Below are 111534 nucleotides of genomic sequence, written 5' to 3' on the forward strand. Positions count from 1 at the left end.
TTGCGGAGTGTCTCCACCGAGATGCCGGAGGCGAGGGCGACCTCCACCATCGTGCGCTGCCCGCGAGCTTCGCGCAGCACCGCGCCCAGTCGCTCACCACGTGCCCGCTCCTGCGGGGTCAACGGGACCCGAACCATACCGTGATAGTAGTACCGGTATAGTTATCCCACCACAGTAGGAGACGCCGCGCAGGCGCCGAGAGTGACGGAGATATCCCGTGGTCGAGCTGAAGACGCCGGGCGAGATCGAAGCGATGCGGGCGTCGGGCCGCGTCGTCGCGCAGATCCTCGCGACGGTCCGCGCCCAGGCCGAGGTCGGGACGAGCCTGCTCGACCTGGACCGGATCGCCCGGGACATCCTCGCCGAGGCCCGTGCCACCTCCCCCTTCCTGGGCTACCGGCCCAGCTTCGCCCAGACACCCTTCCCGGCGGTGATCTGCACCTCGATCAACGACGCGGCACTGCACGGCATCCCCGACGCGACCAGGCTCGCCGACGGCGACCTCGTCAGCGTCGACTGCGGCGCCGTCCTCGACGGCTGGGCGGCGGACGCGGCGATCTCCTTCACGGTCGGCGAGCCCCGCGACGAGGACACCCGGCTGATCGGCACCGTGGAGACCGCGCTCGCCGCCGGGATCGCGGCGGCGGCACCGGGAGCGCAGATCGGCGACGTCTCCGCCGCGATCGGCGAGGTCGGCCGGGGTGCCGGACTGCGCATCTCCACCGACTACGGCGGCCACGGCATCGGCCGGACCATGCACGAGTCGCCGGCGGTGCCCAACGACGGCCGACCGGGGCGCGGCATGCGGCTCGTCCCCGGGCTGGTCATCGCCATCGAGCCGTGGTTCCTCGGCGGGGGCGGCGACTGCTACCGGGTGGACCCCGACGGGTGGACGCTGCGCAGCGCCGACGGCAGCCGTGCCGCCCACGTCGAGCACACGGTCGCGATCACCGAGGACGGGCCGCGCGTGCTGACGGTGCTATAGGGCTTGCTCGTCCCGGTGCGACCAGAGCGGCATCGGCTGCCTCATCGCCCGGTTCACGATCCAGCTGATCGATGTCACCACCACCACGCTTGCCATCAGGGTCAGCAGGTGGCGCGGCGTGTGCAGCAGCCCGAGACTCACGATCAGCGTCGTCGCTCCGGCCGGGGGATGCGGGCAGCGCAGCAGCATGAGGGCGACCGCGGTGATCGCCAGGGATCCGGCCGCCGCGGCGATCCTCGTCGCGCTGACGCCGCCCTGCAGGGCCGAGGGCGCGTCGCGCAGGCCCCAGGCCGCCAGCATGGCGTACCCGGCCAGCACCGCCACGCCGTGCCCGATGACCGTGTTGCGCGGCGACCACTGCGGCAGGTGCGGCATCTCCAGCTGCAGCATCACCGTCGGTCCGAGGCTGGGGAAGAGCCACGGCTGCCCCGTCGCCATCATCACCAGGCCGACGACGGCGACCGCCGAGGCGCTGCCGACGAAGACCCGCAGTAGTCGCTCCACGTTCACGTCACCCCTTGCCCGCCCCGCCCGCCGAGCCGCGACTTCGAACGCTATACGCAACAAATGCGTGTAATTACCTCCACAATGCCGAGCCCTCGACCGGCGGCGGTACGCCTCGACGGCACCTCCACCCCACGCGGTAGCGCGGCCAAACTCTGGCGGTATCTATCCCGGTCAGCCTTGCCCGCGTTCTTTCGCCGATGCTTGACTCTCGCCATGTCACAATGGAGATTGCCGACGATCCTCACCGCTGCCACCGCCGCATTGGCGCTGCTCGGAAGCCCGGCCATGGCCGCACACGACGACAGCTTCTCGGCCTCGACCCCCGGCGGCTGCGGTGTCGCCGACTTCGTCGACTATGGAACGTGGGGCGACGGCAGCAAGAAGGACGACTTCATCGTGCTGCACGACTACTGCAGCGACAGCAAGGGCATCTTCGTCATGGCGTGGCTCAACGGGAACCAGGTCGGCGGCCTGCAGAACTCCAATGGCTACGCCGGGAAGCCGACGATGTACAAGCCCTGGGACGACGTGAAGGCCGGTGACCGGATCGCGATGCAGGTCTGCCTCACCTGGTCCTACGCGGCCTGCCTGAGCGGGACCTACAGCGAGAAGGAAGTCCGGACCAGCCAGGACGGCTGATCAGAGCGAGCGCTCGAAGACGACGAGGTCGTGGCCCGGACCGTTGTAGGCGGGCACGGGTCCGGTGACGGCGAAACCCATCCGCAGGTGGAACGAGATGGACCCGGCGTTGACCGGCGCGGTGACCGCCCGGACCACGGTGCGGTTCTCGGCCCGGGCGAGGGCGAAGAACTCCGCGTAGAGCGCCCGGGCCAGACCGGTGCCTCGCATCGCCGGGCTGACCCCGACGAAATGGATGTAGGCCTCGGTCGGCTCCGACGGCGAGATGATGCCGACCAGGAAGCCGGCCAGGCCGCCGTCGGGCGCCTCGGCGACCAGGCTGGTGCGGTGGAAGTGGTCGAGGAAGAGCCGGGGCAGCGCGGGCAGGATCGGGCGGCCCCACCACGCGTCGACCACCGCCGCGATGGTGTCGTAGTCGGTGGCGAGCGCTGGTCGCAGGCGAGGAGACATCCGTAGAGGTTAACCTCCGGAGCCGCTGACCAGTGATTGTCCACAGTGGCCGCAGTGCGTACCGGTGGTCGCGCCGAGCGAATCCGCCAGGCGCCGCAGCTCCGGACCGGGTGGCACGCCGAGCTCCCGGGCGAGCAGGCGGCAGGCGTCGCGATAGGCGGCGACCGCCTCGGTGGTCCGCCCGGCCGCCCGCAGGGCCCGGATCTGGTGGCAGCGCAGGGATTCGTCCAGCGGATGGTCGGCGGCGAGCTGCGCCAGCTCGGCGAGGAGCTCCTCGCCGCAGCCGAGGCCCAGTTCCAGCTCCAGGCACTCGTCGAGGGCGCGCAGGCGCCGCTGGTCGAGGTGGGCGGCCTGGGTGCGCAGGAGGTCCCGGTCGGCGAGATCGGCGAGGGCCGGGCCGCGCCACAGTGCGAGCGCCCGCCGGTAGAGCTGCACCGCGAGCCGCCGGCCACCGGAACGGGCTGCCTGCCGGGCGTGGTCGACCTGCCGCTGGAACCGGGCCAGGTCCAGGTCGGCGCCGGGGTCCAGCCGATATCCGGCCGCCGACGAGCCGAGCGGCGGTCCGAGCACCTTGCGGAGCTGGTAGACGTAGACCTGGACGTTCTTCACCGCCGACGGTGGCGGGCCGTCGGGCCAGAGTTCGTCGACGAGCCGGCGTACGGGCACCGGCTGCGGTGCGTTGAGCAGCAGCATCGCCAGGACCGCGCGCTGCTTGGGCGCGCCGAGCGCCGCCGGTACGCCACCCACGCAGACCTCGATCGGGCCCAGGACCAGGTACGCCATGTCGACCACCTCCGGCAAGCAGCGTGGCGCACAGCCGACCGGCGGCCCTCTCCGTTTGCTCTCACGTCGGCGGCGGGGCCTCCTCGGTGCGGCCCAGCAGCGCCAGGGCCTCCCGCCGGTCCTCGTCGAGGCCGAGCTCCCGGGCGAGGGCGAGCCCGCGCTGCAGCACCGACCGGGCGGCGGCGTGGCGTCCCAGGTCGAGATAGGACTCGCCGAGGCGGCGCAGCTCGATCGCCTCGCCCCGGTCGTCGCCGATCTCGCGGCAGATCGTGATGGCGGCGACGAGCTCGGCCGCGGCGGCGGCGGGGCGTCCCGTGCGCTGGTAGAGGTCGCCGAGGTTGCCCAGCGCGATCGCCTCGCCGCGCCGGTATCCGAACTCCCGGCTCAGCTCCAGGCTGAGCCGCAGGCAGCGGTCAGCCTCGTCGACGCGTTCGGGCCGGCGGCCGGCGATGAGGCCGAGGCTGCACAGGGTGAACGAGCGGCCGAAGGGGTCCCCCCGCTCCTCGAAGATCGCCAGCGCTGCCCGGTAGGCGGCCTCGGCGTCGTCGAGGCGCCCGGCCCGGCGGTGCACGGCGCCGATGTTGTGCAGCACCTGGGCCTGCCCGACCTGGTCTCCGGTCTCGGCGCAGATGATCCGGGCACGGTCGAGCGCGGCCATCGCCTCGGCCTCCTCGCCGAGCATCCGGTGGGCGGTTCCGGCGGCGCGCAGCACCGCGCCCTCGCCCGGCAGGTCGGCGAGCTCACGCATGATCGCCAGTGCCGGGCGCAGGAAGCCGAGCGCCTCGGCGAAGTGGTCCCGGTTGAGCCGCACCTCGCCGAGGCCCCGCAGCAGGTACGCCTCACCGACGCGGTCGCCGGCGGCGAGGCAGGCGCGCAGCGCGGTCTCGTGGGTGCTCTGCCAGTCGTCGAGGTGCTCGCGCAGCTCGAAGAAGCGGGCCAGCGTGACCGCGAGGTTCCAGGCCAGCTCGGTGTGACCGGCCGAGGCGGCCTGGCGGACGGCGGCGACGAGGCTCGTCCGCTCCCCCTCGCACCACACCGCCGGATCGCCGAGCAGCTCGTCGAGCTCCGCCGGTCGCCACCCGGACCAGCGCGGAGCCGATTGCGGTGCGGCGCGGCGGAATCCGCCGGGCAACCGGTCGTAGGCGGCGTCGGCGAGGGTGAGCCAGCCGCCGAGGAAGCGCTCCTGCGCCGCGGCGGCACCGGCGTCGTCGGCGAGCCGCTCCCGGGCGAGCGATCGGACCAGGTCGTGCAGGTGGTAGCGGGCCGGGCTCGACGGTTCGGCCTCGACGAGCCGGGCCTCGGCGAGGCGCTCGATCGGTTCCTCGGCGTCGGCGGCGGGCAGGTCGAGCAGGGCCGCGGCGGCCCACGACGGCAGGTGCGCCGCCTCGACGCCGCCGAGCCGGGCGAAGAGCTGCCGGTCGGCGGGGTCGAGCGCGTTGACGCTGAGCGCGAGGCTGGACCGGATGGCGAGGTCCGGCAGCGACAGGACGTCGAGGCGGCTGCTCTCGTCGGCGAGCCGCTCGGCGAGGCGCGCGACCGGCCAGTGCGGGCGGGCGGCGAGGCGGGCGGCGGCGATCCGGATCGCCAGCGGCAGGTAGCCGCAGCGCTGCGCGACGGCGAGGCAGTCGGCGCGCTCGGCGTCGACCCGGGCCGGGCCGAGCATCGTGCGGAGCAGGTCGAGGGCTCCGACGGGGTCGAAGACGCCGAGGTCGGCCTCGTGGGCGCCGAGCAGCGCGGCTATTCTGCGGCGGCTCGTCACCAGGACCGCGCAGCCCGGGTCGGCGGGCATCAGCGGCCGCAGCTGCGGTTCACCGGCCGCGTTGTCGAGCAGCACGAGCAGGCGCCGGCCGGCGGTGCGGACGCGGAAGAGGGCCGCCCGCTCGTCGAGGCCGGGCGGGATCGTCCGGGCGTCCTCGCCCAGCGCGCGCAGGAACCGCGCGAGCACCTCGGCCGGGTCGAGCGGGCCGTCCTCTCCGCGCAGGTCGGCGAAGAGCTGACCATCCGGGAAACCGTCCTTGACCCGGTGCGCGACGTGCACGGCGAGCGTCGTCTTGCCGCTGCCCGCAGCCCCCGAGACCGCGACCGCCGCCGGTGCGGTGGTGCCGCCCGCGGTGAGCCGCTGTGCCAGCGTGACGGCGAGGTCGGTCCGCGCGACGAAGGCCGTGACGTCGGCCGGGAGCTGCGCGGGGCGCGGTTGGACCGGGCCGGGCTGCTCGGCGGCCGACGCGAGCCGAGGGTCGCCGGCGAGGATCCGGGCGTTGAGCTGCTGCAGGCCGGGACCGGGTTCCAGGCCGAGTTCGCGGACGAGCACCGCCCGGCCCTGTCTGTATGCCTCCAGCGCGTCGGCTCGCCGACCGCAGCGGTAGAGGGCGAGCATCAGCCGCTCGCGTGGCCCCTCCCGCAGCGGCTCCTCCTGCACCCGCCGGTCCAGCAGCGGCACGAGGCCCTCGTGGCGGCCGAGCGCGAGCTCGACGTCGAAGAAGCGGCTCTCCACCGCGACCCGGTGCTCGGTGAGCGCGGCGATCGCGGCGGGCAGCCCGCTGCCGACCAGGTCGCCCGGCATCTGCACGTCGGCGAAGGGCCGCCCGCGCCACAGCCGCAGCGCCTCGGTGTAGCGCTCGGCGGCCTGGGCCAGCTGCCCGCGTTCGGCGAGCTCCGCCGCGTGGGCAGCCGTCGCCGCGAACACGTCGGCATCCACGTCGGACTCGGCTGCGACCAGCTCGTACCCGCCGGGACGGGTGAGGATCGCGCCGTCGCCGAGGGCCTGGCGCAGCCGCCAGACGACGGTCTGGACCTGGCCGATCGCGGTGTCGGGCGGGTCGTCGGCCCACAGCGCCCGCAGGAGCCGGTCGACGGGGGTGACGCTGCGGGGGTTGGCGAGCAGGGTGGCGAGAACGGCCCGCTGGCGGCGGCTGCGCACCGGCACCGGACGCTGGTCGGCGGTGACGGTCAGGGAGCCGAGAACGTGATATGTCGCCATCCGCCCATCACGCTATCGCAGATCGAGACCTCGGCATATACCAATCACATACCGGGCCGCTCGACCCTTCTCCCGACAAGGGAGGAAGCATGAGCACAACAATCATCGGCCGGGTCGGCGCGATGCTGGCGGCGCTGACGGTGATCGCGGCCGGGGCGGCTCCGGCCGCAGCCCAGGACGGATCGGTCACCGGGTCGCGGACCGCCGAGGTGGCGGCGATCGCCGCGCCGCCGATCGGCGCGGCCCGGACCGCACCGGGGCAGCGGACCGCCGCCGCGGTCACGGCGGCGGCCTCCATCGCCAAGACCGGGCTGGCGGTGATGAGCCCGTGGCACATCCGGCCCGCGATCGAGCCCTCGATGACCGATGCCCAGCGGGTCGCGTTCGAGGACCAGATGATCCGGGACCTCGTCGAGGCGCAGGTCAAGCTCGTCCGGCTGGAGATCGCCGCCTCCGGTGAGTCCGCGGTGGACCTGGCGCTCTACCGGCGCCTGCTCGACAAGCTGCCCGCCGACGTGAAGGTGATCGCCGTGCTCAACTTCGCCCTGGTGGAGGGCGGCGTGACGGGCAGCGGGGTGCCGGCGGGCGAGCCCTACCTCTATCAGCTGCAGGACTCCGTGGCGGTGAGCCAGTACCCGGAGTACGGGACGACGACGAAGTTCATGAAGGTGTGGATCGACAAGGCGCTCGCCGTGGTCGGCGCCTTCACGTCGCGGCTCGCCGCGGTGGAGGTGCTCAACGAGGCGAACAAGCTCTACCACCCGGGCACCGCCGCGCACCCCGGCCCCTACGTGGCGCCCCCGGACGCCTACGGGCGGCTGATCTCGAAGTTCTTCCGCTACTGCCGGCTCGCCGGGTCGAAGCCGTGCGGCACCACCGTCAAGGTGATCACGCACGGGATGCACCCGGCGATGGACGGCGGCGACTCGGGGACGGCCAACGACGACACCGTCCATCTCAAGGCGCTGCTCAAGTCGGCATCGGTCGCCGCGTTCAGGGCCGCCAACGCCGGGGCCTGGCCGTTCGACGGGATCGGCTACCACCCGTACCCCTTCGCGATGGGCCTGTCCCTGCCCGGCGGCTACGCCAACACCGCGACCTCGACGCTGCTGACCGGGATCACCGGGCGGCTCGCCGCGCTGCGCACGGTGCTCACCGGCGAGGGCGTGCCGCAGGCGGCATCGCCGTTCTGGCTCACCGAGGTCGGCTTCAACTCCAACGACGTCACCTCCACGGTGCTGGAGACGAAGGAGGCGAAGCAGGGCCTCTACATCAGGGACGTCTTCTCCGCGCTCGCCAACCGCGCCGACGTCGCCCAGGCGATCTACTACCGCTACCACGAGGGCAACGCCGCCGCGGGTGCCGAGAACTGGGGCCTGGTCGCGCACACCGGCCGCTTCTACGGCACCCTGCCGCCCCGCTACAAGCGGGCGTTCTGCGACTTCGTCTGGGCGCGGGGCATCGTCGCGTCGGAGCACTGCATCGTGCCGAAACAGGTCTCCTACCGGTACCACTTCAACAACATCATGTACCCGGTCTCCTATTACCACATGCCGCAGTTCATCGTGGACGCCGGCGGGATCGCCTTCCCGTTCTGGCAGGTGGAGCAGCAGCTCGGTGCCGGACCGACGAAGCTGATCTCGGGCGACTGCTCGGCCTTCGACCCCAACGTCTGCTCGACGCTCGACTACGGCAACACCTCGGCGCCCTCGACGATCGACACCCCGGCCCGCTTCCGGGTGCGCTTCAGCGGGTACCCCAACCTCGGGCCCTGGTCGGACTGGATGCCCTTCACGCCGCTCATCGGCACCGCCGCCGGGGTCTACGGGCCGCCGTCGGGTGCCACGCTCGACTTCAAGGCGCAGTATGTGTCGTTCCCGGTCGCCGTACCCGTGCAATGGCTGCTCAACCACCCGGGAGCGCAACCCTACCTGCGGTTTCACGAGACGCTGCCGGGCGGTGGCTGGACCCGGCTGTTCCAGCTTCCGACCATGCCCACGATCCCCGGGTCGACCCAGGTGACGAGCAACGGGGCGCTCTACGTCTTCAACGTCAGCATCACCTCGTCGTCGTCGCGCAGCTTCGTCGCCGGTCCGGTCGAGTTCCGCTTCGGCATCGCGCCGATCGCCTGCAAGACCGACCTCTCGCAGTGCAACCCGATCAACGCCGCGGAGAGCTTCACCTTCGCCTTCAACCACTCGTAAGGGAGAGATCATGCCCAGACGCACGAGCTCCGTGCGGCGCCTGGCCATCGTCACCGTGCTCGCGACCGTGGCCACCACCCTCCTGCCGATCGAGGCCGCGCTCGCCGCGCAGGGCGGCGAGGCGGTCGTCGCCAAGATCCTTTGGCGGGTACGGGTGGGGTCGCGCCCGGATCTGATGACGACCAAGGACAACGCCGAGCGCGACGGCTTCCCCAACGACGGGCAGATCTACTACCTGCCCGCCACCCAGGTGGCGAACACCCGTCCCCTCTACCGCCTCTACAACCCCAACGCCTACGGCCACATGGACCACATGGAGTCGCTCACCCCCGGCGAGGGCGGCTACCAGACGGAGGCCCCGGTCGGCTACGCGTACCAGGCGGCGGGCAACGCGCAGGGGCTGAGCCAGTACCGGCGCACCTTCAACGGCTGCAACGGCGACCACGGCAGCCGCTCGGTCAACGAACCGGCACTGAGCTGCTACGCCGACGAACCGCTGGCCGGGGCCTTCGGCTGGCCGCGCTTCGCCAACACCGCCTCGTCACCGCTGACCCTCTCCGGCGGCGGGGTGACGGTCGAATCCAACCTGGCCGCCGGGGGCGCGGTCTTCCAGTGGACCCACAACGGCGTGCAGTACCTCAACCGCCGCGACTACGGTCGCGAACTGCAGTCGTCGGTCTTCTTCGACCGGGGCAACCACGTCCAGAGCAACCCGACCGAGGCCGGGGACACCTGGACCGACTGGGACCGCCCCGCGTGGGCCCGGCACGGCTCGCCGCTCGCCTCGGCGTCCAACAACACCGCGACGCTGACCCAGTCGACGAGGTCGGTGCCGATCGAGTTCCTGCCGCAGACCTATGCCGGCGGCGGCCCGGACAACCCGGTGATCTACAAGGACATGCTGCTGGGCAAGGACATCACGCTCAACTGGGGCGGCCTCGGCCCGGTGGCCCGCTACACCACCGTGCTCACCTCGCCCGCGCTCACCGGCGAGCCGACCGTGGAGATCCCGACGGGCTACCTGCGGGCCGAGTTCACGCGGTTCTTCACCTATGACGCGATCTCGCAGACGATCCAGGAGATCAACCAGTCGCCGAACTGCCCGGACAGCTACAACTACTACCACTACACCCCGCCGAACCGGGGCGGTGTCATCATCGCCAACAGCAGCCTGACGGCGGCGATGGGCGTCTACGGCGCCAACAAGAGCGTCGGCGGCTCGGTCTCGGAGATGCTGCTCGGCAACTTCTTCAGCAACCCGACCGCGTGCGGCGGCGGCACCGGCGACCACGACTTCGCCACGTCGAAGTGGAGCGTCATTCACAAGGGCAACCTGGGCGCCGGGACGAAGACCTTCAACACCTATGTGATGACCGGTTCGGTCGGCAACATCAAGACCTACATGAACCAGCTCGCCGCCTGGGGCAACGCCTAGGGCGGCCGGCCCGCGTACCCCCGTCGCGGGCCGCATGATCGGCGCAACTCTTGAAGAGTTGCGCCGATCATGCGGTAACACGGACGTAAATAGATCGAAATATTTGGCATTCTCAAGGCCTTGATCAGCATTGATGTGGGAACGCTCCCATGCCAAACTGCCTTCACATGTTTCGGTGAGCTCACACCCGCTCCACACCTCGACCCCGCGCAGGTCGAGGGGCCCGTCCCATCCTCCCCAGCGCGGCCGCGGACCCACGCCCGGCACCACGGGTCCGCGGACGCCGCCGCCGGTGCCCGCAGGGACCGGCCCGGTTCTAGGAGAACAATGTGAGGACACCCATCAGACACGCCATCCGGCGCAGGCTCGTCGCGCTGCTCGGCGTGAGCGCGCTCGCCGCGGCGGGCATCGTCGCCGTGCAGTCACCGGCGATGGCGGCCGTCGGCTGCCAGATCACATACCAGAAGGCCTGGGACAACGGCACCCAGTTCGGCGCCAACATCACCATCGCCAACACCGGCGACCCGTGGACGAGCTGGGCACTGACCTGGACGTGGGCGGGGACGCAGACCGGGATCCAGGGCTGGTCGGCCAATTACGCCCAGTCCGGCAAGAACGTCACGGCGAGCAGCCTGTCCTACAACGGATCCGTCGCGAACGGCGGATCGGTGGGGATCGGCTTCAACGCCTCCTACACCGGCAGCAACGCCAACCCGACCTCCTTCGCGGTCAACGGCACCGCCTGCAACGGCGGTGGCGGCAACACCGCGCCCACGGTCAGCCTGACCAGCCCCACCAGCGGGCAGACCTTCGCCGCCGGGGCCAGCGTCCCGCTCGCGGCGACCGCCGCCGACAACGGTGCGGTGACCAAGGTCGAGTTCCGGGTCGACGGCACGCTGGTCAGCACCGACACCAGCGCGCCATACAGCTTCAGTGCCGCCGGGCTCGCCTCCGGCAGCCACTCCGCGACGGCGACCGCCTATGACAACGGCAGCCCCGTCCTGAGCACCGTCTCCCCCGCCGTGCCCTTCAGCATCAGCGGCACCACGACACCGGTCCTCACGGTGAGTTCGACCGCGGTCTCCGTACCCGAAGGATCCTCGACGACCGTGACCTATCGGCTCACCTCGGCGCCGTCGGCATCGGTCGCCGTCACGCTCACCAAGACCGGTGACACCAACGTCACCGTCTCGCCGACGAGCTTCTCGCTGACCAGCGGCAACTGGAGCACCGGCGTCACGGTCACGATCAGCGCGGCCGAGGACACCGACACCACCAACGGCACCGCCACGATCGCGGCGGCCTCGTCGGCGGGCAACGTGACCGTCACCGCGACCGAGGCAGACAACGACGGCACCGGCTGCAACCCGTGCCCGCGGGTCGACAACCCGTATGTCGGCGCCACCGTCTACAACAACCCGCAGTGGAAAGCGCTCGCCACGGCCGAGCCCGGCGGCAGCCGGATCGCCAACCAGCCGACCGGCGTCTGGTTCGACAGCATCAGCTCCATCGCCGGCAACAGCAGCCCGACCACCGGCAGCATGGGCATGGTCGACCACCTCAACGCCGCCGTCACCCAGGACGCCGCCAACGGCAGCGCAGCGCTCACCGTGCAGTTCGTCATCTACGACCTGCCCGGCCGCGACTGCGCCGCGCTCGCCTCCAACGGCGAGCTCGGCCCGACGGACCTGCCCCGCTACAAGACCGAGTACATCGACCCGATCGCCGCGATCCTGGCCCGGCCGGCCTACGCCAACCTGCGGATCGTCACGATCATCGAGATCGACTCGCTGCCCAACCTGGTCACCAACGTGGCCGGGCGGCCGACCGAGACCGCGGTGTGCAACACCATGCTCGCCAACCGCGGCTATGTCGAGGGCGTCGGTTACGCCCTGGCCAAGTTCGGCGCCATCGGCAACGTCTACAACTACCTCGACGCCGCGCACCACGGTTGGGTCGGCTGGGACGACAACTTCGGCGCCACCGCCAACATGATGTTCAGCGCCGCCACGGCGTCGGGCAGCGTCGCGTCCAACGTGACCGGCTTCATCACCGACACCGCCAACTACTCGGCGCTCACCGAGCCCTATGTCGGCCCGGTGACCGAGCAGCTGCGGCAGACCACGTGGATCGACTGGAACCGCTACAACGACGAGCTGACCTTCGCCCAGGCGTTCCGTTCGCGGCTCGTCACGGCCGGGTTCCCGTCCAACATCGGCATGCTGATCGACACCTCCCGCAACGGCTGGGGCGGCCCCAACCGGCCCACCGCGGCGAGCACGTCGACCGACCCCAACACCTTCGTCAACCAGTCCCGCATCGACCGCCGTATCCACAAGGGTAACTGGTGCAACCAGAGCGGAGCCGGCCTCGGCGAGCGCCCGCGGGCGGCACCCGCCTCGGGCATCGACGCCTACGTCTGGATCAAGCCGCCGGGCGAGTCCGACGGTTCCAGCACGGCCATCCCGAACAACGAGGGCAAGGGCTTCGACCGGATGTGCGACCCGACCTACACCGGGAACGCGCGCAACGGCAACAGCATGAGCGGGGCCCTGCCCAACTCGCCGCTGTCGGGGCACTGGTTCTCCGCGCAGTTCCAGCAGCTGATGGCGAACGCCTACCCGGCGCTCTGACCACGGCCGCATCATGAGCGGCGGTCCCCGGTCCGTTGGGTGCTCCCGGACCGGGGACCGTCTGTTGATCACGCAATGGGAAGACCTTGAACGATTTCCGCCGTCATGGCAGCGGAACACATTCAAGGTCCACCCCTTATGCGTACGCGACGTCAGCACGTCAAGCCGCTCGGACTACCCCGGTAGGGTTCATCCGACAGCAGCCGTTCAGTGATCGAGCCGTCACGTCGGCGACCCTCCCCGTGGGCCTCATCCGGCTGACCGGTCCGGACGTGCCGCCTGCCGTCGACCGGCACGACGCTTTCGCCCACTGCCGGGGCAGGCCGACAGCGCCCAGACTGCCGTCATGACCTACCAGCCAGGACCCACACAGCCGAATCCCTATGCCGCCTCCAGCAAGGGCCTCTCCACCGGCAAGCAGGTCGGCCTCTATGTCGGTGGCGGCCTGATGGCGCTCCTCCTGATCTGTTGCGGTGGTTCGATCATGGTCGGCGCGCTGACCGACGATGACAGCAAGCCGCGTGCCGGTGCGGACCGGCGGCAAAGCTCGCCGACAGCGCAGGCGTCTCCGCTCACCGATGTCGCGGTCGCTGTCGCGCCCGAAGCCTCACCGACACCGACGCTCACGCCCGGAGCGACTCCGGTAGTGGAGAAGCGCACCGTGACCGAGACGCAGGCTGTTCCCTTCGGCGAGAAGCGCGTCAACGACTCCACTCTGGCCGCGGGCAAGACGCGGGTGAAGACGCAGGGCGTGCCGGGAGTGCGGACCCTCACCTACGAGGTCACGCTCACCGATGGCACGCAGACCGCGAAGAAGCTGCTCAGCTCGACCGTCACCAAGGCACCGGTGACGAGGGTGGTCCTCGTCGGCACCAAGAAGAGCTCATCCTGCGACCCGAACTACGCCTGGGCCTGCGTACCCATCGCCTCCGATGTGGATTGCGCCGGTGGCAGCGGCAACGGACCCGCCTACGTCCGAGGCCCGGTCAAGGTGATCGGCACGGACATCTACGACCTCGACCGCGACGGTGACGGCATCGGCTGCGAGGACTGATTCATGATCGGCGCAACTCTTGAAGAGTTGCGCCGATCATGAATGCCATTCGGCACGAGAATCTATCGGTTCGACCTATTTGGCAGCAGGTCGAGGCGATTGGGCTGAGGCAGGCGAGCTACCGACCGCTCTAAGCTTTTCGGGTCCCCGAACACCACCGTGCCAGGAGAATCCGTGACCCAGCAGTCCCCCGCCCCCGCCCCGCCCCCGCCGACCGGAGTGCGCAAGTGGGTGATCCGGGGTGTCGCCGTCCTCACCGCCTTCGGGGTCTTCGGCGCTGTCGGGTCCTATTACCTGCCCGGCGTCTTCCAGCGCATCGGCGACACCGTCAACCCCACGGCGCCGATCGACGTGGACGTGTTCCTGGACCGGACGGAGCAGCCCAACTACGTCTTCCCGCAGGACCTCGATCCCCTGTCGGTGCCGACGGATCTCCTGGACCCCCGGGCCACGGCGGATTTCCGGAAGTGGGCGATCGCCCACGGCGGCCAGGTCGCCGACCAGCAGACGGTCCGCTTCACCATCCGCGGCAAGGACGCCACCCTCGTCCACATCGAGTCGGTCAAGCCCAGGGTCGTCTCCCACATGAAGCCGGTGGAGGGTTGGTACAACGCGTGGGAGGGCTGCGGCGCGGTGGTCATCGCACTCCAGGTCACGGCCAACCTCAGCGGCGACGTGCCGGTGCTCGACTGGGAGGACGAGAAGGGGAAGCTCGAGTCACCGCCCGCCTTCACCGTCTCCGCCACCGATGAGCAGAACATCGACATGACCGTCAACGTGCAGACCCTGGGGGTGAAGTGGGTGCTGGATGTCGCCTACTCCTCGGCCAGGGGCGAGGGCGTGCTCACCGTCGACGACAAGGGCAAGCCGTTCGCGCTCACCACGGTGGACGCGGCGGACGCCTGGGTCAGCACGACGGACGCCGATCTCGTGCCGAAGCCGCTCGAGCGGGACGCGTCGAGGGACCGCGGCGGCGAGGTCCGGCCGGTCTGCTGACCATGCTTGGTCGGTGCCCCATCGCCGGCGGCGACGGGGCACCGTCGCGCTACCGCTTGAGGCGCAGGACGTAGAGGCCGGAGTTCATGTCGGAGGCGAGAATCAGGTCGCCGAGGACGAAGACGCCCCAGACCTCGACGCAGCCGCCCTCGAAGTCGCAGAAGTCCGGGTTCGGCGTGGTGTCGGTGCTGAGGAACTGCCCGATCACCCGCGGCGCCCAGGCTTTCGACACGTCGGCGACGACGACGCCGTGCTCGTACCAGGAGAAGTAGGCGAGGCTGCCGCGCAGCTTAGGGTCGTGGACCGAGGTCTCCTCCTGGCCGTCCTTGGTGAGGTGGGCCAGCTCGCGTGGGCGCGCGGGGTCGCTCACGTCGTAGATCATCGGGATGCCGCCGAGCCGCTCGTGCGTCTCGATCAGGAACCGCCCGGTCGGGTCGATCGCCGCGGAGTGCGTCGAGCCCTGCTCCGGAGTGGTCCGGCCCAGGTAGCGGGGGTGCCGCGCGTCGCTGACGTCCAGGATCACCGTGCCGAGATCCCAATTCGACAGGTACGCCCGCCGCAGCCGCGTGTCCACCCGCACCGAGTGGGTGAAGCTCTGGAAGCCCTCGTAGGGGTGGGCCGGGTTGGCGACGGGGACCACCCCGAGCTCCTTCCACGCACCCCATTCGCCGGCGTCCACCGGGTGCCGGGGGTCGGCGACGTCGACGATGCGGAAGTCCGCCCGCCCCGGCGTGGTGGCGGTGTTGGTGGCGCGGTCGTACGTCGGTGAGCTGGTCCACTCCGAGCGCAGCACCGCCGCGTAGACGTAGGCGTGCCCCGCGTCGGCCCCGAGCCAGATCTCGTGCGAACCCCGGGTGCCCGGTGCGGCGTACCGGGAGAGGGCTTTGGGTTTGGCGGGGTTGGTGACGTCGTAGAGGCCGAAGCCGCGGAACGTCGTGTCGTCGGTGGAGTCGCAGGTCTGGAAGGTGACGACGGCGAGCACCCCGTGGAAGCGGGCGGTGTCGACGCGTTGGACGATGACCTTCTCGGTCCAGGTGCCGGCGAGGTCGGGCTCGGAGGCCTTGTCGGCGAAGGTGGCCACGTGCTTGGGCCGGGCCGGGTTCCACAGGCTGTAGACCCGGATCCCGCTGCTGTTGCAGTTGTTGCCGACGAAGCTCGCCAGATAGGCGTGGCCCCGGTAGCCGTAGACGTCGGCATTGGCGACCGGGCCGGGGTTGACGTGCCCGACGAGGCGCAGGTTGGCGGACGTGGCCGGAGCCAGGCCGGTCGGGCGGTGCGGTGTCTCGTCGTGGGCGGCGGCCGGCGTCGCCACGCCCACCATCGCGATGACGGCCACCGCTGCGATGATCCTCTGTGCTGTCACGGGCATCCCCGCTTCCGTGATCGATAGCCGCTGGTCGAGCGGCTGGGTACCCACTGAAACCGCCTGGCGACAACGTTGCGGGGGCAACGAACAGCGACCGTTATCGAATCGATAGCGACCGCCCCACCGTGGCCACGGCTGAGGAATCTCGATGTCTCGACATCTTGTTGACATCTAAGCGGCACTGTATAACGTTATAGAGCCAAGGCGGAGCGGTCCGCTTCGCTTGGCGAACAACACCTTCCCTGCCGGAAAACGTTGCCATCCCGACCAGCATCCCATTTTACATCGCTATATGCCGATGTTTAGTGCCATGTCTCGGTTGGGTCTCCCTCTCCACCGTCCCAAGGAGACACGACATGATCAGAACCCCACGGGCGTGGGCGGCCACCGCCGCGATCACGCTCGCCGGCGCAGCCCTGCTGTCCGGCTGCACGAAGGCCGAGGAGGGCACTCCCTCCCCCACCGGCACCGCCGGCCAGCAGGTCGTCGCCTCCACCTCGCCCGGTGGCGCGGGCTGCACGCTGCAGTCCTACGGCGGCACCGCGCTCAACCTGAAGGACGCGATCGTCGGCTTCTCCCAGTCGGAGAAGGAGGCCAACCCGTTCCGCATCGCCGAGACCCAGTCCATCAAGGACGAGGCGGCGAAGATCGGCGTCAAGAAGCTGCTCGTCACCAACGCGCAGTCCCAGCTCCCCAAGCAGATCAGCGACATCCAGGACATGCTCGCCCAGGGCGCGCAATTCCTGATCATCGCTCCGCTCAACTCCGACGGCCTGGAGCCCGCGCTCAAAGCCGCCGCCGACAAGAAGGTGCCGGTCCTGACGATCGACCGCAAGGTCAACGCCACGGCCTGCAAGGACTACCTCTCCTTCCTCGGCTCCAACTTCACCGAGCAGGGCAAGCGCGCTGCCGACGCCATGATCAAGGCGACCGGCGGCACGGGCAAGATCGCGATCCTGCTCGGCTCGTCCGGCAACAACGTCACCACCGAGCGCACCAACGGCTTCGTCGACCAGATCAAGGCGAAGGCACCGGGCCTTTCGATCGTCGCGCAGCAGACCGGTGAGTTCGCCCGCGACAAGGGCCAGCAGGTGATGGAGCAGCTCATCCAGAGCAAGCCGGAGATCACCGCCGTCTACGCCGAGAACGACGAGATGGCGCTCGGCGCCGTCGTCGCCCTCAAGGCCGCCGGCAAGAAGCCCGGCACCGATGTGAAGATCGTCTCCATCGACGGTACGGCGAACGCGGTCAAGGCGATCGTCGACGGCACCATCAACGCCGTCATCGAGTCCAACCCCCGCTTCGGACCGCTCGCCTTCGCGACGGCGCAGAAGTTCTTCGCCGGGGAGTCGGTGGGTGCCGCGATCATCATCTCCGACCGCGAGTACGACGCGGCCAACGCCAAGGCCGAGCTCGCCAGCGCCTACTGAGTCACCGCCGGGCCGGGGGACCTCTCCCGGCCCGGGGTGTCCCGCCCGACAGGAAGGTGCGACATGAGTGACCCGGTGCTGGTCGTCAGCGGTGTCCGCAAGCAGTTCCCCGGCGTCGTCGCCCTCGACGACGTCTCGCTCACCGTGGCGCCCGGCGAGGTGCACGCCCTCGTCGGCGAGAACGGCGCCGGCAAGTCCACGCTGATCAAGGTGCTGACCGGGGTCTACTCCTCCGATGCCGGCGAGGTCGTCTACGCGGGCGAGCCGGTCTCCTTCGGGCGGCCGCGCCAGGCGCAGGCGGCCGGGATCTCCACGATCTACCAGGAGGTCAACCTCGTCCCGCTGATGAGCGTCGCCCGCAACCTCTACCTGGGCCGCGAGCCGCGCCTCGGCTTCGGCCTCATCGACTTCCGGCGGATGCACCGCGAATCCGCAGACACCCTGGCCCGGTTCGGCATCGAGGTCGACGTGCGCAAGCCGCTGCGCTCGCTGGGCCTGGGCGCCCGGCAGATGGTCGCGCTGGCCCGCGCCGTCGCGATCGACGCCAAGGTGCTCATCATGGATGAGCCGACCTCGTCGCTGGAGCCGCGCGAGGTGCAGACCCTCTTCCGCGTCGTGCGCGAGCTGAGCGCCCGCGGCATCGCGATCGTCTACGTCAGCCACCGCCTCGACGAGCTCTACCAGCTCTGCGACCGGGTCACCGTGCTGCGCGACGGCAGGGTGGTGCACAGCGGCGAGCTGGCGGGACTGGACCGGCTGCAGCTCATCTCGCACATGCTGGGTCGCGACATCGCCGACGTGCGCCGCGGCGGGCTGACCCGCTTCTCCGACACGCACGGCGGCACCGACGCCGAGCCGATTCTCCAGGCCCGCGGGCTGACCAAGCGGCACGTGCTGCACGACATCTCGTTCGACGTGCGCCCCGGCGAGGTGACCGGGCTCGGCGGGCTGCTCGGCTCGGGCCGCTCCGAGACCGCCAAGGCCGTCATCGGGGCCCTGTCCCTGGACAGCGGCACGGTCACGATGGCGGGCAGGCGGATCCGGCGGCCCTCCCCGGCCGCTGCGATCCGGGCCGGCATGGCTCTGCTGCCCGAGGACCGCAAGGCCGAGGGGATCATCCCGGACCTGTCCGTCCGTGAGAACATCGTGCTCGCCGCGATGCCGCGCCTGTCCCGGCTCGGCATCGTCTCCCGGCGACGCCAGGACGAGCTCGTCGCCACCTTCGTCAAGCGGCTGCGGATCAAGGCGTCCAGCCCCGAGCAGAAGGTCTCCGAGCTCTCCGGCGGCAACCAGCAGAAGGTCCTGCTCGCCCGCTGGCTCTGCCTCAACCCGCGGCTGCTGCTGCTCGACGAGCCGACCCGGGGCATCGACGTCGGCGCGAAGGCCGAGGTCCAGGGGCTCATCGACGAGCTGGCGCAGGCGGGGCTCGCCGTCGTGCTCATCTCGTCCGACCTGGAGGAGCTCGTCGAGGGAGCAGACCGGGTGGTGGTGCTGCGGGCGGGTGCCGTCACCGGCGAGCTCACCGGCGACGAGGTCACCGAGCACCACATCATGACCGCCCTGGCCCGCCACGACGATGCGGAGAGCGCACATGTCTGATCTGGCCGTCCGGCCGGTATTCGAGCGAGGGCGCGTCACGAGGGCGCTGCAGGACTACGGCGTCTACGGCGCGGTCGCCGCCCTCGTCGTCTTCAACGCCGCCTTCACCGACAACTTCCTCGCCCTCGGCAACCTGCGTACCCAGCTCATCCAGGTCGCACCCGTGCTGGTGGTGGCGCTGGGGATGGCTCTGGTCATCGGCACCGAGGGCATCGACCTCTCGGTCGGCTCGGTGATGGCGCTCGCGGCCGCGGTGCTCCCGCTCTATCTGGGGTACGGGCTGCTGCCGGCCCTCGCCGTCGCGCTGCTCGCCGGTGCCGTCGTGGGTGTCGTCAACGGCACCCTGGTGGCGGTCGTCGGTCTGCAGCCGATCGTGGCGACGCTGGCGCTGCTCGTGGGCGGTCGCGGGCTGGCCCTGGTCTTCGCCGACGGCCAGCTCAAGCAGATCAACGATCCGACTCTGCTCGCCCTGGGCAGCGAGGACGTGCTCGGCGTCCCGATCGTGGTGGCGATCGCCGCCGTGCTGACCCTCGCCGTCGGAGTCCTGGTGCACCGCACCACCTTCGGCCGCCAGCTCGTCGCGATCGGCGGCAACCGGGCGGCGGGCGGGCTCGCCGGGCTGCCGGTGAAGCGGGTGCTCGTCGGCACCTACGTCATCGGCGGCGTGCTCGCCGCGCTCGCCGGGGTGCTGGCGACGGCCCGGCTCACCGCGAGCGACCCGTCGGCGATCGGCAACCTGATGGAGCTCTCCGCGATCACCGCGGTCGTGGTCGGCGGCACCCCGCTCAGCGGCGGCCGGGTGCGGGTGCTCGGCACCGTCGCCGGTGCCCTGCTGATGCAGCTCGTCCGCGCCACCATGATCAAGAACGACCTGTCCGACTCCGCGGCGCAGATGGTCCAGGCCGTCATCATCCTCGTCGCCGTCTACATCGCCAGAGAGCGCAGAACCCGATGACCGACACCCTTCCCGCGCCCGCCACCAGTACGCACGAGGTCGAGGTCGAGGGCTCCACCAGGGGCGAGCGCATCGCCGCCGGGGTGCAGCGCCACGGCGCCCTCGCCGTTCTCGGGCTGATCGTCGTCATCGCGTCGTTCGCCTTCGAGTTCTTCGCCACGCTCGACAACGCCCGGGGCGTCGCCGTGCAGTCGTCGTTCCTCGCGATCGTCGCGCTCGGGATGACCTTCGTCATCATCAGCGGCGGCATCGACCTCTCCGTCGGGTCGGTCTTCGCGCTGGGTGGCGTCCTCGCGGCGTACGCGTCGCAGTGGGGCTTCCTGCCCGCGCTGGCACTGCCGCTCGTCGTCTGCGGCGGGATCGGGGTGCTCAACGGGGTGCTGGTCGCGAAGACCAGGATGGCTCCCTTCATCGTGACGCTCGCCAGCCTGCTCGGCGTACGCGGGCTGCTGCTCGCGATCACCGACGAGGGGTCGACGACCTACCTCGTACCGAAGGGCTCGGCGTTCACCGAGCTCGGCCAGGGCACCGTCTACGGATTCGGCTACCCGGTGCTGATCGCGCTCGCCCTGTTCGCCGTCGGTGCCGTGGTCCTGCAACGGACCAGCTTCGGCCAGTCGGTCTTCGCGATCGGCGGCAGCGAGGACGCGGCGAGCCTGATGGGGCTGCCGGTGGCCCGGATCAAGGTGCTCGCCTACACGATGAGCGGGCTGCTCGCCGGGCTCGCCGGCGCGCTCAGCGCGGCCCGGCTCTCCTCCGGCGTGACGATCCTCGGCGTCGGCATGGAGCTCGACGCGATCGCTGCGGTCGTCATCGGCGGCACCCTGCTCGTCGGCGGCGCCGGATCCATCAGCGGCACCCTCTGCGGTGTGCTGCTGCTCGGCGTGATCCAGAACGTGATCAACCAGATCGGCACCCTGGACTCGTCCTATCAGTCCGTTGTCAGCGGCGGGTTCCTGATCGTGGTGGTCGTGGTGCAGACCTACCTGAGTCGAACCCAACGGCTTCGTTGACGATGCGGCCCCTTCCATGACGAGAATGAGCAATGAGTGGAGGTATCGCACCGGTGGGGGTCAGTCTCAAGGCCATCGCCCATCGCGCGGGTGTGTCGCTGGCGACGGTTTCCAACGTCATCAACGGCTACCGGCCGGTCGGTGAGGCCACCCGGCAACGGGTCCAGCAGGCGATCGACGAGTTGGGCTACACACCCAACCTCAGTGCCCGCCACCTGCGCCGGGGACGTACGGGCATCATCGCCCTCGCCATACCCGAGCTCAACAACCCCTACTTCGCGGAGCTGGCGGGCGCGGCGATCCGGGAGGCGACCCGGCACGGCTACACGCTGCTGCTGGACTACACCGACGGCGACCGCAACAAGGAGCTGCTCGTCAGCGACGGGTTCCGCGACCAGATCATCGACGGGCTGATCCTCAGCCCGGTGCAGCTCGACCGGCAGGCGGTCCTCAACCGGACCAGTTCGACACCGCTGGTGCTGGTCGGGGAGAGCGTCTACGGGGTGCCCTACGACCACATCGCGATCGACAACCTCGCCGCGAGTCATATGGCGGTGCAGCACCTGGTGGCTCTGGGGCGTACCCGGATAGCCTTTGTCGGAGCGCATCCCGACGCCAACCGCGAGCCCGCCCACCTGCGGTTGCGGGGCTACCGAGAGGCTCTGGCCGCGGCCGGGCTCGCCTTCGACGAGTCGCTGGTGGCGACGACCCCGCACTTCGGCCGGGGTGACGGCGCCGACGGGATGGAGCGGCTGCTCGCGCTGCCGCAGCCACCGGATGCGATCTTCGCCTACAACGACCTGATCGCGTTCGGGGCGATGCGCACGCTCAGCGTGCGCGGGCTGCGCGTCCCCGAGGACGTCGCGGTCGTCGGCTTCGACGACGTGGAGGAGGGCCGGTTCAGCAACCCGACCCTGACCACGATCTCGCCGGACAAGGAGACGATCGGGCGGCTCGCCGTCGATTCCCTGATCGCCAGGGTGGAGGGGCGGCTGACGGATCCGCCCCGCGAGGTCCAGCCGCCGTTCGTGCTGGTCCCTCGCGAGAGCACCCTGGGCCGGTAGCGCGCCGCGGGATCCGCCCAGGGACGGATCAGGATCCCGCGGCGCGCGACCACCTCGTCAGGGCGCGCCATCGTCGTGCGTCACTTCGAAGGCTGCGGCACCGCGCAGTTGACCTTCGGGTTCACACCGACGTAGTTGAGCGGGCCGACGACGATGGTGAGGATCGTGTTGCCGGCCTTGGCGCAGTTGGTGCTCTCGCCGCTGAAATAACCACGCTGGGCGGCGGCGAAGATCCCGATGATGAGCCAGACGGCGACGATGACGGCACTAACGCGCATGGTGTTCTCCTGGGGGTGCGGCCTGTTGTGTCACCCTCCGCATACCCACTCGGCGGCGCTCCCAATCGGGTGCGCTAGCGCACTACACGAAAGCGCAGGTGGGTGGCGTTCGGGGTCTCCACGACCCGGATCTGCTTCAGCTCGATCGGGCCGACCCCCAGGTGCTCGAGCAGCCGGGTGCCGCCGCCGAGCAGGATCGGCACGAGGTGGATCTGCAGCTCGTCGAGCATCCCGGCCTTGATCGCCTGCTGCGCCACGGAGCCGCCGTGCAGGCCCACCCAGCGCTCGCCCGCAGCGGCTTTCGCCTGCTCCAGGGCGCTGACGAAGCCGTCGGTGACGAAGGTGAAGACGTCCGGTGCGACCACGGTGCCGGGGTCGGGTGCCCGGTGGGTGACGACGAAGCACGGGACCTTCCCGACCGGGCCGCCGCGGCCCCAGCCCTGGGCGCCCTCCGAGCGGTCGTAGGAGTCGCGGCCCATCAGGATCGCGCCGCAGGCGGTGAAGGCCTCGCCGAGCACCTCGTCGTCGGCGGGGGTGCTGTGGCGCAGCCAGTCGTGCAGGCGCCGGCCGTCCTCACCCATGGAGAGACCGACCCGCGGGTTGGGTCCGGTGAAGAACCCGTCGAGGGACATCGAGATGCTGGAGATGACGAGCGCCATGGAGTTCCTCTCGGCTGTGCGGAGTCCATCGTGGACCGACCGCGGCAACCCTCCCACTATCGCCCATCTCCGGCCGAATCGCCCAACGTGAAACGGTGGTAGGACACGAGTGGCACTCCCGGCGCAGCACCGTCCGGCCGATTCTGTGGGCATGCCGCTGCCGCTGCACCGCCTCGCCGTGCCCGATCCGCAGTCGATGCCCTTCGCCGCCGGGACCTTCGACTCGATCGGTCCGCTGTCGCGGGCGAGCTTCCCGCACCGGCACACCTTCTACGAGATCGTCTTCGTCACCGGCGGCACGGGCGAGCACGTCGTGGACCTCGCCGCCCACCCGCTGCGCCCGCCGCACCTCTGCGTCATCGTGCCGGGTCAGGTGCACTACTGGCATGAGGTGTCCGACCTGGACGGTGCGGTCGTCCTGCTCACCGACGAGTTCCTCGCCGAGCGCCCGCGCGACCGTGAGCTGCTGCACGCACTCGGCGAGCAGCCCTGGCGCACGCTCGCCCCGGGCGACGCCGGCGACATCGCGGCCGTCGTGGGCCACCTGCGCCGGGAGTACGCCGCACTCGCCCCCGGCAGCCTGGGCGTGCTCCAGGCGTACCTCCACATCCTGCTCGTGCTCGGGTGGCGACTGGGTGACGCCGCCGCTCCGGTGGCCGGGACGGGCCGAGCGGCGGCGGTGACCGCGCAGTTCACCCGGCTGCTCAACCAGCCCGGCGGCGCGCGGCGGTCGGTGCGGGAGTGCGCGGCGCGGCTGGGGATCTCGATGGGCTACCTGGGCGAGGCGGTCCGGGAGGTCGCCGGGCACACACCGGGGCAGCTGATCCGCCGGGCCCAGATCCTGGAGGCGAAGCGACTGCTGGCGAACTCGCCGCTCACGGTGGCGCAGGTGGGTCGGGAGCTGGGCTTCGACGACCCGGCCTACTTCAGCCGCTTCTTCCGCCGGGAGACGGGCACGACGCCAGGGGATTTCCGCCGCGGCGGGAGAGAAAGCACCACGATCACCGGATTCAGTCCATCGATCGACCCGGATGAGATCCGTAGCGTCGCAAGCACGAGTTCGCTCACCTAAGGAGGCCGGCATGGCCGGTATCAGCCGCAAGAAGCTGCTGCAGGCAGCGATCATCGCGATCCCCGCGCCCATCCTGCTCGGCGGCCTGCCCGCGATCGCCCGCACCCCGTCCGGCCAGCCGCTGACCCCGACGCCGTTCTCCTGCGACGAGGACGACGACCTGACCCCGCCGCAGATGGAGGGCCCCTACTTCAAGCCCAACTCGCCGCTGCGGACGTCCATGCTGGACGGTCCGGGTACCCGTCTGACCCTCACCGGATACGTCTTCGGCATCAACTGCCAGCCGATCCCCGGCGCGCTGCTGGACTTCTGGCAGGCCGACAACAACGGCGCGTACGACAACGTGGGCAACAAGTTCCGCGGCCACCAGCTCACCAACACGCAGGGCGCCTTCAGCCTCACCACGATCGTGCCGGGGCTCTACCCGGGCCGGACCAGGCACATCCACGTGAAGGTGCAGGCGCCGGGGCGGCCGATCCTCACCACCCAGCTCTACTTCCCGAACGAGCCCCGCAACAGCACCGACACCCTCTACGACCCGGCGCTGCTGATGACGGTGCAGCAGGTCGGCTCGGCGAAGCAGGCGACCTTCGACTTCGTGCTCAACGTGCCGGGGACGCCGCCGACGTCGCCTCCGCCGTCGGCCTCCCCCTCGGCGTCGGCATCGGCCTCGCCGAGTCCGACGGCGCCGGGCGGCACCTGGCAGGCGTATGTCGCGTACGCCGTGGGTGCGCGGGTCACCTACGGCGGTGCGACATACACCTGCCAGATCGCGCACACCTCGCTGCCGGGCTGGGAGCCGCCGAACACACCCGCGCTCTGGAAGCGGGCCTGACGGGTGAGGGGCGCAGCCGGGCTGCGCCCCTCACTCTGGGTGATGCTCAAATCACTAAGGGTTGGCATTTCCGCCGGTCGGGGCTACGGTGAATTCTCGCCGCTGTCGTCGAAGCCTGGGGGAGGTCGCCGTGGACCCGTTGACCGATATCAACATGGATGCGTTCCGCAGGCAGGTGAACGCCCTGGAGAGGGCTGAACCGGACGAAAGCGCCACGATGGTCTTCGGCCTCGCCAACGAGCTGCGCACGGCGTACCGGCGGGCGCTCGGCGTCCGCGACCAGGACACGACGCAGCTCGTCAACCACGACCACCGGTCGACCGCCGAGGTCGCGCAGATCATCTGCGGACACCGGTCACACGGCTCACGGGTCGAGGTGATCGTCAACTGGACCACGGCCGGCGCATACAGCGACGACGCCGATTGGATGCTGCGCCAGCACCAGGGACTCGTCTGCGAGCTGCGGACCATGATCGCGCGTACGCACACCACCGCCGCCCGGGCCCTGCCCGCCGCCCAGATCAAGCCCCACCTGCCGCAGGAGCTCACCGAGCGGGTCGCCTTCTGCACCCAGTGGGTCCGCTACCTCGACTCCTACCGCAGCAGCATCGACGCGTCGCGCAACCTGCTCGGGGCGGTCCTCGTCGGCCAGCACCACTGGGACATCGACCGGGTGGCCGAGATCGCCGAGACGACACCGTCGGCGATCAGCGCGGCCACGTCCGCCGCCGCGCACACCTCGCCGTCGGAGGCCGACAGCGGGATGCTGCGAGAGCTGGCGGCGATGTCGCGCGCGGTCTCCCACAACGCGACCCGGATGGTGCGGGCCCGGACCGAGGCCGCCGACCGGTGCCTCGCGGCCGGACTGTCGCCGCAGGTCATCGCGGCATACGGCGGCGAGCTCGCCTACGCATAGGCGGCTGCCGCTACCGGAACGCCGCCCGGGTGAGCAGGTAGACGCCGAGTTCGGCGAGCGCCCCGACGACGATCAGCGGCACCAGCGCACCGAGCCCGCGCAGGCGCTCGCTCCACGACCGTCCTAGCACCACCGGCACCAGCAGCCCCAGCGTTCCCAGGATCGCCGCCTCGGCCCAGTACCCCAGCACGATCGCCAGGTAGAGCCCTTCGGCGAGGAACACCGCACCGAGCGCGCCCATCCCGAGGTGACGCACCCGCCCCCGACCGGCGCGATAGGCGAGCCCAGCGATCCCGAAGACCGGCCCGGCCACGCATGCCACCACCAGCCACACCGCAGGTCCGCGCAGCGCGGCGGCGGACACGTCGTCGCCCAGGAAGAGCGTGGTCGACCCGTAGTAGCCGATGACCTCGCCGAACAGCGCCACCGCTCCGAAGAGCGCGGCGGCGAGCATCCCCCGCCGACCGAGCTCCCGGCCGATCGTGCCCACGGCACCGGCGGCGAACCCGATCACGCACCACACCGCACCGGAGTTGGCGAGCTGGTTGAACGCGTCCGGCAGGATGCCCTGCAGCACGAAGGTCAGCCAGCCGACGATCAGGCCGGCCGCGAGCGAGGCGGGGATGGCCAGCGCAGGCCTAGGGGGTGTCGTCACCCGCAGGATGATACATACCGCGTATGCAAGCGTCGAGGGCGGTGGCCAGCTCGTCCTGCCGCCCGACCGGCACCCGCTCCCCCTCCGGCCGCCCCAGCAGCCCGAATATCCCCGGTCCCCGCCGCTCCCGCAGCGGCAGCTCGTCGAACCGGTCGTTGAAGTCGCAGGGCAGGCATCCCGTCACGGAGGACGACGGTAGCGCGATACCGTGGCCGCATGACAGGCCCCGCGATCACCGCACTGGACTCCGCCGGCCTCGCCTACCGGGTGGTCCGGCACACCACGCCGGTCGCGAGCCTGGCCGAGGCCGCGGCGGCCCGCGGCGTCGAGGTCCAAGACGTCGTCAAGACCATCGTGGTACGCCGTGGCGACGCCGACTTCCTCTTCGTCCTGGTCCCCGGCGACCGCGTGATCTCCTGGCCCAAGCTGCGCGCCCTGCTCGGGGTCAGCCGGCTCTCCATGCCGGACGCGGCGATCGCCAAGGACGCGACGGGCTACGAGCGGGGCACGATCACGCCGTTCGGCTCGACGACGGCGTGGCCGGTGATCGCCGACGAGCGCCTGGTCGGCCGGACGATCACGCTGGGCGCGGGCGAGCACGGCATAGCGGTGGCGGTCGACGCCGACGCGACGGTGACCACGCTCGACGCGACGGTAGCCGACATCAGCGACCCCGAAGGCCCCTGAAGCCCTCATGATCGCCGCAACTCTTCAAGAGTTGGTCCTATCGCGGCGCGCACCCCGTTAGCGCCAACTCTTCAAGAGTTGCGGCGATCATGGGGTGGGTCAGGGGACGGGGAGGGGGCTGCGAGTGCCGAAGCGCTGGCAGACGTATGCGTACAGGCTCGGCGGGTCCAGCTCCGCGTAAGGCAGAGCCTGGTCGGTCCGCTCGAACCGGCGGACGTGGCGCAGGAAGAGCAGCACGATCACGAGGTGCGCGGCGAGCATCAGCCCGGACCACACCCGCACCACGTTGAGCGAGCCGAACGCCAGAGCCGCGAGGGAGCACACCATCGCGAGGGCGATGGCCTGGTAGAGGCGCTTGAGCGGCTCCCCGGCCGATCGGTTGACGGTCTTGCGCGACGCGGAGAAACGGCGGTCGCCCGCCAGCGCCGCGCCCAGGCCCGCGACCTGCGGCAGCATCGCCGAGACGACGTGGGTCTCGGAGTGCACGGGGTGGTAACGACCGCCGCTCAACGCCCGGGTGGCGACCGCGACGGCCGCGGCGAGCAGCAGCGTGACGGCGGCGTACCAGCGGAAATCGACGGTGACCGGCGACGTGCCGGTGACGGCGAGGAGCATCAGCGCGCCGATCAGCGCGAGCCGCTGCGGCCCCTGCAGGTGCCCGGCGAGCGCCGCGACATAGTGCAGCCGCTGCACCGGACGCAGGCCGCGCAGCCGGAAGGGCGAGTCGGCGCTGCGCAGCAGGATGTGCAGGTTGCCCGCGGCCCAGCGGCGGCGCTGGCGGTGGAATTCGCGCAGGTTGCCCGCCTCCAGGCCGAAGGAGTATGCCCGCGGCAGGAACGCGGTCCGCCACCCGCGCGCGTGCAGCCGCATCGTCGTGTGGATGTCCTCGGTGACCGAGCCGGTGGCGAACCCGCCGATCGCCACGACCGCCTGGCGCCGCAGCACCCCGCCGGACCCGATCCAGAAGGCGCTGTTGTCGGCGTTCTTCGCCGGTTCCAGGCAGTAGTAGAAGATGTCCTGCTCGCCGATCGGCTCGTCGCGGCGGTAGGCGAGCGACTCGGTGTTGTAGAACCCCTGCGGCGTCTGGACCAGCGCCATCAGCGGGTCGGCGAAGGCGGGCGTCAGCCGCTCCAGGATCTCCGGCACCGGGATCTGGTCCGCGTCCAAAATCAAGATCAGGTCAGCGTCCGTGCCGGGCAGGGCCGCGTTGAGGTTTCCGGCCTTCGCGTGCTCGCTCCCACTTCGCCGGTGGTACGCCGCGCCAAGGCGATCGGCCATCGCCGCCACCTCGTCGCGGCCCCCGTCGTCGAGCACGTGCACGATGCCGACCCCGCGCACGCCCAGGGCACCGAGGACCGTGGGCTCCAGCACGTCGAGGGGTTCGTTGAGGGTCGGGATGAAGACGTCGACCGTCCCGGTGAACCCGCCGGCCGTCGGTGGCAGCACCGTCGGCCGGGCGAGCACCGCGAGCACCATGGCCGAGAGCGCGGCGCCGAGCAGGTCGACGAGGAGCACGGCGACACCGGCGGCGGAGGTCGGGTCGGCGACGGCGATCCGCCACCCCGCGTAGGCCGCGAACAGGGCCAGCACGAACCAGGCACCCCATCGCCGAGCGTTCATCGTCGCGCCACCTCCGCATCGCCGGTCGTGGCCGGGGCGCCGCAAAATTAACAGTTCGACAAGTGTCGCTGGCCAGGCGTCCTACATGGAGGGACGTGGGAGCGCGACCTATTTCGGCGGCTGGATTGCTCCGGCACCGACCTGGGTATGCACGGAACTCTTCCTGCCTCGCCCACTGAAGGGGGCCGTCATGCATCTGCCGGTGAACCATCCGCTCAACCCGCTCTACCGGGTCCTCGCCGGGGCGTCGGGGGCCTTCCTCCTGCTCTTCGGCGTCCTGTCCATCGGCACCATCAGCAACGACGGGCTCTTCGCCCGCTCGGACGCGACCGCGCTCGGGCTGCAGACCAACCTCGCGATGGGCATCCTGTCGATCGCGGTCGGGATCGTCGCCCTGGCCTCAGCGGTGACCGGCGGCAACACCCACCACTTCGCCGCGCTCTGGCTCGGCGGGGCCATGTCGGTGCTGGGCATGCTGATGCTGGCGGTGCAGCGTACCGACGCCAACGTGCTCAACGCGAGCGTCTGGACCTGCCTGGTCTGGATGGTCCTCGGCATGGTGCTGGTCGCGGCGGGCCTCTACGGCAAGTCCGGCTCGCCGCAGCGCGCGGAGGCCGAGGAGCGCATCCGCCACCGCCCCACCGGCGCCGTCCCCACGGACGGCGACGTGGCCCTGGCCCGCATCGACCCCACGTCGTAACGCACCCCTCCCGCGTGCCGCTGCTCGCGGTATCGATCGCGTGGGAACCCGGAAACCGGCCCTTCCTGCGGTCAAGATTCGCGTTGGTTCCGGGTTCCCACGCGATCATCGGCGCGTTTGCGGTGCTCGAGTTACGGGTACTCACCCGATATGAGCACCCATGGAGGATTCGACCAGCTCGGACCCGGCGACTATGCCGGTGAGACCGAGGCCGCCCGGGAGCGGGACGTTGAGCAGGTTCCCGTGGTGGCCGACCCGACCCGCCCGACCGCCACGAACGACGACATCGAACGCCTGCACGAGCCGGTGCCCGAGGCGACCACCCAGTGATTCTTCCCCGCCACGGCGCTGTCATCGCGCCGTGGCGGTCCGCACCTGTTCGAGCAGGTGCTCGGCGACGAGCTCGAAGGGCTCCAGGCTCCGCTCCGCCCGGCTGAGCACCACGGCGCCCTCGCTCGCGGCGATCAGCGTGACCGCGAACCGGTCGGCCGCCGCCGACGGCAGCCCGCCCTCGGCGAGGAGCCCGCTGAGCCGTTGCCGCCAGCCGCGAAACGCCGCGGCGGCACGCTCCAGCAACACCGGCGAGTCGGTGGCGACGGTGACCGCGACCACCGCACAGCCGAACGCGTAATCACCCCTGGTCAGCAGCGTGCGCCAGGCGTTGAGGAACGCCGCCGCCACCTCCTGCGCCGGAGCGCCCGCCGTCCGGTCCAGCAGCTCGAGGGCGCGGGCGGCGGCGTGATCGACCGCGGCGGCGACAAGCTCGTCCTTGCCGCCGGGAAAGTGGTGATAGACCGACCCGCGGGGCGCGCCGGTCAACTCGAGCACCTCCGAGAACGACGTGCCCTGGATTCCCCGACTGGCGAGGAGCTGAACGGCACCGTCGATCATGCTGGTACGGACCTTGCCAGCCATCTGACCTCCTTGACTATGACGGTCGTCATAATCTAGCGTTATGTAGGTCATCATAGTTTTCGGACGAGGAGTTCGCCATGCCCATGATCGATGTCTACGCGCCCGACGATCTGTTCCCCGCCGACGCCGACGCCCGGCTCGGCGGCGAGCTCACCCACGCGGTGCTGCGCGCCGAGGGCGTCACCGCACCGGGGCCGTTCCACCTGGACAACACCGCGGCCTTCATCCACCGGCTGCCCGCGACGGCCGTCTCCACCGCCAGCACGCCGTCGGCCCGCAGCGTCCGGGTGCAGATCATCACCCCGCCCGGCTCGCTCAACCGCGAGGGACAGAAGCAGATCGTCCGGGAGGCGACCGAGATCGTCGCGAAGATCGCGGGCGACGAGACGCTGAAGGCCCGCACCTGGGTGGTCCTCACCGAGGCGGCCGAGGGCGGCTGGGGCCTGTCCGGCACCGCCTTCGGCGTCGAGGAGTTCACCGCTCTGCGGGACAGGGCCGCTGCGGCCCGCACGACCGCGTAACACCGCCGACAGCATCAAGCGGCGCCTCCTCCTCCGTCACGGTGTGCAGCAAAGCGTGGCCATTTCGCTGCGCGAGGCCACGCTTTGATGCACACCGCGTCAGGGGCGCGACGCCCCCGGTCGAACGAGGTCTATCGCTGGTCGGCCGGGACATAGGGGCGCTCGGGAGCACCCGTGTAGAGCTGCCGCGGGCGGCCGATCTTGAGGTTGGGCTCGGTCATCATCTCGCGCCACTGGGCGATCCAGCCGGGCAGCCGGCCGAGCGCGAAGAGCACGGTGAACATCTTCTGCGGGAAGCCCATCGCCTTGTAGATGAGGCCGGTGTAGAAGTCGACGTTCGGGTAGAGCTTGCGCGAGACGAAGAAGTCGTCGGCGAGCGCCACCTGCTCCAGCTTCATCGCGATGTCGAGCAGCGGGTCGGGCTTGTGCATCCGCTCGAGCACGTCCTGCGCGGCCTTCTTCACGATGGCGGCACGCGGGTCGTAGTTCTTGTAGACCCGGTGGCCGAAGCCCATCAGCTTGACGCCCTGCTCCTTGTTCTTCACCCGGCGGACGAAGCCGTCGACGTCGCCGCCGTCGGCCTGGATCTCGTTGAGCATCTCGAGTACGGCCTGGTTGGCGCCGCCGTGCAGCGGTCCGAACAGGGCGTTGACGCCGGCCGAGACCGAGGCGAAGAGGTTGGCCTGCGACGAGCCGACCATGCGCACGGTCGCGGTGGAGCAGTTCTGCTCGTGGTCGGCGTGGAGCACGAAGAGCATGTCGAGCACCTTGGCGACGACGGGGTCCACGTCGTACTGCGTGGCCGGGACGCCGAACGTCATCCTCAGGAAGTTCTCCACGTAGCCCAGGGAGTTGTCCGGGTAGAGGAACGGCTGGCCGATCGACTTCTTGTACGCGTAGGAGGCGATCGTCGGCACCTTGGCGAGCAGGCGGATCGTGGTCGCCTGCACCTGGTCGGCGTCGAAGGGGTCGAGGCTGTCCTGGTAGAAGGTGGACAGGGCGCTCACCGCGGAGGAGAGCACCGGCATCGGGTGCGCGTCGCGCGGGAACCCGTCGAAGAAGCGGCGCAGGTCCTCGTGGAGCAGGGTGTGCATCCGGATCTCGTCGGTGAAGGCCGCGAGCTCGGTCTGCGTCGGCAGCTCGCCGTAGATCAGCAGGTAGGAGACCTCCAGGAAGGAGGACTTCTCCGCGAGCTGGTCGATCGGGTAGCCCCGGTAGCGCAGGATGCCCGCGTCGCCGTCGATGTAGGTGATCGCGGAGGCGGTGTTGGCCGTGTTCATGAAGCCGGGGTCGTAGGTGACGTAGCCGGTCTCCTTCAGCAGCGCACTGACATCGACGCCGGCCGGGCCTTCGGCCGCGTCGCGGACAGCCATCGACAGTTGTCCGCCGGGGTGGTCAAGATTGACGTCCGCCATGTGTGTCCCTCGCTCAGCCCAGATCTGGATCGGCAGATCTTGTTAGTGATACCTAACTCGATCGTAGGTCGTGGATACCCATCAGTATCGTGCCCACCGCGCGCTGAGAGATGAGTCACGGTCCCGTTACCTTGAGCGCACTTCCTGCCCGAAAGTCTGCCCTTGATACGGCCATGCAAGGACGAAAACGGAGAAACCGGCCGGGCCCGCCTCCGCGGAACGGAGACGGGCCCGGTGTGGAGCGGGTGGGGTTACGGCAGCTGCCAGATCTGGTTCGCGCTGGCTGCGCAGTCCCAGATCTGCAGGCGGGTGCCGTCGGCCGAGCTGGGGCCGGTGGCATCGAGGCAGCGGCCCGAGACCGGGTTGCGCAGGGTGCCGTTGGCCTGGGCCTGCCACACCTGGGCACCGGTGCCGTTGCAGTCCCAGATCTGGATCTTGGTGCCATTGGCCGTACCGGCGCTGGTGATGTCCATGCACTTGCCGAGGCCGCGGATGGTGCCGTCGGTGCCGACGGTCCAGGTCTGGGCCGCGGTGCCGTTGCAGGCGTAGAGCTGCACGGCGGTGCCGTTGGCGGAGCTCGCGGCGGCGATGTCGACACACTTGCCGCCGTAACCGGTGATCCGACCCGTACGCCCACCGGGCGGCGGGCTGCTCGGCGGCGTGGTGCCGCCCATGACGGTGTCGTAGATGGCGCTCACCAGCGACGTCGAGCCGGTGGTGTCCTGCGACAGCTCCCAGTTCATCATGCCGCCCGCGTTGGCCAGGGCCCACGCGGTCTTCGCCTTGATCGTCGGGATGCCGTTGTAGCACTGCTGCGCGCCGCCCGCGGTGGTGCAGTCACGGTTGGCGTTGGCCGGGTCCATCGCGACGAGCTGGGAGTAGGTGTAGTACCCCGGCCGGCTGTAGAACGGCACACCGAGGACGGCCTTGCTCGCGGGCAGGCCGCGGCCCTTCCAGAAGTTGACCGACGCGATCGACCAGTTGTAGTTGGCGTGCGGGCTGCCGCCGTCGTAGGCCATGATGTTGAGCCAGTCGACGTAGCCGAAGACCGCAGGCTGGACGCCGTTGGCGGTGCCGCCCTCGGAGACCACGGCCGCCGTGAGGATCTTCCCGCGGCTGTGCATAGCGGTGCTGAGCTGCGACATCAGGGCGGTGTAGTTGTTGCCCGACGTACCCGGGTCCGGGTACTCCCAGTCGATGTCGACACCGTCGAGGTTGTACTGGTTGACGAAGTTGACGACGTTGTTGACGAACGCCGTCCGCGCCGTGGCGTTGCCGGCGAGCGACTCGAACGCCGAGTCGTTGCCGTCGTTCCAGCCGCCGATGGCGATGGAGACCTTCACGTTGCCCGCGTGCGCGAGCGAGACCAGCGACGAGAGCTTCGACGGGTTCTCGATCGCCTGGAGGGTCCCGTTCGCGTTGGGCAGCGCGAACGCGTAGTTGATGTGCGTGAGCTTGTTGTACTGGATGCTGTTCACACTGCCGGCCCACGAGGGCATGTAGCCGACGCTCTTGAAGTTGTTCGGCAGCACGACGGCGTTGGCCGGGGTGCTGGTGACCAGGGCTGCGGCGATGCCGGTAGCAGCGGTCGCGAGGGCAACCGCGGCCGCCGCCCAGCGGCGCCTGCCGCGGATGGGGGTGATGGACATGAACATCCCTTCAAAGCTGTCCGGTGCCGCGGCAGGGGCAGCGCTGCGGCACCGCGGTGGCCCGAGCACAACCGTCGTGGGTACGCGGTCAGGGCGCTCGGTTCGGGGCGGTTCTGATCCGAGGGAGTAAGCGGGCCTCACCCCGAGTCATTCGAATATTAGGAAACCTTACTATCCGAGTCAATAAAAGTATTGAACTAAGAGTCGACAACTGTTCATTCGCAACCGACCCGCCCGCACCCGGCATGATGATCGGGTGCTGATCGCAACGCCCCGTGGTGACGCCAGAGTGGACCTCTACCAGCCGCCCGGCCGGCGCAGACCCGCCGCGCTGCTCGTGCTCGGGCACGGTGCCGGCGGCAGCGTCGACGCCCCCGACCTGGTGGCCGTCCGCGACGCTGCGGTCGCGGCCGGCGTACGGGTGGCGATGATGACCCAGCCCTACCGCGTCGCCGGAAAGCGAGCACCCGCCCCGGCCGCCTGGCTGGACGAGGCGTTCGCCGCCGTCCTCACCGAACTCGCACCGGGCAGGCTCCCCCTGATCGTCGGCGGCCGCTCCAGCGGCGCCCGGGTAGCCTGCCGCACCGCATCCGCCGCAGGCGCCGCCGGTGTGATCTGCCTGGCGTTTCCCCTGCACCCGCCCGGCCGCCCCGACCGGTCCCGCGACGACGAACTCCCCACCACCATCCCCACCCTGGTGGTCAACGGCGACCGGGACCCCTTCGGCATCCCCCCGGCCCGCCCCGGCGTGGAGGTGGTGGTCCTCCCCGGCCAGCAACACGACCTCAAACGCGACCCCGCCGCGGTGGCCGAAGCCGTGCTCACCTGGCTGACCAGCCACCACTGGACCCGCTAGCCACGATCGGCGCAACTCTTGAAGAGTTGCGCCGATCTTGGGCTCTGGAAGCGCTCAGCAGTTGGTGTTGGCGGCCGGGACCCAGCCGTCCTGACCCGGCGCCTCGGCACCGTGGCCGTAGATCCAGACGGTGCCGTAGCCGGGGTCGGAGGCCTGGCCGTGCCAGCGGAAGCCACGCCCGGCCGAGAGGGTGCGCAGCACGAATCCGTCCGGCTCGCCCCGCAGCCAGGTGTTCTGGTTGAGGTTGCAGAGGAAGCCGGGTGCGTCGCTGGCCGACGCCGGTGCGGCGGCCACCGCCGACCCGGCGAGCACGACGACCACGGCCACTGCTGTGTGAAGAAGTCTGCGCTTCACTGGATTCCTTCCATAGAGGCACTGAAGCTTCCGATTGTGGTCAATGTCCGCGCATGCCGCCATCGGAGACGACAACCGCCTGGTCACGCCTCGCTCAGGTCGGCCACGACAGCGGCGTGATCCGACGGCCAGACCCCGTCGACCGGCTCGGTTCCGGCCAGCCGAACCGAGCGGACCTGCCCCGGACCGTGCCAGCGCAGGCCGATGTGGACATAGTCGATGCGGGCGCTCGGTACGGGTCCCACCGCCACGGCCGGATTACGGCGGTCCCAGGTGAAGCCCGGATCGGCGGGATCGGCGAACCGCCACGCGTCGATGAAGGACAGCCCCGGGTAGGCCGGCTCAGTGAGCACCCCCTGGAAGCGGCGGATCTCGTCGGAGTCCGGCATCGCGTTGAAGTCGCCGGTGACGACGGGCGGGTGGGCGTCGACGGATCGGGTCGCGGCGTGCTCGGCGAGCCAGGTGAGCTGGCGGATGCGGCGGCCGGAGTGCCACGGCATCGAACTCAGGTGCGTCGTGACGAACGGAACGGTCGCGTGCGGCGCGTCGATCAGCGCACTCAACGCCGGCCGGCTCGCGTCATCGGGCAGCTCGGCGACGTGCGGCTCCCTGATCGGCCAGCGGCTCAGGATCGCCACACCGAAGTCGACGGACGGGTCGCCGATGCGGTCGTGCCAGCCCTGCTGCTCACCGGCGGGACCCCACGCCCAGTGCATCCCGAGCTCGCCGGCGAGCCACTCGGCGAGGTTGGCGTCCCGGTCGGCCCAGACCTCCTGGAGGCCGCAGAGGTCGGGCTGCGCTGCGGCGAGGACGGCGAGGATCGCCCGGCGCCGGGCCTGCCAGTCGCCGAACCGCCACCACAGGTTCCAGCTCATCACGCGCACACGACACGGTCTCATATCCGGCGGCGATCGTGGACGGCTCTCGGCGTACCAGCCGAGGGGTTGGGGTCGTTGATCCTCGCGTGACGCAGAGAGACCCTGACGGGCGCCCGCGACCGCGCCCCACCGCGAAGCCGGGCCCGCGCCCGGTCAAGAGGTCCAAGCAGGTCTGGCCGATGCTGCTGATCGGGACCGGGCTGGTGCTGATGCTGGTCGGCGTCGCCGGGTGCGTGGCGGCGAACTCGTTCGTCGGGACGCTCAACGCCAGCGTCGAGACGGGCGCGGTGCTCGACGACGCGTCGCTCAAGCAGGACCTGTCGGCCGGGCGCAACCTGCGCGGGCCGATCGACCTGCTGCTGCTGGGGCTCGACACCCGCAGCGACTGGGAGGAGAACACGTCGCGCGCGGACTCGATCCTGGTGCTGCACGTGCCCGCCTCGCACGACCAGGCCTATCTCATGTCGATCCCCCGCGACGCGCTGGTGGAGATCCCGCCCTACCCGAAGGCGGGCTTCTACGGTACGCAGGAGAAGGCGAACGCGGCCTACTACTTCGGGTCGCAGAACGGCCTGGGGTGGCGGGGCGGAGCGGCGCTGACCGCGAAGATGGTGCACGAGGTCACCGGGCTCACCTTCAGCGGCGTCGTCGTGATCGACTTCAAGGGCTTCCGGGGGATCATCGACGCGCTCGGCTCCGTCCGCATGTGCGTGGACCAGGAGACGATCTCCGACCACTACGTCGTGGAGGACGGCAAGCCCGTCTACGCCAAGGGCAAGCCCACCGGGGTCTACTACCGCAACAGCTACGTCCACGAGCCCGGCTGCCGGGAGATGCCGGGCTGGGAGGCGCTGGACTTCGCCCGGCAGCGCAAGGGCGGGCCCAACGGCGACTACGACCGCCAGCGCCACCAGCAGCAGCTCCTCAAGGCGATCGCGACGAAGGCGACGAGCGCGGGGATCATCACCAACCCGCTGCGGATCAACGACCTGATCGCCGCGGCCGGGGGCTCGCTGAAGATCGACACCGGCCGGGCGGACCTCACCGACTTCGCCTTCACCCTCAAGTCGCTCGCCACCGCCGACCTGGTGATGCTCAAGACCAACGGCGGCACCTTCAACAGCGCGCAGATCCGCAAGACCAGCGCCGAGCTGCTCGACGACGAGACGCTGGAGATGTTCACGGCCGCCGCCGAGGACCGGCTCGGGCTCTTCGTCCTCGACCACCCCGAGGTCCTCATCGACAGCAGGTGAGTGCCCGTCATGTGGCCGCCGGCGGCGTTGCTCGTCGCCTCATGTGCAAAGGGCGCACACGGCGGCGCCGGGCGCCTTGCCGGCAACCACATGTCGGGCACTCTCACTATTATTGACAAGCGTCGCTGGACCTCCCTACCGTCGGGATACCCCGACTCCACGCTCGGCCCGCCTCGACAGCACCACCTCGGGTCGCGCGTGGATACGCCCACAACGGAGGAACACATGACAAGGCCTCGACAGAGGCGGCGTGCGATGCTGCTCGCCCTCCTCGCGGCATGCGCCAGCGCGCTGCTGATCCAGCTCACCACCAGCGCGCTCGCGCTGCCCGACCCGGTCACGCCCGTCACCGGCAACTCGACCTACTTCGACGGCCTCGGCCAGCCCTACGGCGGCTGCGGCATCCCCCAGGCCTACCTGGACAGCCAGGACTTCGTCGCGCTCAACGTCTTCAACACGCCGGGCGACTACGCCTACTCGACCCGGCCGGTGCCCGCCTCCCAGTCATCCAGGACCGGCATGTGGGAGAACGGGCTCAACTGCGGCCGCTGGGTGCAGGTGAGCATCGGCGACTTCTGCACCGGCACCAACGACGGTGCCCCCGGCCAGGCCTTCTGCCGCAACGGCGCGTGGACCGCCGATGCCTACAACGGCGGCACGCTGACGATGCTCGTCGCGGACAGCTGCGGCGACGCCAACGCCTGGTGCCGGGACGACCCCTACCACCTGGACCTGTCGAAGCCGTCGCTGAACAGGTTCGTGAAGAACGGCTCGGCGCTGACCGACCTCTACCCCAACCACTTCAACAACCGGCACCTGAGCTGGAAGTTCGTCCCGGCGCCCGGCTACACCGGTGACATCAACATCGGGTTCCTGCAGGGCGCGCAGCGCTACTGGCCCGCCATCTCCGTCTCGCACCTCGCCAACGGCATCCACGGCGTGGAGTACCAGGTCGGCGGGGTCTGGCAGACCGCGGCGATGAACGGCGACATGGGCCAGTCCTACATCATCGGGGGCACGGTCGCGGGCGGCACCAGCTTCCAGATCCGGGTACGCGACGTCACGGGCGCCCTGATCAACGGGGGCCGGACCTACTCCTTCGGACTCCCGGCGAGCTGCGGCACCCAGTGCGGTGCGGCGTACACGCCGGTGGCGTACACGACCGGCGGGACCTACTCCATGTCCCCGTCACCGGCGTCACCGTCACCCAGCCGCTCGGCGTCGGCGTCACCATCCGCGTCGGTGTCCCCGTCGGCCTCCGGCTCTCCATCACCGAGCGCTCCCACCGGGGCGTGCAGCGCCACCTACCGGATCACCAGCTCGTGGCCGGGGTATTTCGGTGCCGAGGTCACGGTGAAGGCCGGGTCCGCGCCGATCAACGGGTGGACGGTGAAGTGGACCTACGCCAACGGGCAGACGATCACCACGCTCTGGAGCGGAGTGCTCACCAGCTCAGGCTCCGCCGTCACCGTGAAGAACGTGGACTACAACCGGGTGCTGACGGCGAATGCCAGCGCGGTCTTCGGCTTCCAGGCCTCGACCGGGGCGACGAACACCGTCCCGGTGCTCACCTGCACCAGTCCCTGATCGACGCCGCTGCCCGCCCGGTCCCGTACCGGGCGGGCAGCCCTGCGGTGAGTAGCGAGCGCCGCTGTCCGCTCCATGGGCGACCGACCGTAGGCTGATCACCCATGGAGGCACTGCTGGAGATCGTCGGGCTGATGGCCGTCGTCGTGGCCGTCTACGCCGCGTCGCGCCGGTTCCACCTGCTCACCCCGATCGCGCTCGTCGTCGTCGGTCTGGCCCTGTCGATGGTGCCCGGCATTCCCACCTTCCACCTCTCCCCCGAGTTCGTGCTGATCGGCGTCCTGCCGCCGCTGCTCTACGTCGCGGCGCTGGAGACGTCCGTCCCGGCTTTCAAGTTCAACCTCCGCCCGATCCTGCTGCTCTCGGTCGGGCTCGTGCTCTTCGTGGCGTGCTCGATCGGGCTGCTCGTGCACGCGCTGCTGCCCGGCGTACCCCTGGCGATCTGTTTCGCCCTCGGCGCGGTGGTCGCGCCGCCGGACGCGATCGCGGCGACCGCGGTGGCGCGGCGGATCGGGCTGCCGCGGCGGATCGTGACGATCCTGGAGGGCGAGAGCCTGCTCAACGACGCGACCGCGCTCGTCTTCTTCCGGGTCGCGACGGCGGCGGCGATCGGCGAGGCCGCCGGTCTGGGCGAGATCGGCCTGCAGGTGGTGCGCTCGGCGGGCGGCGGCGTCCTGATCGGGGCGGCCGGTGCGTTGATCATGGGCTTCCTGCACAAGAAGACGACCGATCCCCTGATCGACAACTCGCTGTCGCTGCTCACGCCCTTCCTGGTGACGGCCGCGGCGGAGGCGCTGCACGCGTCGGCGGTCGTCGCGGTCGTCGTCGCCGGCCTCTACCTGGGGCACCGGCTGCCGACGCTGATGTCGGCGGCGTCGCGGCTGCAGATGGGCGCCTTCTGGCGGATGGTCCAGTTCCTGCTGGAGGGCAGCGTCTTCCTCCTGGTCGGGCTGCAGCTGCGCGATGTGCTCGGAGCCCTGGACACCCCCCTCGGCGAGGTCGCGGTGATCACCACCGCGGTGGTGCTGGCGGTGGTGATCACCCGGTTCGTCTGGATGTTCCCCGCCACCTACCTGCCGAGGATGATCCCCCGGGTCGGCCGCAACGACCCGCCCCCGCCGTGGCAGGTGCCGACCGTGATCGCCTGGGCGGGCATGCGCGGTGTCGTCACCCTCGCCACCGCCCTGGCCCTGCCGGCCACTCCGCTCGTCGGCGGCGGGGACTACCCGCGGGCGCTGTTCGTCTGGCTCGCCTTCGCGGTCATCATCGCCACGCTGCTGCTGCAGGGCATGACGCTGCCGCTGGTCGCCCGGCGGCTGCGCCTGCAGCCCGACGACCCGATGCAGGACATCCTCGCCGAGGCCGCCACCCAGAACGCCGCGAGCCGGGCCGCGATCGAGCGGCTGGAGCAGCACGCCGCGGGTGCACCGGCGGAGGTGGTCGAGCGGCTGCGCCGGCTCACGACCGAACGTAACAACACGGCGTGGGAACGGCTCGGCGGCGGCGAGGAGACGCCGTCGCAGGCGTATGTCCGGCTACGGTTCGAGATGCTCGACGCCGAGCGGGAGGTCTACCGGACCGCGCGCGACAGCGGGCGCATCCCCGAGGAGGTCCTCGTGCGGGCGCAGCGGGACATGGATCTGGAAGAGTCGATGCTGGAACGGAGCGAACACGCATGAAATGCAGCCACCTCGCCGAGGCGGGCACCCAGGAGCCGCAGACCACCGAGGGCTGCCCGCAGTGCGTCGCGGACGGGTTCACCGACTGGGTGCACCTGCGCATGTGCCTGGAGTGCGGCAACGTCGGCTGCTGCGACTCCTCGCCGCGCAAGCACGCCCGCGTCCACTTCGAAAAGGAGGGACATCCGGTCATGCGTTCTGCCCAGCCGGGTGAATCCTGGCGCTGGTGCTACATCGACGAGGTGGTCGGGTAGGCGGAGTTCATCCTTCATGGATACGATGCGGGCAATCGCAGATCTAAGAGGATGAATCATGAAGCCACTGGGCCCGGGTGATCCGACCGCAGTCGCGTCATACCGCCTGCTCGGGGTGCTCGGTGGCGGCGGGATGGGCAACGTCTATCTCGGCCAGTCGCTGACCGGGCGCCGGGTGGCAATCAAGGTCATCCGTTCGGAGCTCGCCGAGGACCCGGTCTTCCGGCGCCGCTTCGCCCGCGAGGTCGCCGCCGCCCGATCGGTCAACCCGCTGGTGACCGCTGCCGTGGTCGACGCCGACACCGATGCCGCAGCGCCGTGGCTCGCGACCACGTTCATCGACGGGCCGAGCCTGTCGCAGCGGGTCAACGCCTTCGGCCCGCTGCCGACCGCGGCCGTGCTCACCCTCGCCGCCGGGCTCGCCGAGGCGCTCACCTCGATCCACCAGGTCGGCCTGGTGCACCGCGACCTCAAGCCCAGCAACGTGCTGCTCGACCACACCGGTCCGCACATCATCGACTTCGGCATCGCCCGGGCGACCGACGCCTCGCGGCTGACGATGAGCCTCGTCGTCGGCACCCCGTCCTACATGGCGCCGGAGCGGCTCAAGGGCAAGGAGGCCAACTCCGCCGGCGACATCTTCGCCCTCGGCGCCACCCTCGTCTACGCCGCGACCGGCCGCAACCTCGTCGCCGACGGCTCGATGTACGAGCAGGCCATGCAGATCATCAAGGGCCGGTTCGACCTGGCGGCGGTTCCCCGCTCGCTGCGCCCCTTCATCGTGCGCTGCATCGCGCTGGAGCCGAAGGACCGCCCCACCGCGATCGAGCTGACCCGGACCCTCGTCGCCTCCGGCGCGGAGGCGCCCGCACCCGGCTGGTTCGGCGGCGACCCGCGTACGTCGCTCGCCGTGATCACCGACGAGCCCCCACCGCGCCGGAGTTACCCGCGCCGCCTGCTGCTCGTCGCGGGCAGCACGGTCGGCCTCGCCGCGGTGGGCGGCGGGGTCAGCGCTGCGAGCATGATGTTCACCCCCTCGGCGGCGGCCGATCCCCAGCCGTCGTTGCAGCCCACCGGCAACGATCAACCGCTGGCCGCCTCCCCTCAGGCCCGCAAGGCCGCGCCTCCGGGCCGGATGCTGTGGCGGGCGGCCACCCCCGGCCGACCGCGCGGTGCCAGGCTCGTCGCCGACCGCAACGGCGTGCTGATCTCGGTCTCGCCGATCGAGGTCACCGCGAGCGGCATGTCCGGCACCCGCCTGTGGGGGCACTCGATCGAGACCGACCCGGCCCAGCTGCGCCAGTGGGGCACGGGGATCCTGGTCAGCGGCTCCAACCAGCTCTGGCAGTTCGACGTGGAGCACGGTCGGCAGATCTTCTGCATCGACACCGCCACCCGGGTGCCCCGGACCGCCGTCGCCGGGGAGCGGGCATACCTCCAGTCCGGCAACGCGCTCGTCGCCGTCGATCGGCGCGGTCGGCGTCTGTGGCGGCAGACCGGTGCCAAGGCGCTGGGCGTGCCGCTCGCCGCCACGGCGCAGTGGCTGCTCGTGCACGACGTCACCGGCCTGGACACCCGCCGAGCGAGCCTGCGCGACGCCCGCACCGGACAGCCCCGCTGGTCCACGGAGTACGACCTGCTCACGCCGCCCCCACCGCCCCCGGAACCGGCCGTCGAGGCCAGCGGCGAACCCGGTGAGCCCGGCGGATCCGATGGACCCGGCGGTCCTGGCGGACCGGGTGGTCCCGGCGATCCGGGTGGGCCGGACGGTCCGCCGCCCCCGACCGAGCTGTGGCAGCGGACCGAGGGGCGCCTCGGTGCCGCGCACGCCGTCCTCCGTGACGCCGAACGCGTACGGGTGCTCGACCTCGACAACGGCAAGCAGCTGTGGGAGCGGGTCTCCGGCAAGCCGGTCGTCGCCGTCGAACTCGTCGGCGACCTGGTCGTCATCGCGGCGGACAGGGTCACCGCGCACCGGATCGGGACCGGGGAGCAGGTCTGGGAGGCGCCGGAGTCCGGTGCCCGGATCGCCCCGGTCGGGAGCGGGCTGATCGTCGCCGATCGCGACAGCATCGCCCTGCTCGACGCCGCCGGCACGACCCGGTGGCGCGAGGATCTGCCGCCTGTGGCCGGGATCCCCGAGGAGGTCATGGTGGACCGCGACGCGGTGCTCGTCGTCTTCCGCTCCCGACCCGAGCAGCGCGGTCCCCTCGCCGCCGACGTCATCGCCTACGCCGCGGGGATCTGACCGACCCGGGTGTTTTCCCTCAGGGTTCACCTGATTGCGGTCCGACGCCGGACCGGCGATGCTCTGAACGCCAGCCGGAGGGGGAGCCATGCTGCGAATACATTTCACCGGAGCGGATCTGGCCCACACGCGGATCGCCGTCGGTCCGGACCCGATGTGGGAGCTCTCGCTGAGCGCGCACCAGTTGCGCCTGCGCGGGTCCAATCCGTTCCTCGACGGGTGGAAGAGGCAGGTGGTGCATCGCCTGCACCCCAGCGGGCCGTTGCGGGCCCGGGTCGCGCTGACGCTGGCGGTGACCCCGCCCCGGGGCTACTTCCCCGACTTCCTGACGCCCTTCGAGTCGATCGAAGGGTTCCACGCCGGACTGGAGGCCGTCCTCAGCACCCCCTCGGCCCGGTTGAATCACGAGCTCAGCATGCTCGATGTGGGCGACCGCAGCCAGACGCCGGTCATCGACGACCTTCGGCGCAGCCAGCCGACGGCGATCGCGGCGCTGGGAGCGTCGATGCGCGACTACCACGAGACGGCGATCGCCCCCAGCTGGGACACGATCACCGCTGCGGTCGAGGCGGACCGGTCACGTCGGGTCCGCGACCTCGCCGACGGCGGCTGGGCGAAGCTGCTCAACAACCTCCACCCCAGCGCCTCGTTCAAGGGGGACACGCTGGAGGTCGGGCGGTGGGGTTATGAAACCGATCGGGATCTGCACCTCGCCGGCCGCGGCCTGCTGATCATCCCGTCGTACTTCAAGGAGCAGCGGCAGCTCATGGTCCTCGCGGACGGTGACCTCCCACCCGTGCTGCTGTATCCCATCGATCTCTCTGCGAGGTTGGCCGTGCAGGCCGGACACGACAGTCTTGTCGCCCTGATCGGCCGCACCAGGGCCGATGTCCTGGAGGCGACGCTCCTCAGCGAGACGACCTCGGCGATCGCCCAACGGGTGCAGATCTCCCTGCCCGCCGCGAGCAAGCACCTCAGCGTGCTGCGCAGTGCGGGGCTCGTCAACAGCACCCGGGAGCAGAACGCGGTCCGCCACAGCATCACCCCGCTGGGGGAGAAACTCCTCGCGGGCAGCGACTGAGCCGGGGGTCCCGCCGTCGGCGGAACCCCCGGTGAGAATCAGTCGATCTCGACGACCGCCTGGGCGAACTGGGCGGCGTAGAGCCGGGCGTAGGCGCCCTGGGCCGCGATCAGCTCGTCGTGGGTGCCCTGCTCGACGATGCGCCCCGACTCCATCACCAGGATGACGTCGGCGTTGCGGATCGTGGAGAGCCGGTGGGCGATGACGAAGCTCGTCCGCCCCACCCGCAGCGAGGACATGGCCCGCTGGATCAGCACCTCGGTACGCGTGTCCACCGAGCTCGTCGCCTCGTCGAGGATGAGGATCGACGGTTCGGCGAGGAACGCTCGGGCGATCGTGATGAGCTGCTTCTCCCCCGCGCTGACGTTGGAGCCCTCCTCGTCGATCACGGTGTCGTAGCCGTCGGGCAGCGTACGCACGAAGCGGTCGGCGTGCGTCGCCTGCGCGGCGGCGATGATCTCCTTGCGGGTGGCGTCCGACGCGCCGTAGGCGATGTTGTCCGCGATCGACCCGCCGAAGAGCCAGGTGTCCTGCAGCACCATGCCGATGTTGGAGCGCAGCTCCTCGCGGGACATCTCGGCGATGTCCACCCCGTCCAGGGTGATCCGTCCACCGGTCACGTCGTAGAACCGCATCAGCAGGTTGACCAGCGTCGTCTTGCCCGCACCGGTCGGTCCGACGATGGCGACGGTGTGGCCGGGCTCGACCGCGAGGGACAGGTTCTCGATGAGCGGCTTGTCCTCGGTGTAGCGGAAGGAGACGCCCTCGAAGGCGACCCGGCCGAGCACCCGCTCGGGGCGCTGCGGTGCCTGCGGCTCGGCCGACTGCTCGGGTGCGTCGAGCAGGGCGAAGACCCGCTCGGCCGAGGCGACGCCGGACTGCAGCAGGTTCGCCATGCTGGCGATCTGGGTGAGCGGCTGGCTGAACTGGCGCGAATACTGGATGAACGCCTGCACGTCGCCGAGGGACAGGGTGCCGGAGGCGACCCGCAACCCGCCGATGACCGCGACCAGCACATAGTTGATGTTGCCGATGAAGAACATCGCCGGCTGGATCAGCCCGGAGATGAACTGCGCCTTGAAGCTGGAGGCGTAGAGCGCCTCGTTGTGCTCGGCGAAGGTCGCCGCCGACTCGTCCTGCCGGCCGAAGACCTTGACCAGCGAGTGACCGGTATACATCTCCTCGATGTGCCCGTTGAGCTTGCCGGTGGTGGCCCACTGCTTGACGAACTGCGGCTGCGAGCGCTTGCCGATCCGCATCGTCACCCAGATCGACAGCGGCACGGTCACCAGCGCCACGAGCGCGAGCAGGGGCGAGATCCAGAACATCATCGCGAGTACGCCGACGACGGTGAGCACGGACGCGATGAGCTGGCTCATCGTCTGCTGCAGCGTCTGGGCGATGTTGTCGGTGTCGTTGGTGGCCTTGCTGAGCACCTCACCGCGGGGCTGGCCGTCGAAGTAGCTCAGCGGCAGCCGCCCGAGCTTCGCCTCGACCTGCTCGCGGAGCTCGAAGACGCCGCGCTGGACGATCCGGGTGGCGAGCCTGCCCTGCAGCCACATGAAGATCGACGCGAAGACGTAGATCACCAGGACCCACAGCAGGATCTGGCCGAGCCGGTCGAAGTCGATGCCCTGGCCGGGGGTGACCTTCATGCTCGCGAGCATGTCGGCCTGGGTGTTGTCGCCGCTGGCCCGCAGGGCGTCGATCGCCTGCTGCTGGGTCGCTCCGGCGGGGATGTTCCTGCCGACGACGCCCTCGAAGATGACGTTGGTGGCGTTGCCGAGGATCTTCGGCGCGATCACCGAGAGCGCGACGCTGCAGACGCCGAAGGCGATGACCGCCGCGAGCGCGAGCCGCTGCGGGCGGAGCAGCGCGAGCAGCCGCCGGAAGGAGGAGCCGAAGTTGAGCGGCTTCTGGACCGGCGGGCCCATCATCATCCGGGCGGGCCCGAAGTTGTTGGACGGTGGTTCCTTGCGCGCGGGGGTGGTCACATCGCCTCCTGCTCGGTGAGCTGGGAGAGCACGATCTCCCGATAGGTCTCGTTGCCGTCCATGAGATCGGCGTGGCGGCCGTCGCCGACGACCCGGCCCTCGTCGAGGACGATGATGCGGTCGGCGTCGCGGATCGTGCTGACCCGCTGCGCGACGATGACGACTGCCGCGTCCGCGGTCTCCCGGGCCAGGGCCCGGCGCAGGTTGGCGTCGGTGGTGTAGTCCAGGGCCGAGAACGAGTCGTCGAAGAGGTAGATCCCGGGCTTGCGGACCAGGACGCGGGCGATGGCGAGCCGCTGGCGCTGGCCGCCGGAGACGTTCGTTCCGCCCTGCGAGATCGGCGCGTCGAGGCCCTCGGGCATCTGCTCGACGAAGTCGCGGGCCTGCGCGGTCTCCAGCGCCTGCCAGAGCTCCTCGTCGGTCGCGTCGGGCTTGCCGTAGCGCAGGTTGGAGGCGACGGTGCCGCTGAAGAGGTAGGGCTTCTGCGGCACGAACCCGACCGCGTCCGAGAGGGTCTCGGGGTGCAGGTCGCGGACGTTGACCCCGTCGACGAGCACCTCTCCCCCGGTCGCGTCGAAGAGCCGGGGCACCAGGTTGAGCAGCGTGGTCTTGCCGCTGCCGGTGCTGCCGATGATCGCGGTCGTCTCACCCGGCCGGGCGACGAGGTCGACGCCGTGCACGACGGGGTCCTCGGCACCCGGGTAGCGGAAGTCGACGTCGCGCAGCTCCAGGTGGCCGCGGCTGCCGAGCGCGGTGACCGGGTTGTCGGCGATCTTGACGCTGGGCTCGGTGTCGAGGACCTCCTCGATGCGCTCCGCGCTCACCTCCGCGCGGGGGATCATGACGAACATGAAGGTCGCCATCATGACGGCCATCAGGATCTGCATCAGGTAGCTCAGGAACGCCGTCAGCGCGCCGATCTGCATGCCGCCACTGTCGATGCGGCCGGCGCCGAACCACAGCACCGCCACGCTGGAGACGTTGATGACCATCATGACCGCAGGGAACATGATCGCCATCAGGCGCCCGACCCGGACGGACACGTCCATCAGCTCGGTGCTGGCACCTGCGTACCGGGCGCGTTCGTGATCGTCGCGGACGAATGCGCGGATGACCCGGATGCCGGTGATCTGCTCGCGCATCACGCGGTTGATCTGGTCCATGCGCTCCTGCATGACCCGGAAGTTCGGCCGCATCCGGATGATGATCAGGGCGACGATCCCGATCAGCACGGGCACGATCAGCAGCAGCAGGGCCGAGAGCGGCACGTCCTGCCGCAGGGCCATGACGATGCCGCCGACCATCATGATCGGCGCGGCGACCATCAGGGTGAAGGTCATCAGCGTCAGCATCTGGACCTGCTGCACGTCGTTGGTGGTCCGGGTGATCAGCGACGGCGCGCCGAAGATGCCGACCTCCTGGGCGGAGAAGCGCTGCACCTGGCCGAAGATCGCGGCGCGCACGTCCCGGCCGAGGGCCATCGCGACCCGGGCGCCGAAGTAGACGGCGATCACGGAGCAGACGACCTGCACCAGCGTGACGGCGAGCATGACGCCGCCGATCTTCATGATGTAGCCGGTGTCGCCCGTCACCACGCCGCCGTCGATGATGTCGGCGTTGAGCGTGGGTAAGTAGAGCGTGGCGATTGTGGAGATGAGTTGGAGCAGCACCACCAGCGAGATCTGGGTCGGATAGGGCTTGAGGTGGGTGCGCAGGAGACGGATCAGCATGCGGTCTCTTTCGCGGAATCGGCCGGATAGGTGGAGGCAGGGCGGGCGAGCAGCCCGTCCAGCAGCGCGGTGACGATCTCGTCGCTGTCGAGCAGCTCGGAGTCGTGGAATCCGCCGCGCTGGGAGGTGAGGATCAGGGTGAAGAAGAGCTTCGCCGCGAAGTCGGGACTGCGTCGCAGCTGGTGCCGGTCGGGCTCGATGATGAAGGTGAGCGCCGCGATGGTCGCGACGAACGAGTCGCGCAGGAACGACGGCGGGCCCGGTGGCAGGCCGGGCATCGGTCCGGCCGCCCGCAGCGCGCCGACGAGCCGCCCGTTCTCCGAGACCCGCTCGGTCAGGATCTCGGCCGCGAGCGTGAGCCGCTGGCGCAGGTCGAGGCTGAGATCCATGCCGCGCAGGGCCGCGACGGAGGGCATCGGGTCGAAGGCGCTGCCGAGCGCCGCGCAGATGAGCGCCTGCTTGTCCGGGAAGACCCGGAAGATCGTGCCTTCGGCGACGCCCGCGGCCTCGGCGATCTGCCGCGTGCTCACCTCCAGCCCGTGCTCGCGCAGCAGCGGCAGGGTCGCCGCGATCAGCGCCGCGCGGCGGTCGTCGGGTGCCATCGACGGTACGCGTCGCCGCCGCTCGCCCATGCTCGTCACCATGCGGGCGACTCTAGTGAGCGATCACTCACTTCGCCGCTGATTTTCTGCGGAGTTCGCCGAGGGCGGAAACGGCACATTGATCAACACTTCTGCATGCTTCAATCAGCGTGGGTCACCCGCAGAGAGAGGATCCCCCGCCGATGAGCAGAAAACGCCTGTTCGCCGCCGTTCTGGCCGGCCTCGCCCTTCTCGCCACGATGATCACGACAAATGCCGGACCCGCCCAGGCCGCCGTCCCCGACCGCAAGGGCTGGGTGCTGTGGAATCAGGCCGGCCCCGCCGTCGTCCCCTTCGGCACCTGGCCGCCCGCCACCACGGTCGTCCAGCCCGCACTCGGCCGCTACCGCGTTACCTTCCCCGGTCAGGCAGCCCCCGGCGGCGTGGTCCACGTGACCGCGATCAACACCGCACCGCGCTGGTGCCAGGTCGACTCATGGGGTGTCGTCGGCGCCGACGAGATCGCAAACGTGAGCTGCCGCGCGCCCGGCGGCGCCCTCGCGCAGACCAGCTTCAGCGCCGTCTTCTACAGCTCGTCCGGCGGCCCCGCGGCCGGCCCGTACGGCTACGTCTACAGCACCGCCGCAGGTGCGGTGGTCAACCAGTACAACTCCGCCGCCGGGATCAACACGGTCTTCCCCGGCCCGGTCGGGGTCTACCTCGTCCGCTTCCCGGGCATCGTCACCGGCGGCCCGCTCGACGGCAGCGTCCAGGTGACCTCGGTCCTCGCCAGCGCCGCCGCCCGCTGCAAGGTGGGCGGCTGGTCGTCGACGGCGCTCGGTCAGGATGTCACCGTCCGGTGCTTCAACGCCGCCGGTGCACCCGTCAACACCGCCTTCACCGTGACCTACCAGCACAAGGTGTCGCTCTACGGCGCGTCCAGCCCGCCCTTCCGCTTCGGCTACGTGCTCTTCCAGCCGGGCGTCGGACCGCCGACGACCAACTACAACAACGGGCTGCTGGCGTTCGGCGCCAACACCGTCGGCGGCGGAGGCGGTCTCTTCATCGTCACCTTCCCCGCGATCGGCGTACCGCAGAACACCGTGCAGGTCAGCGCCTACGGCCCGAGTCCCGACTTCTGCGGGATGAACGTGCCGTGGCTCAACGCCGGCGGGGCTCCACCGCAGCTCATCGTCCGCGACGTCAACTGCTTCACCAACGCCGGCGCCCCCGTCACCACCGGTTTCACGGTGAGTGCGAGCTCCATCGCCTGACCCGTGTCACGTTTTGCAGCAAAGCGTGGCCATCTCGCCTCGCGAGGCCACGCTTTGCTGCAAAACGTGACCGGGGGCTACGCGCGGGTGGCGCGCTCGGCGAGCTCGATGGCGTTGCGGAACAGCATCGCCACCGTGGTCGGGCCGACACCGCCGACCCGCGGGGTGATCGCGCTCGCGACCTCGGCGCACGACTCGTCCAGGTCCGGCAGGAGCCGCTTGCCCTCATAGCGGACTCCGCCGCCGATCGCGACGGCGCCGGGCCGCAGGTGCTCCGGCCGCAGGATGCCGGGTACGCCCACCGCCGCCACCACGATGTCCGCCCGCTGCGTGTGCCGCTCCCACCCCGGCACCCCGGAGTGGATCACCGTCACGGCGGCGTCGGCGGTCGGGCGCTTCTGGCTCAGCAGCAGCGACAGCGGCCGCCCGAGGGTCGTGCCCCGGCCGAGCACCACGACATCGCGCCCGGCGACCGGGATCTCGTGGAACGCCAGCAATGCTTCGATGCCGGCCGGCGTACACGGGACCGGACCCGGCATGCCGGCGGCGAGCCGACCGAGATTGAGCGGGTGCAGCCCGTCGACGTCCTTGTCCGGGTCGACCTCGAGCAGCGCCTCGGCGTAGTCGATGTGGTCGGGCACCGGGTGCTGGATGAGGATCGCGTGCACGCTGCGGTCGCTGTTGAAGTCGCGGATGGCTGCGACGAGGTCGGCGTGGGTGGCGTCACCGGCGAGGTGGATGTGCGGGGAGGCGAAGCCGAGCTCGGCGGCCTTGGCCTGCTTCATCCGGATGTAGCCGGCGCTGGCGGAGTCCTCGCCGACGAGGATGGTGGCGAGGCTGGGGGTGACACCGGTGGCGCTGAGCGTCTTGACCCGCAGGGTGATGTCGGCGAAGACGGCTTCGGCGACGGGTGCTCCGGGCAGCAGGCGTGCGGTCATGTGGGCGGGCTCCATCCGTGGTCGATCAGGGAGCCCGGTGCCCAGGCGGACGGCGACCGGAGGTGTGTGGAATGTGCGTCGGCTCCCCGGTGGTGCTCCACCTCGCGCCAGTCGCCGATCGCTGGACCCGAGTTTACCGGTGCCGTGCGCGGACCGTGGTGGCGGACAGGCCGTGGGCGGGAAATCGTCCGGGTCGCTGGACATTAATCGCGCCCTCGTCGAACTGCTGTTGCGGCGCGACAGCGTCGTGCAGATCAGCCCCGTGGCGGACTGGGAGGAGCTCGGCCGGTTCCTAGGGCTGATCGACGGTGCCCGGCACGACGCTCACGACGCGTGGCTGGTCATGCTGGCTCTGAAGGAGCGCACGCACATCGTGACGAGCAACCACTGGATCAGCCATGGGAGTGAGTCACACGGCACCGCCAGCCATTGACAATAGGATATGCGCGCGTTAGCTTGTTGAGTATGAGCCGCCGCATAACGGTCACCGTGCCGGACGACATCGCTGCCCAGCTCGATGAGCAGATCAACGTCTCGGCCTACGTCGCCTCCGCCGTCGCCGCCCGCCTCACCCGCGATCGGGCGCACGCCCACCAGGCCGACCACGGTTTCCACTCCACCCCCGAGGGCAGGGCCTGGGCCAAGCGAGCACTCGCCACCGCCGACGACAGCCATGACCCGCAGGCCTACGTCGAGCTGCGGTCGAGGCTCGGCCTGTGATCCTGCGGGTCGTTCTGGACGCCTCGGCCGTCTCCGCCTATACCGAATCAACCGGCCTCGTCGGCGAACTGCTGGCCGAGCTGGCGGACGAGACCGCCCGGCTCGCCGACTCCTCGCTGGTCGTGGGCTTCGGTGTGCCCGACATCTCGCTGGCGACCGCCGCCGCCCAGGCCGCCGATGCCGACATGATCGGCGTGCTGATGCGGCATCCGCTCTTCGCCACCGAGACCGAGGCGATCGACACCTCGGACTGGGTCAGCGTCGCCGGGCAGCTCGGTAACGCCGAGACCGCCGCGGTGGTGCTGCTCGCGATGACGGCCGACGCCTACGTGGTGACGCGTGACGTGCAGCGCTACGCCGTCGCACTGCTCGACGGCCTCAATATCATCACCCTGACCGACTGATCTCATGGTTATGCCCCCGCACGAGAGGTGTGCGGGGGCGGGACGAGCCGGGATCAGGCGGCGAGCAGGGTGTCGAGCTTGGTGAAGGAGCTGTTCCAGCCCTCGCGGCTCATCTCCAGGAACTCCGGGGTGAACGGGCCCTGGCGCACCACGAGCCGGGTCTTGCCGCCTTCGTCGTGGAACTCCAGCCGCATGTGGATCTCGCCGCCGACGAACTCCTCCTTGCCGACGAGCAGCTCGTTCTCGATCACCTCGGTGAAGGTCGCGTTGACCGGTGAGACCATGGTCGGGTCGGTCTCGCTGACCATGGTGAACCGCTGGTGGCCGCCGACGCGGGCGTCGATCGAGACGGTGTCGCGGGGCACCGAGAAGCCGGCCGGGCCGAACCAGGCGGCGAGCTGGTCGGGATCGGTGAAGGCGCGATAGACGAGCTCGCGGGGTGCGTCGAAGACGCGGGACATGACGAGCTCGGTGTCGCTGGTGTTCATGATGATTCCCTTTCGGTCTGCTGTGCCTGGATGCGCTTGAGGTGCGCATCGAGGCGGTCGAAGTTGGCGTCCCAGAACTGCCGGTAGCGCTCCATCCAGGCGGTCGCCTCCTGCAGCGGAGCTGCCTGCAAGCTGCTGGATCGCCATTGGGCCGACCGGCTGCGGGTGATCAGCCCAGCGTGCTCGAGGACCTTCAGGTGCCGGGAGATCGCCGGGAGGCTGATCGCGAACGGTTCGGCGAGCTCCAGGACGGTCGCGTCGCCCTCGGCGAGGCGGGCGAGGATCGCCCGTCGCGTCGGGTCGGCGAGCGCCGAGAAGATGATGCTGAGCCGGTCGGTTGCCACCGTATTAAGCCTCCGTGTTAATTAACGGACTCGTTAAACATAGAGCCCGGACGGCGAGCCGTCAAGTCCGGGCAATCGCCGAGAAGCTCCGACGGCGGCGACGGGGTTTGAATCACACGTGGTGCCGGATCCCGCCGCCACCGATGCCGAGGACCAGCGAACGGGAATCTCCACTATGGACAACATTCAGCCGCCATCCGGCCGGGTCGGCGCCACCGCGGCCTTCGCGCTGGTGCTGGCCGTCGCCGCCGCACTCACCGCGTGCGCTTCAACATCTCCGTTGGGTACGCAGACCATCCCTCCCCCGCTGCCCCCCGCGTCCAGCCCGGTCGTCGTGGAGAGCCCGCGCGGGGTGGATGTCGCCGCCATCTGCGGACTGCGGCCCAGTTCCGATCGGGCGCCGGTGACCGCCGGGCGGATCGAGGCGTGCTCGACACTCGTGCCCCGGCTCAACAACGCGCTCGTCGTCGCCCTGCGCGGGCAGCTTCCGCCCGTGGCGGTGCTGACGAGCAGCCTCAACAACACCAGCGGCGAGCCCCTCGGCGGGCGTACCCCCACCTTCTTCCCCAAGCCGGGCGGGGCCGGAACCCTGACCTACGCGGCGCCGGTGCAGATCCGCAACGGCGACTTCACCGCCCACCTCGAACTCACGGTCGGCACCTTCGACTCCGCCCCCACGCTCGCGCCCTGCCCGAGCCGGGCCCAGGCCGACGACATGCGGGCCAAGGGGATCGTGACGAACCGCTGCGGCCGGATGGTGGACCTGGCCGGCAACATCCTCGTGATCAACGACGTCTCCAGCCCGTTCGGCACCGGGGAGTGGGCTGACGTGCTGCTGCGGACCTACTCGGTGACGGCGTACCGGCCGGACGGGATCGTCGTGGCGGTCACCGTCAGCCCGGTGCTGGAGAACGCGACGGACCCGACGAGGTTCCAGCCCGGCGACCAGCCGACGATGTTCACCTCCGACCAGGTGGTGGCGCTCGCCACGGACCGGTCGCTGACCCTCATCGGCCCGTAGCCCGTCCGGTGAGCGGGGCGCGATCGGGCGCCCCGCTCACCGAGTTGATCCTGACTTCTGTTGCAGGATTCCCGGCGTGTCCAGCATTAAAATTCAGGGGGTTTGGGGGGTGCGGCCGAGCGGGAGGGAGCGGAGGATCAGGTAGAGGGCCAGACCGAACGGGGAGAGCAGGATGGTCAGGATCAGGATGGGGGCCATCAGGAGCGGGTGCAGTGCCCGCTCGCGGCTGTCCAGATAGATCCAGCGGCCGACGAAGAGGTCGAAGGCGATCAGGTGCGCCCAGACCGCGATCGTCCCGGCCTTCGTGCTGAGCAGGGCCAGGACGCCCGGGAGCGTCGGGTTGACCATCTCCGGCGCCAGGTCGGCGAGGACCGGCGCGACGGCGATGAAGTAGACGATCAGCGACGGCACGACCATCAGCGGCGAGCCGGCGATGCGCCTCGTCACCGACCAGCCCGGCGCCAGGATCATCAGCAGCCAGAACGGCGCCGCGACGGGGAAGACGACCTCGAAGTTCATGCGGTGACCTCACGATCGGACAGGGTGACGGCGGCGGGGCGCCATGCTGCGGCCGCCGCGAGGACGGTCACCGCCGCGAGCACCCCGGCGGCTGCCCAGGTCTGGGCGTCAGGATGAATCAAAGACTGCCCGCGCAGCGCCTGCCAGGTGACAAGCAGCGTGACACCGGCGTACCCCACTGATGCGGCGACGATGAGGCGGGCCCGGACCACCGGGTCCTGCAGGCGGCGGAACCGGCGGGCGAGCAGGGCCAGCGCGAGGCCGAGCAGCGGCAACGCCTGCAGGGCGTGCATGCCGATGAAGTGGCCGATCCGCAGGTCGCCCCCGACGGTGCTCCAGCCGAGCAGCGGCAGGCCGGGACCCCCGTCCTCGACGCCGACCGCATGGGCGCCGATCGTCGTGGGCGGCGCGGTCGCCATGCCGTCGATCTGGTCGGCGGTGGGGCTCGTCATGAGGAAGCCGACGCCGAGCCCGGCGAGTGCGATGACCAGCCCGAACCGCACGGCGAGCGTGGTGGCGCGGTCGTCGAGGCGGCGGCGCCACAGGAGGATCGCGACGGCGGCGGTGGCGAGCCAGAGCACGACGATCGTCGCGCCCATCACCGAGAAGAGCGTGGCGTCGAGGGCGGTGTCGTAGTTGAAGTGACTGCGGCGTCCACGCACGACCTGGCCGACGATGACGGCCATCTCGATCAGCGACGACGACGCGATGACCGTGCCGAGCCACCAGCGCAGACGCGGTGCCCGGTCGATCAGCGAGATCAGCCATGCGAAGGTGACGGAGTAGATGGCGAGGGAGATGGCGAACTTCAACGGCTTGAGCCAGATCGGCGCACCGAGGAGGATTCGGTCATCAGCGATGAGTCCCACGGTGCTGACCAGGGCGAGCGCTGCCATGATCAGGGCGGTCACGATGAGCGGTGGATGGATGCGGACGAGGCGAAGCACTGGGTCCCCCAGAATGGATAGCGGCACTCTCCGGTATCGGATAGGCGTACTATCCATCAAGGGGCCGCACAACGCAAGGGAGAAACATGCGCATCGCTGAGCTGAGTCGGCAAGCCGACGTGCCGGTCCCGACGATCAAGTACTACCTGCGCGAGGGCCTGCTGCCCCCGGGGGAGCTGCGCAGCGCCAACCAGGCGCAGTACGGCGAGGAGCACGTGCGGCGCCTGAAACTGGTGCGCGCGCTCATCGAGGTCGGCCGGCTGCCGATCGCCGCGATCCGCCGTGTCCTGGAGCACATGGACGAGCCCGAACCCAACCTGCACAACGTGCTCGGCCACGCCCTGATGGGCCTGGACCAGCGCGGCCCCGCCGACGACGAGCAGCTCGCCGCCGCGCTCAAGGAGATCGAGTCCCTGGCCGAGCGCCGAGGCTGGCGGCTGAGCCCCGACGGGCCGACCAAGCTCGCGGCGGCCGAGGTGATCGCCGCCCTGCGGCAGCTCGGCGTCACCGAACCCCTGGAGAACATCGACGACTACGCCGACACCGCCGAACGCGTGGCCCAGGTCGACATGAAGCTGGTCCGCAAACGGCTGGAGGATCCGGCCGGGCTCGTCTACGGCGTCGTCATCGGCACCGTCGTCGGCGACCAGCTGCTCGCCGCGCTGCGCCGACTGGCCCAGGAGGACGCCTCGGCCCGGATGTTCGGCATCACCGAGGTGACGGAGCCATGCTGAAGCTGCCCGCCACCGCCCGAGCCATCGCCGACGCCGCCACCGAGGCGATCACCGCCGCGCAGGCCGCCGACGCCGACGCCTTCGACACCGCCGCGACCCAGCTCGCCGGGCTCGACCGGGAGAAGGTCGGCATCGTGCTCGGCCACGTCATCCGGACGCTGCTGGAGCGCCGCCACCCCGACGGGCTCGACGGCGACGACATCCGCGCGATGCTCGCCGACTGCGTCCGGGGCGCGCTGCCGTGGCGGCCCGAGCTCGACCCGCACGTGCTCATCGTGCTGCTAGCCAACGCCCTCGACATCCACGAGCCCGACGAGGAGCGCACGGTCCTGAGCGCCGCCCAGGTCGCCGCGCACGCCCCGCTGCTCGTCGCGCACCTGGTCACCGGCTCGCGACTCGGCGCCCGGCACTACGTGGAGGCCGGGCTCGCCGAGATAGCCCGGGCCGAGACGATGGAGATGCCCTGACGCCCTCCTTACTTCCGGAAGTTCCCCGATAATTTCTGGAATCCATTGACGACACGAGGCTCCGGTCGAATACTTGGGAGCGCTTCCACAGGAAGCTTGACGAGCCTGCGACGACCTTCTTCCGCCCGGAACGAAACGCCGCATCGGCCGCCCGCCCGCTCCGCATCCTCAAGGGAGGAACCATGACCGACCTCCACGCCCAGGTCCCCTCGGGACCACGAAGGTCGCGCCGCTTCACCACCCCGATCGCCGTCCTCGCCACCATCGCCGCATTCGCCACGCCGATCCTGCTCACGGCCGAGCCCGCCGCAGCCGCCGGACCGCTGCGCGCCGCCGCAGCAGCCAAGAGCCGGTTCATCGGCTACGCCGCGGCAAACAGCCCGCTCGCCAACGAGGCCGCCTACCGCAGCATCGCCACGACCGAGTTCAGCCAGGTCACGGCGGAGAACGCGATGAAATGGGACGGGACCGAGAACGTCGACAACGCCTTCACCTACGCCAACGGCGACGCGATCGTCGCCTCCGCCGCGGCGAACAACCAGGTCGTGCACGGGCACACCCTCGTCTGGCACAGCCAGACCCCCGGCTGGGTGCAGGGCCTGAGCGCGACCGCGATGCGCGCAGCGATGCAGGACCACATCTCCAACGTGGTCGGCCACTGGGCCAACAACCCGGTCGTGCAGTCGTGGGATGTGGTCAACGAGGTCTTCGACGAGAACGGCGGCATGCGCACCAGCTTCTGGTACAACACGCTCGGCCAGAGCTTCGTCGCCGACGCGTTCCGCTACGCCCGCGCCGCCGACCCCGACGCCAAGCTCTGCATCAACGACTACAACGTCGAAGGCATCAACGCCAAGAGCACCGCGATGTACAACCTCGTCTCCTCGCTGAAGAGCCAGGGCGTCCCGATCGACTGCGTCGGCTTCCAGACCCACCTCGCCGTGCAGTACGGCTTCCCGAGCCAGATGCAGCAGAACCTCCAGCGCTTCGCCGACCTCGGCGTCACGGTGCGCATCACCGAGCTCGACGTGCGCATCGAACTCCCCGCCGACTCCAACGAGATCGCCGCGCAGAACACCTACTACGGCAACGTCGTCAAGGCCTGCCTCGCCGTCACCGCCTGCACCGGCGTCACGATCTGGGGCTTCACCGACAAGTACTCCTGGATCCCGGACACCTTCCCCGGCCAGGGCCAGGGTTTGATCTACGACACCAACTACTCGCCGAAGTCGGCGTACACGGCGGTGCTGGACGCCTTCGGCGGCGCACCGGCCGACACCACTCCCCCGAGCACCCCCGGCACTCCCACCGCCTCGGGTGTCACCTCCAGCAGCGCCACACTGAGCTGGAGCGCGTCGACCGACAACGTCGGGGTCACCGGATACGACATCCTGCGCGCACCGGGCACCAGCGGCGGCACCTTCGCCGTCGTCGGCTCGTCCACGACCACGTCGTTCACCAACACCGGCCTGTCCCCTTCCACGTCATACCGCTACCAGGTCCGCGCCAAGGACGCCGCCGGAAACCTCTCCGCGACCTCCAGCGCCGTCACCGTCACCACCTCGGCCGGCACCGGGGACACCACCCCGCCGAGCACCCCGTCCGGCCTGGCCGCGTCGGGCACGACGAGCAGCAGCACGACCCTGACCTGGACGGCGTCCACGGACAATGTCGGAGTCACCGGATACGACATCCTGCGCGCACCGGGCACCAGCGGCGGCACCTTCGCCGTCGTCGGCTCGTCCACGACCACGTCGTTCACCAACACCGGCCTGTCCGCCTCCACGTCCTACCGCTACCAGGTCCAGGCGAAGGACGCGGCAGGCAACGTCTCCACGGCCTCCAGCGCCGTCACCGTGACCACCACCAGCGGTGGCGGTGGCGGCGGCTGCTCGGCGACGGGCACCGTGCAGAGCACGTGGAACAACGGCTACGTCATCCAGCCGCTGACCGTCACCAACACCGGCACCTCGACCATCACGAGCTGGACCGTGACCTTCACCCTTCCGGCGGGCCACACGCTCACCGGATCGTGGAACGCGACCTTCACGGTCAGCGGTCAGATCGTGACCGCGAAGAGCATCTCCTGGAACGGCACCCTGGCACCGGGGGCGTCGACCTCCTTCGGATTCCAGGCCTCTCGCCCGTCCGGCGACACCAGCGTGCCGTCGGGCTACACCTGCACCACGCCGTAACACTCCCCTGAACGACGGTGGGCCGCCCCTCAACTCTCAGAGGAGCGGCCCACCGTTCCCGTTGCCATTGTGCTGATCGACGCCCGCCCGATTCGCCGCAGCTCCGTGATCTTGATGGCCATCGGGTACAGCGGAATCATCGAACGACCCGCTGCTTCGATACGCCGCCTCATCGTCGTGGTAAGAGCTCGGCGGTTCTCCGCGTCGACGGCCAACCACTCCTGCCGGACGCTGTCGAAGTACTCCGAGTACGGCATCCGAGACCAATTGCCCAATACCGCGCGATCGACAACCGGGAACACAGCCGGCAGCAGGAAGTGGCAGAATTTCGAGGCGAAGACAGGAGACCTCGTCGGTTTGATCAGCGCGACCGCCCGGACGAATGGTTCGACCTCGCTCCAACGCACAGTCGCGGTCGACAATGGGCCGGCAGGCAGAATTCCACATGGCTCCCACCGACGACGCATGTTCGTTGAACCGCTGTGTCAGGAGCGCGCGAGGGAACGGACGGGTGGCTTTCCATCTCCTGAGCTTCGGATAGATCTCCTCCCATCACGACGGAGTGAACATCGACCGGGAACACATCTCGGCGAGTGCCGCGTAGTGGCCGTTGTGGAAGTCCGGCGGCCACTTCCTGCGCTGCCATATGATCATTCCGCGCTCGAGTTCACGCACGGAATCGAGCCGCGGCGCCGACGGTTCATCCATCCCTCATCCTGACGGACGGCACTTAAGGGTGGCGGGTCAGGGTCGGCTCCTGGAATTGCCCGGACGCGCGCGCTCACAGGTCACAGCCAGGATCAGGCATGACCTCTCCCGCGCCCTCGCGCTCGCTCGGCCCGTTGCTCATCGCCGCCCCACTCTGCATCGCCGGGTACGGCGCGATCCGGCTGATCGGCATGGCGGACGGCCGTTACGGCCCCGGCCTGGACTGGCAGCTCGCCCACCTGGTGGCCCTGGTCGGCATGGTGGCGTTCGTACCGGTGATCCTGCGGCTGTCCCGCTGGACCCGTCCGGGACGGCTGCGCACCACGGTCGTCGCGGCCACCCTGTTCGGGCTCGCCGCCTCGATGGTCCAGTTCGGCGCCGACATCGTCGAGGCGCTGATGGCCGAGGACAAGGCCGAGATGCGTCGGCTGTCGCGCAGCTTCACGTCGATCCCCGGAGTCGAGCCCGTCGTCTACCAGATCGGTCCGCAGCTCTTCTTCCTCGGGCTGGTCGCGCTCGCGGCACTGCTGACGAGGGCCGGACGGCTGCCGTGGTGGAGCCCGGTCCTGATCCTCGTCAGCGTGGTGCTTCCGGTGTTCACATTGGACCTGATCACGGTGACGGGGCTGGGCATCCTGATCGCGTTCGCGCCGGTGCGCGTACCCATCGGGACCGCCTGATCTTGATCTTCTCGACCGCCCTCGCCGCCGGCTTCTCCGCGGGTCGTGATTGCTCCGCGGGTGTGAAACGCCTAGCTTGGATGAAGCTCGATGGATGGCGGGGGCCGCGATGGTGATCAGCAGAAGGGCCGTTCTGGGAGCGGCGATGGGGGTGACGGCCGCCGCGCTGGCCGGGTGCGTGCCGGAGTCGCCGACGACCCGACCGTCCGCGAGCGCATCGTCGGTCGTCACCTCGCCGGCGGGTCCGGCACCGGTCCCTTCGCCGACGGGGCGGCTGATCGGCGACGGCAGCACCCAGGACACCGGCCCTCAACCGCACCAGCCGCGCCCGCAGCGCCTCGGGCCGGGCGAGGAGCCGCCGCAGTTCGTGGTCCTGTCCTGGGATGGCGCCGGGTCAGCCCAGCTGTTCACCCGCTTCCGCGGCCTGGCGCAGGAGCTGGGCGGCGCGATGACGTTCTTCCTGTCCGGGATCTACACGCTCCCCGAACGGAATCGGAGCTTCTACCGGCCGCCGCGCCACCCGGTCGGCGCGTCATCGCTCGGGTTCCTGTCGGACCGGTCGGTGCATGACGCCATCGAGCAGGTCGGCATCGCCTGGCACGAGGGCCACGAGATCGGGACCCACTTCAACGGCCACTTCTGCGGTCCCGGCGGGGTGTCGGACTGGTCGCCCGCCGACTGGGACAGCGAGATCGACCAGGCGATCGCCATGGTGTCACAGTGGCGGACTAACACCGGGTTCACCGACCTGCCGCCGCTGCCGTTCGATTACGCGAAAGAGCTGATCGGCGGGCGTACGCCATGCCTCGAGGGCCGGGCTAACCTGCTGAAGGCGAAACGGGTCCAGCAGTGGCGATACGACAGCTCGGGGACCGGGATCCAGACCTGGCCGTCGAGGTTCCGCAACGGACTGTGGAACCTGCCGATGCAGCAGATCCCGTTTCCGGGGCACAGCTTCGAGGTCCTCGCGATGGACTACAACATGATGTTCAACCAGTCGCGTACCCCCAACGGCGACGCCAGCCGACGGCCGACCTGGTACAAGCAGGCCCGTGACGCGTACCTCGCCGGTTTCCAGCGCGCCTACACCGCCAACCGGGCACCGCTGATCATCGGCAACCACTTCGAGCGGTGGAACGGCGGCATCTACATGGACGCGATCACCGATGCGGTCCGGCAGATGGCTCAGCACGACTCGGTGCGCTTCGTCTCATTCCGGCAGTTGGTCGAGTGGCTCGACGCGCAGGACCCCGCGGTCCTCGCCAAGCTCCGCACGCTGCCGGTCGGGCACAAGCCGACCGGGGGTTGGGCGACGTTCCTCGGCTCCACCTGAGCTGCTCACGGTCGGAGCGTGTCGACCCGCTTCACGGCCGCGTCGATCTGCGCCATCGTCAGTTGACCGGCTTTGACCTGTTTGACTGCGGTGTCCAGGGTCTTCCGCACGATGTCCGGGTCGTAGACCTGCTGGTTGGCGTAGACCAGCAGGTCCACGCCCGCCTGCACGGCGAGCGTGAACGCCTCGGCGTCACCATATCTGCCGGTGATTCCGGCCGCCTGCATGTCGTCGCTGACGACCGGTCCGGCCCACCCGAGCTCGCCGCGCAGCAGCTCCGTGACCACCTTGGGCGACAGCGACATCGGCCGGCTCGGATCGAGCTGGCGGTTGAGCAGATGGGCGACCAGCACCGAGTCGGTGTTCCCGTCGGCGATCAGGCGCTGGAACGGCACCAGCTCCGACCGCTTCCACGTCGACGTCACGTCGACCACGTCGAAGTCGGTGTTGCCGGTGGCGCTGCCGAAGCCGGGGAAATGCTTGATCGACGTCTTGATCCCGGCGGCCCGGTGCACCTTGATCTCCTCGGCCGCGTTGGCGACCACGACGTTCGGATCCGCTGAGAAGCTCCGGCCGAGCTCGCCGATGGCGGGGTTGGCCGGGTTGACGTTCAGGTCCACGACCGGCGCGAAGTTCATCGTCACGCCGATGGACTTCATGCTCCTGACCATGCCCTGGGCCCAGGACGCGGTGTTCGCCGTCGTGTTCACCGCCCCGACCTGCTGCTGCGACTGCGACGCCGGGAAGCCGTCGCCGGGGTTGAGCCGCGAGATCTGACCGCCCTCCTGGTCGATGGAGACGATCAGCGGGCCGGGCGCGGCGTCACGCAGGGACTTGACGAGGCTGGTCACCTGGGCCGGCGACGTGATGTTGCGCGGCCCGCCGGTGAGCTGGTCGGTATCGAACAGGATCACACCGCCCAGGCCCTGCTCGCGGATCGCACGCACGATCCAGTCACCCGGTGCGACGCTCGTCCCTCGAAACCCGACGACGAGCAGGCTCGCCACCTTGCGCCGCAGCGCTGCCTCGTCCAGAACCGGCGCCTTTTCGCCCGCCGTCGGCGCCGACGACGAGGCCGACGATCCGCCGCCCGCCGATCCGCATCCGGCGAGAGCGGCCGACGCGGCCAGACCTGCCGCGGCGAGGAGTTGGCGGCGGCTCATCTGGGCGCCCATCCACTCAAAATATCCGAAATACCTTCGCCTGGTACGCGAAACAGCAGCCCACGGCTCAGGCATGCTGAAGCCTGACCATCGCCCGGTAGTTCACCCGTGCACGCCCGCAGTGCCGTCGATCAAGGCGCCGCGTCCCGGCTGAACTGGCCGTTCACGGGGCCTCGCGCTGTAAGGAGTTACCCTATGATCCGCCGGTGACGTCGAAACCCCCCTCTGAACCGGACTTCACCAGGCAGGGCGCTTCCCCGGAGCTGGCGCCTTTCGTGGAATTGAGCACGGCTGAAAACCACCCCGAACTACGCGCCCGGATTGCGGCGATCGTCGACCCGCACGAGCTCGCCTACATGGCCGATACGTTCATCACCGACAGTTACGGCAACTACCTGCTCGGGCTCGGAGATGCCGCCACCGGGCTCGACCTGGCGTTCGCCGCGTCCTTCCGCACCCATCTGGCCTGGCGGGCCCGCACCGGCCAGCGAGCGCAGTACGTGACGGCGGCGCAGTGGAAGGCGTTCCGCGAGCACCTCGTGCTGTCGGAGCAGGCTCTCTTCGCGCTGGTCGCCCGCGAGCCGGACAACCACCTCGCCTGGGTGTTCCGGTTACTCAACGCGCGCGGCTTGGAATTGGGGCAGTCCGAAGCCCAGCGCCGGTACGCTGCCGCGGCGAAACTCGTTCCGCATAACACCCTCGCCGAGCAGACGTACCTTCTGCAGCTGCTGCCCAAGTGGAGCGGCAGCTGGCCGCAGGCGCACGAGTTCGCCCAGGAGTGCTCGCGCAGCTCGCCACCGGGAAGCCTCAACAGTGAGGCGGTCGCGACCTACCACGTGGAGCGGATGATCGATGCTGACGGCGGCAGGCAGGCCGCCGTGTTGCGTGAGCCCGGCGTCGCCGACGAGTTGATGGCAGCAGCACGCCATTCCGTGCTGCACCCGGAGTTCGGCCGGCCCCTCGGCTGGGTGCCCGCGTTGAGCAAGTTCGCCATGCTCTTCTCCGTGGCCGGCGACTACGCCTCCGCCGCGCTGTTCTTCCGGGCGATGGGCCCGTTCGGCTCGCTGAGGGTCTGGACCTGGATATCCGACGATCCGGCCAAGACCTTCGTCATCCACCGCGACCGCGCACTGGCAAAGGGCTGAAAATGATCATTGAAACCGAGCTGGACGGCGTACCGGTCTTCCTGTCGCCGGCACCGGGACCGATGCGGGCCGGGCTGATGTTCCGGGTGGGCCGCGCCGACGAGACCCTGGCCACGACGGGTATCACCCACCTCGTGGAGCACCTTGCCCTCTACCGGCACGGCGTGGCCGACTACCACTACAACGGCGCCACCGCAGAGTGGATCACCCACTTCGCCGTCTCCGGCACGCCGGAACACGTGGTGGACTATCTCGCCGGGGTTTGCGAGGCTCTGGCCGATCTGCCCATGGCCCGGCTCGACGCGGAGAAGTCGATCCTGCGCACCGAGGCGGCGGGGCGCCAGCGCGGCCCCGTCAGCGCGATGGCCACCTGGCGGTACGGCGCACAGGGGCAGGGGCTGCTCAGCTACCCGGAGTGGGGCCTGTCCCGGCTGACCGCCGACGAGGTGCGCGCCTGGGCGAGCACCCATTTCAACCGGAGCAACGCCGTGCTGTGGCTGACCGGGACCGAGCTGCCCGCAGGCCTGTCCCTCAAGCTGCCGGAGGGCCGGCGGATGGCCGTGCCCACCGGCGCGGAGACGTTCCTGCCGCATACGCCGGCCTACTTCAACGAAGGCAGCGGCGGCATCGCCGTCAGCGCCATCGTCCCCCGCTGCGCGGCCGCCCAGCTCTACGCGGGCGTGCTCGAGCGGGCACTGTTCCGCAGCCTGCGCCAGGAGGGCGGCTACTCGTACACGGTCGACGCCGCTTACAGCACCAAGGGCACCCACGACCAGGCGACGATCATCGGGTACGCCGACGCGCTGCCGCAGAAGCAGGATGCCGTGGTGGGTGCGTTCCTCGATGTCCTCGCCGCACTACGGGCCGGTCGGATAGAGCAGAGCGAACTGGATTCGCTGCGTCACAAGGCGGAGCAGGAGCTCGGTCACCCTGAATACGATGCGGGAACCCTGCCGCACCGTGCCATGAGTCGGCTGGTCGGGGCGGACTACCGAGATGCGGACACCCAACGCCGGGAACTGGCCGCCGTGACCGTCGCCGACGTGACCGCCATCGCCGCCCAGGTATTCGACACAGCGCTGTTCCTCGTACCGCAGGGCACCAAGCTGGACTGGGCCGGGGTCGAGCAGGCGCCGCAGTTCTCCACCACATTGGTGCCGGGCCGCTACATGCGGGCGCTGGCGGCGGACGGGTGCGGACTGAGCATCGGCGCGGAGGGCGTCAGCATCAGCTCGCCGGAGGGCAACGCCACCGTCCGGTTCGATGACTGCGTCGCGTTGCTGACCTGGCCGGACGGCGCTCGCCGCCTGATCGGGCGCGACGGCATCAACGTCCAGGTCGAGCCGACGCTGTTCGACATCGACCGGGCATCGCTGGCTTCGATCGATGCTCAGGTCAGCGCGGACCGGACGATCAGCATGCCGGCCCGCGACGCCGCGAACATCCCGCATCCCGACAAACCGCAGCGTCAGTCGCTGCGCAAGCAGATCAGGATGAGCGCGATCGCGACCGCGGTCACCGCGGTCCTGATCACGATGGTGGTGCAGCTCGGCGGTGCGTGGCGGCCGTCCGACGGCGAGCTTGCGGAGAAGGCCCTCCTCTGGCTGGTATTCGGCTGCGCGGGTGCCGCGCTCTGGGCGACGTTCTCGTTGCTCTGGCTCTTCACCTCGTGGCAGCGCCGCAGGCAGGACGCGGTCTGATCGTCGAGCACGGGCGGGAGGGCGGCGGGTCACGCGCTTTCCCGCCCGTGCTTCATGCGTTATCCCGTCGGGCCACGGCGCCGATGCGGCGCGCCGAAGAGGCCATCCACGACCAGGGCGACCCCTGCCTCGCGCGGATGGGTGTCACTCCACCATCGCCCCCGTCGGCCAGAACAAGTTGCCACCGTCAGCCGGCTACCGCGAGCACTCCGAAGACGGCATATTCGGGACAACGCGCCGATGTGACGACGCGCTGGCTGGGTGGCGGGTGATCGTCGACCGCGGGGGCCACGAGCTGCAGGCACCTCGCAGACCGACACGGAAGGACCCACCATGGCTCCGATCAACGATACGCAGCCAGCCGACACCCGGTTGCTTGAGCGCCCGATGATCTGGCCCCGCCGCGTCGACCTCGGCGGCACGGATACTCCCCTGGAGCAGGCTGATCGGCTGGGAGCCGCGCTCGGCTTCGCGCCCGGCGCCCTCTGGGTGAAGCGGGATGACCTCACGGGCCTGGGCGGCGGCGGCAACAAGGTCCGTCACCTCGAGTACCTCTGCGCCGACGCGATCGATCGTGGCTGCGACCTCCTGGTGACCGGAGGAGGACCTCAGAGCAATCACATCCGACTGACCGCCGCAGCGGCGAACCGCGTGGGGCTGCGGTGCCGGCTGGTCATATCGGGTTCCAACCGCCGACGGCGTGCCGGCAACATGTTGCTGACCGGCTTGCTGCAGCCGGAGATCCGCTGGGTGGGCGACATCAGCTATCCGGCGACTCAGCGGGCCATCGGCGCCGAGGTGGAGCGGGCACGGAGCGAGGGATACCGTCCCTACCACATTCCCGTGGGTGGAGCGTCGGCCATGGGCGCGGTCGGATACGCGCGCGCCGCCGAGGAGATCCAGGCACAACTGCCGGGAGTCGGCCTCATCGCCACCGCGACCGCCTCGGGCGGCACCCACGCCGGCCTCGCCGTCGGCATGCGGTCGTTCGAGCGGGTGCTGGGTGTCGACGTGGCCGCCCAGACGGAGCTGGATACGGCCGTGACGACGATCGCCAGGGGCACGGCAGAACTCTGCGGGGTGCCGTACCCGGCCGGCGTGCCCAGGTTCGACCATCGACACGCGGGACGGTACGGCGCTGTCACCGACGCCGTGCGGTGGGCGATCGCTGTGGCCGGCAAGTACGAGGGACTGCTGCTCGACCCGGTATACACGGCCCGGGTCCTGGCGGCGCTCGGCGACGGGCTCCGGCACGGCGAGCTCGCCCCCACGACCACCGTTGTGCTCCTACATACGGGCGGTACGCCCATCCTGCACGCCGTGCCCTACCGGAAGGATCTGCGCTGACAGGAGCGACGACGCGGAACGAATCCTCGCCGCCGCGCCGGGGAACCATTCAGCCGCGTGGTCCGTACATGATGACGGCGACGCCGACGAGGCAGATCGCGGCGCCGATGATGTCGTAACGGTCGGGTCGGAACTTGTCGACGGCCATGCCCCAGGCCAGTGATCCGGCGACGAATACTCCGCCGTACGCGGCGAGGATGCGGCCGAAGTTGGCGTCAGGTTGGAATGTGGCGACGAATCCGTAGGCGCCGAGTGCCATGACGCCGCCGGCGATCCACCATAGGCCGCGGTGCTCGCGCCAGCCCTGCCAGATCAGCCAGGCGCCGCCGATCTCCAGCAGTGCGGCCAGTGCGAACAGCACGGCGGAACGGGCGATCGTCATGGTCGGCAGCGTACCGATCCGTCGTGGTCAGCCGGCGCAGGAGCAGGCGCCGCCGTTGCAGCCGGTGGTGTGCGTACGTCGTCGGTGGAGGAGCCACCCGGCGAGCGCGGTCGCAGCGGCGAGGAAGAGTGCGATGCCGGGCAGGATCTGGCCGAGGTAGGCCCACCCCGCTCCACCGAGAACACCCGCGGCGGCCAGCAGGGGGATCGCGCAGCACAAGGCGCAGGCGACGCCGGTGAGCCCGCCGAGGCTACCGGGCAGGAGGCGGCGAAGTCGATTGGTCACGGGCGTTCTCCTCGATCGAGGTCGGCGAAGGGCAGAGGGCAGCAGGCGCTGGTGGCGCAGGTGGTCAGGTCGTCGCAGCCGGCATCGATCGCCTCCCGTAGCGTCGTGGCGATGATCTGGAGGTCGGCGATCCTCGACTCGATCTCGGTCAGTTTGGTGGCGGCTCTGGCCTGCAGCCCCGTGTCGGTGCGCCGGCCGTGGCGGTGGCGGCCGAGGTCGACGAGGTCGGTGACCTCGTCGAGGGTGAAGCCGAGCCGCTGCGCGGTTTTGATCACCCGCAGGAGGGTCACCGCAGAGGTCGGGTAGAGCCGGTGTCCGCCGGGGCTGCGTGCGGGTTCGGCGAGCAGGCCCCGCCGCTCGTAGTAGCGAAGTGTCTGCTGGTTGACCCCTGCCGCGTCCGCCAGTTCGCCGGAGCGCAGCGTCATCGCCGCACCCCGGGGGACGCGACGCGACGTGCAAGCGCGTCCAGTAGATCAGCCTGTGTCGGCGGGACGTCGATGTCGAACAGCACGCGGCCTGGCTGCGGTTTTGTGATAGTGAAGTGGAAGAAAGAACAGCATGCGTTCTCTCGTTCGGCCAGGTCGCGGACGGCGCCCACCAGAGACGCCGAACCGGCGAGGGCCAGCCGAAGACGCGAGGAGCCGATCCGGTCGACCTGTTCAACCATGGCGAACAGCTCGTCGAACTCAGCCAGGCGAAGCGGCTGTTCGGCGGTCGGCAGAGTGCACGCGTCGGGCACCCAGGACAGCCCGGATTCGCATTCTGTGGTCATGTGTCCACCGTAAGCCTGTACCCGGGTACCGATTGCAAGAGCGGCGGCGTCCCGGACGGTCTCGGGCTTGTCGGGTACTGCGACGGCGACTGGATGATCGGCTCTGTCGCTCGTTCAGGTGGTGACCTCGAGAGTCAACCGAACTCGGGGCAGTCCGACGGCAGCGAGACGGTATCGGTATATCGCCACCAATGCCGAAAGCCAATGCCGAAAGCCGCTGTCGATGCGACGTCCGCACCCCGACACGTCCAGGAATAAAAGCACACTCCCTCAAATTCCGCTACCCCGCTTCCACCAAGCATTGACGCTGGCAATTCGCCTTCGGTAAGGGGCATACGGCACACCGGCACTGGCTGTACTCTCAGCGACCTCGGGCGGATCGCAGCACGTGGCACGCCCTTATCAGCCGTAAGATCGCAAGGGAAGAAATGAACCGCAAAACGTACAAAAGCTTGGTCGGAGCGTGGCTGAGCGCATCGCTCGCCGGCATCGTCATCGCTGTTGCCGGCGGCTCGCCCGCCGCCGCCGGCCCAACGGTGTGTGAGCCGCTGGAGCATGATTGGCGGATCACTCATGTGGAGAGCCGGCCGACCATCAACCTCGCCAACCGGATAGTCATCGGCCAGGGCCAGACGGGCAAACAAGCGGTGGAGGTCGCCGTTCAGGAGGTCTCTGCCTTCGAGTGGGGCGCCAGCGTCGGCGTCTCGGGTGAGTTCCAGGCATGGGTCTTCAGCAAAGTGACCGTGCAGGTCGGGTTCAACTTCAAGAAGTCGACGTCGACGACCACGACCACGAAGACCACGCGCGAAATAAACTTCACCGAGATCGGCGAATACATCGCTTTCGAAGGAGTCGCGAACGTAGAGGCGAGTTTCGAGGAATGGACCTGCAATTCCTCCGGAACCGTCCTCTCGAAGCGGTCCAGCGGTAACTTCAAGTCGTTCAGCACCCTTTCCGAGATGGGCGGGGTCAAGTGTCCGCGGCCGGGATATACCCCCGTATTCGACACTCTGATGCAGAAGCAAGCCGCCACCCTGTGCGACAACAGCACCTTCTACTCGCCGATCGGCCCTGGCAGTGCGGGCGGCTGCACCACACAGGTGTGCAATCCGCTCTACTTCCAGCCGATCTCCTACAACCCGGGCGCGAACCCAGGGCCCACTCCTCCGGTGAACCGCACCGATCTGTCCGGCGACGGCAAAGCGGATCTGACCATCCGGCGGATCAGCGACAGCAATCTCTACCTGAACCAGGGCAACGGATCCGGTGGATGGGGACCGACAAACCAGCAGATCGGCAACGGCTGGGCGGACGCCGATCTCCTGACCGCACCGGGCGACTTCACCGGTGACGGCAAGAACGATCTCATCTTCCGGCGCCCCAGCAACAACAACCTCTACGTCATTCCGGGCAATGGTGCTTCCGGCTGGCTCACCCAGCCGTACCAGATCGGCAACGGATGGGCGGATACCGAGCTGCTCACCTCTCCCGGTGATTTCGACGGAGACGGCGAATCCGACCTGATCTTCCGCCGCCCCAGCGACAAGCACCTTACCTCATCTCCGGGAACGGCCAGGGAGGATGGAACACGCAGCCCGTCAAGATCGGCCACGACTGGTCCGACATGGACATGCTGGTGGCCACACCGGACTTCTCCGGCGATGGCAAGCCCGACGTGCTCTACCGCCGTACCAGTGACAAGAACTTCTACATGGTTCGGGGCAACGGCGCCGGTGGCTGGATCGACGGTGCGAGCATCCAGATCGGCACCGGATGGCACGACGCCAACATGATCGTGGCTCCCGGTGACTTTTCCGGCGACGGCAAGGCCGACATCATCGTGCGGCGGGCAAGCGACAACAACCTCTACATGCACACCGGAAACGGCTCCGGCGGATGGAGCACCACCAACGTGCAGATCGGCGTCGGCTGGTACGACCTCAACCTGATGGCGGGCGGTTCCCGCATCTAGAACAGCCTTTCATCGAGGAGCCTCCGCCCCAGCCGTGAGATTCAGGCCAGGGCGGAGGCACACCCCAGGACTCGACGGGTTGAGCGGCCGCCGCCCGTCCTCGATCAACGAGCCACCACCGAGTTCTACCAGCAGGCACCAGCCCGCAAGGCCACGATGGTCGCGAACCAGTGGACGACGAAGGCCGCAGGAAGGTATGCGCGGAGAGTGTTCCGGAACGAGGCCAGGGTTATCGAGGTCGCTGAGACGCTGATCCGGCGCACCCGGCAGCCGCAGCTTATGCTGTGGGTCGCATGGCTAGTCATCCATGCCGATGCCGTCACACCGACGACGAGACCCTGCTGTTTCAGCTGCTGACCCGTCTCGCCCGCGAGCAGCACCAAGTCACCGACGAGCACGTCGCTCGGGTGATCGACATCAACCAGGTAGAGGTGTAGCAGCGGGTCGCCGCCGAGACCGGAGACCTCAGTGACATGATCGACGCCGCCGAGCAGGTAGCAGCCAGCCATCGATGGGAATATCAACGCAGCCGAGAAGGCCGTCATCGCCGAGTTGCGAACCGCTGCAACCGGGGCTGACGCGCCGACCGGCAGGGTTCGAGACCTCGCCCGCGGTGATGCCCGAGCGGCTCGGTGAATTGTGTTATCTGCATGATCGATTACGTGGAGGGTACACGGGATCCGGACCCTCTCGCCGACACCGCCAACGGTACGGAAACGCAGCGGTACCGTTGGCGACCTGCGGTGCCGTGCGCGACGGCAGGTCAGCAGTCTTCCAGCGCTGCCATTCGGCCGTGTCGAGAACATCAGGGAATTTCTCTGTCACGAGCCCGACCCTTCCGGCGGGTATTCCGAGAAGTGTGCGTTCGACCCACGTCAGGATGGTGTGTCGCAGCCAGTGCGCCCTGATGCCCTGCGTCGCCACCCACGGCAGCGTCCGGCCCAGCCGTACCCAGAGGTGGTCGTAGCGGCGGTAAGTGATGGATTGGCCATTGCGGTACCGCAGCAGGCGTTCGGCCTGCGGTGCATGGCGTTGCTCCGCATGGGCCATCAGATGCGCCATGAGCGTCGGCGACATGGGCTGCCAGCGGACGGTTCCACCCTTTTCTCGCAGCCGGATCAAACCGTCACCGTCACCGTCACCGTCACCGTCACCGTCACCGTCACCGGCGTCGGCGTCGGCGACGGCGACGGTTGGAATGGCCTCAATGGATGCGGCTCGGATCGATCGAAATCCGTGTCCGACCACATCAAAGGCACGCGTGCCGCACGACCCCTTCTGGGCCGTCACCTCTAAGTTTTCACCTCACGTCAAACACATTGCCCTTTCCGGGAAGGCCTCCGAGAATCGCACCGGACCTTCACAGAGAGGGCGCGAAGAAAGGTTGAGTGAGCAATTTGCGACCAATAAGAGGCAAATTGAGAATGACGACCCGGGCCAGTGTGTTTGCGGGAGCTGTGGCCTTCGGCATTGTCGTGAGCCTGAGTCCTGCTAAGGGTGCCCCTGGCGGCCCTTCCCTTTCGCCGACCGAGTGCGAGCCCAACCACAGCCCCATTGTTTATACAAACGTAACTAAGACGGCGAAACTCACTGGGTTCAGGGGCAAAGATGTCTCGCTCGGCAGCGAGGGCGGGGAGGGTGAAACCGTAACCGTCACTACGACATTTGAAGCCGGGGTGGACTTCTCCACCACCGCCGAGGTAAGCGCTGCTGCGATCATTGCCGAATTCGGCAGACAGTACGGTTTGACTCTGAACATGGCTGGCTCGAAGACGTGGGAGAGCTCGGTCACGTCAGACTGGAAATTCACGAATCCGAAAACGAACGGCGACGCGAAAGAATACATTCTATTCACCGGCGTTGAATGGATCACCTCTAACTTCAGCCAGTATCGCTGTGACTCCACCGGCCACATTCTGCCGACGATCAGCGGCACCGTGTCCACGTGGGAGAAACAGATCGCCGGCACAGCCGGATGTGACGCCAACGACTCGCCCGCGACCAGCGTGGGTTGGCTGGCCAAAGCAAAGTGCTCGAACGCCACATTCACCCCCGGCTTCGGGGTTCGCCTGTATTCAGGCGTAGCCTGGTGCGGCGCAGCTGAATGCGTCACCTATGGACACGCGAGCCCTGACCCAGGTGGTGGTGGCGGCGGTGGCAGTAGCAATAAGGCAGAACCCGCGCTCGTGCGCGACGATGGCGACGACACCATGACCATTTGGCGCTGGCTCTCCAACGGTAGCGCCTTCAATCGCACCACAGACTACAAGTCGGGAACGTTCCGACTGGGCGCTGTCGGCGATCGGGTCGCGAGCGGTGATGTCGACGGCGACGGCAAGGACGACATCGTCATGGCCTACCAGAATCCCGACGGCACCTTCTCGTTCGAGGTCTTCAAGAACGGGGTCAGTTCGGCTGGCGAGTGGTATAGGAGCGGCCCGTTCAACCTCGGCCCGGTCGCCAACCGTCTGATCATGGGCGACTTCAATGGTGACGGCATGGACGAGCCGATCCTCGCCTACGATGGCGGCACTTATGTCGTGCTCTATCGATGGACATCGACCGGGTCCGGGTTCGGTGGTGCTCCAAGCACCGCGACGTACTACAACTTCGACCTGGACAACGTGGGTGAACGCGTCGCGGCCGGTGACGTGGACGGCGATGGTAAGGACGATACGGTGATGGCCTACCAGAACTCCGATGGCACCTTTACCTACAAGGTGTTTCGCAGTGGCACCATCGCACCGACGAACTGGTACACCTCCGGCGGGTTCAGCCTTGCTCCCGTGGCAGGTCGCCTTGTCGTCGGCGACTTCGCTGGCGATGGCAAGGAGGAGCCCGCCCTCGTACGCGAGGTGGGCACTGACTCCATGAAGATCTGGCGCTGGACCTCCAACGGCAGCAGCTTCAGCCGCACCACGGATTACCAGGCAGGCACTTTCCGCTTGAGCGCGGTCGCCGATCGGGTGGCGAGCGGCGACACCGATGGAGACGGCAAGGACGACGTCGTGATGGCCTATGAGAACCCCGACGGAACATTCTCGTACGAGGTGTTCCAGGGCGGCATCAGTTCGGCCGGAGAGATGTACCGCAGTGGCACATTCTCGCTGTCGCCTGTCTCCAATCGCCTCGTCGTAGGCCGATTCAACTAGCAGTCGGCGCGTGCGTCGAAGGCGCTAGACCTTGATGATCGACTAAGGGCGGGGTCTCCGGTGTGCACATTCAGGGTGGTCGCTGAATCCGAGCATCGGAGACCCCGTCGCCACGAGCGGTGACGAGGCGTCACGATGTCACCGTGCGCTGATCGACGGGCTCGTCGTCGACCCTATGGCCGTCGACTGGCTGGGCCGGCGCGGCATCGACGCCGAACGCACTCCCGCCGCGATGCCACGAATCATCGGGATGCAAATGGCCTACGGGCTGGTGCGGCTCCAGAACACGATCCCCCGCGATGAGGACCGGGGTCAAGCTCACTATCGCTGGCCTGGCTCACCTGCCCCAGTTCACGCCGTTGGTGGACGGGATCCTGCGCGTCGTCGCTACGGCGGATGGATGATCAAGCAGTTATACCGCGGGTCGGCGACCGGGGGCAGGGTGGTGCCCGGGTGCAGGCCGTGCCAGCGCCGTGCCGGGACCGGCAGGCGCAGGTGCCATTCCGGGGTGACCTTCACGGTCCCGCGCGGGTCCGGGGTCGCCTGGATCAGGCCGCCCAGCTCCGACAGGGCGACCGTCGCCGACGGGGCCCAGTTCAGGAGCTTGAGGAGGCCGGTCGCCCAGAGCCGGCCGTTCTTGTCGATGGCCGTGACATCGCAGGCCACCTCAGGTGTCAGCAACGACGGCAGGCGCAGCAGCGGAGGCGGCGGCCGGTTGCCGCGACGGCCCGATCGGCCGGAAGTCCCCGTGGCCCGTTCCCGGCAGGGTGAGGGGGCGCAGTACGCTGCGGGTCATGACGCCCACCGCCGCAGACGCGGGGACAGGCGATCAGGATCTTGCAGCTGGCGAGTATGTTGAAGCGTGATTTAACACGCATACGTCGAACGACGCGAAACGCGTCAAAATTGTGTCCGAGGGGGGACTTGAACCCCCAAACGTCGCGAGTACGCTACGCGCGTACTCATGGGCGAGGACACTACCGCCACCACCAGCTATTCCGCAAGATCTATCATGTTGTTGAAGCTGCCTCGCCAGCGTCCCTTTCGTGTGGTTTGCCATCATGGGCAGGCCTCTGGTCAGTATCACCGGGGCTGCCACCACAGCACAGACAACCGATACCGCCGGCGACGGACGGGTCAGGATCATCCTCGGCAACGGATCCGGCGCCCCTGTCGGCCCCAACCAGCCGCTGTCCGACATCCTCGCCGCCGGCGCCCGCATCGAGCCCACCACCGTCACCTTCTACGTCCGACTCGGCCAAGCACCCACCGCAGCCCAGCTGGACAACTCGCCGTGTATTCGGTCGCTGCGCGTTTCTCGCATCCTGTGACCCATCCGCATGCCCTACCCACAGGCCGACACTATGACACCAACAGGAAGGTTCCGCCGTGTACGCGCCCGGTGGGACAGCCCAACTTCAGGACTGGCACCGCCCTGCTCGGGCCATTCGCATCGACCGGCACCACATGGCGGGCCGCCTTGCACAGGGCTGTGAGGTGTCAGCCGGTCTGGTCTGCGCGGTTCCATACGGCGATGGTGGCGGCGGTGCATGCCGCTGCGGTGGCGGTGACGGCGGTGATGCTGGGGATGCCGACGGTGGGGCCGTCGGGTCCGGTGATGCCGGCGTAGAGGGCGGGTACGGACCAGGGGAAGGCGAGTCCGTAGCCGAGTGCGGCGATGATCTGTGCGGCGAGGAGCAGTAGGAACATGGCGCCGACGGCGGCGAGGTAGCCGCGGCCGGCACTGGCGGCGAGGGCGAGTGCGCTGGTGAGTGCTGCGGTCATGGCGCCGGTGGCGAGCAGGTGCAGCAGTCCGTCGACGGCGGTGGCGGTGGTCCAGCCGGGTAGGTGCAGGAGTGCGCCGATGGGCAGGCTGAGGGCGTAGACGTAGAGGGTCAGGAGCAGGGACCAGCCGGTGGTGACGGCGAATTTGGCGCCGGCGATGGCGGTGCGGGTGGTGGGGAGGGCGAGGAGGTCTTTGAGGGTGTGGTCGGAGTGTTCGCGGCCGAAGGTCCAGATGGTGAGGAGCCCGAAGATGAGCATGCCGCCGATGGCGACGCTCTGGGCGAGCAGTGCGTGGTAGCCGGGCCAGTCGGCGGGGATGTCGGCGAGTTGGGCTTTGGCACCGAGGAGTCCGAGGTTGCGGGCGCGGTCGGGGTCGGCGCCGATGAACATGAACATCCCGCCGACGGCGGTGGCGACGGTGAACGCCAGGAGGCTGATCCACCACAGCCGGGAACGGCGGAGTTTGAGGATCTCGGTGATGAGGGCGGCGGTCACGGCTGGTTCCTGTCGGGGGCGACGAGGCGCAGGAAGTAGGTTTCGAGGTCTTCGGTCTCGACGGTGAGCCGGGTCGGTGGGCAGCCCGCCCGGACGAGCAGGGTGGCGATGTCGTCGGGGCGGTCGACGGCGGCGGGGTCGGTGGTGGTCAGCGCGCCGTCGTGGGGTTCGGTGCGGTATCCGGCCGTGTGGAGGACTGCGGCGGCAGTCGGGTTGTCGCGGGTGGCGACCAGGAGGCGCCGGTGCAGGTGGTGGGGTAGCTGGTCGGTGTCGAGTTCCTGGCGCAGGGTGCCCTGGTGGATGACGCCGATCCGGGTGGCGAGGCGGGCGACCTCGGTGAGGATGTGGCTGGACAGGAAGACCGTCACACCGTGCTGGGTGGCGAGGTCGTGGAGCAGGGCGCGGATCTCGGCGACTCCGGCAGGGTCGAGGCCGTTGGATGGTTCGTCGAGGATGAGCAGCCGGGGGTGGTGCAGGAGCGCTTTGGCGAGGCCCAGGCGCTGGGCGTTGCCCAGCGACAGGGTGCGGGCCCTGCGGTGGGCGTAGGGGGTGAGGGCGAGCCGTTCGATGACCTCGCCGACGGTGTTGTGTGGCTGGTGGCGGAGGCGGCGGACGAGGTGCAGGTTCTCGGCGACGGTGAGCTCTGGGTAGGCGGCGGGGGTCTCGACGAGGTAGCCGACGTCGGCCCAGGGACCGCCCCGGCCGGTGCCGACGGGGCGGCCGAGCACGGTGAGGCTGCCGGTGGTGGGGCGGACCATGCCGAGCAGCATCCGGATGAGGGTGGTCTTGCCCGCGCCGTTGAGGCCGAGCAGGGCGTAGATCTCTCCGGCCCGCACCTGCAGGTCGACGGCGTCGACCGCAGTGACGTCGGGATAGCGCTTGGTCAGGGAGATGGCGGAGATCGCGGTGTCGGTGCCGGGCATTGCGGCTCCTGGTGTCAGAAGAAGCGCAGGTACAGGTACGGGACGCAGATCACGATGGTGATCACGGTAACGATGAGCCCGTACTTGGTGAATTCCCAGAAGGTGATCTTCTTGCCGGCGCGTTCGGCGATGCCGAGGACGACGACGTTGGCCGAGGCGCCGACCGCGGTGGCGTTGCCGCCCAAGTCGGCGCCGAGGGCGAGGGCCCACCACAGGACGTTGCCCTGCGGAGTGCCGTTGGCATGGACGAGGTCGGCGACGATCGGGCTCATCGTGGCGACGTAGGGGATGTTGTCCACGATCGCAGACAGGACCGCCGACGCCCCCAGGAGCAGGACCGTGGTACCCCACAGCTTGCCCTCGGTCGCCTCGGTCGCGGCCTTCGACAGTTCGTCGATAACGCCGGTGTTGACCAGGGCGCCGACCATGATGAACAGCCCGGCGAAGAAGACGAGGGTGTGCCATTCGACGTCCTTGGCGACCTCGTCGGCGTTCAGCCGTGACGCCGCGAGCAGGACGAGGCCGCCCACGATCGCCACGACGGCGGGTTCCAGGTGCAGGATGGAGTGCAGGACGAACGCGGCGAGGACGAGGGCGAGGACGGTGAGGCTGATCGTCAGTAGCCGGGTGTCTTTGATGGCGTCGCGTTCGCGCATCGCCATCACCCGGGCGACCTTCGCCGGGTCGTAGCGGAACGCGTCGCGGAACAGCCATCGGCACAGGGCGAGGAACACGATCAGCAGGATGACCACGATCGGGGCGAGGACGTTGAGGAAGTCGTTGAACGTGAGTCCGGATTTCGACGCGATGATGATGTTGGGCGGGTCGCCGATGAGGGTGGCGGTGCCGCCGATGTTGGAGGCCATCACCTCGGCGATCAGGAACGGCGCCGCAGGCAGGCCCAGCCGGTCGCAGACGAGCAGGGTGACCGGTGCGACGAGCAGGACGGTGGTGACGTTGTCCAGGCCCGACGACGCCACGGCGGTGATCACGACGAGGATGACCATCACCGGGTACGGGCGGCCTTTGGCGCGTTTGACGGCCCAGATCGCGAGGTATTCGAAGAGTCCGGTGCGGCGGAGCACGGAGACGATGAGCATCATGCCGATGAGCAGGACGATGACGTTCCAGTCGATGCCGGCTTCGGGAGAGAAGAACGCGTGTTCGGCGTCGGTGGCGCCGATGAGCAGCATCAGTACCGCTCCGCCGAGGGCTGCGGCGACGCGGTGGACCCATTCGGTGGCGATGAGGACGTAGGCGGCGGTGAAGATCGCGACCGTGATCCAGGCGAGGGTGGTCATGCGCCGAGCACCCGGTCGAGGAGCCGGTCGAGGGTGATCGCGCCGAGCAGGGCGCCGTGGTCGACGACGGCGACGAGCGGAGTCCGGGTGCGGGCCATCAGCGCGGCGACCTCCAGGACGGTGTCGTCGGGGTCCACGACGGGCAGTTCGTGCGGTTGCGGAGGCAGGCTGTCGCGGACGGTCCGCTCGCCGAGTTCGGTGAGGAACACGTCGGCGGCGGCTTCGTCGATCACCGCGGCGAGGTTCGGGTCGTCCTGGATGTAGACGGGTACGGCCAGCCGCAGCACCTGCGTACCGGGGAGCACCGCGAACGGCGCACCGCGGTCGTCGACGACGATGAGGCCGGGGAGGTTGGATCGGGCGAGGAGCCGGGCGGCGTCGATGGCCGGGTCGGTGAGGGCGACGGTGGGGTAGTCCACCATGAGGTCGCGAGCGCGCATCGGTGCGGTCCGTTCTGATCGGTCGGCAAGGACGTTGCCGACCAGACTTCCCGGCGCACCGCCGATCACCTTACAGGCCGACGGGGCTTGGAGGGCAAGGTCGGTGTCGGCAATGGGGAACTCGGCTGTGGATGGACGAACGGAGCCGGGAACACCGTCGCCGTGCAATCGCGTTGTCGGCGCGGCGCGGCGACCGCCGTGGATCCTCAGGATCAGCCCGCTACCAGTCCGGACGGACAGCCGAAGCGCTGTTTCGGTAGCCTTCACCCGGGCCGAGCCAAGGAAGGGCGCGATGCTGCACCTACGGATCATCACGCCGACAGACCTCACCGAGCGCGTCGTCAAGATGCTGGAGGCCGAGCTGGCCGTCACGCACGTCGTCGTGCTGCCCGCCGCAGCCCGGCAGCCACCGGGCGACCTCGTCCTGTGCGACGTGGCCAGGGAGGGCGCCAACGAGGTCCTCGACGAGTTGCGCGCACTGGGTGTCGACAGCCGGGGCGCGGTCACGGCGGAGGACATGGACCTGGTGCTGTCGGCGTCGGCGAAGCGGGCCGCCAGAGCCGCTCCCGGTCTCGGCGCCGACGCCGTGGTGTGGGAGGAGATCGCCCAGAAGACCGGCGAGGAGACCCGCCTGTCCGCGACATATCTGGTCTTCCTCTGCGTGGCGACGGTCATCGCCGGGATCGGTGTCCTGCTCGACCAGCCGATCCTCATCGTCGGGGCGATGGTCGTCGGCCCGGAGTTCGGGCCGCTCGCGGCGTTGTGCCTGGGCCTGGTCCAGCGCCGTCGGACGGTGGTGACCCGCTCGCTGGTGACATTGGTGGTCGGGTTCGCCGTGGCGATGGCAGTGACGGTCCTGACGACGTGGATCCTGACCTGGCTCGGCCTGGTCGACGAGGCGATGCTGACGGCGCCTCGACCCTTGACGGACTTCATCTGGCGGCCGGATGCCCTGTCTTGGGTGATCGCCTTCCTCGCCGGGGTCGCCGGGATGCTGTCGTTGACCTCGGCGAAATCGGGGGCGCTGATCGGCGTCCTGATCTCGGTCACCACCGTGCCTGCGGCGGCGAACGCCGCCGTCGCCCTGGCCTACGGCGTCACCCACGAAGCATGGGGGTCAGCGGTCCAGCTCTTGGTCAATCTGACAGCGATCGTCGTCGCCGGGATCATCACGCTGGCCGTTCAGCGGCTGTGGTGGAAGCGTCCGTCCGTGAACCCCACCGCGTAGGCATCTCCAGGCGGCCGAACGGTGTCGACCGGCGGCGCTATGATCACTCCCGCTTGTAGTGCGTGGTGGTAGGCGGTTGCGGTGGAACCGGTGTTAGGTCGGGTGCGGCGGTGGGCAACGGCCCGATGGGGAGCGGTCAGCCAGGCACGTGGTCCGACCTGTCGATGGGATCAGAATCAGATGAGTGGCACAGCGAACGAGTTCGCGATTCCCGCAGTCGTGGACAGCCCCGCGCGGCCTGCAGCGCCGGGCTCCGGATTGGCGCGGTGGCTAGTCGCGAACCGGGTGGCGCCGGTGGGGCCGGAGTCCGACGAGGGGCACGGCACGCCGCAGTCCTGGTGGAAGGTCATGTGCCTGACCGGGGTGGACTACTTCTCCACCCTGGCTTACCTGCCGGGTATCGCCGCCCTGGCCGCTGGCGCGCTGTCGCCGTTGGCGACCCTGCTCATCGTTGCGTTGACGCTGCTGGGGATGCTGCCGATGTACCGGCGGGTGGCGAGGGAGAGCCCACACGGGCAGGGGTCGGTCGCGATGCTCGAGGACCTGCTGCCGTTCTGGCGCGGGAAGCTGTTCGTGCTGGTCCTGCTCGGGTTCGTCGCGACGTCGTGGATCATCACGATCACCCTGTCCGCCGCCGACGCCTCGGTCCACCTCCTGGAGAACCCCCTGGCCCCGGCGTTCCTGCACGGGCACGCGGTGCTGATCACCGTGATCCTGCTCATCGTCTTGGGCGGGGTCTTCCTGCTCGGGTTCTCCGAGGCGGTCGGGGTCGCGATCCCCCTGGTGGCGGTGTTTCTGCTCCTCAACGCCGTCGTCGTGGTCGCCGGCCTGGTGGACGTGTTCACCACCGGCGGGGCGTGGTCGAGTTGGACCGACGCGTTGACCGCGGGCGGCGGTGGCTGGACGGGTGTCATCGGCCCTGCCGTCCTGGCGTTCCCGCTGCTGGTCCTGGGGCTGTCCGGGTTCGAGACCGGAGTGAGCATGATGCCGCTGGTCGCCGCCGACGGTGCCGACGCCAAGGAACGCACGCGGTCACGGATCCGCAACACCCGCAAGCTGCTGACCGTTGCCGCGCTGATCATGTCTGTCTACCTGATCGCCACCAGCCTCGTCACCACGATCCTCATCCCGGCCGAGCAGTTCGCTCCCGGCGGTGAGGCCAACGGACGCGCGCTGGCCTACCTCGCCCACGAAAGCCTCGGCGAGGGCTTCGGCACCGTCTACGACATCAGCACGATCCTTATCCTGTGGTTCGCCGGGGCGTCGGCGATGGCCGGACTGATCAACATCGTGCCCAGGTATCTGCCCGCCTACGGCATGGCTCCGGAATGGGGGCGCGCGGTCCGGCCGGTGGTGCTCGTCTACACCGTCATCAGCATCGCTATCACGATCATGTTCGGCGCCGACGTCAACGCCCAGGCCGGTGCCTACGCCACCGGGATCCTGGCGATGATGGTCTCGGCCAGCGTCGCGGTCACCATCTCCGCGATCCGCTACCGCCAGCGCCTCGCCACCGCCGGCTTCGCGATCCTCACTCTCATCCTGCTCTACGCCCTGGTGGAGAACATCCGGGAGAAACCCGACGGCATCGCCATCTCCGCCATGTTCATCGCCGGGATCATCACCGTGTCGCTGATCTCCCGCGTATCACGCACGACGGAGCTACGCGCCGACCGCATCGAGTTCGACGACCGGGCACGGCGTTTCATCACCGAATCCCTCGCCTACGACGGGGCCCTGAACCTCATCGCCAACCGCCGCAAGGACGGCGACCGCGACGAATACCGGGCCAAGGAACGCGAGCAACGCGGCATGAACCCGGTGCCCGGCACCGCCGACGTCCTGTTCCTGGAGATCGACGTCGTCGACCCGTCGCAATTCAGCGACGTCCTCGCCGTCCGCGGTGTCCAGGTCGACGGTTACCGCATCCTGCGGGCGTCCAGCCCCGCCGCTCCGAACGCCATCGCAGCGATCCTGCTCGCCCTGCGCGACGCCACCGGCAAACGACCGCACTGCTACTTCGAATGGTCCGAAGGCAGCCCGCTGCTGCACCTGATGCGGTACCTCCTGCTCGGCCGCGGCGACACGCCACCCGTCGTCCGCGAGATCCTGCGCAAGCACGAGCCGGAACGCCTCCGCCGACCCGGCATCCACGTCGGCGGATGACATCGACTCCGAGGCGGCCTCGAAGACTTACATAAATCTTACATATTTCGATTGAATATCCGGCTCCCGTTCGATGTGATTGCTCATCGAGCGATGGAGGAGACGGATGAGGAATCCCTGGGCTACACGAGCGGCCGCACCGGGCGTGCTGATGTTCGCCCTCGCCGGGATGTTCGGCGTGGCGCAGACCGCAACAGCCGGTGCACCCACCGGACCGCCCGCGGCGGTCCAGGCCTCGGGCACCGCAGCGCCGACGAGCATCACGAACATCGTCTACAAGACGGTGGCCGGTACGCAGATCAAGCTTGACCTGTTCTTCGCGTCCGCGCCTGGCATCCATCCGCTGATCATCTGGGTACACGGCGGCGGGTGGCAGAGCGGAGACAAGAGCAACTGCCTGCCCACCCGGCTGAACGTGACCAGCCGCGGCTACCACGTCGCCTGCATCGACTACCGCCTCTCCGGCCAGGCAATCCACCCCGCCCAGATCGAGGACGTCAAGTCGGCGATCGTGGTCCTGCGCGGCCGCGCCGCCCAGTACCGCCTCGATCCACAGCGGTTCGCCATCTGGGGCAGCTCCGCCGGCGGGCACCTCGCCGCACTCGCCGGCACCACCTCGGGCGATCGGCTGTTCACCACCAACTCCGGCGCCAGCACCGTCCAGGCCGTCGTCGACTACTACGGACCCACCGACCTACTCGCACTCGTCCAGACACCGGGCTACACCTCGCACCAGTCACCCGACTCCGCCGAGTCGCGGCTGCTGGGCGGACCGGTGCTCGACAACCCGCAGGCGGCCGACGCGGCCAGCCCCATCACGTACGCCTCGCCCGCGGACCCGCCCTTCTTTATCGTTCACGGCACGGCAGACCCGGTCGTGCCACCGCAGCAGAGCTCCCTCATCCGCGACGCGCTGCAAGCCGACGGCGTGACGGCGCAACTGACCTACCTCACCGGTGCGGGACACGGCGGTCCCGAGTTCTCCACCCCCGCACTGACCGACCAGGTCCTGCTCTTCCTCCAGGAACAGCTCGGCTGAGCGCGCTTCGGTGCCGGGGTGGACGGCGACCGCGTCTGGTCGGTGCGGAGGTCGTCACCGCGTCAAGGTCCGATGAGCTACGCTGCGCCTTGGTGTGCCGGGAAGTCTGGTCGGCGAGTCCTCACCGACCCACGCCCTCCCAGGGAGCACCGCATGTTCATCGGGTTCCTGCTCGCCGCCGCCGGCCTGGTCGTGCTGACCTTCGCCGCCGACCACCTCGTCATCGGATCGTCCAGACTGGCCACCCGGATGCGCGTCAACCCCGTCGTCGTCGGGGTGATCGTCATCGGCCTCGGCACCAGCGCACCGGAGTTCCTCGTGTCGGGCGTCGCCGCCGCCCGCGGCGACACCGGCATCGCGATCGGCAACCTCATCGGCTCCAACATCCTCAACCTCACCCTGATCCTGGGCATCGCCGCGCTCATCGCGCCCATCGCGGTCGCCTCCTCCGTCGTGCGCCGAGAGGTCCCCCTCGCCGTCGGCGCCGTCGCGGTTCTCGGCGTACTGGCCTGGTGGGGCCTGAACCCGCTGACTGCGGCGGTCCTCACCGTCTGCCTCGCCGGCGCCCTGTATCTGCTGGTGCGGTGGGCGAACAACGGCCGCAACGCCGAGCTCGAAACCGAGGTCGCCGACGTCGTCGAGGCCGGCCACCGCACGCCTGTGGAGGTCCTCCGTGCAGTTGCCGGACTGGCCGGGGTCCTCGTCGGCGCGCAACTGCTGGTGACCAACGCGTCGAGCATCGCCGAGCACTACGGGGTGCCGCAGGTCGTCGTCGGGTTCACCGTCGTCGCCCTCGGCACGTCCCTGCCGGAACTCGTCACCACCATCCAGGCCCAGCGCCGCGGCGAGACCGACCTCGTCGTCGGGAACCTGTTCGGCAGCAACCTCTTCAACAGCCTCGCCGGCGGCGCCGTCGTCGGCTTCGCCGCCGGCCCGCACGCCACCGCCCGCGCGTCGGTCGCACTCGTCTCGGCGATGATCTTCACCGGGATGCTCGGGTGGGCGCTGCTTCGACGCGGCCTGCGCCTGACCAGAGTGGAAGGTCTGGTCCTGCTCGTAGCTTATGCGGCCACGCTTCCGCTGCTGTTGTCCTGACCCACTGATTTCGACCGGCACAGCGACGCCGTCACCGTCCGGTCATCGGCCGCGTACGAGCTGCCGCAGCGATACCGCCGGGTCGGTGAGCTGGTCGGCGGTGACAGGGATGTGCTGGTCGATGAGACGTTGGGCGGCCCGGGCGTCGAGTGGCTGGTTGACGGTCACCGCGCCGATGCATCGGCCGTCCCGGAGGTAGAAGATGCTGAGTTCGTCATCGGTGTGCAGGCGGATCGCCGACTGGGCCCGGGGGTCGAGGTGGCCGACCATCTCCAGGTGGATGTCGTACCGGTCGGACCAGAACCACGGTGCCCGCGGTGGCTGTTCGGGCGTGTCGAGGATGGTCGCGGCGGCGGTCTGGCCGCTGCGCAGGGCGTGGTCCCAGTGCTCGACCCGTGGTAGCGGGCCGTCGGGTCCGTGCCTACGGGAGGCGTCGCCGACGGCCATGACCCGCGGGTGGCTGGTGCGCTGGCGGGAGTCGACCAGGATCCCGTTGTCGACGGCCAGGCCGGCGGCCTCGGCCAGGGCGGTGTCGGCGGTAATACCGATGCCAACGAGCAGCGCGTCGGCGGCGATCGTGTCGCCGGTGGACAGGACGATCCGGACGGTGTCGTTGTCGGCGGCGTGGATGTGCTCTACGCCGGCCTGGTGGGTGGTGACGCCGTGGGCGGCGTGCCGGCGGTGCAGCAGGGTCGCGGCTTCGGGGCCGATGGCGGCTGCCAGCGGCAGCTCGTTGGGGTCGATCAGATCGACGTGGCAGCCGCGGGCGACGGCGCTCGCCGCTGCTTCGGCGCCGATCAGCCCGGCGCCGATGACAGCCAGTTTCGTACCTGGTCGCAGTGCATCGGTCAGCCGCCGGCAGTCGGCGACGGTACGCAGTTCGTGCAGCGCCGGGTGACCTGTCGGCAGAGTGTTGACGCCGCCGGGCAGGCGTCGCGGGGTGCCGCCGGTCGCCAGGACGATCATGTCGGCGGTCAACCGCCGACCGGGCAGGTCGACCGTGCCGCTGTCGGGGTCGATACCGGCGACGGTGGTGCCGGTGAGCAGTGTGATGCCCTGCTCCGCGAACCAGTCCGCCATCCGCAACGCCGTGGACTGACGCTCCCCGCGCAGGACCTCCTTGCTCAGCGGCGGCCGGTCGTAGGGCAGGTCGGCTTCGCCTCCGATCAGCGTGATCGGGCCGGGATGGGCCCCGGCGCGCAGGGCCTCGGCGGTACTCAGCCCGGACAGGCCGGCACCGACGATGACGACGTGCCCGGTGGTCGCGGTCACGGTGCGACCGGCGGCTGGCCGGGTCGCAGCCACAGGTCCCCGTCGCGCACGTCGACCCGGTGGGGGCAGGCGTCGCGGGTCGCGGGCAGGCAGGTGACCTTGCCGGTACGCAGTGCGAAACGGCTCTGGTGGGACGGGCACTCGATCTCGCCGTTCTCGAGCCAGCCCTCGGCGAGCGACGCCTGCTCGTGCGTGCAGGTGTCGTCGAGGGCGAAGAACTCACCGCCGTCGTTGAACAGGGCGATGTCGTCGCGCCAGCCAGTGACCTTCGCCGGGACGAGGCGGATCTCCCCGTCGGGCAGTTCGCTGGTCGCGCAGACCCGGACGCCGTCTGCTGATGCGCTGTCGGTCATACAACCACGCTAGTACTCAGAATTGCGCAAAGTATTACTAATTGTATGCACAGTCCTTACGGACTGCGGCGGCACGCGCGGCGGCCGCCATATGGTCAACCGCCGGTGTCGACCAGCGCACAAAACGCTCACTGCGACCCACGCCCTGGTGGAGCCGTGCTATAGCCATCAGCGAAACGCAAAGGCAATCCTGCGTTTGTAAGATCAACCTGTCCGTCCTGCCGCTACGGTCAGTGACATGACCAATGCGGTTCTGGACGGACTCCGTTCGCAGATGCCCGACGGCTGGCCGTCCATGGACGAACGACACCAGGTCGGCGAGGCGACGTGAGCAGCGCCATGGTCGTCTACGCCGCTGCGCTGCGGCGGGCATCACGCGGTCGCAGCGCACCGCTGCGGCTGGCGACCGTGGACGGCTGCTACACCCATACCGTCGATGCCCGGCCGTGGTGCGCCGACGTCGACACCGCAGACATCACCGTCCTGCGCCGATGCACCGGCCCCACCCTCGACATCGGGTGCGGCCCGGGCCGGCTCGCTGCGGCGCTCGCTCAGCGTGGCGTACCCACCCTCGGCGTCGACGTCAACCAGACGGCGGTCCGGCTCGCCCGCCGACGCGGCGTCACGACCGTGACCGGCAGCGTCTTCGACCTCCTGCCAGACGAGGGCCGCTGGCAGCACCTGCTGCTGATCGACGGCAACCTCGGCATCGGCGGCGACCCCGTCGCCCTGCTACGGCGCTGCGCCGAACTCATCACCCCGAACGGGCAGATCATGGTCGAAGTCGAACCTCCGGGCACCCCGACCTGGGACGGGCCGGTGACCATCACCGGAGGCCGGCATACCAGCGACGTCTTCGACTGGTCGGTCGTCGCCGCCGACCGCCTCCCCGAGCAAGCCGCCGCCGCCGGGCTGCGCCTGGCCGATCAATGGACCGAGAGGCGTCGATGGTTCGCCTGCCTGACCACCTGAACCCCGCCGTCCAAGCGCCGAAGCTGTCGAAACGGTTCACCTCGAAACTGCGCTCAGCGCGCCTGACCAGCCAGCTGGGCATCGCGACCGGGGTGGCGTTCGGGATCTGCCTGCTCACCGGGTATATCAGCCACGCCATCCAACATCCTCCATGGTGGTTCGCCTGGCCGTCACGGCCCATCAGCCTCTACCGGGTCACCCAGGGACTACACGTCGCGACCGGACTGATCGCCGTGCCGTTGCTCGCCGCCAAACTCTGGTCGGTCTACCCGAAGCTGTTTCGCTGGCCGCCCCTGCAGAACTTCAAGCAGAACCCGCTGAACGCCCTCGAACGAGGAAGCCTGATCCTGCTCGTCGCCGGTGCGATCTTCCAGCTCACCACCGGCATCCTCAACATCGCCCGCTGGTACGCGCCGATGGGCTTCTTCTTCACCACCGTGCACTTCTGGACCGCCTGGATCACCATCGGCGCGCTGCTGATCCACATCGCCACCAAACTGCCGATCGTGCGCCGCGCGCTGACCGCCCCGATCCGCCCGGTCAAGACCACCGGCCTGACCCGCCGCGGCCTGCTCACCGGCGTTGGAGCCGCAGCCGGTGCCGTCACCGTCGCCACGATCGGACAGACCGTCCGCCCGCTCGCCGCCATCTCGGTGCTCGCCCCCCGCGACCCTCGGATCGGACCGCAGGGCTTCCCCGTCAACACCCCGGCGACCAGCGCCGGAGTGACCGAGTCGGCCACCTCTGCCGACTACCGGCTCACCCTCACCGGCCCCGCCGGCAGCCACACCTACACTGTCGACCAGCTGCGCGCCATGCCCCAGCACGAATCCGAACTGCCGATCACCTGCGTCGAAGGGTGGAGCGCCACCGCGCACTGGACCGGCGTACGCCTCCGCGACCTGGTGGCGATCGTCGGCGGCGACGACGACTCACAGGTCACCGTGACCTCGCTGCAGCTGGGCAGCCTGTACTCGACCTCGACCGTCGCGCCGCCACACGCGAGCAACCCGCTGACGCTGCTCGCCCTCGGCGTCAACGGCGAACAGCTCGCCCTGGACCACGGCTTCCCCTGCCGGCTGATCGCCCCGAACCGGCCCGGCGTCATGCAGACCAAATGGGTTACGAAGGTGGAGGTGAGCCGCCCGTGAAGTGGCTGCGCGGCGCGCTGGCGGCGGCCGGCGGCGTTATTGTCGTGATCGGATTCCGCGGCGTCTGGGACGTGATCAACGGACCCGAAGTCTGGCACTACTTCCGGCTGCTGCTCGCCGTCTGGCTCGTCAACGACCTGCTCGCACTGCCGCTGGCCATCAGCGTCGGCTGGCTGGTCGGTCGACGATTGCCGGCGTTCGCCAAGCCGGTGGTGCAGTCCGCGCTGCTGTGCAGCATCCCGATCACGCTGATCGGCTACGCGATGGCGAAGGGCAAGACGTTCAACGCCGACAGCCCGTCGGTACTGCCCCGCAACTACGGCGTCGGGTTGGCCATCTCGCTCGGGCTCGTCTGGCTGGCCGCCGCGCTGCTCATGGCCGTTCGCTACCGGCGGCATCACCAGACCGCCGATGCTGTGCCGTCGACGCCCGTACCGGAATAGAGATCCACCAACGGAGCGCGTGCCACCGCGACCGCGGACGACCTGCGGACCATGGTCCTGACCGGCCGCGGCGCCCTATACACCCCCGACCACATCGGGTTCACCGACGCCCTGCCCCTCACCGACGTCGGAAAACCTGACAGGAAGGAACTCCGCCGCAGAGCCGGCTCACACACCCCATGACCTGTGCGACGGCCTCCACCCCACGACCGATCAGCGCGGGGCACGCAGCTCCGGCAGCTCATACAACCTGGCCAGGAACATCCCGATCTCGATGGTGAGAGGCACGCGATACCGCAGGAGGCGACGCCTGCGATTCTGCGTCGGTGGATGGGGCGGGTCGCTGCGGCGCGCTAGCCGGTCACGGTCATGCAGTCCGTGGCCGCGGCCGCGCACAGTCGGGTGTTGCCGCCGACGAGCTGCACCCGTAGGTCGTGCGGGGCGAGTCCGCCGTCGTTGAGCGCGCGGCGTAGCGCCGGGAGGTCGAGGTCGGGAGGCAGGCCGACGGCGGTGACGGTGATGGTCCCGTTCTTGGCGACGACGTCGGCGATCTGCCAGTGGGCGTTGTCGGCCCACTGGAGGGCCAGCGGCCGGGCGGTGGCGGCGAGTTGCTGGTCTCGGGCGATGGTGACAGTGCCGATGGTGAGCGGGACGGCGACCAGGATCACGAGACAGCTGACGGCTACGAGGGTGGTTCCGCGTAGGCGACTGACAGCGTGCCCGGCGGTCTGGGCGGCGGCCCGGACGCGGTAGAGGAGGAAGACGAGCGTGCCGGTCGCGACGATAGCGGCCACGTTGGTGGCGAACAGCAGGGCGGACTGCCCTGCGTCGTGATAGCGGCCGACCTCGAGGAGCAGGCCGGTGACGGCGAGTGGTGGGACGAGGGAGATCGCGATCGCGACTCCGGGCAGTATCGAAGTACCTGTCGCGTATTCACGTATGGGTAGCTGTCTTGTCACTTTCAGTCATGCATTACTGATTGTGATCGAGGATTCACGTACGGTCTACTTCGGTGATTGCACGCCAGCCCCTACCCTGAGGTGGATCCAGCATGCGCGTCAGAACACTCGCCGCATCGGTCGCGCTCGCGATCGGCGCCGTCCTCGCCATCGCCGCACCAGCGTCGGCCCACCCCACCCTCACCGTCACCGCAAGCCCCACCGCCGTGGTCTCCGGTACGGACACCACGGTCACGATCTCCGGAACCTCGAACGGCAACTACACCGGCGCCCGCATCGACCTGTTCTCCACCGGCGGCCCCGGCACCCTCACGTCGTTCACGACGTTCGTCTCCTGCGGCGGCGGCCCCACCTGTACCGAGGTCGGCGCGCTGTACCGGCTGGCGCTGCCCAGCCTCACCAACGGGCAGGCCTTCTCCTACACCGTCACCCTGACCGTCGACGCCGCCACCGCATCCACGACGTTCACCCCCAAGGCCCAGTTCTACACATCCGGCGGCAGCACCACCGGCGCGGTCACCGGCCCGGTCATCACTGTCACCTCCCCGACCACGCTCACCGCGGCGCCGGCGACCACCAGCGTGCAGCTGGGCAGCGCGCTCACGGTCACCCTGACGGCGACCAACGTCGACAACGCCGCCCGCACCTACCGGATCACCTCGGCCGACCTGCCGACCTACACCACCCTTGGTACCTGCGCCGGAACGCCCGTGGCCACCAGTACCTGCACCGCCTACGGCACCACCGGATACGAGGCGGCCGTCGCGGCATCGACAGCAGGCAGCGGCCAGGACGTCGCGTTCACCCTCAACACCACCGCCGCGCACGCCTCGGACACGATCACGGCGGAGGTCCTGGTCGGCGGCGTCGTGAAGGCCACCACCACCTTCACGATCACCGTCACCAACCTCTACCCGGACGTCCGGGCGACCAAGGGCACCCCGACCTACAACGCGGTCAGCCAGCAGATCACCTTCCGCTGGAACCTGACCAACATCGGCACCGCCGCCGCCACCGGGCGTACCGTCACCAGGACCGTCACCCCCGCAGGCCTGACATCGAGCGGCCTCGGCGCGGGCTGCACCGGCAACTCCGACAACGAAACCTGCCCCGGCCCCAACCTCGCCCCCGGTGCATCGGTCAACCCCACCTACACGCGCACCGTCGCACTCCTCGCCTTGGGCACCTACACCGTCGACTTCACCTTCAACACCCCCAACGACCCCAACCCCGCCAACGACACCATCACCTTCACCTGCACCGTCCTCACCGGACTGGTCGTGAACTGCACCTGACCCACCCACGGCCTGCTGCTCGACACCAGCGGCCAGCGCCGCCGCCCCGGACCGACAGGGGAATGCGACGGCGCTGGCCGTGGGTGCACCGGCGAGGCCCAAGCGGGCCGGTGTAGCTCGACCCGTTGTGCGGGGTGCCGCCGCTGATGGCCGGGGCATACGTCGGTCCAACGTCCCCACGAAAGGGCACGAACCATGATCCGTCTGAGCGCAGCCTTGACGACCCTCGTCCTCGCCGCCGCCGTACTCTCCCCGCCGACCTCGGCCTACGCGGCGTCCTCCACCACCTGTACCGGCACCACCCATGTCACCTACAGCCCCGGCCTGACCCTCACCCCGCAGGACGTCACCGGCACCGAGACTGACACCATCTCCTCCTGCACCTCCACCGACACGACCATTACCGGAATCACCACCTCGCCTACCTACTCCTTCGACGCGCCGGGCGCCTCCTGCAACGCCGTCCAGGTCAGCCCCGGCGGCGGCGGGCTCGTCATCCACTGGAACAACGGCCAGACCTCCACCCTCACCGGCCTGGTCGGCGTCCTGACCGCGACGGGCGGCATCGTGCAGAACACCGCCACCGGCACCGTCACCGCTGGCGAGTTCAACGGCGCCACCGCCGTCATCACCTGGATCTACGCCCTGGTCAACCCGCTGCAATGCCTGATGCCCGGCGGGCTCACCACCCAAGACGGCACCATCGTCCTCCAGGTCACCGGCGCGTAGACCCAGGCCAGCGCCGATGAGGGGATTCTTGGCCCAGCAGTCCCCAGAGCCCCCACTTCTCTAGGTGGTTGAGACCGGGACTCGATGGGGCGCGCGGTAGAGAGCGGCCGCGACGGCGCTGAACACGGCGACGAGCGCGGCGTTGACCGCCACGGCGAGCCAGCCGATGTTGGCTATGTGGGCCACTGGCCAGACGATGGCGCTCGCTGCGAGAAGCGCGGCGGTCCAGGTCGGGGCGACCCCGCGCAGTACGACGGCGCCGAGCAACAAGGTCAAGGGGAAGCACAGGCCGAGTGGTTTGATCAGTACGGCGACGCCGGTGGCGTCGACCAGGTCGGTGTCGCCGATCGAGACGTGGATGGTGTTGAATCCGTAGGCGACGTTGCCGGCCGCGCCTAACGCGCCGACGATGAGGAGGACGGCCGCCAGACGGCCATTGCCTAGGGTAACGAGGCGAACCATGACCACGGTGTAGCCGACTGCGCCGAGGACGTGTGCCACCGCGGCGGTTGGATCGTCCCAGCCGCGTGTCGCGTACAAGAGGTCGGCAATCAGATAGATGGCGGGCGCGACGAGAAGCGACGCGGTGAGTAGGCGCCCCAGCGGTGTGGAAGTCATGGTTCCACCGTCGTCGCGTCCATGCGTTGTGGCATCCGGGCTGGCCCTCGACATTGGCAGGGTTAACCCTGGTCCTATCGCGCTTCTGGGCTGGCAGGATACAGCTGTGATCCGGGCAGCCGCACAGCGCTGGGCATTGGGCACGGCGACCGCCGTGCTGGTCGGCGGCGGTTTCGCGCTTGGTCTGAACGTCGGCAACCTACATAACGGTCTCATCGCCGCATCGTTTGGCGCGGTCGGGCTGTACGTGGTCCACCGCAGACCAGGCAGCCGCGAGGGTTGGCTGTTCGTCGCTGTCGGCGTCACCCATGCGGTGATGTTCGCGGGTCGTCAGTACGGCCTGCACTCGGGCCCGCTTCCGGGTGCTTCCTGGATCGGCTGGCTCGGGGTCTGGCCGCTCCCGCTGGTGCTGGTGCTGGTCGGCGTGGCGGTGATGTGCTTCCCGACGGGCCGGCTCCCGTCTCGTGGATGGGTGCCGGTCCTCGGCGTACTCGCCGCGATGGGGCTCGTCCTTTCCACGGTCTCGGCGCTGTGGCCGGTGGAGTACGGACGCACCGGCCTGGTCGCCGGTCATCCGCTTGATCTTCCAGGGTTCTCCACCGCGGACGCCTTCTACAGAGTCGCCCGCCCGGTCGGCTATCTGCTGTTCCAGCTGACCTGGGTCGCCTGCGTGGTGGCGCGGGTGCGGCGCGCCCGCGGTGACGAGGCCCGCCAACTGCGCTGGTTCCTCTACTCGGCAACGATGTCCGCCGCCGTGATGGTGCTCGGCCTGGCGGTGTGGGGATCGCCGATTCCCGGCACGCTGACAGCGCCGCTGCTCGCCGTGGCAGCCGGTGCAGCGATCCTGCGGTACCGCCTTTACGACATCGACCCTGTCATCAACAAGTCGCTGGTCTTCGGTGCGATGGCGGTGTTGGTGACCCTCGGCTACGCAGTCGTCGTGACCGGCATGGGCCGCCTCGTCAGCGGGTACGGCAACCTGCTGTCGTTACTGGCCACTGGTCTCGTGGCGGTGATCTTCGAGCCCCTTCGCCGGCGTGCGCAGCGGCTGGCAGACCGCGTCGTCTACGGGCGGCGGGCCTCTCCCTATGAGGCGCTGGCTCGGCTGTCGGCGCACTTCACCGCCCCTGCCGGTGGACTGCTCGACGGTATCTGCGCAACCGTTGCCGACGCCGTCGGAGCGCACGAGGTGACGCTGTGGACCGGCCCGGCCGACACGTTGCGGGCGGTGTCCGTCTGGCCGACCACGACCTCTCTCCCGACCGGGTCTCGCACGTTCGCCGATCTGGTGGCGGTGCCGGTACGCCACGACGGCCGCTTCCGTGGAGCGATCACCGTGACCAAAGCTCCGGGTGACACCCTGTCGATCGCCGAGCAGCGCGTAGTCGGTGACCTGGCTGCCCAGGCCGGCCTGGTCCTGGAGCTACGGGCGACCGCCCAGCGACTGGTCGCGGCCGGAGACGCCGCACGGCGGCGGCTGGAACGCGACCTGCACGACGGCGCACAACAACGTCTGGTCAACGTCGCGATGGAACTCGGCAGGGTGGTACGGCTCGCCACGACGGCGGGCGCCGCGGAGGTCGCGGCTCAAGCCGACGACGTACGCCGACAGTTACTCGATGCCACCGCTGAGCTACGCGAGTTGGCGAGGGGGCTGCACCCGGCGGTGCTGACCCAGGACGGTCTCGAGGCCGCGATCAGCTTCCTCGCCGACCGGTCGCCGTTGCCGGTACGGCTGACGGTGCTGGTGGCCCGTCGGTTGTCAGCCGAAGTCGAGTCCACGGCGTACTTCGTGGTCAGCGAGGGACTGACCAATGCCGCCAAACACTCTGGCGCCGACGCGGTAACGGTTCGGGTGGTCCTCGCCGGGGCCAGTCTGGTCACCGAGATCTCGGACGACGGCTGCGGCGGTGCAGCCACACGGCCGGGCAGCGGGCTGGAAGGCCTGGCCGACCGGCTCGCGACGCTCGATGCCCGCCTGACGGTAGAGAGCGGCCCGGCCGGCACTCACCTGAAGACGGTGATCCCATGCGGGTGATGCTCGCCGACGACGCCGTACTGTTCCGTGAGGGCATGGCCCGCGTCCTCACCGACGTCGGATTCACCGTGACCGGACAGGCGGGCGACGGTGCGGCGCTGCTCGGCCTCGTGCGCGCCGACCCGCCAGACGTAGCCGTGATCGACCTGCGTATGCCACCCGGCTTCTCCGCCGAGGGCATCGACACCGCGGCCGCGATTCGCGCGACGGTTCCCGGCATAGGCCTGATGCTGCTGTCGCAGTACGTCGAGGTGCACCACGCCCTACGGCTCATGACCGAGTTCGACGGCGGCGTGGGCTACCTGCTCAAGGACCGCGTCTCCGACCTCGTCGCGTTCGGGACGGACGTGCGCAAGGTGGCCGGCGGCGCAACCGTCATCGACCCCGAGCTCGTTGCTCGGCTCGTAGCTCGCCGCCGCGAGCTCGATCCCCTCGACAAGCTCACCGACCGAGAGCGTGCCGTGCTCGCCCTGATGGCCCAGGGTCTGTCCAACGCCGCCGTCGCCGCCGACCTGTACCTGGCCATCAAGACCGTCGAGGCACACGTCACGTCGATCTTCAGCAAGCTCGGACTCGTCCAGCACGACAGGGAACACCGTCGCGTCCTGGCTGTCCTCACATTCCTGCGGGCCTAAGCCGCGTCGCGAAGTGGGTTGTCGGTGGTGTGGGGCAGGGTGCGGGTTGTGGCTCGTTTCACCGCGTTCCGGTTCACTATGGACCCGGCGCCGGGGCAGGAGGTCCTGTTGCGGCGGTATGCGGGTGCGCCCCGGTTCGGGTACAACCAGTGTTTGCGCCTGGTCAAGGGTGCCCTGGATGCCAAGGCCCATGGCGGTGTGGTGAAGGTCCCGTGGACCGGGCTTCGACTTGATCAACGCGTTCAACGGGTGGAAGCGGTCTGCGGATGCCGGCCGGGTGATGGTCGCCGCCGGCGACGGCACGGTGACCGTCGAGGCGACCGGTCTGGCGTGGCGGGGTGAGGTGCGTCAGCAGGTGTTCGAGGAGGCTGTGGTCGACCTTGGGCGTGCCGTCGTGGCGTCGGGGCGTGTCTGGCCAGCCACGGGCTCGTTACACAGCGCATAGTCAGACTTCGATGCTGTGACGTTTGAAGGGCTTCCCATGCCACACGCTTCACTGCCTGATGGAACGGACCTGCTGGGGTGGTGGCTTCGCCAGCCCACACGGCGCGGGCGTCTGCGGAGCCGCCGTGTTCCGGCCGCTGATCCGTTCGGCATTCGGTTCGCGTTCTATGGCCGGATGTCGACGAGGGAGTTCCAGGACCGCTTGTCATCGGCGCGCTGGCAGCGCGACTTCGCCGAGGAGTTGGTCGACGGCCGGGGCGTGGTCGTCGCGGAGTTCTTCGACGTCGGCTGTTCCCGGCGGCTGCCTTGGCTTCAGCGCCCCGAGGCTTCGCGGCTGCTCGCGGCGATGGCCGACCCGGCCCGCGCGTTCGACGCGATCGTCGTCGGCGAGTTCGAGCGTGCGTTCTGCGGTGATCAGTTCCGTGTGCTGGCTCCGCTGCTCGAACTCTATGGCGTCGAGTTGTGGTTGCCTGAGCTCAACGGCCCGGTCGACGCTACCAACGAGCTGCACCTGTCGTTGTTGGCGTTGCTCGGTGTGCATTCGAAGCGGGAGGTTCAGCGGTCGCGGTTCCGGGCGAAGGCCGCGATGCGCGCCCAGGTGATCGAGCAGGGCCGACACCTCGGTGGCCGGCCACCGTACGGCTACCGCCTCGTCGACGCCGGCCCGCACCCGAACGCGGCGCACGCGCGATGGGGTCGCATGGTCCAACGCCTGGAACCCGACCCCGTCACCGCACCCCATGTCCGGTGGATCTTCGCGCAGCGGCTCGCCGGTCGCAGTGTCACCAGGATCGCGCACGACCTCAACGACCGGCAGGTGCCGTGCCCGTCCGGCTACGACCCGGGACGCAACCCGCACCGCAGCGGCACATCCTGGACGTTGCGCACGGTCGCGGCGATCCTCGCCAACCCCCGCTACACCGGGCGGCAGGTCTGGAACCGCCAGCACACCACCCGCGGTCCGCTCGACATCGCCGACGACCTCCTCGGACAGTCGGAAACCCGCCGCTGGACCGACCTGCAACAGTGGGTGATCTCCCGCGACGTCGCCCACGAACCGCTCGTCAGCGAGCGTGACTTCGTCGCCGCCCAGTGGACTAGCGCCGTCCCCGCACCCTTTGACGGCAACCTGAACCGGTACCTGCTCAACGGGTTGATCCGCTGCCGGGAATGCGGCCGGATCCTCGATTCACATTGGGTCAACGGTCACCCGGCATACCGATGCCGCCACGGCAGCCGCAGCTCAACCACCGCAGTCGGCGACCGGGTACGCAACGTCTACATCCACGAGACCAAGGCCATCCAGCAACTCGCAGAACACCTCGGAATACCAGACTCCGACCCCCACATGGTGGTCCAAGCATTACTTGAACACGACGCCCAGGTCACCTGCGCTGTCGGAGGCGTACTCGGCATCCATTTCGCGCCAACCCCCACGGCGACGAATCAGCGTCCGGCGATACCGCAACAGCGTCTAGCAGCAAAAACCCCCACCGATTGCCATCACTGACAACCGTGGGGGTTAACGTGTCCGAGGGGGGACTTGAACCCCCACGCCCGTTAAGGGCACTAGCACCTCAAGCTAGCGCGTCTGCCATTCCGCCACCCGGACAGGGTGCGTCCGGCCTGCTCAACCGGGGTATTCCCGGTTGTTCGGGCCGCACGCTGGACAACTTTACACGGCCCCTCACGGCCTCGCATCCGGGTACCCACTGTGGCGTAAACCCCCTGTTCAACCCGTGTTTGAACCGGATAAAACCTCCCTCGACCTGCCAGATTGCCACTAGCTGCGATCATCAGTAGCGTTATCGGACAGCGGGGACGGGCGATTCACTTCGGGCAGGAGCAGGGCGTGGCGCGGGAGATCGAGTGGCAGCCGGATTGGCGCTGGTCCCGAATGCACCCCGCCTGGGTCCGCTGGCTACCGTGCGCGATCGCCAGCCTGCGGGTCGTCCCGGCCGACGCGGACGCCTTCCCGCGCAGCTGGTGGGACCAGCCGGAGCTGGAGACGCCATGGGATGAGCCGATCTGGTGCGACCCGGGGTCCCTCGACGAGTGGATCGAGTCCAACACCCTCGACGCCGCCCCGGAGCTCGTCGACGCGACCGCCCAGCTCGCCGAGTCGCACTACGACCAGATCATCGACGCCCGCAGCCGCCGGATCGAGACCTTCACGGCGCTGTGCCGGGGCGCCGGGATCCCGGTCCCGCTGACCCTGCGCCAGCTTCTGGACTGCCTGATCGCGCTCGGCGTCTTCGACTCGTTCACGGGCGAGGACGGCGAGCAGTGGGTCGCCGGCAACCTCGACATCAATCCGCTCGACGTGCTGGGCTTCTCGGCGGCCGAGGCCGCCGAGGAGGCCACGATGCAGCAGGTGGAGCGCGGGGTCATCGCGGGCATCGGCCTGCGTCGCGCCGCCGAGGCCCTGGGCCCCGATTCACCCCCCGATTGTGTACGCGTGACGTTGCGCGAGCTGAGTGACTTCGCGGATCTGCCGCCCCTCGCCGTCCGGCGCGCCCTGGGCGTGGTGGTCGAGACGAGCGACTGGATCTCCGTGGACGACGAGACGGACCTGGTCACCGTCGGGCTGGACACCCCGATCACGATCCACGCGGAGTATTCGCGGCTCGCCACCGTCTACGAGATGGACGAGCTGCAGGCTCCGGAGCACATGATCTAGATCAGCCGATCGGTGGATGGCGGCCAGCCGTGTGTTGGAAACGTTTCATGGGCCGGTGGATTTCTCTGGCTGAATATGCGCCTATGTCATCGATTGGCATGCTCCGATTGCCGTGCGACCAAAGCAGTTTCGTCCCTCCGGGGGCTTTCCTCGGAGCCCGCCAGTGCGTACTGTTCATAGAAGTTTGAGGCCCGCGCCGCTTCCCCGTGGCAGCGTGGGTCTCAAACCTTTTATGGGGATGGGCCCTGTCCGAGCATCCCCGATGCGTGTTCCGCTCTGCGGAACACCGGGTTGGACGCCTTCCGGTTGTCGATGACAGTCGAGGCATGTCGTCGATGCTCAAGGCTCTCCTCGCGCTCACGCTGACCGTCGCCATCGTGCCGGTGGTCGCCGCCCCCGCGCACGCGAGCCCACTGGACCTCACCTGCGCGGTGGGGACGGAAACCGAGTCCTACCACCCGGGTCTGCGCCTGTTCTCCCAGACGGTCACCGTCACCGTCCAGCGGATCCTGTCGAGCTGCGTGTCGGTGTCGCATCCCGCGGTGACCTCCGCCGTCATCACCGTCAGCGTCAGTGCGGAGAAGTCCTGTCTGGATGCGTTGCCCGAGCCCAGCACCGGATCGTTCCCGATCACCTGGAACACCGCGCAGAGCAGCGTTTTCACCTTCAACCGGACGGTCGCGATCGTGGGCGGGGCCACCGTCATCACCAGGACCGGGACGATCACCTCCGGCCTGTTCAGCGGCGCGACCGCGGTGAACACCACCATCCTTCCGGTCACCAACCCGCTCGACTGCCTTTTCGAGCCGGGGCTGACCGCCGCATCGGGGACGTCCGCCCTCGTGCTCAGTTGACGCCCCTGCGCCGGGCGGGGCGAGCCGCCCCGCCCGGCGGTGGCGGCGGGTGCGGCAAGCCAACTTTGCGACGCAGGCGAGACCTTGAGCGGCTCGCGGACGCATGCTGTCGGCCATGCGAAACCTTCTCCGATTCGGCGCGGCAGCACTCATGGCGGCCGGGTTCGCCGTCGCGCTCCCCTCCCCCGCGCAGGCCGTGGTCTCCGCCGACGGCTACGTCTGGGCGAGCCAGCCCGATGCGGTGAGCTACACCGCCACGACCGGTTACGAGCGCAACTCCACCGGCGGCACCGTGCAGGTCAGCCGCTCCGGGACCGGTGTCTACCAGGTGCGCTTCACGGGGATGGCGACCAGTGGCGGTGTGGCCCACGCCCGGCCCTACGGCTCCGGCAACAACAGGATCTGCACGGTGGCGAGCTGGGGCCCGTCCGGCGCCGATCAGGTGGTCAACGTGCGGTGCTTCGACGCGGGCGGCGTACCGGCGAATTCGCTCTTCACGGCCCACTTCAGCAACCGGACCGCGGCCGCGGGGTCGTTCGGGTATTTCTGGGCCCATGATGCGACGCCGGCGGGCGGCGGTTACGTGCCGAGCGGCGCCTACGCCTACGACTCGACCGGGCTCACCAACCATGTGACCAGGCAGTCCACGGGTGTCTACATGCTCCAGATCGGCGCGGTGGACGCCTACTTCCCGGTCGGGCACGATGATGGGGTCTACCAGATCACCGCTTACGGGACCGCTGCGGTGCGGTGCGAGGTGTTCGGGGAGAACGACGAGGATCCGACCCCGATCGGCGTCTTCTGCCACAACCACAACGGCGTACTGGTCGATTCCCGGTTCTCGGTGAGCTACTCGCACAGCGTGACCGTGCTCGGCACCGCCACCGCGGCCTTCGGCAACATCCACTCCCGGCACTCCTGGATGAGCCCGGTGTTCTACCCGGCAGGCTGGTGGAACTCGGCGGGCGGCGCGCCGACCATCACCACGCTCGGCACCGGCCGCTACCGGGTGGCGTTCCCGGGCCTGTCGATCGGGTCCGGCTACGCGGTCGCGGGCTCGCGCGGTGACACGTCGACCTACTGCACCGTGGCGTTCTGGGGGTCGAACTCTGTGACGGTGAACTGCTACGACCAGGTCACCGACGCCTATGCCGACAGCGACTTCACCGTCGCCTTCACCGCCTGAGGACCGCGCCGACCGGTGCGACCCGCCCGGGTCGCGCCGGTAGCATCCGGGAGATGGGCGATCTCCTCCTCACCACCGAGCGGCTGCTCCTGCGCCGTTTCACCTGGGACGACGTCGACCACCTCGTGGCGCTCGACAGCGACCCGGCGGTGATGCGTTTCCTCAACGGCGGCGTGCCGACACCGCGCGAGGTGGTCGAGCGGGAGACAATGCCTCGGTTCCTCGCCTACGACGAGCGGTTCCCGGGCTTCGGCTGCTGGGCGGCGATCGACAGGGCGACGGCGGAGTTCCTCGGGTGGTTCGCGCTGCGACCGGAGGAGGACTCCCGCCCCGGCGAGGTCGAGCTGGGCTACCGGCTACGGGCGTCGGCCTGGGGTCGGGGGCTCGCGACGGAGGGTTCGCGCGCGCTGATCGACAGGGGCTTCGCCGAGTTCGGTGTGGTACGCGTGACCGCCAACACGATGACGGTCAATGCCGGATCACGCCGGGTGATGGAGAAGGCCGGGCTCAGGTTCGTGCGGACCTACTTCGCGCAGTGGCCCGAGGTGATCGAGGGCTCGGAGTTCGGCGACGTGGAGTACGCCCTGACGAGGGATGAATGGGAAGTGGCGAGCGCCGCACGGCGTGGCACCTCATGAAACGTCTTCGCACAGGTGTACGATCCTGCGCGTGGAGACCTTGGAACATTGGTGGCGCGACGTGGCTGACGGCGGCGGTCGGGTCGACGTCTATCTGCGGTTCAACCCGATCGGCGGGCAGTATGAAGTCGAGCACCGTGCGGGCGTGAAATCGGTGTGGCGCGAGTTCGCCACCGACCGCGAGGCGCGGGCCGCCGCCGACCGGCTCCGAGGTGCCGGGGGCGACGGCTGGCAGTGCCTGATCTACCTGCCCCGCGCGCAGGGGCAGCCCGTCACCGCCGTCGAGGTGGGCTAGATCGGCCCGACCAGCCGGCGGACGGAGTCGGCGAATTCTTGAGGATAGACCTCGTGCAGGCTGTGGCCGCCCGGAATCGTGCTCAGCTTTCCGTTCGGGAACTGGGCGGCCATCTCCGCGAGGAGGTGCTGCGGCACGTGGCTCTCCGGCCCGCCCGCCACCAGCAGCGTCGGCACGGTGATGGTGGCGAGCTGCCCCCACCAGCGCGGGTCCGGGTGGTTGACCTGTGCTCGGATCGCCGGGACGACCGCCCAGTCGAAGGGCGTCGGTTCGTCCGGCCGCACCGCGTCGGGCCGGTTCAGCGGCACCGGCGGTGGCGGCTCCTCCAGCACCAGCGCCAGGGTGCGCTCGGGGCTCGCGAGCGCGACGAGATAGGCGACGAGCCCGCCGAGCGAGTGTCCGACCAGGACGACCCGCTCCAGCGCCAGCTCGTCCAGGAGCGCCACGACGTCGTCGCGCATCAGCTCGGCGGAGTAGTCGCCGGGTCTCGGGCTGTCGCCGTGCCCGCGCAGGTCGACCGCGTAGGTCCGGCCGAGATCGCCGAGCAGCGGCGCGACCTCCCGCCAGGACGAGGCGTCCCCGCCGAGCCCGTGCAGCAGCACCACTGACGTTCCGTCGGGCCCGGGGTTTCCGCCGGCGCGGTAGGCGAGTGCGGTCATGATCCCCAGCATAGGTCGGCAGCCCGCCGCAGCTCGCCGCCGGTGGCCAGAAAGGGCGGCCATCAAACGGGTGAACAGTTAATATTTACGTCTTTCATTTTGCGTGATCGAGTGCTACTCCTATGACACCCGCACTCCACAACCCCCGGGAGTAACACGTGCGTCCACAGCGTACGGCCGCCTACGCGTCGGCCCTCATCGTTGCCGTCTGCCTCGCCATCGGCTTCGGCTCACCCGCCTCCGCGGCAGCCGCCGTCAACTACGTCGCCCTCGGCGACTCCTACTCCTCCGGCGTCGGCGCCGGCAACTACATCCCGTCCAGCGGCTCGTGCAACCGCAGCCCCAACGCCTATCCGGCGCTCTGGGCGGCGGCGCACAGCACCGCGACCTACAGCTCGGTCGCCTGTTCCGGCGCGACGACCGCCAGTCTGATCAGCTCCCAGGTGCCCGCGCTCTCCGCGACCACGACCCTGGTCAGCGTCACGATCGGCGGCAACGACGCGGGCTTCTCCAACATCATGAGCACCTGCGCGCTGCAGGGCACCGACCAGTGCGTTGCCGCGGTCAACGCGGCCGAGACGTTCGCCCGCAACACCCTGCCAGGCCGCCTCGACAGTGCTTACACCGCCATTCGCGGCAAGGCGCCGAGCGCCCGGGTCGTCGTCCTCGGCTACCCGGTCTTCTACCAGCTCGGCACGGTCTGCGTCGGCCTCTCCGCCACGTCCCGGGCGAAGATCAACGAGGGCATCAACCTCGTCGACGACATCACCAAGGCGGCGGCTCAGCGCCACGGCTTCACCTTCGCCGACGTGCGGTCCCAGTTCGTCGGGCACCAGCTCTGCAGCTACGGCACGAAGTGGCTGCACGCGCTCAACTTCGCCGACCTCGGCGTCTCCTACCACCCCACCGCGGCGGGCCAGTCCGGCGGCTACCTCCCGGTCTTCAACGGCTCCGCCGCCTGAAGCCCGCGTCCTTGATCTGGCCGCCTCCGGCCAGATCAAGGGCACATCACTTCCTCACGTGCGCAGGTCGATACGCCGGGGCGCTTGCCGATAGCGCTCAACCGTCGGGCCCGACGCGTGTTCACGTCGTCGCCGAGGCGAGCGTTCCTTCCACCGCCCAGTCGGCAGGGAGGCGGTCGACGATACGGGCGACCCGGTCCAGGCCGGTCACCTCGATGATCCGCTGTACGAGCGGGCTGGGTCCGCACAGGACCAGCGAGGATCGGGTGGACAAGGCGCAGAGGAAGTTGGCCAGGACCGACCCGGCGAAGGTGACCCCGGCCAGGTCGACATAGACGCTGCGGCAGCCGGTCGCGGCCAGGTGCACGGCCGCACGGTCGAGCTCCGATTCACCAGGCAAGCACACGTCACCAGTGAGGCGCACGCACACCACCGCGCCGCGCAGCGCGGTGACGATGCCGATGGTCATGGGGTCGCCGGGCGGATTGTTCATACCTCACCTCTGACACGTCCACGCGTGGCTGCCGAGGTCTGGGGCAGAGATCAATCAGTTGGCCCAATGTGCATCAGTGTACGCCGTTGTCCGGTTGCCGCGTGTCTGGAGACCGGGCCACTCATTCCGGATCCGCCGCGGCACCCACCACTGCCGCATCAGCCGAGGTTTGAGAGCGGGCTGCTGGGTATGTGCCCGAGATGACCGCCGGTACCAGTGCGAGCCCCACCGCCACGATGACCCGCCCCGCCCTCGCCGATCTCGGCCACCCCCGGCTGCGCGGGCAGCTGCACGCGTACGCCTCGGTCGTCGCCGTCGTCTGCGGTGTCGTCCTCACCAGCGTCGCCGCCGGCCGACCAGGTACCGCACCGTTGATCAGCACCGCCGTCTACAGCGTCACCGTGTGCGCGCTGTTCGCAGTGAGCGCCCTGTTCCACCGCAACGCCTGGAGCGAACGCGGATACCAGATCATGCGCCAGCTCGACCATGCGATGATCTTCGTTTTCATCGCGGGGACCTACACGCCCATCTGCGTCCTGCTTCTCAGCCCCGGCAAAGCCACACTGCTCCTGACGATCGTATGGGCCGGCGCAACCGCAGGGGTCGTCACCTCCGTCGCCCGGCCACACGCACCGCGATGGGTCAACGCCGCGCTCTACCTCGGCCTCGGCTGGACCGCCCTGGCAGTCCTGCCGGAAATCCTCCACAGTGGAGGAGCGACCGCGCTGATCATGCTCGCCGCCGGCGGCCTCACCTACAGCGCAGGCGCAGTCCTCTACACCCTGCGCAAACCGAATCCATGGCCACGGACCTTCGGCCACCACGAGTTCTTCCACGCCTGCACCCTCGTCGCAGCCACCTGCCACCACATCATGATCTACCTCGCCTCTTCGCTTAGGCAGCAGGCGGCACGGGCGCTGCGGGTGCGGGTGACGACGCGACCTCGGCTGTCCTGATCAGCTCAGCGTGCCTCGCAGCAGGCTGTCGCCGGAGTGCGCGGAGTTGTTGTCGAACTGCTCGGCCGAGACGTCCACGACGCGATAGACGCCCAGGTCGGCGTTGGCCGGCAGGGTGAACTCCCCGTCCGGACCCGCGCCGAGCGTGCCGACGGAGAACATCCGCAGCGTGGCCGGATCGATCAGCCACACCTCGTAATAGCCGCTCACGGCCGGCAGACCCGTCACGTGCAGGGCCAGCCTGCGGCCGTCGAGGACCTCTGCCCGACCGGCCGCCGAGGGCGGGGTCCCGCCATAGGCGGCGAGCTGCGCGGACGCCAGCACCGCGGGCCGGGCGGGGTCGTCTGAGCGGGTGAGCCACACGCCCGCGACGAGCCCCGCGGCCGCCACGGCGACGGTCAGCGCCGCCGCTGCCGCGATCCGCCGCCAGGAGCGCCGGGCGCGTGGCGCGGGCCGGTTGTCCCGCGGACTCCGGGCCCTGTCGGCAGAGCCCTTCCCGGCCGTGTCCCCGCTGGTGGGGACGGCCGGGACGGCGTCGTCGGACCGGGCGGCGCTGTCGGCCGCGAGCTGGGCCGTGATGCCCGCCCAGACGCTCTCGGGTGGCGGTGGCAGGTCGCGGACCTGCTCGGTCTCGCTCACCACCGCGAAGAGGTCCCGCAGCTCGGCCAGCTCGTCGCGGCAGGCCGCGCACCCGGCCAGGTGCTCGGCGCTCGTCGCCGACTCCGCGGCCTCGTCACTGGCGAGCAGAATCAGCTCGCTCTGCTCCAGATGCGGCACCGTCCACCTCCCATCGGCGCTTCAGACTCGCCATGCCTCGTCGAATGTGACTCTTCACGGTGCCCAGCGGCAATCCGGTGATCTCCGCGACCTGATGGTGCGTGAGATCTTCATAGAACGCCAGCTCCAGGACCCGGCGCTGGTCGGACGGCAGTTTCGCCAGCTCGTCGGCGACGACCAGCTGGTCCAGTATGCGTTCGGGTGACTCGACGGCCGGCGGTTCCGGCTGGCGGACGATCGTCTCGGCGACCCGGTCCTCGCGGGCGGCCGCCCGATAGTGATCGATGACCTTGCGGCGGGCGATCGTCAGCAGCCAGCCCAGCAGGCTCCCCCGGCCCGGATCGAAGGTGTGCCGGCTCTGCCAGGCCGCGACGAACGTCGCCTGGGTGACGTCCTCGGCGTCGGCCCGGTGCGCCGTCGCCCTGGTGGCCAGGTGGAACACCGCCCCGCCGAAGCGGTCGTAGGCGGCACGCAGCACGGACTCGTCGCCGTCCACGAACCGTTTGGCGAGCTCGTCGTCGCCTGGGTCCTCGCTCAGCCGCGTCACCAGATGGGCCGCCTTCCCGGGGTATCGGCCGACTGTAGCCGCCGAGGGGCCGGCGGAGAAAAATCCGCCGGACCGCATCCAAGCGGCGGCGGGCCGCCGTACTCCCGGTTGCACAGCACGGAATCGAAGCCAGGAGGAAGCAACATGACCCGCTCCATCCCCCGCACGGTGGCCTACGGCGCTGTCGCGCTGGCCGTCGCCGCCGTGGCCGGCCTCGCGTCGGTCACCCCCGCCTACGCGGCGACGTCGCAGGTCTATGTGGTGCACGGCATCCCGGCCACCCCGGTCGACGTCTACGTCAACGACAAGCTCACGCTGGAGGACTTCCAGCCGGGCACCGTCGCGGGCCCGCTGTCGCTGCCGGAGGGCAGCTACGACATCGACCTGACCAAGCCCGGCGAGCCGATCTCGGCCGCGATCCTGTCGGTGGACGACGCCGCGGTCCCCGGTGGGGCCAACATCAGCATCGTGGCGCACCTCGACGCCGCCGGCAAGCCGAAGATCACCCCGTTCGTCAACGACGTGTCGAAGCTCGACGCGGGCAAGGCCCGGCTCATCGTCCGGCACACCGCCGCCGCTCCCGCGGTCGACGTGCGGGCCGGTGGCGAGCCGGTCTTCCCGGGGCTGACCAACCCCAACGAGGCGAAGGCGGTGCTCGGCGCGGGCACGGTCAGCGCCGACGTGGTGCTCGCGGGCACCAGCACCGTCGCGATCCCGGCGACCGATCTCAACCTCGCCGAGGGCACCGCGACGATCGTCTACGCGATCGGCTCCGCCGAGGGCAAGACGCTCGGCGTGGTCGCCCAGGTCATCAAGGGGCTGCACTCGGCGCCCGGTGGCGTACCGAGCGGTGACGGCGGCACCGCCGAGACCGGCCCGGGCATCTGGATGCTCGTGCTGATCGCGGCGGGCGGGCTGCTGCTGCTCGGCGGCGGGGTGAAGCTGGTCACGAGCCGTCGTTCGGCTCGATGACGATCGGCCAGGGCGCGTCCCGGGATCTTCCCGGGGCGCGCCCGCGCCCGTGGGGCCGCCGCTCGGCGCTGATCGCGATGGCGGCCGGTGCCGCGGCCGTGGTCACCGGCGGGACGGCCGCGATCCTCGCAGACCCGCCGACCGATGCCGCGGCCCCCGAGGTCCTCGAGCTCGCGTCGCCGACTCCCGCTCCGGCGGGCTCGGGCGTCACGGTCCAGGTGGGTACGCCGCCCCGCGCACCAATGGTGATCAAGCCGGTCAGGCTGCGGATTCCCGCGATGTCGCTGACCGCCACGATCGCTGCGGTCGGCATCGACGCCCGGACCGGCGAATTCGCGGTACCGCCGAGTGTCGATCGGGTCGGCTGGTACCGATTCGGCCCGGGTCTGGAGGCGGCTGCGGGGTCGGTCGTCATCGCCGGGCACGTGGACAGCGCGGCCCAGGGGAAGGGCGCGTTCTACCGGCTGCGCTCCCTCGGCACCGGGGACCGGGTCACCGTGACCGGGAGCGACGGACGCGACTACGCGTACCGGGTGGTCGCCCGGGAGGAGTTCCGCAAGACGAAGATCCCCCTCGATCGCTACTTCGCCCGCGACGGCGAGCCCCGGCTGACCCTGATCACCTGCGGTGGGCCGTTCGACGAGCAGACCAGGCACTATCGCGACAACATCGTGGTCACGGCGGCACCGCTGTAGGCCATCCGGATCGGACAGCGGGCCGGGTCCGCGTACCCGGCTGGCCTTCGTGGTCTTGTTCTTGATCGTGCGACGGGAAGCGGGGCGGAGGCTTCGCGCCGCTTTCACGGGGTGCCTTTCCCGTTGGGAGGGGCGGGTGGCCGGGTCGGCCACCCGCCCTTCGCGGAGCGGAGGTCAGATCTTCTGGCTCTCGTAGAGGGCCATGACGCCGCCTTCGGTCATGGCGCCCTGGTAGACGCGGACGTCGTCGAGGGCACCGGTGAACCAGTCGTTCGGACCGGTCGGAGTCGTGCCCCGGCCCAGGACCAGCGGACCGGACGCCTGCCACGGCTGCCACCCCGAGTAGAGCGGCATCGTCGCGGCGAGAGCACCGTCGACATACAGCCGGATCTCCCGCTTACTCGCATCGGCGACGCCGACCAGGTGGTGCCACGTAGTGGGGCTGGTCGCGGCAGCGGCGGCGAGGGTCGTGTGGGAGGCGGTGCCGTCGGTCTGCCCGGCGACCATCTTGAAGACCCACTGCCCCCCGTTGCTGTCACGGTAGGACAGGTGGAACCCGCTGTGGCCGGGCGAGTCCTGCGAGGCGAAGATCTGCGATCCGGTGGTCTTGCCGAGCTTGACCCAGGTGGAGACGGTGAAGGACCCGTTGGTCCGCAGCACCGGGCTGTCACCCCAGACCGGGGCGCCGAGGGTGCCGGTGTTGCGCTGCGAGCGGCCGTACTCCTGGGTGGTGAGGTTGTAGAACGGGTCGGCCGGGTCGTCGGCCCAGTGCTTGTCGTCGAAGTAGACCGCCTGCCCGTTGCCGTGGCCGAGGTCCACCCACGAACCCTGGCTCAGCGCCATCCGCCGGCCCCACGCGGCGCCGTCGGGCGCCTCGCAGGTGCCGGGGTTGCCGACCGCGTAGCACGGGGTGGCGGCCTCCATGTCCCAGCGGCCGACCTCGATCGGAGCGAACATGCCCGGCTCGTCGAAGCCGCCGGAGAGCGGGTCGGATTTCCGCTGGCCGGTGAAGTCGTTGGCGACGAGGACCCGGTTGAACAGCTGCACATCGGCGATGTCACCGGCCCAGTAGGAATCGTCCTCGTCCCACAGCTCCCAGCGCCCGATCACGACCGGCCCGTCCGCAGCCCAGGAGGTCGGGTCGGCGACCTCCGGTCCGGCCAGGACGCCGTTGACATAGATCCGGAGCTTTCCGCCGTCGGCCGAGTCCCAGACCCCGGCGACGTGGGTCCACACGTTGAGCTGGGCGGGTGCCGTGGCGCAGGTGAAGATCGGGTCGACGTACTCGGTGGCGGAGCCGTTCGACGCGAAGCAGTACTTGTCCCAGTAGGTGTAAAGGTTGAACCGGGTATACAAGTCATCTCGCTGCGTCGCGATGTTGTGATAGTCGTCGAGGTTGGTCGGGCGGACCCAGGCGGCGACGCTGAACGACTTCGTGGTGTCGAGCACCGGACCGGTGGTCCTGAGGTAGCCGGTGGTGCCGTCGAGCCGCATGGTCGCGCCGTTCATCAGCCTCGCGTCCGGCTGCCACGTCGCGCCGCCGTAGGTCGTCAGCGGGGTGTTGCCCGCCAGGGCAGGCTGCCGGTCCGCCAACGCCATGGCCGAGGTGGTGCCCGGGTAGGTCTCCAGGCCCCATCGGGCCACCGCCGGACTGGGCCGGGAGACCGTCATGGACCTCGAGGAGTCGTTGCCCTTGTTGCCGGTGGCGTCGATGGCGTGGACGTAGAGGATGTTCTGCCCGTACTTCGGCACGGTCACCGAGATCGTGGCGGTCTTGGTGGTGGTGCCGGTGGCGGTCGCCTCCAGCAGCGGCGGGCTGGACCACCCGTACCGGAACTTCACCACGTCGGCATCGGCCGGCAGCACCGTGCTGAGGGTGAAGACGCCACCGGTCCCGGGACCCGTGGGCAGCGTCACCGCCGTGATCGAGGGAGCCCCCGGTACGGTGTCGTCCATCGCGAAGGTGCACCACGGCGACCATGGGCTGACCAGGTTGTACGGTGCCGGGTCGGTGTGCCTGACGCGGTAGGCGTAGGTCTTGCCCGCGATGATGCCGCTCAACGCGCTGGTGGTCCCCCGGGTGTTGGCGGGGGCCGACACCGCCGGCGGCGCGGTCTTGCGGGGCGTCGTGTCGTCGTAGACCCCGTTGGCCGGGACCTCCAGCCACTCGAACGCCGCACTCATCGTCTGGCTTCCGTCCGCGTCGGGGAAGACCGCCGACAGGGTCGGGGTGCTCGTGCCGATCGACATGACACCGCTGCCGGGGCAGGCGACGCCGGCGACCTGCAACCCGGTCGGCTGACCGGGGTAGGAGCTGAAATCCACGACCAGCACCGCATTGCCGGGCAGCCAGCGCTTCCAGCGATCCTGGATCGCCTCCCAGGTCGCGTTGGCGCCCGCGACGAACCCGATGGTGATGTTGGTGGCGCTGGCCGCGGCGTGGGCATTGATCGCGTACGTCACGTTGGGGCCGGTGAAGTTCCTGTCCTGGTCGGGCTGCGGCGAGTCCGAGCAGCCCCCCGCCTCGTTGGCGTGCGACATCGTCGAGGAGAGCCAGCTGTTGAGCGACGTCGCCGTCCACGACGTCTTCATCGTCGCGGTGATGCCCTGGGTGTAGTACATGTCGTTCTCCGTGTCGCCGCACGACCACGAGTGGGTCAGCTTCATCGCCACGTACGCGTCGTGGACATATTTGCCCGCCAGCGCCCCGACCGGGAAATCGAAGAACGACCGGAACAGCGCCCCCGTGTCGGGGTTGCGCCCGACCCGGGCCACGCTGTAATCGGTGTTGCTGGAGCCGTTGTTGGTGGCGTAGGCCCACCGCGACTTCACCGTCGACCACGGCGGGTCGATGAAGAGCGGGAACGCCGACGCGGGCGCGGCGAGCAGCTTCGCGTCCGGGCGCAGGACGAACTCGCGGGAGCTCGTCGCACGCGCGTGCACCGGCGCCTCCTTGGCCGTGTCACCGGGCGCCGCATGCGTGGACTTGACGCCCTTGAACTCCGGCTTCTCGCCGGTCCGGGCGGCGATCTCGGCAGCCGGACCGGTCACGACCTCGGTGGAGTCCCACATCACCGCGGGCGAAGCGGTGGCGACCACGCGGGAGCGGATCTTGGCGAGCATGCCGCCGTCCGGGGTCGCCTGGACGGTGGCGTCGCCGCCGATCGCGAAGCGGATCTCCTTGAGCGCCGGGTTCGCCGCAGCCTGCGGTGTCTTCACCACCAGGACATGGGTGAACCCGGTCCGCGTCGCCCGGACCACGAGATCCACACCGGACAGCACCTCGGGATACGTCGCGGAGTCGTCGGCGACGGTCGGCGCGGGCAGCACACCCGGCCACGACATCGTCATCGTCCCGCCCGCCTCGACCAACGTCACCAACGGACCACTGCCGCCGGCGGAGAACCGCACATCAGCGACCGACGCACCCGGACGCAGCAGACCCGCCTTGTCCTTACGCAGGGCCAGATCCACCGGCTTCCACGAACCATCGGCCTGACGAGCACGCTGCGGCAGGACCGCCGACTCGAACCGCAACCGACCCGACGGCTCCGCATACACCTGCGTCAACTCCGTCACCTTGCCCGCCACCGTCACCCGCCGGGCACACGAAACCGCCACCGCGATCGCCGCCTCCTCCGACACCGCCGTATCCACACACGACGGCTTCGCCACCGCCGCCACCGCGGGCGAACCCGCCGCCACCACCGGCAACAACCCCGCCAGCAGTACACCCACCAACGGAACAGACCACCGGCGAACCGGCACCCCGCCGCTCGTCAACACATCTCGCATCGCCACTCCCCGATATCGCCGGAAACCCGGAGCCGAGAATGACCACCGGCACCTTCAAACCGGTATCCGTCCGGTATCTGCGCCCGTCGTTCACCGCATGGTCGACGACCCCTTCCGTCGCCGTGAGGAAGCCCAGGTCGCCGCGACTCTTGAAGAGTTGGTGCTTGCGCTCCGGAGCCGGTGCTGCCGGGGAAGTTGCCCTCATCGCGTCGCATGATCGTGCTGTCTCCCGGAAACAAGCCCATCCCGAGAGGGCTTTAGAGCTTGTTTCCGGGAAACAGCACGGTCACCCGGGCGCCGACTCCCGCCGGCATGTCGTCGACCTCGTCATCGCGGTCCTGACCCAGAAGGTCCGATGTCAGCGGTTGCAGATGCCCAGAACCGCACGCTCGCCGGCGCCCGCGGCATCGGAGACGGCGGCTTTGGCCACCTTGGTCCCGTCCGTGCCCGCCGCATCCACGGCGGCGATCCCGGCCGTGCGAGCCTTGACCAGGGCGTCGATGGCGGCGAGCAGTTCGGAGTCGGCGGTCTGCCCGGCAGCCGTGGTCAACGCCTTGATGTTGTCGCTGAACGACTTCTTCAGCTTGGCAGCCGCTTCCGCAGCCTCCTGCGGAGTCGAGGTCTCGTCGAGCAGCAGCACGACACCGAGCAGGTCGAACATGGCGCGGTTGGCGTCCTTGATCGTGACGCAGGCGGCAGTGACGTCACCCTCGACCTCGGCAGCCGGACTCGCGGTCGCAGCGCCCGGCGAGACGGAGCCCGCGACGACCGGTGTCTCGTTGCCGCAGGCAGCGGTCCCGAGCAGAGCGATTGCGCACGCAGTGACAGCGATGACGGTTCTCATGACGGGTGTTCCTCCCACGTGTCCCGTTGACGACCGCAACGGAGCCTACTGGTCAGCGCTGTGGAGCGCGGTCCGCCGTCGGGCCGAGTGCGGCGAGCCACGCGCTGACCCGGCCGACCCCGGCGATGGTCGGTGCCGCGAGCTCGGCTTCGGTCTTCGCGTACGAGATGACGGTGACCATGATGTATCCGCGGGTGACGTTGGTGACGCAGGAGAAGTCGATCGATGCGGCGGTGTTCTTGTCGCAGAAGACGACCCCGGTGGGCGCCCCCGCCGGCAACGCCACCGCGACCGGCGCGATCCTGGCCCTCTTGACACCGTCACCGCTGAACTTCTTGCAGCGCGCCGACGCGGCGTTGGACCGTGCCGCAGCCTTGGCTCCGGTCTCCTTGGCCAGCACCCGCACGATCTGGACGACGCCGACGCTCCCATTGCTGGTCCACTCCTTGTAGTGGACGTAGACGGGCTGGTTGGAGCGGGTGAACACGTTCCCGCCGCAGGCGTCGTTCATCCCGCTCGGCGCCTCGTCCTTGTCATAGGCTGCCACCCTGCCGTCGAGGAGGCTGTCGCCGACGACCGCCGCAGCCCCGAGCTTGGCCG

At 69.5% G+C, this 111534-nt stretch carries 113 protein-coding genes, 1 tRNA gene, 1 pseudogene and 1 riboswitch (2 of these 116 only partly in view); of the genes and pseudogenes, 65 read left to right on the forward strand and 50 right to left on the reverse strand.

The window, feature by feature from the left end:
- Nucleotides 1-137, reverse strand: the 5' portion of a protein-coding gene (locus tag F4553_RS06705; RefSeq protein WP_184833574.1) for a helix-turn-helix domain-containing protein. Its footprint begins 124 nt before the window's first position; the window shows 137 of its 261 coding nt (coding positions 1-137); its start codon is at nucleotides 135-137; its stop codon lies beyond the left edge, outside the window.
- Nucleotides 138-217: 80 nt separating this feature from the next.
- On the opposite strand from F4553_RS06705, the gene map reads away from it, so the two are divergent.
- Complete coding sequence (map, locus tag F4553_RS06710) at nucleotides 218-985, forward strand: type I methionyl aminopeptidase (RefSeq protein ID WP_184833576.1); 768 nt, start codon at nucleotides 218-220, stop codon at nucleotides 983-985.
- Here the strand turns inward: map and F4553_RS06715 are convergent.
- Nucleotides 980-1489, reverse strand: coding sequence for an HPP family protein (locus F4553_RS06715; protein WP_184833578.1), 510 nt, complete (start codon nucleotides 1487-1489; stop codon nucleotides 980-982). The two genes, map and F4553_RS06715, sit on opposite strands and share 6 nt — an antisense overlap.
- A 216-nt stretch (nucleotides 1490-1705) precedes the next feature.
- Between F4553_RS06715 and F4553_RS06720 the strand changes: the two genes are divergently transcribed.
- Nucleotides 1706-2131 carry a hypothetical protein gene (locus F4553_RS06720; protein WP_184833580.1) on the forward strand — a complete coding sequence of 142 codons (426 nt, stop codon included), beginning with the start codon at nucleotides 1706-1708 and terminating at the stop codon, nucleotides 2129-2131.
- Here F4553_RS06720 and F4553_RS06725 read toward each other — a convergent pair whose 3' ends face one another.
- The 3 genes from F4553_RS06725 to F4553_RS06735 form a co-directional block, all read right to left on the reverse strand.
- Nucleotides 2132-2581 (reverse strand): GNAT family N-acetyltransferase, encoded by a 450-nt coding sequence (locus F4553_RS06725; RefSeq protein WP_184833592.1) that lies wholly within the window; start codon nucleotides 2579-2581, stop codon nucleotides 2132-2134.
- Nucleotides 2582-2590: 9 nt separating this feature from the next.
- Nucleotides 2591-3364 (reverse strand): AfsR/SARP family transcriptional regulator, encoded by a 774-nt coding sequence (locus F4553_RS06730; protein ID WP_184833594.1) that lies wholly within the window; start codon nucleotides 3362-3364, stop codon nucleotides 2591-2593.
- Nucleotides 3365-3425: 61 nt separating this feature from the next.
- Nucleotides 3426-6344, reverse strand: coding sequence for an AfsR/SARP family transcriptional regulator (locus F4553_RS06735; protein ID WP_184833596.1), 2919 nt, complete (start codon nucleotides 6342-6344; stop codon nucleotides 3426-3428).
- Nucleotides 6345-6433: 89 nt separating this feature from the next.
- Between F4553_RS06735 and F4553_RS06740 the strand changes: the two genes are divergently transcribed.
- The 5 genes from F4553_RS06740 (at nucleotide 6434) to F4553_RS06760 (ending at nucleotide 14666) form a co-directional block, all read left to right on the forward strand.
- Complete coding sequence (locus tag F4553_RS06740) at nucleotides 6434-8548, forward strand: hypothetical protein (RefSeq protein WP_184833598.1); 2115 nt, start codon at nucleotides 6434-6436, stop codon at nucleotides 8546-8548.
- A 10-nt stretch (nucleotides 8549-8558) separates the two neighbouring features.
- Nucleotides 8559-9983 (forward strand): hypothetical protein, encoded by a 1425-nt coding sequence (locus F4553_RS06745; protein ID WP_184833600.1) that lies wholly within the window; start codon nucleotides 8559-8561, stop codon nucleotides 9981-9983.
- Nucleotides 9984-10312: 329 nt separating this feature from the next.
- The gene (locus F4553_RS06750; protein ID WP_312875123.1) at nucleotides 10313-12616 is read left to right on the forward strand and encodes a glycoside hydrolase family 6 protein; all 2304 of its coding nucleotides are present in this window, start codon (nucleotides 10313-10315) and stop codon (nucleotides 12614-12616) included.
- A 346-nt stretch (nucleotides 12617-12962) separates the two neighbouring features.
- Nucleotides 12963-13670, forward strand: a complete 708-nt coding sequence (locus F4553_RS40045) for a G5 domain-containing protein (RefSeq protein WP_221469802.1) — start codon at nucleotides 12963-12965, stop codon at nucleotides 13668-13670.
- Between the two features lie 174 nt (nucleotides 13671-13844).
- Nucleotides 13845-14666 carry a hypothetical protein gene (locus F4553_RS06760; RefSeq protein ID WP_184833602.1) on the forward strand — a complete coding sequence of 274 codons (822 nt, stop codon included), beginning with the start codon at nucleotides 13845-13847 and terminating at the stop codon, nucleotides 14664-14666.
- Nucleotides 14667-14715: 49 nt separating this feature from the next.
- Here F4553_RS06760 and F4553_RS06765 read toward each other — a convergent pair whose 3' ends face one another.
- Nucleotides 14716-16029: an LVIVD repeat-containing protein gene (locus F4553_RS06765; RefSeq protein WP_184833604.1), complete on the reverse strand. Its 1314-nt coding sequence runs from the start codon at nucleotides 16027-16029 to the stop codon at nucleotides 14716-14718.
- 359 nt (nucleotides 16030-16388) lie between these two features.
- Between F4553_RS06765 and F4553_RS06770 the strand changes: the two genes are divergently transcribed.
- The 5 genes from F4553_RS06770 to F4553_RS06790 all read left to right on the forward strand — a co-directional run bounded on the left by F4553_RS06770 (nucleotide 16389) and on the right by F4553_RS06790 (nucleotide 22093).
- Complete coding sequence (locus F4553_RS06770) at nucleotides 16389-17462, forward strand: ABC transporter substrate-binding protein (RefSeq protein WP_184833606.1); 1074 nt, start codon at nucleotides 16389-16391, stop codon at nucleotides 17460-17462.
- 63 nt (nucleotides 17463-17525) lie between these two features.
- Nucleotides 17526-19061: a sugar ABC transporter ATP-binding protein gene (locus F4553_RS06775; protein ID WP_184833608.1), complete on the forward strand. Its 1536-nt coding sequence runs from the start codon at nucleotides 17526-17528 to the stop codon at nucleotides 19059-19061.
- Nucleotides 19054-20016 (forward strand): ABC transporter permease, encoded by a 963-nt coding sequence (locus F4553_RS06780; protein WP_221469803.1) that lies wholly within the window; start codon nucleotides 19054-19056, stop codon nucleotides 20014-20016. The genes F4553_RS06775 and F4553_RS06780 overlap by 8 nt, the downstream gene beginning before the upstream one ends.
- Entirely contained in the window at nucleotides 20013-21029 is a 1017-nt protein-coding gene (locus F4553_RS06785) for an ABC transporter permease (RefSeq protein WP_184833613.1), read from the forward strand. Before F4553_RS06780 ends, F4553_RS06785 begins: the two co-directional genes overlap by 4 nt.
- Before the next feature lie 32 nt (nucleotides 21030-21061).
- Nucleotides 21062-22093, forward strand: a complete 1032-nt coding sequence (locus tag F4553_RS06790) for a LacI family DNA-binding transcriptional regulator (protein WP_221469804.1) — start codon at nucleotides 21062-21064, stop codon at nucleotides 22091-22093.
- A gap of 80 nt (nucleotides 22094-22173) precedes the next feature.
- Here F4553_RS06790 and F4553_RS06795 read toward each other — a convergent pair whose 3' ends face one another.
- Together F4553_RS06795 and F4553_RS06800 are read right to left on the reverse strand one after the other, a co-directional pair.
- Nucleotides 22174-22371 carry a hypothetical protein gene (locus tag F4553_RS06795; RefSeq protein WP_184833615.1) on the reverse strand — a complete coding sequence of 66 codons (198 nt, stop codon included), beginning with the start codon at nucleotides 22369-22371 and terminating at the stop codon, nucleotides 22174-22176.
- A 74-nt stretch (nucleotides 22372-22445) separates the two neighbouring features.
- Nucleotides 22446-23030, reverse strand: a complete 585-nt coding sequence (locus tag F4553_RS06800) for a dihydrofolate reductase family protein (protein ID WP_184833617.1) — start codon at nucleotides 23028-23030, stop codon at nucleotides 22446-22448.
- Between the two features lie 151 nt (nucleotides 23031-23181).
- Here F4553_RS06800 and F4553_RS06805 point away from each other — a divergent pair, with 151 nt between their 5' ends.
- From F4553_RS06805 to F4553_RS06815, 3 genes are all read left to right on the forward strand, one after another.
- The gene (locus F4553_RS06805) at nucleotides 23182-24102 is read left to right on the forward strand and encodes a helix-turn-helix domain-containing protein (protein ID WP_184833619.1); all 921 of its coding nucleotides are present in this window, start codon (nucleotides 23182-23184) and stop codon (nucleotides 24100-24102) included.
- 10 nt (nucleotides 24103-24112) lie between these two features.
- Nucleotides 24113-24937, forward strand: a complete 825-nt coding sequence (locus F4553_RS06810; RefSeq protein ID WP_184833621.1) for a dioxygenase family protein — start codon at nucleotides 24113-24115, stop codon at nucleotides 24935-24937.
- A gap of 130 nt (nucleotides 24938-25067) precedes the next feature.
- A complete protein-coding gene (locus tag F4553_RS06815; protein ID WP_184833623.1) occupies nucleotides 25068-25853 on the forward strand; it encodes a hypothetical protein in 786 nt (261 codons plus the stop codon).
- Nucleotides 25854-25863: 10 nt separating this feature from the next.
- Here F4553_RS06815 and F4553_RS06820 read toward each other — a convergent pair whose 3' ends face one another.
- Both F4553_RS06820 and F4553_RS06825 read right to left on the reverse strand, forming a co-directional pair.
- Entirely contained in the window at nucleotides 25864-26508 is a 645-nt protein-coding gene (locus F4553_RS06820) for a DUF6518 family protein (protein ID WP_184833626.1), read from the reverse strand.
- A complete protein-coding gene (locus F4553_RS06825; protein WP_184833627.1) occupies nucleotides 26492-26692 on the reverse strand; it encodes a hypothetical protein in 201 nt (66 codons plus the stop codon). The genes F4553_RS06820 and F4553_RS06825 overlap by 17 nt, the downstream gene beginning before the upstream one ends.
- Nucleotides 26693-26724: 32 nt before the next feature.
- Between F4553_RS06825 and F4553_RS06830 the strand changes: the two genes are divergently transcribed.
- Nucleotides 26725-27195: an aminoacyl-tRNA deacylase gene (locus F4553_RS06830; protein WP_184833629.1), complete on the forward strand. Its 471-nt coding sequence runs from the start codon at nucleotides 26725-26727 to the stop codon at nucleotides 27193-27195.
- Nucleotides 27196-27294: 99 nt separating this feature from the next.
- Here F4553_RS06830 and F4553_RS06835 read toward each other — a convergent pair whose 3' ends face one another.
- Nucleotides 27295-28815 carry a glycosyltransferase family 2 protein gene (locus tag F4553_RS06835; protein WP_184833631.1) on the reverse strand — a complete coding sequence of 507 codons (1521 nt, stop codon included), beginning with the start codon at nucleotides 28813-28815 and terminating at the stop codon, nucleotides 27295-27297.
- A 190-nt stretch (nucleotides 28816-29005) separates the two neighbouring features.
- Here F4553_RS06835 and F4553_RS06840 point away from each other — a divergent pair, with 190 nt between their 5' ends.
- Together F4553_RS06840 and F4553_RS06845 are read left to right on the forward strand one after the other, a co-directional pair.
- Nucleotides 29006-29515 (forward strand): DUF4383 domain-containing protein, encoded by a 510-nt coding sequence (locus tag F4553_RS06840; RefSeq protein WP_184833633.1) that lies wholly within the window; start codon nucleotides 29006-29008, stop codon nucleotides 29513-29515.
- A gap of 150 nt (nucleotides 29516-29665) precedes the next feature.
- Complete coding sequence (locus tag F4553_RS06845; RefSeq protein ID WP_184833635.1) at nucleotides 29666-29845, forward strand: hypothetical protein; 180 nt, start codon at nucleotides 29666-29668, stop codon at nucleotides 29843-29845.
- A gap of 21 nt (nucleotides 29846-29866) precedes the next feature.
- Here the strand turns inward: F4553_RS06845 and F4553_RS06850 are convergent, their stop codons facing one another.
- Entirely contained in the window at nucleotides 29867-30430 is a 564-nt protein-coding gene (locus F4553_RS06850; RefSeq protein WP_184833637.1) for a TetR/AcrR family transcriptional regulator, read from the reverse strand.
- A 77-nt stretch (nucleotides 30431-30507) separates the two neighbouring features.
- Here F4553_RS06850 and F4553_RS06855 point away from each other — a divergent pair, with 77 nt between their 5' ends.
- Entirely contained in the window at nucleotides 30508-30951 is a 444-nt protein-coding gene (locus F4553_RS06855; protein WP_184833639.1) for a tautomerase family protein, read from the forward strand.
- A gap of 131 nt (nucleotides 30952-31082) precedes the next feature.
- Here F4553_RS06855 and F4553_RS06860 read toward each other — a convergent pair whose 3' ends face one another.
- Together F4553_RS06860 and F4553_RS06865 are read right to left on the reverse strand one after the other, a co-directional pair.
- The gene (locus F4553_RS06860; protein ID WP_184833642.1) at nucleotides 31083-32366 is read right to left on the reverse strand and encodes a citrate synthase; all 1284 of its coding nucleotides are present in this window, start codon (nucleotides 32364-32366) and stop codon (nucleotides 31083-31085) included.
- 251 nt (nucleotides 32367-32617) lie between these two features.
- Entirely contained in the window at nucleotides 32618-34015 is a 1398-nt protein-coding gene (locus F4553_RS06865; protein WP_184833644.1) for a glycosyl hydrolase family 18 protein, read from the reverse strand.
- A gap of 256 nt (nucleotides 34016-34271) precedes the next feature.
- Between F4553_RS06865 and F4553_RS06870 the strand changes: the two genes are divergently transcribed.
- A complete protein-coding gene (locus F4553_RS06870) occupies nucleotides 34272-34871 on the forward strand; it encodes an alpha/beta hydrolase family protein (RefSeq protein WP_184833646.1) in 600 nt (199 codons plus the stop codon).
- Between the two features lie 54 nt (nucleotides 34872-34925).
- On the opposite strand, the gene F4553_RS06875 is transcribed toward F4553_RS06870, so the two are convergent.
- Complete coding sequence (locus tag F4553_RS06875; RefSeq protein WP_221469805.1) at nucleotides 34926-35198, reverse strand: hypothetical protein; 273 nt, start codon at nucleotides 35196-35198, stop codon at nucleotides 34926-34928.
- 110 nt (nucleotides 35199-35308) lie between these two features.
- The gene (locus tag F4553_RS06880; RefSeq protein WP_221469806.1) at nucleotides 35309-36100 is read right to left on the reverse strand and encodes an endonuclease/exonuclease/phosphatase family protein; all 792 of its coding nucleotides are present in this window, start codon (nucleotides 36098-36100) and stop codon (nucleotides 35309-35311) included.
- Between the two features lie 182 nt (nucleotides 36101-36282).
- Between F4553_RS06880 and F4553_RS06885 the strand changes: the two genes are divergently transcribed.
- From F4553_RS06885 to F4553_RS06910, 6 genes are all read left to right on the forward strand, one after another.
- Nucleotides 36283-37356: an LCP family protein gene (locus F4553_RS06885; RefSeq protein ID WP_184833652.1), complete on the forward strand. Its 1074-nt coding sequence runs from the start codon at nucleotides 36283-36285 to the stop codon at nucleotides 37354-37356.
- 255 nt (nucleotides 37357-37611) lie between these two features.
- Entirely contained in the window at nucleotides 37612-38943 is a 1332-nt protein-coding gene (locus F4553_RS06890; RefSeq protein ID WP_246466203.1) for a cellulose binding domain-containing protein, read from the forward strand.
- A gap of 104 nt (nucleotides 38944-39047) precedes the next feature.
- Nucleotides 39048-40622, forward strand: coding sequence for a Na+/H+ antiporter (locus F4553_RS06895; protein WP_184833656.1), 1575 nt, complete (start codon nucleotides 39048-39050; stop codon nucleotides 40620-40622).
- The gene (locus F4553_RS06900) at nucleotides 40619-40876 is read left to right on the forward strand and encodes a UBP-type zinc finger domain-containing protein (protein ID WP_184833658.1); all 258 of its coding nucleotides are present in this window, start codon (nucleotides 40619-40621) and stop codon (nucleotides 40874-40876) included. Before F4553_RS06895 ends, F4553_RS06900 begins: the two co-directional genes overlap by 4 nt.
- A 58-nt stretch (nucleotides 40877-40934) precedes the next feature.
- Nucleotides 40935-43124, forward strand: a complete 2190-nt coding sequence (locus tag F4553_RS06905; RefSeq protein ID WP_184833660.1) for a serine/threonine-protein kinase — start codon at nucleotides 40935-40937, stop codon at nucleotides 43122-43124.
- A gap of 88 nt (nucleotides 43125-43212) precedes the next feature.
- Entirely contained in the window at nucleotides 43213-44205 is a 993-nt protein-coding gene (locus F4553_RS06910) for an ArsR/SmtB family transcription factor (protein WP_184833662.1), read from the forward strand.
- Nucleotides 44206-44243: 38 nt separating this feature from the next.
- Here F4553_RS06910 and F4553_RS06915 read toward each other — a convergent pair whose 3' ends face one another.
- From F4553_RS06915 to F4553_RS06925, 3 genes are read right to left on the reverse strand one after another with little or no spacing between them, the layout of a single operon-like run.
- On the reverse strand, nucleotides 44244-46145 hold the full coding sequence (locus F4553_RS06915; RefSeq protein ID WP_184840479.1) for an ABC transporter ATP-binding protein: 1902 nt from the start codon (nucleotides 46143-46145) through the stop codon (nucleotides 44244-44246).
- Nucleotides 46146-46195: 50 nt separating this feature from the next.
- Entirely contained in the window at nucleotides 46196-47929 is a 1734-nt protein-coding gene (locus F4553_RS06920; RefSeq protein ID WP_184833664.1) for an ABC transporter ATP-binding protein, read from the reverse strand.
- On the reverse strand, nucleotides 47923-48573 hold the full coding sequence (locus F4553_RS06925) for a TetR/AcrR family transcriptional regulator (protein ID WP_184833666.1): 651 nt from the start codon (nucleotides 48571-48573) through the stop codon (nucleotides 47923-47925). Before F4553_RS06925 ends, F4553_RS06920 begins: the two co-directional genes overlap by 7 nt.
- Nucleotides 48574-48713: 140 nt before the next feature.
- Here F4553_RS06925 and F4553_RS06930 point away from each other — a divergent pair, with 140 nt between their 5' ends.
- Nucleotides 48714-49784 carry a hypothetical protein gene (locus tag F4553_RS06930; protein WP_184833668.1) on the forward strand — a complete coding sequence of 357 codons (1071 nt, stop codon included), beginning with the start codon at nucleotides 48714-48716 and terminating at the stop codon, nucleotides 49782-49784.
- A 77-nt stretch (nucleotides 49785-49861) separates the two neighbouring features.
- Here F4553_RS06930 and F4553_RS06935 read toward each other — a convergent pair whose 3' ends face one another.
- The gene (locus tag F4553_RS06935; protein ID WP_184833670.1) at nucleotides 49862-50722 is read right to left on the reverse strand and encodes a bifunctional 5,10-methylenetetrahydrofolate dehydrogenase/5,10-methenyltetrahydrofolate cyclohydrolase; all 861 of its coding nucleotides are present in this window, start codon (nucleotides 50720-50722) and stop codon (nucleotides 49862-49864) included.
- Between the two features lie 32 nt (nucleotides 50723-50754).
- A riboswitch (ZMP/ZTP riboswitch) is annotated at nucleotides 50755-50847 on the reverse strand.
- A gap of 47 nt (nucleotides 50848-50894) precedes the next feature.
- Between F4553_RS06935 and F4553_RS06940 the strand changes: the two genes are divergently transcribed.
- Genes F4553_RS06940 through F4553_RS06950 form a run of 3 tightly spaced genes read left to right on the forward strand, consistent with a single transcriptional unit; the run spans nucleotide 50895 to nucleotide 51846 of the window.
- Nucleotides 50895-51155, forward strand: coding sequence for a hypothetical protein (locus F4553_RS06940; RefSeq protein WP_184833672.1), 261 nt, complete (start codon nucleotides 50895-50897; stop codon nucleotides 51153-51155).
- A 32-nt stretch (nucleotides 51156-51187) separates the two neighbouring features.
- The gene (locus F4553_RS06945; RefSeq protein ID WP_184833674.1) at nucleotides 51188-51442 is read left to right on the forward strand and encodes a hypothetical protein; all 255 of its coding nucleotides are present in this window, start codon (nucleotides 51188-51190) and stop codon (nucleotides 51440-51442) included.
- Nucleotides 51439-51846 carry a hypothetical protein gene (locus tag F4553_RS06950; RefSeq protein WP_184833676.1) on the forward strand — a complete coding sequence of 136 codons (408 nt, stop codon included), beginning with the start codon at nucleotides 51439-51441 and terminating at the stop codon, nucleotides 51844-51846. Before F4553_RS06945 ends, F4553_RS06950 begins: the two co-directional genes overlap by 4 nt.
- 53 nt (nucleotides 51847-51899) lie before the next feature.
- Here the strand turns inward: F4553_RS06950 and F4553_RS06955 are convergent, their stop codons facing one another.
- Both F4553_RS06955 and F4553_RS06960 read right to left on the reverse strand, forming a co-directional pair.
- The gene (locus F4553_RS06955; protein ID WP_184833678.1) at nucleotides 51900-52334 is read right to left on the reverse strand and encodes an SRPBCC family protein; all 435 of its coding nucleotides are present in this window, start codon (nucleotides 52332-52334) and stop codon (nucleotides 51900-51902) included.
- Nucleotides 52331-52678: an ArsR/SmtB family transcription factor gene (locus F4553_RS06960; RefSeq protein WP_184833680.1), complete on the reverse strand. Its 348-nt coding sequence runs from the start codon at nucleotides 52676-52678 to the stop codon at nucleotides 52331-52333. Before F4553_RS06960 ends, F4553_RS06955 begins: the two co-directional genes overlap by 4 nt.
- A gap of 175 nt (nucleotides 52679-52853) precedes the next feature.
- Between F4553_RS06960 and F4553_RS06965 the strand changes: the two genes are divergently transcribed.
- Complete coding sequence (locus F4553_RS06965; protein WP_184833682.1) at nucleotides 52854-53699, forward strand: hypothetical protein; 846 nt, start codon at nucleotides 52854-52856, stop codon at nucleotides 53697-53699.
- Nucleotides 53700-53792: 93 nt separating this feature from the next.
- On the opposite strand, the gene F4553_RS06970 is transcribed toward F4553_RS06965, so the two are convergent.
- Complete coding sequence (locus F4553_RS06970) at nucleotides 53793-54218, reverse strand: ABA4-like family protein (protein WP_184833684.1); 426 nt, start codon at nucleotides 54216-54218, stop codon at nucleotides 53793-53795.
- Entirely contained in the window at nucleotides 54215-55165 is a 951-nt protein-coding gene (locus F4553_RS06975) for a hypothetical protein (protein ID WP_312875124.1), read from the reverse strand. Before F4553_RS06975 ends, F4553_RS06970 begins: the two co-directional genes overlap by 4 nt.
- 86 nt (nucleotides 55166-55251) lie before the next feature.
- Here F4553_RS06975 and F4553_RS06980 point away from each other — a divergent pair, with 86 nt between their 5' ends.
- The 3 genes from F4553_RS06980 (at nucleotide 55252) to F4553_RS06990 (ending at nucleotide 58561) form a co-directional block, all read left to right on the forward strand.
- Nucleotides 55252-55899, forward strand: coding sequence for a MerR family transcriptional regulator (locus F4553_RS06980; RefSeq protein WP_184833686.1), 648 nt, complete (start codon nucleotides 55252-55254; stop codon nucleotides 55897-55899).
- The gene (locus F4553_RS06985) at nucleotides 55893-56366 is read left to right on the forward strand and encodes a hypothetical protein (protein WP_184833688.1); all 474 of its coding nucleotides are present in this window, start codon (nucleotides 55893-55895) and stop codon (nucleotides 56364-56366) included. Before F4553_RS06980 ends, F4553_RS06985 begins: the two co-directional genes overlap by 7 nt.
- Nucleotides 56367-56548: 182 nt before the next feature.
- Nucleotides 56549-58561, forward strand: coding sequence for an endo-1,4-beta-xylanase (locus tag F4553_RS06990; protein WP_184833690.1), 2013 nt, complete (start codon nucleotides 56549-56551; stop codon nucleotides 58559-58561).
- Nucleotides 58562-58590: 29 nt separating this feature from the next.
- Here the strand turns inward: F4553_RS06990 and F4553_RS06995 are convergent, their stop codons facing one another.
- Nucleotides 58591-58968 (reverse strand): hypothetical protein, encoded by a 378-nt coding sequence (locus F4553_RS06995; protein ID WP_184833692.1) that lies wholly within the window; start codon nucleotides 58966-58968, stop codon nucleotides 58591-58593.
- Nucleotides 58969-59367: 399 nt separating this feature from the next.
- Between F4553_RS06995 and F4553_RS07000 the strand changes: the two genes are divergently transcribed.
- Both F4553_RS07000 and F4553_RS07005 read left to right on the forward strand, forming a co-directional pair.
- Nucleotides 59368-59949 carry a hypothetical protein gene (locus F4553_RS07000; protein ID WP_184833694.1) on the forward strand — a complete coding sequence of 194 codons (582 nt, stop codon included), beginning with the start codon at nucleotides 59368-59370 and terminating at the stop codon, nucleotides 59947-59949.
- A 145-nt stretch (nucleotides 59950-60094) separates the two neighbouring features.
- Nucleotides 60095-61282: a polysaccharide deacetylase family protein gene (locus F4553_RS07005; protein WP_221469807.1), complete on the forward strand. Its 1188-nt coding sequence runs from the start codon at nucleotides 60095-60097 to the stop codon at nucleotides 61280-61282.
- A gap of 5 nt (nucleotides 61283-61287) precedes the next feature.
- Here F4553_RS07005 and F4553_RS07010 read toward each other — a convergent pair whose 3' ends face one another.
- Complete coding sequence (locus F4553_RS07010) at nucleotides 61288-62457, reverse strand: glycoside hydrolase family 3 N-terminal domain-containing protein (protein ID WP_246466205.1); 1170 nt, start codon at nucleotides 62455-62457, stop codon at nucleotides 61288-61290.
- 194 nt (nucleotides 62458-62651) lie between these two features.
- On the opposite strand from F4553_RS07010, the gene F4553_RS07015 reads away from it, so the two are divergent.
- The 3 genes from F4553_RS07015 to F4553_RS07025 all read left to right on the forward strand — a co-directional run bounded on the left by F4553_RS07015 (nucleotide 62652) and on the right by F4553_RS07025 (nucleotide 66637).
- On the forward strand, nucleotides 62652-63590 hold the full coding sequence (locus F4553_RS07015) for a hypothetical protein (RefSeq protein WP_184833698.1): 939 nt from the start codon (nucleotides 62652-62654) through the stop codon (nucleotides 63588-63590).
- A 2-nt stretch (nucleotides 63591-63592) separates the two neighbouring features.
- Nucleotides 63593-65290: a M16 family metallopeptidase gene (locus tag F4553_RS07020; RefSeq protein WP_184833700.1), complete on the forward strand. Its 1698-nt coding sequence runs from the start codon at nucleotides 63593-63595 to the stop codon at nucleotides 65288-65290.
- Nucleotides 65291-65623: 333 nt separating this feature from the next.
- Nucleotides 65624-66637: a 1-aminocyclopropane-1-carboxylate deaminase/D-cysteine desulfhydrase gene (locus F4553_RS07025; protein WP_184833702.1), complete on the forward strand. Its 1014-nt coding sequence runs from the start codon at nucleotides 65624-65626 to the stop codon at nucleotides 66635-66637.
- 49 nt (nucleotides 66638-66686) lie between these two features.
- Here F4553_RS07025 and F4553_RS07030 read toward each other — a convergent pair whose 3' ends face one another.
- From F4553_RS07030 to F4553_RS07045, 4 genes are read right to left on the reverse strand one after another with little or no spacing between them, the layout of a single operon-like run.
- Nucleotides 66687-67019, reverse strand: coding sequence for a YnfA family protein (locus F4553_RS07030; RefSeq protein WP_184833704.1), 333 nt, complete (start codon nucleotides 67017-67019; stop codon nucleotides 66687-66689).
- A gap of 27 nt (nucleotides 67020-67046) precedes the next feature.
- Entirely contained in the window at nucleotides 67047-67304 is a 258-nt protein-coding gene (locus F4553_RS07035) for a hypothetical protein (RefSeq protein WP_184833706.1), read from the reverse strand.
- Entirely contained in the window at nucleotides 67301-67729 is a 429-nt protein-coding gene (locus F4553_RS07040; RefSeq protein WP_184833708.1) for a MerR family transcriptional regulator, read from the reverse strand. Before F4553_RS07040 ends, F4553_RS07035 begins: the two co-directional genes overlap by 4 nt.
- Nucleotides 67726-68076: a hypothetical protein gene (locus tag F4553_RS07045; RefSeq protein WP_184833710.1), complete on the reverse strand. Its 351-nt coding sequence runs from the start codon at nucleotides 68074-68076 to the stop codon at nucleotides 67726-67728. The genes F4553_RS07040 and F4553_RS07045 overlap by 4 nt, the downstream gene beginning before the upstream one ends.
- A gap of 428 nt (nucleotides 68077-68504) precedes the next feature.
- On the opposite strand from F4553_RS07045, the gene F4553_RS07050 reads away from it, so the two are divergent.
- Nucleotides 68505-69869: an FG-GAP repeat domain-containing protein gene (locus F4553_RS07050; RefSeq protein ID WP_184833712.1), complete on the forward strand. Its 1365-nt coding sequence runs from the start codon at nucleotides 68505-68507 to the stop codon at nucleotides 69867-69869.
- Nucleotides 69752-70048: an FG-GAP repeat domain-containing protein gene (locus F4553_RS42890; RefSeq protein WP_184833714.1), complete on the forward strand. Its 297-nt coding sequence runs from the start codon at nucleotides 69752-69754 to the stop codon at nucleotides 70046-70048. The genes F4553_RS07050 and F4553_RS42890 overlap by 118 nt, the downstream gene beginning before the upstream one ends.
- Before the next feature lie 125 nt (nucleotides 70049-70173).
- Here the strand turns inward: F4553_RS42890 and F4553_RS07060 are convergent, their stop codons facing one another.
- Both F4553_RS07060 and F4553_RS40720 read right to left on the reverse strand, forming a co-directional pair.
- Nucleotides 70174-70593: a hypothetical protein gene (locus tag F4553_RS07060; RefSeq protein ID WP_184833716.1), complete on the reverse strand. Its 420-nt coding sequence runs from the start codon at nucleotides 70591-70593 to the stop codon at nucleotides 70174-70176.
- A gap of 97 nt (nucleotides 70594-70690) precedes the next feature.
- Nucleotides 70691-71338, reverse strand: coding sequence for a site-specific integrase (locus F4553_RS40720; RefSeq protein ID WP_246466210.1), 648 nt, complete (start codon nucleotides 71336-71338; stop codon nucleotides 70691-70693).
- Between the two features lie 386 nt (nucleotides 71339-71724).
- Here F4553_RS40720 and F4553_RS42275 point away from each other — a divergent pair, with 386 nt between their 5' ends.
- Nucleotides 71725-73200, forward strand: a complete 1476-nt coding sequence (locus F4553_RS42275; RefSeq protein WP_184833718.1) for an FG-GAP-like repeat-containing protein — start codon at nucleotides 71725-71727, stop codon at nucleotides 73198-73200.
- Nucleotides 73201-73587: 387 nt separating this feature from the next.
- Here the strand turns inward: F4553_RS42275 and F4553_RS07075 are convergent, their stop codons facing one another.
- Both F4553_RS07075 and F4553_RS41735 read right to left on the reverse strand, forming a co-directional pair.
- Nucleotides 73588-73881, reverse strand: a complete 294-nt coding sequence (locus F4553_RS07075) for an AbrB/MazE/SpoVT family DNA-binding domain-containing protein (RefSeq protein WP_184833720.1) — start codon at nucleotides 73879-73881, stop codon at nucleotides 73588-73590.
- A complete protein-coding gene (locus F4553_RS41735) occupies nucleotides 73868-73996 on the reverse strand; it encodes a hypothetical protein (RefSeq protein WP_281394994.1) in 129 nt (42 codons plus the stop codon). The genes F4553_RS07075 and F4553_RS41735 overlap by 14 nt, the downstream gene beginning before the upstream one ends.
- A 250-nt stretch (nucleotides 73997-74246) precedes the next feature.
- On the opposite strand from F4553_RS41735, the gene F4553_RS07080 reads away from it, so the two are divergent.
- Complete coding sequence (locus tag F4553_RS07080) at nucleotides 74247-74531, forward strand: hypothetical protein (RefSeq protein WP_184833722.1); 285 nt, start codon at nucleotides 74247-74249, stop codon at nucleotides 74529-74531.
- A 169-nt stretch (nucleotides 74532-74700) separates the two neighbouring features.
- Here F4553_RS07080 and F4553_RS07085 read toward each other — a convergent pair whose 3' ends face one another.
- Genes F4553_RS07085 through F4553_RS07100 form a run of 4 tightly spaced genes read right to left on the reverse strand, consistent with a single transcriptional unit; the run spans nucleotide 74701 to nucleotide 78144 of the window.
- Nucleotides 74701-75480 carry an ABC transporter permease gene (locus F4553_RS07085; protein ID WP_184833724.1) on the reverse strand — a complete coding sequence of 260 codons (780 nt, stop codon included), beginning with the start codon at nucleotides 75478-75480 and terminating at the stop codon, nucleotides 74701-74703.
- On the reverse strand, nucleotides 75477-76403 hold the full coding sequence (locus F4553_RS07090; RefSeq protein ID WP_184833726.1) for an ABC transporter ATP-binding protein: 927 nt from the start codon (nucleotides 76401-76403) through the stop codon (nucleotides 75477-75479). The genes F4553_RS07085 and F4553_RS07090 overlap by 4 nt, the downstream gene beginning before the upstream one ends.
- Before the next feature lie 14 nt (nucleotides 76404-76417).
- The gene (locus F4553_RS07095; protein WP_184833728.1) at nucleotides 76418-77704 is read right to left on the reverse strand and encodes an ArsB/NhaD family transporter; all 1287 of its coding nucleotides are present in this window, start codon (nucleotides 77702-77704) and stop codon (nucleotides 76418-76420) included.
- On the reverse strand, nucleotides 77701-78144 hold the full coding sequence (locus F4553_RS07100; protein WP_184833730.1) for a CBS domain-containing protein: 444 nt from the start codon (nucleotides 78142-78144) through the stop codon (nucleotides 77701-77703). The genes F4553_RS07095 and F4553_RS07100 overlap by 4 nt, the downstream gene beginning before the upstream one ends.
- A gap of 292 nt (nucleotides 78145-78436) precedes the next feature.
- Between F4553_RS07100 and F4553_RS07105 the strand changes: the two genes are divergently transcribed.
- The 4 genes from F4553_RS07105 to F4553_RS07120 all read left to right on the forward strand — a co-directional run bounded on the left by F4553_RS07105 (nucleotide 78437) and on the right by F4553_RS07120 (nucleotide 83672).
- A complete protein-coding gene (locus tag F4553_RS07105; protein ID WP_184833732.1) occupies nucleotides 78437-79372 on the forward strand; it encodes a DUF389 domain-containing protein in 936 nt (311 codons plus the stop codon).
- 180 nt (nucleotides 79373-79552) lie between these two features.
- The gene (locus F4553_RS07110; RefSeq protein ID WP_184833734.1) at nucleotides 79553-81538 is read left to right on the forward strand and encodes an APC family permease; all 1986 of its coding nucleotides are present in this window, start codon (nucleotides 79553-79555) and stop codon (nucleotides 81536-81538) included.
- 106 nt (nucleotides 81539-81644) lie between these two features.
- Nucleotides 81645-82577 (forward strand): alpha/beta hydrolase, encoded by a 933-nt coding sequence (locus F4553_RS07115; protein ID WP_184833736.1) that lies wholly within the window; start codon nucleotides 81645-81647, stop codon nucleotides 82575-82577.
- A 153-nt stretch (nucleotides 82578-82730) separates the two neighbouring features.
- Entirely contained in the window at nucleotides 82731-83672 is a 942-nt protein-coding gene (locus F4553_RS07120) for a calcium/sodium antiporter (RefSeq protein WP_184833738.1), read from the forward strand.
- Between the two features lie 42 nt (nucleotides 83673-83714).
- Here F4553_RS07120 and F4553_RS07125 read toward each other — a convergent pair whose 3' ends face one another.
- Both F4553_RS07125 and F4553_RS07130 read right to left on the reverse strand, forming a co-directional pair.
- A complete protein-coding gene (locus F4553_RS07125) occupies nucleotides 83715-84944 on the reverse strand; it encodes an NAD(P)/FAD-dependent oxidoreductase (protein WP_184833740.1) in 1230 nt (409 codons plus the stop codon).
- The gene (locus F4553_RS07130) at nucleotides 84941-85297 is read right to left on the reverse strand and encodes a non-heme iron oxygenase ferredoxin subunit (protein WP_184833742.1); all 357 of its coding nucleotides are present in this window, start codon (nucleotides 85295-85297) and stop codon (nucleotides 84941-84943) included. Before F4553_RS07130 ends, F4553_RS07125 begins: the two co-directional genes overlap by 4 nt.
- A 327-nt stretch (nucleotides 85298-85624) precedes the next feature.
- On the opposite strand from F4553_RS07130, the gene F4553_RS07135 reads away from it, so the two are divergent.
- The 3 genes from F4553_RS07135 to F4553_RS07145 are packed head-to-tail and all read left to right on the forward strand — an operon-like array spanning nucleotide 85625 to nucleotide 87863.
- The gene (locus F4553_RS07135; protein WP_312875125.1) at nucleotides 85625-86269 is read left to right on the forward strand and encodes a class I SAM-dependent methyltransferase; all 645 of its coding nucleotides are present in this window, start codon (nucleotides 85625-85627) and stop codon (nucleotides 86267-86269) included.
- Nucleotides 86245-87420 carry a molybdopterin-dependent oxidoreductase gene (locus F4553_RS07140; protein ID WP_184833744.1) on the forward strand — a complete coding sequence of 392 codons (1176 nt, stop codon included), beginning with the start codon at nucleotides 86245-86247 and terminating at the stop codon, nucleotides 87418-87420. Before F4553_RS07135 ends, F4553_RS07140 begins: the two co-directional genes overlap by 25 nt.
- Entirely contained in the window at nucleotides 87417-87863 is a 447-nt protein-coding gene (locus F4553_RS07145; protein ID WP_184833746.1) for a hypothetical protein, read from the forward strand. Before F4553_RS07140 ends, F4553_RS07145 begins: the two co-directional genes overlap by 4 nt.
- Before the next feature lie 353 nt (nucleotides 87864-88216).
- Here F4553_RS07145 and F4553_RS07150 read toward each other — a convergent pair whose 3' ends face one another.
- Nucleotides 88217-88822 (reverse strand): DUF389 domain-containing protein, encoded by a 606-nt coding sequence (locus F4553_RS07150; RefSeq protein ID WP_221469808.1) that lies wholly within the window; start codon nucleotides 88820-88822, stop codon nucleotides 88217-88219.
- A gap of 92 nt (nucleotides 88823-88914) precedes the next feature.
- On the opposite strand from F4553_RS07150, the gene F4553_RS07155 reads away from it, so the two are divergent.
- Nucleotides 88915-90117, forward strand: a complete 1203-nt coding sequence (locus F4553_RS07155) for a DUF11 domain-containing protein (protein WP_184833749.1) — start codon at nucleotides 88915-88917, stop codon at nucleotides 90115-90117.
- Between the two features lie 195 nt (nucleotides 90118-90312).
- Nucleotides 90313-90846, forward strand: a complete 534-nt coding sequence (locus F4553_RS07160; RefSeq protein ID WP_184833751.1) for a hypothetical protein — start codon at nucleotides 90313-90315, stop codon at nucleotides 90844-90846.
- Between the two features lie 60 nt (nucleotides 90847-90906).
- On the opposite strand, the gene F4553_RS07165 is transcribed toward F4553_RS07160, so the two are convergent.
- Complete coding sequence (locus F4553_RS07165; protein WP_184833753.1) at nucleotides 90907-91464, reverse strand: hypothetical protein; 558 nt, start codon at nucleotides 91462-91464, stop codon at nucleotides 90907-90909.
- Nucleotides 91465-91570: 106 nt separating this feature from the next.
- Here F4553_RS07165 and F4553_RS42280 point away from each other — a divergent pair, with 106 nt between their 5' ends.
- From F4553_RS42280 to F4553_RS07185, 4 genes are all read left to right on the forward strand, one after another.
- Nucleotides 91571-93502 (forward strand): histidine kinase, encoded by a 1932-nt coding sequence (locus tag F4553_RS42280; RefSeq protein ID WP_184833755.1) that lies wholly within the window; start codon nucleotides 91571-91573, stop codon nucleotides 93500-93502.
- A complete protein-coding gene (locus F4553_RS07175) occupies nucleotides 93493-94137 on the forward strand; it encodes a response regulator transcription factor (protein WP_184833757.1) in 645 nt (214 codons plus the stop codon). Before F4553_RS42280 ends, F4553_RS07175 begins: the two co-directional genes overlap by 10 nt.
- Before the next feature lie 48 nt (nucleotides 94138-94185).
- Nucleotides 94186-94479, forward strand: a complete 294-nt coding sequence (locus tag F4553_RS42895; protein WP_184833759.1) for a helix-turn-helix domain-containing protein — start codon at nucleotides 94186-94188, stop codon at nucleotides 94477-94479.
- Nucleotides 94480-94756: 277 nt separating this feature from the next.
- Nucleotides 94757-96091, forward strand: coding sequence for a recombinase family protein (locus F4553_RS07185; RefSeq protein WP_246466212.1), 1335 nt, complete (start codon nucleotides 94757-94759; stop codon nucleotides 96089-96091).
- Between the two features lie 18 nt (nucleotides 96092-96109).
- Here the strand turns inward: F4553_RS07185 and F4553_RS07190 are convergent.
- Nucleotides 96110-96193 (reverse strand) — tRNA-Leu (locus tag F4553_RS07190).
- A 240-nt stretch (nucleotides 96194-96433) separates the two neighbouring features.
- On the opposite strand from F4553_RS07190, the gene F4553_RS07195 reads away from it, so the two are divergent.
- From F4553_RS07195 to F4553_RS07215, 5 genes are all read left to right on the forward strand, one after another.
- Nucleotides 96434-97261 carry a DUF6042 family protein gene (locus tag F4553_RS07195; protein ID WP_184833763.1) on the forward strand — a complete coding sequence of 276 codons (828 nt, stop codon included), beginning with the start codon at nucleotides 96434-96436 and terminating at the stop codon, nucleotides 97259-97261.
- Nucleotides 97262-97587: 326 nt separating this feature from the next.
- Nucleotides 97588-98115: a hypothetical protein gene (locus tag F4553_RS07200; protein ID WP_184833765.1), complete on the forward strand. Its 528-nt coding sequence runs from the start codon at nucleotides 97588-97590 to the stop codon at nucleotides 98113-98115.
- 115 nt (nucleotides 98116-98230) lie between these two features.
- On the forward strand, nucleotides 98231-99301 hold the full coding sequence (locus F4553_RS07205; RefSeq protein WP_184833767.1) for a hypothetical protein: 1071 nt from the start codon (nucleotides 98231-98233) through the stop codon (nucleotides 99299-99301).
- A 53-nt stretch (nucleotides 99302-99354) separates the two neighbouring features.
- Nucleotides 99355-99939 (forward strand): GNAT family N-acetyltransferase, encoded by a 585-nt coding sequence (locus F4553_RS07210; protein WP_184833769.1) that lies wholly within the window; start codon nucleotides 99355-99357, stop codon nucleotides 99937-99939.
- Nucleotides 99940-99970: 31 nt separating this feature from the next.
- Nucleotides 99971-100234, forward strand: a complete 264-nt coding sequence (locus tag F4553_RS07215; protein ID WP_184833771.1) for a hypothetical protein — start codon at nucleotides 99971-99973, stop codon at nucleotides 100232-100234.
- Here the strand turns inward: F4553_RS07215 and F4553_RS07220 are convergent.
- A complete protein-coding gene (locus F4553_RS07220; protein WP_246466214.1) occupies nucleotides 100231-100893 on the reverse strand; it encodes an alpha/beta fold hydrolase in 663 nt (220 codons plus the stop codon). The genes F4553_RS07215 and F4553_RS07220 overlap by 4 nt on opposite strands.
- 158 nt (nucleotides 100894-101051) lie before the next feature.
- Between F4553_RS07220 and F4553_RS07225 the strand changes: the two genes are divergently transcribed.
- Nucleotides 101052-101855, forward strand: coding sequence for an SGNH/GDSL hydrolase family protein (locus F4553_RS07225; RefSeq protein WP_184833775.1), 804 nt, complete (start codon nucleotides 101052-101054; stop codon nucleotides 101853-101855).
- A 121-nt stretch (nucleotides 101856-101976) separates the two neighbouring features.
- On the opposite strand, the gene F4553_RS07230 is transcribed toward F4553_RS07225, so the two are convergent.
- Nucleotides 101977-102348, reverse strand: coding sequence for an STAS domain-containing protein (locus tag F4553_RS07230; RefSeq protein WP_184833777.1), 372 nt, complete (start codon nucleotides 102346-102348; stop codon nucleotides 101977-101979).
- Between the two features lie 200 nt (nucleotides 102349-102548).
- Here F4553_RS07230 and trhA point away from each other — a divergent pair.
- Nucleotides 102549-103235: pseudogene (gene trhA, locus F4553_RS07235) on the forward strand (PAQR family membrane homeostasis protein TrhA); the annotation flags it as partial.
- A gap of 69 nt (nucleotides 103236-103304) precedes the next feature.
- Here trhA and F4553_RS07240 read toward each other — a convergent pair.
- Together F4553_RS07240 and F4553_RS07245 are read right to left on the reverse strand one after the other, a co-directional pair.
- Nucleotides 103305-104081: an anti-sigma factor gene (locus tag F4553_RS07240; RefSeq protein WP_184833781.1), complete on the reverse strand. Its 777-nt coding sequence runs from the start codon at nucleotides 104079-104081 to the stop codon at nucleotides 103305-103307.
- Nucleotides 104038-104628, reverse strand: a complete 591-nt coding sequence (locus F4553_RS07245; RefSeq protein WP_312875126.1) for a sigma-70 family RNA polymerase sigma factor — start codon at nucleotides 104626-104628, stop codon at nucleotides 104038-104040. Before F4553_RS07245 ends, F4553_RS07240 begins: the two co-directional genes overlap by 44 nt.
- Before the next feature lie 144 nt (nucleotides 104629-104772).
- Between F4553_RS07245 and F4553_RS07250 the strand changes: the two genes are divergently transcribed.
- Both F4553_RS07250 and F4553_RS07255 read left to right on the forward strand, forming a co-directional pair.
- Complete coding sequence (locus F4553_RS07250; protein ID WP_184833783.1) at nucleotides 104773-105600, forward strand: DUF4397 domain-containing protein; 828 nt, start codon at nucleotides 104773-104775, stop codon at nucleotides 105598-105600.
- A gap of 77 nt (nucleotides 105601-105677) precedes the next feature.
- Nucleotides 105678-106295, forward strand: coding sequence for a class F sortase (locus F4553_RS07255; RefSeq protein ID WP_184840491.1), 618 nt, complete (start codon nucleotides 105678-105680; stop codon nucleotides 106293-106295).
- A gap of 174 nt (nucleotides 106296-106469) precedes the next feature.
- Here the strand turns inward: F4553_RS07255 and F4553_RS07260 are convergent, their stop codons facing one another.
- The 3 genes from F4553_RS07260 to F4553_RS07270 all read right to left on the reverse strand — a co-directional run.
- Nucleotides 106470-110033 carry a LamG domain-containing protein gene (locus F4553_RS07260; protein WP_184833785.1) on the reverse strand — a complete coding sequence of 1188 codons (3564 nt, stop codon included), beginning with the start codon at nucleotides 110031-110033 and terminating at the stop codon, nucleotides 106470-106472.
- A 415-nt stretch (nucleotides 110034-110448) separates the two neighbouring features.
- Nucleotides 110449-110934, reverse strand: a complete 486-nt coding sequence (locus F4553_RS07265) for a hypothetical protein (RefSeq protein WP_184833787.1) — start codon at nucleotides 110932-110934, stop codon at nucleotides 110449-110451.
- A 52-nt stretch (nucleotides 110935-110986) separates the two neighbouring features.
- A protein-coding gene (locus tag F4553_RS07270) for a hypothetical protein (protein WP_184833789.1) crosses the window boundary here: on the reverse strand, nucleotides 110987-111534 show its 3' portion. It continues 190 nt past the right edge of the window; the window shows 548 of its 738 coding nt (coding positions 191-738); the start codon falls outside the window, past its right edge; its stop codon occupies nucleotides 110987-110989.

Source organism: Allocatelliglobosispora scoriae (assembly GCF_014204945.1).
Taxonomy (GTDB): Bacteria; Actinomycetota; Actinomycetes; order Mycobacteriales; family Micromonosporaceae; genus Allocatelliglobosispora; species Allocatelliglobosispora scoriae.

Excerpts from the sequence above, each read along its gene's own strand:
- F4553_RS07120 (WP_184833738.1), top strand. The coding sequence starts at position 82,731 with ATGTTCATCGGGTTCCTGCTCGCCGCCGCCGGCCTGGTCGTGCTGACC.
- F4553_RS07050 (WP_184833712.1), top strand. The coding sequence starts at position 68,505 with ATGAACCGCAAAACGTACAAAAGCTTGGTCGGAGCGTGGCTGAGCGCA.
- F4553_RS06915 (WP_184840479.1), bottom strand. The coding sequence starts at position 46,145 with ATGATGATGGGCCCGCCGGTCCAGAAGCCGCTCAACTTCGGCTCCTCC.
- F4553_RS06890 (WP_246466203.1), top strand. The coding sequence starts at position 37,612 with ATGCTGCTCGCCCTCCTCGCGGCATGCGCCAGCGCGCTGCTGATCCAG.
- F4553_RS06905 (WP_184833660.1), top strand. The coding sequence starts at position 40,935 with ATGAAGCCACTGGGCCCGGGTGATCCGACCGCAGTCGCGTCATACCGC.
- F4553_RS06720 (WP_184833580.1), top strand. The coding sequence starts at position 1,706 with ATGTCACAATGGAGATTGCCGACGATCCTCACCGCTGCCACCGCCGCA.
- F4553_RS06795 (WP_184833615.1), bottom strand. The coding sequence starts at position 22,371 with ATGCGCGTTAGTGCCGTCATCGTCGCCGTCTGGCTCATCATCGGGATC.
- F4553_RS06880 (WP_221469806.1), bottom strand. The coding sequence starts at position 36,100 with ATGAGCTGGAACCTGTGGTGGCGGTTCGGCGACTGGCAGGCCCGGCGC.
- F4553_RS07255 (WP_184840491.1), top strand. The coding sequence starts at position 105,678 with ATGGCGGCCGGTGCCGCGGCCGTGGTCACCGGCGGGACGGCCGCGATC.
- F4553_RS07030 (WP_184833704.1), bottom strand. The coding sequence starts at position 67,019 with ATGACGATCGCCCGTTCCGCCGTGCTGTTCGCACTGGCCGCACTGCTG.
- F4553_RS07020 (WP_184833700.1), top strand. The coding sequence starts at position 63,593 with ATGATCATTGAAACCGAGCTGGACGGCGTACCGGTCTTCCTGTCGCCG.
- F4553_RS07095 (WP_184833728.1), bottom strand. The coding sequence starts at position 77,704 with ATGACCACCCTCGCCTGGATCACGGTCGCGATCTTCACCGCCGCCTAC.
- F4553_RS07005 (WP_221469807.1), top strand. The coding sequence starts at position 60,095 with ATGGGGGTGACGGCCGCCGCGCTGGCCGGGTGCGTGCCGGAGTCGCCG.
- F4553_RS06895 (WP_184833656.1), top strand. The coding sequence starts at position 39,048 with ATGGAGGCACTGCTGGAGATCGTCGGGCTGATGGCCGTCGTCGTGGCC.
- F4553_RS06800 (WP_184833617.1), bottom strand. The coding sequence starts at position 23,030 with ATGGCGCTCGTCATCTCCAGCATCTCGATGTCCCTCGACGGGTTCTTC.
- F4553_RS06860 (WP_184833642.1), bottom strand. The coding sequence starts at position 32,366 with ATGGCGGACGTCAATCTTGACCACCCCGGCGGACAACTGTCGATGGCT.
- F4553_RS06735 (WP_184833596.1), bottom strand. The coding sequence starts at position 6,344 with ATGGCGACATATCACGTTCTCGGCTCCCTGACCGTCACCGCCGACCAG.
- F4553_RS06925 (WP_184833666.1), bottom strand. The coding sequence starts at position 48,573 with ATGGTGACGAGCATGGGCGAGCGGCGGCGACGCGTACCGTCGATGGCA.
- F4553_RS07105 (WP_184833732.1), top strand. The coding sequence starts at position 78,437 with ATGCTGCACCTACGGATCATCACGCCGACAGACCTCACCGAGCGCGTC.
- F4553_RS06850 (WP_184833637.1), bottom strand. The coding sequence starts at position 30,430 with ATGGCTGGCAAGGTCCGTACCAGCATGATCGACGGTGCCGTTCAGCTC.
- F4553_RS06970 (WP_184833684.1), bottom strand. The coding sequence starts at position 54,218 with ATGAACTTCGAGGTCGTCTTCCCCGTCGCGGCGCCGTTCTGGCTGCTG.
- F4553_RS06955 (WP_184833678.1), bottom strand. The coding sequence starts at position 52,334 with ATGAACACCAGCGACACCGAGCTCGTCATGTCCCGCGTCTTCGACGCA.
- F4553_RS06985 (WP_184833688.1), top strand. The coding sequence starts at position 55,893 with ATGCTGAAGCTGCCCGCCACCGCCCGAGCCATCGCCGACGCCGCCACC.
- F4553_RS07265 (WP_184833787.1), bottom strand. The coding sequence starts at position 110,934 with ATGAGAACCGTCATCGCTGTCACTGCGTGCGCAATCGCTCTGCTCGGG.
- F4553_RS07205 (WP_184833767.1), top strand. The coding sequence starts at position 98,231 with ATGCGAAACCTTCTCCGATTCGGCGCGGCAGCACTCATGGCGGCCGGG.
- F4553_RS07060 (WP_184833716.1), bottom strand. The coding sequence starts at position 70,593 with ATGACGGCCTTCTCGGCTGCGTTGATATTCCCATCGATGGCTGGCTGC.
- F4553_RS06785 (WP_184833613.1), top strand. The coding sequence starts at position 20,013 with ATGACCGACACCCTTCCCGCGCCCGCCACCAGTACGCACGAGGTCGAG.
- F4553_RS07175 (WP_184833757.1), top strand. The coding sequence starts at position 93,493 with ATGCGGGTGATGCTCGCCGACGACGCCGTACTGTTCCGTGAGGGCATG.
- F4553_RS07000 (WP_184833694.1), top strand. The coding sequence starts at position 59,368 with ATGACCTCTCCCGCGCCCTCGCGCTCGCTCGGCCCGTTGCTCATCGCC.
- F4553_RS06775 (WP_184833608.1), top strand. The coding sequence starts at position 17,526 with ATGAGTGACCCGGTGCTGGTCGTCAGCGGTGTCCGCAAGCAGTTCCCC.
- F4553_RS06965 (WP_184833682.1), top strand. The coding sequence starts at position 52,854 with ATGGACAACATTCAGCCGCCATCCGGCCGGGTCGGCGCCACCGCGGCC.
- F4553_RS07010 (WP_246466205.1), bottom strand. The coding sequence starts at position 62,457 with ATGGGCGCCCAGATGAGCCGCCGCCAACTCCTCGCCGCGGCAGGTCTG.
- F4553_RS07025 (WP_184833702.1), top strand. The coding sequence starts at position 65,624 with ATGGCTCCGATCAACGATACGCAGCCAGCCGACACCCGGTTGCTTGAG.
- F4553_RS07185 (WP_246466212.1), top strand. The coding sequence starts at position 94,757 with ATGTCGACGAGGGAGTTCCAGGACCGCTTGTCATCGGCGCGCTGGCAG.
- F4553_RS07250 (WP_184833783.1), top strand. The coding sequence starts at position 104,773 with ATGACCCGCTCCATCCCCCGCACGGTGGCCTACGGCGCTGTCGCGCTG.
- F4553_RS07165 (WP_184833753.1), bottom strand. The coding sequence starts at position 91,464 with ATGACTTCCACACCGCTGGGGCGCCTACTCACCGCGTCGCTTCTCGTC.
- F4553_RS06830 (WP_184833629.1), top strand. The coding sequence starts at position 26,725 with ATGACAGGCCCCGCGATCACCGCACTGGACTCCGCCGGCCTCGCCTAC.
- F4553_RS07155 (WP_184833749.1), top strand. The coding sequence starts at position 88,915 with ATGCGCGTCAGAACACTCGCCGCATCGGTCGCGCTCGCGATCGGCGCC.
- F4553_RS06805 (WP_184833619.1), top strand. The coding sequence starts at position 23,182 with ATGCCGCTGCCGCTGCACCGCCTCGCCGTGCCCGATCCGCAGTCGATG.
- F4553_RS07230 (WP_184833777.1), bottom strand. The coding sequence starts at position 102,348 with ATGAACAATCCGCCCGGCGACCCCATGACCATCGGCATCGTCACCGCG.
- F4553_RS06730 (WP_184833594.1), bottom strand. The coding sequence starts at position 3,364 with ATGGCGTACCTGGTCCTGGGCCCGATCGAGGTCTGCGTGGGTGGCGTA.
- F4553_RS06790 (WP_221469804.1), top strand. The coding sequence starts at position 21,062 with ATGAGTGGAGGTATCGCACCGGTGGGGGTCAGTCTCAAGGCCATCGCC.
- F4553_RS06885 (WP_184833652.1), top strand. The coding sequence starts at position 36,283 with ATGCTGCTGATCGGGACCGGGCTGGTGCTGATGCTGGTCGGCGTCGCC.
- F4553_RS06945 (WP_184833674.1), top strand. The coding sequence starts at position 51,188 with ATGAGCCGCCGCATAACGGTCACCGTGCCGGACGACATCGCTGCCCAG.
- F4553_RS07140 (WP_184833744.1), top strand. The coding sequence starts at position 86,245 with ATGGTTCGCCTGCCTGACCACCTGAACCCCGCCGTCCAAGCGCCGAAG.
- F4553_RS06865 (WP_184833644.1), bottom strand. The coding sequence starts at position 34,015 with ATGTCCATCACCCCCATCCGCGGCAGGCGCCGCTGGGCGGCGGCCGCG.
- F4553_RS06990 (WP_184833690.1), top strand. The coding sequence starts at position 56,549 with ATGACCGACCTCCACGCCCAGGTCCCCTCGGGACCACGAAGGTCGCGC.
- F4553_RS06935 (WP_184833670.1), bottom strand. The coding sequence starts at position 50,722 with ATGACCGCACGCCTGCTGCCCGGAGCACCCGTCGCCGAAGCCGTCTTC.
- F4553_RS07115 (WP_184833736.1), top strand. The coding sequence starts at position 81,645 with ATGAGGAATCCCTGGGCTACACGAGCGGCCGCACCGGGCGTGCTGATG.
- F4553_RS06910 (WP_184833662.1), top strand. The coding sequence starts at position 43,213 with ATGCTGCGAATACATTTCACCGGAGCGGATCTGGCCCACACGCGGATC.
- F4553_RS06770 (WP_184833606.1), top strand. The coding sequence starts at position 16,389 with ATGATCAGAACCCCACGGGCGTGGGCGGCCACCGCCGCGATCACGCTC.
- F4553_RS06980 (WP_184833686.1), top strand. The coding sequence starts at position 55,252 with ATGCGCATCGCTGAGCTGAGTCGGCAAGCCGACGTGCCGGTCCCGACG.
- F4553_RS07110 (WP_184833734.1), top strand. The coding sequence starts at position 79,553 with ATGAGTGGCACAGCGAACGAGTTCGCGATTCCCGCAGTCGTGGACAGC.
- F4553_RS06745 (WP_184833600.1), top strand. The coding sequence starts at position 8,559 with ATGCCCAGACGCACGAGCTCCGTGCGGCGCCTGGCCATCGTCACCGTG.
- F4553_RS07220 (WP_246466214.1), bottom strand. The coding sequence starts at position 100,893 with ATGACCGCACTCGCCTACCGCGCCGGCGGAAACCCCGGGCCCGACGGA.
- F4553_RS06855 (WP_184833639.1), top strand. The coding sequence starts at position 30,508 with ATGCCCATGATCGATGTCTACGCGCCCGACGATCTGTTCCCCGCCGAC.
- F4553_RS06840 (WP_184833633.1), top strand. The coding sequence starts at position 29,006 with ATGCATCTGCCGGTGAACCATCCGCTCAACCCGCTCTACCGGGTCCTC.
- F4553_RS06920 (WP_184833664.1), bottom strand. The coding sequence starts at position 47,929 with ATGCTGATCCGTCTCCTGCGCACCCACCTCAAGCCCTATCCGACCCAG.
- F4553_RS41735 (WP_281394994.1), bottom strand. The coding sequence starts at position 73,996 with ATGACCCGCAGCGTACTGCGCCCCCTCACCCTGCCGGGAACGGGCCAC.
- F4553_RS06810 (WP_184833621.1), top strand. The coding sequence starts at position 24,113 with ATGGCCGGTATCAGCCGCAAGAAGCTGCTGCAGGCAGCGATCATCGCG.
- F4553_RS06740 (WP_184833598.1), top strand. The coding sequence starts at position 6,434 with ATGAGCACAACAATCATCGGCCGGGTCGGCGCGATGCTGGCGGCGCTG.
- F4553_RS06835 (WP_184833631.1), bottom strand. The coding sequence starts at position 28,815 with ATGAACGCTCGGCGATGGGGTGCCTGGTTCGTGCTGGCCCTGTTCGCG.
- F4553_RS07090 (WP_184833726.1), bottom strand. The coding sequence starts at position 76,403 with ATGCCCGGCACCGACACCGCGATCTCCGCCATCTCCCTGACCAAGCGC.
- F4553_RS07040 (WP_184833708.1), bottom strand. The coding sequence starts at position 67,729 with ATGACGCTGCGCTCCGGCGAACTGGCGGACGCGGCAGGGGTCAACCAG.
- F4553_RS07200 (WP_184833765.1), top strand. The coding sequence starts at position 97,588 with ATGTCGTCGATGCTCAAGGCTCTCCTCGCGCTCACGCTGACCGTCGCC.
- F4553_RS07210 (WP_184833769.1), top strand. The coding sequence starts at position 99,355 with ATGGGCGATCTCCTCCTCACCACCGAGCGGCTGCTCCTGCGCCGTTTC.
- F4553_RS07100 (WP_184833730.1), bottom strand. The coding sequence starts at position 78,144 with ATGCGCGCTCGCGACCTCATGGTGGACTACCCCACCGTCGCCCTCACC.
- F4553_RS07045 (WP_184833710.1), bottom strand. The coding sequence starts at position 68,076 with ATGACCACAGAATGCGAATCCGGGCTGTCCTGGGTGCCCGACGCGTGC.
- F4553_RS07130 (WP_184833742.1), bottom strand. The coding sequence starts at position 85,297 with ATGACCGACAGCGCATCAGCAGACGGCGTCCGGGTCTGCGCGACCAGC.
- F4553_RS07160 (WP_184833751.1), top strand. The coding sequence starts at position 90,313 with ATGATCCGTCTGAGCGCAGCCTTGACGACCCTCGTCCTCGCCGCCGCC.
- F4553_RS06930 (WP_184833668.1), top strand. The coding sequence starts at position 48,714 with ATGAGCAGAAAACGCCTGTTCGCCGCCGTTCTGGCCGGCCTCGCCCTT.
- F4553_RS06900 (WP_184833658.1), top strand. The coding sequence starts at position 40,619 with ATGAAATGCAGCCACCTCGCCGAGGCGGGCACCCAGGAGCCGCAGACC.
- F4553_RS06845 (WP_184833635.1), top strand. The coding sequence starts at position 29,666 with ATGAGCACCCATGGAGGATTCGACCAGCTCGGACCCGGCGACTATGCC.
- F4553_RS06725 (WP_184833592.1), bottom strand. The coding sequence starts at position 2,581 with ATGTCTCCTCGCCTGCGACCAGCGCTCGCCACCGACTACGACACCATC.
- F4553_RS06780 (WP_221469803.1), top strand. The coding sequence starts at position 19,054 with ATGTCTGATCTGGCCGTCCGGCCGGTATTCGAGCGAGGGCGCGTCACG.
- F4553_RS40045 (WP_221469802.1), top strand. The coding sequence starts at position 12,963 with ATGACCTACCAGCCAGGACCCACACAGCCGAATCCCTATGCCGCCTCC.